This is a genomic window from Tritonibacter horizontis (assembly GCF_001518015.1).
Classification (GTDB): Bacteria; Pseudomonadota; Alphaproteobacteria; order Rhodobacterales; family Rhodobacteraceae; genus Epibacterium; species Epibacterium horizontis.
The window spans coordinates 1-114,799 of sequence record NZ_LPUY01000074.1; the positions used below are offsets into that span (position 1 = coordinate 1).

The 114,799-nt window shown below is 59.4% G+C and carries 105 protein-coding genes and 1 tRNA gene (1 of these 106 cut by a window edge); 54 read left to right on the top strand and 52 right to left on the bottom strand.

Features of this window, described 5'->3' with window-relative positions:
• Positions 1–99: 99 nt before the first annotated feature.
• From TRIHO_RS12245 to TRIHO_RS23920, 4 genes are all read right to left on the bottom strand, one after another.
• Positions 100–1,413 carry an HlyC/CorC family transporter gene (locus TRIHO_RS12245; RefSeq protein WP_068243898.1) on the bottom strand — a complete coding sequence of 438 codons (1,314 nt, stop codon included), beginning with the start codon at positions 1,411–1,413 and terminating at the stop codon, positions 100–102.
• 109 nt (positions 1,414–1,522) lie between these two features.
• Positions 1,523–2,482, bottom strand: a complete 960-nt coding sequence (locus TRIHO_RS12250) for a site-specific tyrosine recombinase XerD (RefSeq protein WP_068244417.1) — start codon at positions 2,480–2,482, stop codon at positions 1,523–1,525.
• 5 nt (positions 2,483–2,487) lie between these two features.
• Entirely contained in the window at positions 2,488–4,017 is a 1,530-nt protein-coding gene (locus tag TRIHO_RS12255) for a hypothetical protein (protein WP_068243901.1), read from the bottom strand.
• A complete protein-coding gene (locus tag TRIHO_RS23920; protein ID WP_165595913.1) occupies positions 4,007–4,156 on the bottom strand; it encodes a hypothetical protein in 150 nt (49 codons plus the stop codon). The genes TRIHO_RS12255 and TRIHO_RS23920 overlap by 11 nt, the downstream gene beginning before the upstream one ends.
• Before the next feature lie 83 nt (positions 4,157–4,239).
• Between TRIHO_RS23920 and TRIHO_RS12260 the strand changes: the two genes are divergently transcribed.
• Both TRIHO_RS12260 and aroB read left to right on the top strand, forming a co-directional pair.
• The gene (locus tag TRIHO_RS12260) at positions 4,240–4,830 is read left to right on the top strand and encodes a shikimate kinase (RefSeq protein ID WP_068243903.1); all 591 of its coding nucleotides are present in this window, start codon (positions 4,240–4,242) and stop codon (positions 4,828–4,830) included.
• A complete protein-coding gene (aroB, locus tag TRIHO_RS12265) occupies positions 4,830–5,954 on the top strand; it encodes a 3-dehydroquinate synthase (RefSeq protein WP_068243906.1) in 1,125 nt (374 codons plus the stop codon). Before TRIHO_RS12260 ends, aroB begins: the two co-directional genes overlap by 1 nt.
• A gap of 126 nt (positions 5,955–6,080) precedes the next feature.
• Here aroB and ssb read toward each other — a convergent pair whose 3' ends face one another.
• On the bottom strand, positions 6,081–6,611 hold the full coding sequence (ssb, locus tag TRIHO_RS12270) for a single-stranded DNA-binding protein (protein ID WP_068243908.1): 531 nt from the start codon (positions 6,609–6,611) through the stop codon (positions 6,081–6,083).
• 256 nt (positions 6,612–6,867) lie between these two features.
• Here ssb and TRIHO_RS12275 point away from each other — a divergent pair, with 256 nt between their 5' ends.
• The 4 genes from TRIHO_RS12275 (at position 6,868) to TRIHO_RS12290 (ending at position 10,802) form a co-directional block, all read left to right on the top strand.
• Positions 6,868–7,443, top strand: a complete 576-nt coding sequence (locus TRIHO_RS12275; RefSeq protein WP_068243913.1) for a lytic transglycosylase domain-containing protein — start codon at positions 6,868–6,870, stop codon at positions 7,441–7,443.
• A gap of 139 nt (positions 7,444–7,582) precedes the next feature.
• Positions 7,583–7,960 (top strand): hypothetical protein, encoded by a 378-nt coding sequence (locus tag TRIHO_RS12280; protein ID WP_068243916.1) that lies wholly within the window; start codon positions 7,583–7,585, stop codon positions 7,958–7,960.
• Positions 7,961–8,111: 151 nt separating this feature from the next.
• A complete protein-coding gene (locus TRIHO_RS12285; RefSeq protein WP_082705129.1) occupies positions 8,112–9,236 on the top strand; it encodes a cytochrome-c peroxidase in 1,125 nt (374 codons plus the stop codon).
• A 150-nt stretch (positions 9,237–9,386) separates the two neighbouring features.
• Entirely contained in the window at positions 9,387–10,802 is a 1,416-nt protein-coding gene (locus tag TRIHO_RS12290; RefSeq protein WP_068243918.1) for a tetratricopeptide repeat-containing sulfotransferase family protein, read from the top strand.
• Positions 10,803–11,000: 198 nt separating this feature from the next.
• On the opposite strand, the gene TRIHO_RS12295 is transcribed toward TRIHO_RS12290, so the two are convergent.
• The 6 genes from TRIHO_RS12295 to miaA all read right to left on the bottom strand — a co-directional run bounded on the left by TRIHO_RS12295 (position 11,001) and on the right by miaA (position 19,591).
• On the bottom strand, positions 11,001–13,088 hold the full coding sequence (locus tag TRIHO_RS12295; protein ID WP_068243920.1) for a dipeptide ABC transporter ATP-binding protein: 2,088 nt from the start codon (positions 13,086–13,088) through the stop codon (positions 11,001–11,003).
• Between the two features lie 93 nt (positions 13,089–13,181).
• Entirely contained in the window at positions 13,182–14,618 is a 1,437-nt protein-coding gene (locus TRIHO_RS12300) for an ABC transporter permease (protein ID WP_068243923.1), read from the bottom strand.
• A 16-nt stretch (positions 14,619–14,634) separates the two neighbouring features.
• Positions 14,635–15,687: an ABC transporter permease gene (locus TRIHO_RS12305; RefSeq protein ID WP_068243926.1), complete on the bottom strand. Its 1,053-nt coding sequence runs from the start codon at positions 15,685–15,687 to the stop codon at positions 14,635–14,637.
• 162 nt (positions 15,688–15,849) lie between these two features.
• Positions 15,850–17,514 (bottom strand): ABC transporter substrate-binding protein, encoded by a 1,665-nt coding sequence (locus tag TRIHO_RS12310; protein ID WP_068243929.1) that lies wholly within the window; start codon positions 17,512–17,514, stop codon positions 15,850–15,852.
• 247 nt (positions 17,515–17,761) lie between these two features.
• Positions 17,762–18,592: a helix-turn-helix transcriptional regulator gene (locus tag TRIHO_RS12315; RefSeq protein WP_068243931.1), complete on the bottom strand. Its 831-nt coding sequence runs from the start codon at positions 18,590–18,592 to the stop codon at positions 17,762–17,764.
• Between the two features lie 135 nt (positions 18,593–18,727).
• On the bottom strand, positions 18,728–19,591 hold the full coding sequence (miaA, locus tag TRIHO_RS12320) for a tRNA (adenosine(37)-N6)-dimethylallyltransferase MiaA (RefSeq protein ID WP_068243933.1): 864 nt from the start codon (positions 19,589–19,591) through the stop codon (positions 18,728–18,730).
• 142 nt (positions 19,592–19,733) lie between these two features.
• Here miaA and pyrH point away from each other — a divergent pair, with 142 nt between their 5' ends.
• The 13 genes from pyrH to lpxB all read left to right on the top strand — a co-directional run bounded on the left by pyrH (position 19,734) and on the right by lpxB (position 32,180).
• Positions 19,734–20,480 (top strand): UMP kinase, encoded by a 747-nt coding sequence (gene pyrH / locus TRIHO_RS12325; RefSeq protein WP_068243934.1) that lies wholly within the window; start codon positions 19,734–19,736, stop codon positions 20,478–20,480.
• Positions 20,481–20,675: 195 nt separating this feature from the next.
• Positions 20,676–21,239, top strand: a complete 564-nt coding sequence (gene frr / locus TRIHO_RS12330; protein ID WP_068243937.1) for a ribosome recycling factor — start codon at positions 20,676–20,678, stop codon at positions 21,237–21,239.
• A 9-nt stretch (positions 21,240–21,248) separates the two neighbouring features.
• The gene (locus TRIHO_RS12335; RefSeq protein WP_068244423.1) at positions 21,249–22,019 is read left to right on the top strand and encodes an isoprenyl transferase; all 771 of its coding nucleotides are present in this window, start codon (positions 21,249–21,251) and stop codon (positions 22,017–22,019) included.
• Positions 22,016–22,822, top strand: coding sequence for a phosphatidate cytidylyltransferase (locus TRIHO_RS12340; RefSeq protein ID WP_068243940.1), 807 nt, complete (start codon positions 22,016–22,018; stop codon positions 22,820–22,822). Before TRIHO_RS12335 ends, TRIHO_RS12340 begins: the two co-directional genes overlap by 4 nt.
• A 45-nt stretch (positions 22,823–22,867) precedes the next feature.
• On the top strand, positions 22,868–24,040 hold the full coding sequence (dxr, locus tag TRIHO_RS12345) for a 1-deoxy-D-xylulose-5-phosphate reductoisomerase (RefSeq protein WP_068244426.1): 1,173 nt from the start codon (positions 22,868–22,870) through the stop codon (positions 24,038–24,040).
• Between the two features lie 16 nt (positions 24,041–24,056).
• Positions 24,057–25,397 (top strand): RIP metalloprotease RseP, encoded by a 1,341-nt coding sequence (gene rseP / locus TRIHO_RS12350; protein WP_408646189.1) that lies wholly within the window; start codon positions 24,057–24,059, stop codon positions 25,395–25,397.
• Positions 25,398–25,557: 160 nt separating this feature from the next.
• Complete coding sequence (locus TRIHO_RS24305) at positions 25,558–25,686, top strand: hypothetical protein (RefSeq protein WP_269745356.1); 129 nt, start codon at positions 25,558–25,560, stop codon at positions 25,684–25,686.
• 154 nt (positions 25,687–25,840) lie between these two features.
• The gene (bamA, locus tag TRIHO_RS12355) at positions 25,841–28,249 is read left to right on the top strand and encodes an outer membrane protein assembly factor BamA (protein ID WP_068243945.1); all 2,409 of its coding nucleotides are present in this window, start codon (positions 25,841–25,843) and stop codon (positions 28,247–28,249) included.
• Between the two features lie 49 nt (positions 28,250–28,298).
• Positions 28,299–28,877, top strand: a complete 579-nt coding sequence (locus TRIHO_RS12360; RefSeq protein WP_068244429.1) for an OmpH family outer membrane protein — start codon at positions 28,299–28,301, stop codon at positions 28,875–28,877.
• A gap of 63 nt (positions 28,878–28,940) precedes the next feature.
• Complete coding sequence (gene fabZ / locus TRIHO_RS12365) at positions 28,941–29,423, top strand: 3-hydroxyacyl-ACP dehydratase FabZ (protein ID WP_068244433.1); 483 nt, start codon at positions 28,941–28,943, stop codon at positions 29,421–29,423.
• Complete coding sequence (gene lpxA / locus TRIHO_RS12370; RefSeq protein ID WP_068243948.1) at positions 29,423–30,208, top strand: acyl-ACP--UDP-N-acetylglucosamine O-acyltransferase; 786 nt, start codon at positions 29,423–29,425, stop codon at positions 30,206–30,208. Before fabZ ends, lpxA begins: the two co-directional genes overlap by 1 nt.
• Positions 30,209–30,223: 15 nt before the next feature.
• Entirely contained in the window at positions 30,224–31,012 is a 789-nt protein-coding gene (locus tag TRIHO_RS12375; protein WP_068243952.1) for an LpxI family protein, read from the top strand.
• Between the two features lie 4 nt (positions 31,013–31,016).
• Positions 31,017–32,180 carry a lipid-A-disaccharide synthase gene (gene lpxB / locus TRIHO_RS12380; protein ID WP_068243954.1) on the top strand — a complete coding sequence of 388 codons (1,164 nt, stop codon included), beginning with the start codon at positions 31,017–31,019 and terminating at the stop codon, positions 32,178–32,180.
• A gap of 161 nt (positions 32,181–32,341) precedes the next feature.
• Here the strand turns inward: lpxB and mnmA are convergent, their stop codons facing one another.
• Positions 32,342–33,487: a tRNA 2-thiouridine(34) synthase MnmA gene (mnmA, locus tag TRIHO_RS12385; RefSeq protein ID WP_068244436.1), complete on the bottom strand. Its 1,146-nt coding sequence runs from the start codon at positions 33,485–33,487 to the stop codon at positions 32,342–32,344.
• A gap of 158 nt (positions 33,488–33,645) precedes the next feature.
• Here mnmA and sciP point away from each other — a divergent pair, with 158 nt between their 5' ends.
• From sciP to recG, 4 genes are all read left to right on the top strand, one after another.
• Complete coding sequence (gene sciP / locus TRIHO_RS12390) at positions 33,646–33,924, top strand: CtrA inhibitor SciP (protein ID WP_068243956.1); 279 nt, start codon at positions 33,646–33,648, stop codon at positions 33,922–33,924.
• Between the two features lie 125 nt (positions 33,925–34,049).
• Positions 34,050–34,769: a response regulator transcription factor CtrA gene (gene ctrA, locus TRIHO_RS12395; RefSeq protein ID WP_068243959.1), complete on the top strand. Its 720-nt coding sequence runs from the start codon at positions 34,050–34,052 to the stop codon at positions 34,767–34,769.
• 153 nt (positions 34,770–34,922) lie between these two features.
• On the top strand, positions 34,923–37,166 hold the full coding sequence (gene ligA, locus TRIHO_RS12400) for an NAD-dependent DNA ligase LigA (RefSeq protein WP_408646190.1): 2,244 nt from the start codon (positions 34,923–34,925) through the stop codon (positions 37,164–37,166).
• Positions 37,167–37,173: 7 nt separating this feature from the next.
• Entirely contained in the window at positions 37,174–39,264 is a 2,091-nt protein-coding gene (recG, locus tag TRIHO_RS12405; RefSeq protein ID WP_068243965.1) for an ATP-dependent DNA helicase RecG, read from the top strand.
• A gap of 483 nt (positions 39,265–39,747) precedes the next feature.
• Here recG and TRIHO_RS12410 read toward each other — a convergent pair whose 3' ends face one another.
• Positions 39,748–40,200, bottom strand: coding sequence for an iron-sulfur cluster assembly scaffold protein (locus TRIHO_RS12410; RefSeq protein ID WP_068243968.1), 453 nt, complete (start codon positions 40,198–40,200; stop codon positions 39,748–39,750).
• Between the two features lie 62 nt (positions 40,201–40,262).
• Here TRIHO_RS12410 and hisI point away from each other — a divergent pair, with 62 nt between their 5' ends.
• Entirely contained in the window at positions 40,263–40,652 is a 390-nt protein-coding gene (gene hisI, locus TRIHO_RS12415; protein WP_068243971.1) for a phosphoribosyl-AMP cyclohydrolase, read from the top strand.
• Here hisI and gluQRS read toward each other — a convergent pair.
• Genes gluQRS through trmFO form a run of 3 tightly spaced genes read right to left on the bottom strand, consistent with a single transcriptional unit; the run spans position 40,633 to position 43,508 of the window.
• Positions 40,633–41,520 carry a tRNA glutamyl-Q(34) synthetase GluQRS gene (gluQRS, locus tag TRIHO_RS12420; RefSeq protein ID WP_068243972.1) on the bottom strand — a complete coding sequence of 296 codons (888 nt, stop codon included), beginning with the start codon at positions 41,518–41,520 and terminating at the stop codon, positions 40,633–40,635. The genes hisI and gluQRS overlap by 20 nt on opposite strands.
• Positions 41,517–42,131, bottom strand: coding sequence for a class I SAM-dependent DNA methyltransferase (locus TRIHO_RS12425; protein WP_068243973.1), 615 nt, complete (start codon positions 42,129–42,131; stop codon positions 41,517–41,519). Before TRIHO_RS12425 ends, gluQRS begins: the two co-directional genes overlap by 4 nt.
• Before the next feature lie 33 nt (positions 42,132–42,164).
• The gene (gene trmFO / locus TRIHO_RS12430; protein WP_068243976.1) at positions 42,165–43,508 is read right to left on the bottom strand and encodes a methylenetetrahydrofolate--tRNA-(uracil(54)-C(5))-methyltransferase (FADH(2)-oxidizing) TrmFO; all 1,344 of its coding nucleotides are present in this window, start codon (positions 43,506–43,508) and stop codon (positions 42,165–42,167) included.
• A 399-nt stretch (positions 43,509–43,907) separates the two neighbouring features.
• On the opposite strand from trmFO, the gene TRIHO_RS12435 reads away from it, so the two are divergent.
• Positions 43,908–44,333 (top strand): PaaI family thioesterase, encoded by a 426-nt coding sequence (locus tag TRIHO_RS12435; RefSeq protein WP_068243979.1) that lies wholly within the window; start codon positions 43,908–43,910, stop codon positions 44,331–44,333.
• Positions 44,334–44,387: 54 nt separating this feature from the next.
• Here the strand turns inward: TRIHO_RS12435 and speE are convergent, their stop codons facing one another.
• From speE to TRIHO_RS12450, 3 genes are all read right to left on the bottom strand, one after another.
• Entirely contained in the window at positions 44,388–45,242 is an 855-nt protein-coding gene (speE, locus tag TRIHO_RS12440; RefSeq protein WP_068243985.1) for a polyamine aminopropyltransferase, read from the bottom strand.
• On the bottom strand, positions 45,239–45,745 hold the full coding sequence (gene speD / locus TRIHO_RS12445) for an adenosylmethionine decarboxylase (RefSeq protein WP_068243988.1): 507 nt from the start codon (positions 45,743–45,745) through the stop codon (positions 45,239–45,241). The genes speE and speD overlap by 4 nt, the downstream gene beginning before the upstream one ends.
• Positions 45,746–45,976: 231 nt before the next feature.
• Positions 45,977–46,207 (bottom strand): DUF1127 domain-containing protein, encoded by a 231-nt coding sequence (locus TRIHO_RS12450; RefSeq protein ID WP_068243991.1) that lies wholly within the window; start codon positions 46,205–46,207, stop codon positions 45,977–45,979.
• Positions 46,208–46,307: 100 nt separating this feature from the next.
• Between TRIHO_RS12450 and TRIHO_RS12455 the strand changes: the two genes are divergently transcribed.
• The 3 genes from TRIHO_RS12455 (at position 46,308) to rpsI (ending at position 48,849) form a co-directional block, all read left to right on the top strand.
• Positions 46,308–47,723, top strand: coding sequence for an aminotransferase-like domain-containing protein (locus tag TRIHO_RS12455; protein WP_068243994.1), 1,416 nt, complete (start codon positions 46,308–46,310; stop codon positions 47,721–47,723).
• Between the two features lie 173 nt (positions 47,724–47,896).
• A complete protein-coding gene (gene rplM, locus TRIHO_RS12460; protein ID WP_068243997.1) occupies positions 47,897–48,355 on the top strand; it encodes a 50S ribosomal protein L13 in 459 nt (152 codons plus the stop codon).
• Between the two features lie 5 nt (positions 48,356–48,360).
• Positions 48,361–48,849 carry a 30S ribosomal protein S9 gene (gene rpsI / locus TRIHO_RS12465; RefSeq protein ID WP_068244442.1) on the top strand — a complete coding sequence of 163 codons (489 nt, stop codon included), beginning with the start codon at positions 48,361–48,363 and terminating at the stop codon, positions 48,847–48,849.
• Positions 48,850–49,056: 207 nt separating this feature from the next.
• Here the strand turns inward: rpsI and TRIHO_RS12470 are convergent, their stop codons facing one another.
• The 9 genes from TRIHO_RS12470 to guaA form a co-directional block, all read right to left on the bottom strand.
• On the bottom strand, positions 49,057–49,674 hold the full coding sequence (locus TRIHO_RS12470; RefSeq protein WP_068243999.1) for a TetR/AcrR family transcriptional regulator: 618 nt from the start codon (positions 49,672–49,674) through the stop codon (positions 49,057–49,059).
• A complete protein-coding gene (gene ppk2 / locus TRIHO_RS12475) occupies positions 49,667–50,536 on the bottom strand; it encodes a polyphosphate kinase 2 (protein ID WP_068244000.1) in 870 nt (289 codons plus the stop codon). The genes TRIHO_RS12470 and ppk2 overlap by 8 nt, the downstream gene beginning before the upstream one ends.
• A 60-nt stretch (positions 50,537–50,596) precedes the next feature.
• The gene (locus TRIHO_RS12480) at positions 50,597–51,565 is read right to left on the bottom strand and encodes an alpha/beta fold hydrolase (protein WP_232367779.1); all 969 of its coding nucleotides are present in this window, start codon (positions 51,563–51,565) and stop codon (positions 50,597–50,599) included.
• Positions 51,566–51,568: 3 nt separating this feature from the next.
• The gene (gene metA, locus TRIHO_RS12485; protein ID WP_068244002.1) at positions 51,569–52,507 is read right to left on the bottom strand and encodes a homoserine O-acetyltransferase MetA; all 939 of its coding nucleotides are present in this window, start codon (positions 52,505–52,507) and stop codon (positions 51,569–51,571) included.
• Positions 52,508–52,570: 63 nt separating this feature from the next.
• Positions 52,571–53,434 (bottom strand): ATPase, encoded by an 864-nt coding sequence (locus TRIHO_RS12490; protein WP_068244004.1) that lies wholly within the window; start codon positions 53,432–53,434, stop codon positions 52,571–52,573.
• Between the two features lie 152 nt (positions 53,435–53,586).
• Entirely contained in the window at positions 53,587–54,726 is a 1,140-nt protein-coding gene (locus tag TRIHO_RS12495) for an outer membrane protein transport protein (RefSeq protein WP_068244006.1), read from the bottom strand.
• Between the two features lie 131 nt (positions 54,727–54,857).
• Positions 54,858–55,751, bottom strand: coding sequence for a DMT family transporter (locus TRIHO_RS12500; RefSeq protein ID WP_068244012.1), 894 nt, complete (start codon positions 55,749–55,751; stop codon positions 54,858–54,860).
• Between the two features lie 60 nt (positions 55,752–55,811).
• Positions 55,812–56,612, bottom strand: a complete 801-nt coding sequence (locus TRIHO_RS12505) for a hypothetical protein (protein ID WP_232367780.1) — start codon at positions 56,610–56,612, stop codon at positions 55,812–55,814.
• A gap of 175 nt (positions 56,613–56,787) precedes the next feature.
• Positions 56,788–58,350 carry a glutamine-hydrolyzing GMP synthase gene (gene guaA, locus TRIHO_RS12510; RefSeq protein ID WP_068244015.1) on the bottom strand — a complete coding sequence of 521 codons (1,563 nt, stop codon included), beginning with the start codon at positions 58,348–58,350 and terminating at the stop codon, positions 56,788–56,790.
• 258 nt (positions 58,351–58,608) lie between these two features.
• Here guaA and TRIHO_RS12515 point away from each other — a divergent pair, with 258 nt between their 5' ends.
• Positions 58,609–60,153 (top strand): trimethylamine methyltransferase family protein, encoded by a 1,545-nt coding sequence (locus TRIHO_RS12515; protein WP_068244019.1) that lies wholly within the window; start codon positions 58,609–58,611, stop codon positions 60,151–60,153.
• Positions 60,154–60,164: 11 nt separating this feature from the next.
• Here the strand turns inward: TRIHO_RS12515 and TRIHO_RS12520 are convergent, their stop codons facing one another.
• Positions 60,165–60,569 (bottom strand): DUF6477 family protein, encoded by a 405-nt coding sequence (locus TRIHO_RS12520; protein ID WP_232367781.1) that lies wholly within the window; start codon positions 60,567–60,569, stop codon positions 60,165–60,167.
• 567 nt (positions 60,570–61,136) lie between these two features.
• Here TRIHO_RS12520 and TRIHO_RS12525 point away from each other — a divergent pair.
• The 3 genes from TRIHO_RS12525 (at position 61,137) to TRIHO_RS12535 (ending at position 64,436) form a co-directional block, all read left to right on the top strand.
• Entirely contained in the window at positions 61,137–61,853 is a 717-nt protein-coding gene (locus TRIHO_RS12525) for a DUF6456 domain-containing protein (protein WP_332307224.1), read from the top strand.
• 487 nt (positions 61,854–62,340) lie between these two features.
• Positions 62,341–63,294: a lipoyl synthase gene (gene lipA, locus TRIHO_RS12530; RefSeq protein ID WP_068244026.1), complete on the top strand. Its 954-nt coding sequence runs from the start codon at positions 62,341–62,343 to the stop codon at positions 63,292–63,294.
• On the top strand, positions 63,291–64,436 hold the full coding sequence (locus tag TRIHO_RS12535; protein ID WP_068244029.1) for an amidohydrolase: 1,146 nt from the start codon (positions 63,291–63,293) through the stop codon (positions 64,434–64,436). The genes lipA and TRIHO_RS12535 overlap by 4 nt, the downstream gene beginning before the upstream one ends.
• A gap of 41 nt (positions 64,437–64,477) precedes the next feature.
• Here TRIHO_RS12535 and hpt read toward each other — a convergent pair whose 3' ends face one another.
• Positions 64,478–65,014, bottom strand: coding sequence for a hypoxanthine phosphoribosyltransferase (hpt, locus tag TRIHO_RS12540; protein WP_068244031.1), 537 nt, complete (start codon positions 65,012–65,014; stop codon positions 64,478–64,480).
• A 74-nt stretch (positions 65,015–65,088) separates the two neighbouring features.
• Here hpt and TRIHO_RS12545 point away from each other — a divergent pair, with 74 nt between their 5' ends.
• Positions 65,089–65,535, top strand: coding sequence for a type II toxin-antitoxin system RatA family toxin (locus TRIHO_RS12545; protein ID WP_068244034.1), 447 nt, complete (start codon positions 65,089–65,091; stop codon positions 65,533–65,535).
• A 34-nt stretch (positions 65,536–65,569) separates the two neighbouring features.
• On the opposite strand, the gene TRIHO_RS12550 is transcribed toward TRIHO_RS12545, so the two are convergent.
• The 3 genes from TRIHO_RS12550 to TRIHO_RS12560 are packed head-to-tail and all read right to left on the bottom strand — an operon-like array spanning position 65,570 to position 67,676.
• On the bottom strand, positions 65,570–66,055 hold the full coding sequence (locus tag TRIHO_RS12550) for a CinA family protein (RefSeq protein WP_068244036.1): 486 nt from the start codon (positions 66,053–66,055) through the stop codon (positions 65,570–65,572).
• Complete coding sequence (locus TRIHO_RS12555) at positions 66,052–66,549, bottom strand: phosphatidylglycerophosphatase A family protein (protein WP_068244038.1); 498 nt, start codon at positions 66,547–66,549, stop codon at positions 66,052–66,054. The genes TRIHO_RS12550 and TRIHO_RS12555 overlap by 4 nt, the downstream gene beginning before the upstream one ends.
• Complete coding sequence (locus TRIHO_RS12560; RefSeq protein ID WP_068244040.1) at positions 66,546–67,676, bottom strand: bifunctional 2-C-methyl-D-erythritol 4-phosphate cytidylyltransferase/2-C-methyl-D-erythritol 2,4-cyclodiphosphate synthase; 1,131 nt, start codon at positions 67,674–67,676, stop codon at positions 66,546–66,548. The genes TRIHO_RS12555 and TRIHO_RS12560 overlap by 4 nt, the downstream gene beginning before the upstream one ends.
• Before the next feature lie 193 nt (positions 67,677–67,869).
• On the opposite strand from TRIHO_RS12560, the gene dusB reads away from it, so the two are divergent.
• The 9 genes from dusB to hflX all read left to right on the top strand — a co-directional run bounded on the left by dusB (position 67,870) and on the right by hflX (position 79,784).
• On the top strand, positions 67,870–68,856 hold the full coding sequence (gene dusB, locus TRIHO_RS12565) for a tRNA dihydrouridine synthase DusB (RefSeq protein ID WP_068244043.1): 987 nt from the start codon (positions 67,870–67,872) through the stop codon (positions 68,854–68,856).
• Positions 68,853–69,941: a two-component system sensor histidine kinase NtrB gene (locus TRIHO_RS12570; RefSeq protein WP_068244046.1), complete on the top strand. Its 1,089-nt coding sequence runs from the start codon at positions 68,853–68,855 to the stop codon at positions 69,939–69,941. Before dusB ends, TRIHO_RS12570 begins: the two co-directional genes overlap by 4 nt.
• An 18-nt stretch (positions 69,942–69,959) precedes the next feature.
• Positions 69,960–71,339, top strand: a complete 1,380-nt coding sequence (locus TRIHO_RS12575) for a response regulator (protein WP_068244049.1) — start codon at positions 69,960–69,962, stop codon at positions 71,337–71,339.
• A gap of 98 nt (positions 71,340–71,437) precedes the next feature.
• Positions 71,438–73,717, top strand: a complete 2,280-nt coding sequence (locus tag TRIHO_RS12580; protein ID WP_068244448.1) for a sensor histidine kinase NtrY-like — start codon at positions 71,438–71,440, stop codon at positions 73,715–73,717.
• Positions 73,714–75,123: a nitrogen assimilation response regulator NtrX gene (gene ntrX / locus TRIHO_RS12585; RefSeq protein WP_068244051.1), complete on the top strand. Its 1,410-nt coding sequence runs from the start codon at positions 73,714–73,716 to the stop codon at positions 75,121–75,123. The genes TRIHO_RS12580 and ntrX overlap by 4 nt, the downstream gene beginning before the upstream one ends.
• A 103-nt stretch (positions 75,124–75,226) precedes the next feature.
• Positions 75,227–76,603 (top strand): Trk system potassium transporter TrkA, encoded by a 1,377-nt coding sequence (trkA, locus tag TRIHO_RS12590; protein ID WP_068244054.1) that lies wholly within the window; start codon positions 75,227–75,229, stop codon positions 76,601–76,603.
• A 1-nt stretch (position 76,604) separates the two neighbouring features.
• Positions 76,605–78,143 carry a TrkH family potassium uptake protein gene (locus TRIHO_RS12595; RefSeq protein WP_068244056.1) on the top strand — a complete coding sequence of 513 codons (1,539 nt, stop codon included), beginning with the start codon at positions 76,605–76,607 and terminating at the stop codon, positions 78,141–78,143.
• 130 nt (positions 78,144–78,273) lie between these two features.
• Entirely contained in the window at positions 78,274–78,513 is a 240-nt protein-coding gene (gene hfq / locus TRIHO_RS12600; RefSeq protein WP_005611588.1) for an RNA chaperone Hfq, read from the top strand.
• Positions 78,513–79,784, top strand: coding sequence for a GTPase HflX (gene hflX / locus TRIHO_RS12605; RefSeq protein WP_068244059.1), 1,272 nt, complete (start codon positions 78,513–78,515; stop codon positions 79,782–79,784). Before hfq ends, hflX begins: the two co-directional genes overlap by 1 nt.
• A gap of 21 nt (positions 79,785–79,805) precedes the next feature.
• Here the strand turns inward: hflX and TRIHO_RS12610 are convergent, their stop codons facing one another.
• Positions 79,806–82,277 (bottom strand): penicillin acylase family protein, encoded by a 2,472-nt coding sequence (locus TRIHO_RS12610; protein ID WP_068244066.1) that lies wholly within the window; start codon positions 82,275–82,277, stop codon positions 79,806–79,808.
• Positions 82,278–82,391: 114 nt separating this feature from the next.
• Here TRIHO_RS12610 and TRIHO_RS12615 point away from each other — a divergent pair, with 114 nt between their 5' ends.
• Positions 82,392–83,264 carry an NAD(P)-dependent oxidoreductase gene (locus tag TRIHO_RS12615; RefSeq protein WP_068244069.1) on the top strand — a complete coding sequence of 291 codons (873 nt, stop codon included), beginning with the start codon at positions 82,392–82,394 and terminating at the stop codon, positions 83,262–83,264.
• 87 nt (positions 83,265–83,351) lie between these two features.
• On the opposite strand, the gene TRIHO_RS12620 is transcribed toward TRIHO_RS12615, so the two are convergent.
• Entirely contained in the window at positions 83,352–83,924 is a 573-nt protein-coding gene (locus TRIHO_RS12620; protein ID WP_068244072.1) for a lipid-binding SYLF domain-containing protein, read from the bottom strand.
• A 147-nt stretch (positions 83,925–84,071) separates the two neighbouring features.
• Entirely contained in the window at positions 84,072–85,070 is a 999-nt protein-coding gene (hemB, locus tag TRIHO_RS12625; RefSeq protein WP_068244074.1) for a porphobilinogen synthase, read from the bottom strand.
• Positions 85,071–85,251: 181 nt separating this feature from the next.
• Between hemB and TRIHO_RS12630 the strand changes: the two genes are divergently transcribed.
• The gene (locus TRIHO_RS12630; RefSeq protein WP_068244081.1) at positions 85,252–85,776 is read left to right on the top strand and encodes a component of SufBCD complex; all 525 of its coding nucleotides are present in this window, start codon (positions 85,252–85,254) and stop codon (positions 85,774–85,776) included.
• Between the two features lie 34 nt (positions 85,777–85,810).
• Positions 85,811–89,275, top strand: a complete 3,465-nt coding sequence (gene mfd / locus TRIHO_RS12635; RefSeq protein ID WP_068244083.1) for a transcription-repair coupling factor — start codon at positions 85,811–85,813, stop codon at positions 89,273–89,275.
• A gap of 58 nt (positions 89,276–89,333) precedes the next feature.
• Here mfd and TRIHO_RS12640 read toward each other — a convergent pair whose 3' ends face one another.
• From TRIHO_RS12640 to TRIHO_RS12650, 3 genes are all read right to left on the bottom strand, one after another.
• Entirely contained in the window at positions 89,334–90,557 is a 1,224-nt protein-coding gene (locus TRIHO_RS12640) for a multidrug effflux MFS transporter (RefSeq protein WP_068244086.1), read from the bottom strand.
• Positions 90,558–90,747: 190 nt separating this feature from the next.
• Positions 90,748–91,443, bottom strand: coding sequence for a DsbA family oxidoreductase (locus tag TRIHO_RS12645; protein ID WP_068244089.1), 696 nt, complete (start codon positions 91,441–91,443; stop codon positions 90,748–90,750).
• 3 nt (positions 91,444–91,446) lie between these two features.
• Positions 91,447–92,955, bottom strand: a complete 1,509-nt coding sequence (locus tag TRIHO_RS12650) for a class I adenylate-forming enzyme family protein (RefSeq protein WP_068244098.1) — start codon at positions 92,953–92,955, stop codon at positions 91,447–91,449.
• A 77-nt stretch (positions 92,956–93,032) separates the two neighbouring features.
• Between TRIHO_RS12650 and TRIHO_RS12655 the strand changes: the two genes are divergently transcribed.
• Entirely contained in the window at positions 93,033–93,656 is a 624-nt protein-coding gene (locus TRIHO_RS12655) for a helix-turn-helix domain-containing protein (protein ID WP_068244101.1), read from the top strand.
• Between the two features lie 9 nt (positions 93,657–93,665).
• Here TRIHO_RS12655 and TRIHO_RS12660 read toward each other — a convergent pair whose 3' ends face one another.
• Both TRIHO_RS12660 and TRIHO_RS12665 read right to left on the bottom strand, forming a co-directional pair.
• Positions 93,666–93,908, bottom strand: coding sequence for a hypothetical protein (locus TRIHO_RS12660; protein WP_068244108.1), 243 nt, complete (start codon positions 93,906–93,908; stop codon positions 93,666–93,668).
• A gap of 546 nt (positions 93,909–94,454) precedes the next feature.
• Positions 94,455–96,281 (bottom strand): extracellular solute-binding protein, encoded by a 1,827-nt coding sequence (locus TRIHO_RS12665; RefSeq protein WP_068244111.1) that lies wholly within the window; start codon positions 96,279–96,281, stop codon positions 94,455–94,457.
• Positions 96,282–96,630: 349 nt separating this feature from the next.
• Here TRIHO_RS12665 and TRIHO_RS12670 point away from each other — a divergent pair, with 349 nt between their 5' ends.
• A complete protein-coding gene (locus tag TRIHO_RS12670; protein WP_068244114.1) occupies positions 96,631–97,404 on the top strand; it encodes a 3-hydroxybutyrate dehydrogenase in 774 nt (257 codons plus the stop codon).
• 67 nt (positions 97,405–97,471) lie between these two features.
• Positions 97,472–98,500, top strand: a complete 1,029-nt coding sequence (locus tag TRIHO_RS12675) for a patatin-like phospholipase family protein (RefSeq protein ID WP_068244117.1) — start codon at positions 97,472–97,474, stop codon at positions 98,498–98,500.
• Between the two features lie 20 nt (positions 98,501–98,520).
• On the opposite strand, the gene TRIHO_RS12680 is transcribed toward TRIHO_RS12675, so the two are convergent.
• The 4 genes from TRIHO_RS12680 to TRIHO_RS12695 all read right to left on the bottom strand — a co-directional run bounded on the left by TRIHO_RS12680 (position 98,521) and on the right by TRIHO_RS12695 (position 102,029).
• A complete protein-coding gene (locus TRIHO_RS12680) occupies positions 98,521–99,219 on the bottom strand; it encodes a DUF502 domain-containing protein (RefSeq protein ID WP_068244120.1) in 699 nt (232 codons plus the stop codon).
• A gap of 86 nt (positions 99,220–99,305) precedes the next feature.
• Entirely contained in the window at positions 99,306–100,214 is a 909-nt protein-coding gene (locus TRIHO_RS12685; protein WP_068244123.1) for a pseudouridine-5'-phosphate glycosidase, read from the bottom strand.
• Positions 100,211–101,119: a PfkB family carbohydrate kinase gene (locus TRIHO_RS12690; RefSeq protein ID WP_068244126.1), complete on the bottom strand. Its 909-nt coding sequence runs from the start codon at positions 101,117–101,119 to the stop codon at positions 100,211–100,213. The genes TRIHO_RS12685 and TRIHO_RS12690 overlap by 4 nt, the downstream gene beginning before the upstream one ends.
• A 37-nt stretch (positions 101,120–101,156) precedes the next feature.
• Positions 101,157–102,029, bottom strand: coding sequence for a DUF4198 domain-containing protein (locus TRIHO_RS12695; protein WP_082705130.1), 873 nt, complete (start codon positions 102,027–102,029; stop codon positions 101,157–101,159).
• On the opposite strand from TRIHO_RS12695, the gene TRIHO_RS12700 reads away from it, so the two are divergent.
• The gene (locus TRIHO_RS12700; RefSeq protein WP_068244450.1) at positions 102,028–103,116 is read left to right on the top strand and encodes a HupE/UreJ family protein; all 1,089 of its coding nucleotides are present in this window, start codon (positions 102,028–102,030) and stop codon (positions 103,114–103,116) included. The genes TRIHO_RS12695 and TRIHO_RS12700 overlap by 2 nt on opposite strands.
• A gap of 51 nt (positions 103,117–103,167) precedes the next feature.
• Here the strand turns inward: TRIHO_RS12700 and TRIHO_RS12705 are convergent, their stop codons facing one another.
• Positions 103,168–103,800, bottom strand: coding sequence for a thiamine phosphate synthase (locus TRIHO_RS12705; protein ID WP_068244132.1), 633 nt, complete (start codon positions 103,798–103,800; stop codon positions 103,168–103,170).
• A gap of 154 nt (positions 103,801–103,954) precedes the next feature.
• Here TRIHO_RS12705 and TRIHO_RS12710 point away from each other — a divergent pair, with 154 nt between their 5' ends.
• The 3 genes from TRIHO_RS12710 (at position 103,955) to TRIHO_RS12720 (ending at position 107,388) form a co-directional block, all read left to right on the top strand.
• Positions 103,955–104,704, top strand: coding sequence for an RNA methyltransferase (locus TRIHO_RS12710; RefSeq protein WP_068244135.1), 750 nt, complete (start codon positions 103,955–103,957; stop codon positions 104,702–104,704).
• Between the two features lie 64 nt (positions 104,705–104,768).
• Positions 104,769–105,914, top strand: a complete 1,146-nt coding sequence (ctaA, locus tag TRIHO_RS12715; protein WP_068244137.1) for a heme A synthase — start codon at positions 104,769–104,771, stop codon at positions 105,912–105,914.
• Positions 105,915–105,918: 4 nt separating this feature from the next.
• Positions 105,919–107,388: a carboxypeptidase M32 gene (locus tag TRIHO_RS12720; protein WP_068244140.1), complete on the top strand. Its 1,470-nt coding sequence runs from the start codon at positions 105,919–105,921 to the stop codon at positions 107,386–107,388.
• Between the two features lie 33 nt (positions 107,389–107,421).
• Here the strand turns inward: TRIHO_RS12720 and TRIHO_RS12725 are convergent, their stop codons facing one another.
• Both TRIHO_RS12725 and gyrA read right to left on the bottom strand, forming a co-directional pair.
• On the bottom strand, positions 107,422–107,772 hold the full coding sequence (locus tag TRIHO_RS12725; protein WP_068244143.1) for a DUF6614 family protein: 351 nt from the start codon (positions 107,770–107,772) through the stop codon (positions 107,422–107,424).
• A gap of 133 nt (positions 107,773–107,905) precedes the next feature.
• The gene (gene gyrA, locus TRIHO_RS12730; RefSeq protein WP_068244145.1) at positions 107,906–110,647 is read right to left on the bottom strand and encodes a DNA gyrase subunit A; all 2,742 of its coding nucleotides are present in this window, start codon (positions 110,645–110,647) and stop codon (positions 107,906–107,908) included.
• 192 nt (positions 110,648–110,839) lie between these two features.
• On the opposite strand from gyrA, the gene TRIHO_RS12735 reads away from it, so the two are divergent.
• On the top strand, positions 110,840–111,109 hold the full coding sequence (locus TRIHO_RS12735; RefSeq protein ID WP_068244148.1) for an usg protein: 270 nt from the start codon (positions 110,840–110,842) through the stop codon (positions 111,107–111,109).
• A gap of 118 nt (positions 111,110–111,227) precedes the next feature.
• Positions 111,228–111,899, top strand: coding sequence for a 6-phosphogluconolactonase (pgl, locus tag TRIHO_RS12740; RefSeq protein ID WP_068244152.1), 672 nt, complete (start codon positions 111,228–111,230; stop codon positions 111,897–111,899).
• An 18-nt stretch (positions 111,900–111,917) separates the two neighbouring features.
• Here the strand turns inward: pgl and TRIHO_RS12745 are convergent, their stop codons facing one another.
• The 4 genes from TRIHO_RS12745 to TRIHO_RS23730 all read right to left on the bottom strand — a co-directional run.
• On the bottom strand, positions 111,918–112,394 hold the full coding sequence (locus TRIHO_RS12745; RefSeq protein ID WP_068244155.1) for an acyl-CoA thioesterase: 477 nt from the start codon (positions 112,392–112,394) through the stop codon (positions 111,918–111,920).
• 121 nt (positions 112,395–112,515) lie between these two features.
• A tRNA-Gly gene (locus TRIHO_RS12750) sits at positions 112,516–112,589 on the bottom strand.
• Positions 112,590–112,677: 88 nt separating this feature from the next.
• Complete coding sequence (locus tag TRIHO_RS12755) at positions 112,678–114,723, bottom strand: ASKHA domain-containing protein (protein ID WP_068244158.1); 2,046 nt, start codon at positions 114,721–114,723, stop codon at positions 112,678–112,680.
• A gap of 41 nt (positions 114,724–114,764) precedes the next feature.
• Positions 114,765–114,799 carry the final stretch of a hypothetical protein gene (locus TRIHO_RS23730; protein WP_131811204.1) on the bottom strand. It continues 286 nt past the right edge of the window, so the window shows 35 of its 321 coding nt (coding positions 287–321); its start codon lies off the right edge, out of view — the gene reads right to left on this strand; it ends in the stop codon at positions 114,765–114,767.

The window sequence follows — 114,799 nt, forward strand, 5'->3', positions numbered from 1 at the left end:
CCCCGCAGGGGCGCGCGGCGCCGGTCGCTTCGGGTAAAACCCGAAGCGAAATCCCTCCCTGCGACAGCGCGGAAAACAGGCGGTGTTCTGATCCTGCCCTCAGGAAATCAGGGGGCGGATTTTCAGACCTGTCACCCGGTTTCCATCACGGGCTGTGACTTCGAAACGGAAGCCATGAAAGGAAAAAACCTGCCCGACGGTGGGGATCATCTGGGCCTCATGGATGACCAGCCCGGCGACGGTATTGGCCTCGAGATCCGGCAGGTTCCAGTCCATCGCACGGTTGAGGTCCCGGATGGTGGTCGCGCCGTCGACGATGTAATTGCCATCGCCGGTCTTGCGGGCAAAGCTGCGCTCGGCCGGGTCGAATTCATCGGTGATCTCGCCAACGATCTCCTCCAGGATGTCTTCAAGCGTGATCAGCCCCTGCAGCGAGCCATATTCATCCACAACCAGCGCGAAATGGGTCCGCATCCGCAGGAACTGGCGCATCTGGTCGTCCAGCGTCGTGGTTTCGGGAATGAAGTAGGGCGGCTTGGTGACCTCGGTGATCTCGAAATCGCGCAGGGCGGAGGCATCGCCATCGGGGCCGCCGATTTTTGCATACATCTTGCGCAAAAGATCCTTGGCATGCACCACGCCGATGATGTTTTCCTGATCGTTGCGATACACCGGCAGGCGGGTATGCGAAGAGGTCAGGCATTGCTCCAGGATCGCCTCGGCATCGGCGCCGGCGTCGATCATTTCGATCTTGGACCGGTGGAGCATGATCTCTTCGACAAAGCGGTCGGACAGATCCAGCGCGCCGAGGATCCGGTCGCGATCTTCCTTCTCCACCACCCCTTCGGAATGGCCAATCTGAAGCGCGCCGACGATCTCTTCCCGGACGGCCATGATATGGCTGTCGGGATCGATCTGGACGCCAAAGATGCGCAGCACCCCCCGCACCAGCAGGCGCACGGCGCCGACGACGGGCGCCAGGATGGTCACAAGGGTTCCGATCACGGGCGCAACCGCCGCTGCGGCTTTTTCCGCGTTGGTGATGGCATAGGTCTTGGGCAGGACCTCGGCAAAGATCAGCACCAGCAGCGTCATGACGACAGTGGCCAGGGCGACGCCGCTTTCGCCAAAAATCTTTGTGAACAGGGCCGTGGCCAGCGAGGCGGCGAGAATATTCACCAGGTTGTTGCCCAGCAGAACGGAACCGATCAGCCGTTCGCTGTCTTCGGTCACCTCCAGCGCCCGTTCCGCCCCATGAGAGCCTTTATCGGCCTGGCTGCGCAGCTTGCCGCGCGAGGCCGCCGTCAGTGCGGTCTCGGAGCCGGAAAAGAACCCCGAAAGCACGAGCAGCAGGAAGATCCCACCGGTGGTAATCCAGAAAGAACTGTCGAAAATGGTCGTTGTGCTGTCCATGAGAGGTCCTGAAATACCTTCGCTTTCGTTTGGTTATGCGGCTGTCTGCGGGTGGGATCAAGCGTTGTCGGTGAGGCGGCCCCCGGATCGGGGCCAGGCGCAGGCCGGACTATCGCTCGTTGCTATCATCCGTGTTGCCCGCCAGCGGGTGATGCATGTGCACCAGCTCTGCCAGACGGGCGTCGAGCACATGGGTATAGATCTCGGTCGTTGCAATATCCGCATGACCGAGCAATGCCTGAATCGCCCGTAAATCGGCACCATTGGCCAGAAGATGGGTGGCAAAGGCATGGCGCAGCGTATGGGGGGTGACCTTTTCGGGTGACACCCCCCCGGCCACGGCCAGTTCCTTGATCAGCAGGTAAAAGCGGTGCCGGGTCAGGTGGCCTTCCTTGCTGTGGGAGGGAAACAGATGCAGCGAGGGTTTGTGACCTTTGCCTTCGCGGGCAGCCTCGTTGGTATCGCGCTGGTTCAGCCATGCGGCAAGCGCCTGGCGCGCGGGGGGCGACAGGGGCACCATCCGCTCCTTGTCTCCCTTGCCACGGATCAGCAACATCCTGGGATTGCCACGGGCGCTGGCAACCGGCAGGGACACCAGTTCGCTCACGCGCATCCCGGTGGCGTAAAGCAGCTCCATCAGGCAGGTGTTGCGGGTGCGGTCGGCGGCGGAGCGACCCACATCGCGCGCTGCTGCAAGAAGGCGGTCGACCTCTGTGATGGTCAGCGTCTTGGGGAGAGATTTCGCCCGGCCGGGCCCTTTGATCTGCAACGCGGGATTGTCGGCGCGCCAGCCTTCCTCAAAGGCGAAGCGATAGATCTGTTTGATCGACGACAGTCGGCGCGCGCGGGTTGCGCGGCTAAGGCCCTGACCATCGCACAGGATCAGATAGGCCTCAATGTCGGCCTGTTGCGCATTGGAAAACCTCATTTTTTTTGCCGAAAGCCATTGCGCGACGTCTTTCAGGTCGCGCCCGTAGGCCAGAAGCGTATTGCGCGCAGCCCCCAGTTCGGCCGCCTGCGCGTCCAGAAAGGTGGAGATCCACTGCATGTCGTCTGAGGGGGGCTGCATGGCGATCACCGGCGTGGTATCAGCAGCAGCTGCAATGCCGCACGGCGGGCGGTGTCTTCCAGCCCCATCTGGCGGAAGGCAGAGAGCGATTGGGCCACGGCGTCCAGGTTGCCATCGGCGCCGTAGGAAAAGCTCTTCATCGTCACCAGGATGGCCTCGCCAAGGCGCCCCTCGTCCAGCAGGTGTTTCTGCGGATCCGGCAAGGTGCTGTCCGGGCCAAAGGCGCGTGCAATGGTGCGCTCCAGGGCCGAGGCGGCAACAGTGGGGTCGGGCTCTCCCTGCGCCAGACTGGCCAGGAACAGCGTCGGGGCCGATTGGTCCGGCGGGTCGGCGGCGGCGGCTTCATAGGCGGGCGAGAGCAGGCGCATGTCCCAGGCGATGCGGGCGGCCTCGCCCGTCAGGGTGACCTCCGCCAGGCGCGGCGCGAACAGCTCCGCCATGATCATTTCCAGTCCGGCATCCTGCGCGGCTGTCCACAGCGCGGGCAAGGTCTTGCGGATGGCCTCTGCGCTACCGGTGCCGAGGGCGGTATCAAATCGCTGGACCGCGTCCACGCGATCCCAGATCCCGCCAGAGGCCGCAGGCTGGCGCGCGGTGAACAGGCCAAGCAGTTGGTTGGGGTTCATGGCCCGGCTGCGGGTCAGACGTTCGGCGGCTTCCAGCTGCGCCTTCCAGCCGGTGATGTCGCGCAGATCGGCGCTGGCAAAGGCGCGCGGCAGGGTGGCCGTGGGCATCGGCTCTCCGATGGCTTCGAAGATGCGAAATTCCAGCGGCGTCGGGCTGGTCGGCGAGGGCAGCGGCGGCATGCCTTCGTAGATGTCAGGATTGAGGAACCGGTCAAACAGCGACAGTTCCGGGTTCGAGATCAGCCCCAGCGCGTGAGCGGTCTCCAGCATCAGCGCCGCTGTGGGCCAATCACCACGGCGCGCCGCACAGAAAATCCGGGCGCCGTAATCCTCCATCAGATAGGGATCCGCGGTCAGCGCCGCACAGCTGCGGTCCTCATCACCGTTCAGCAGGGTGGCATCAAACCAGCGCGCGAAGCGGTCGGGAGTGGCTGTCGGGCCGGCCTCCTGCACAAGCGCCTGAACCGGGTCAGTGGCGCCGATGTCGCGCAGGCGGTCCAGCCGGGCCAGCAGGACCAGATCGTTGTCGTCAAACGGCGGTCGCGCCTCGGTCAGCAACAGCGTCATCAGCAGCGACTGCAGGGCCGGCAGGGTGTCGACGGAAACGTCGCGGATCAGATCGGCGAGGCGCTGCGGCGGGCTGCCCTGCCACAGGGTCACGGGCAGACCCGTACGGTTTTGAGAGACCAGACCGACCGGCGGCAGGAGCCGCTCCAGCGGGGTGACGGTGATGTCGGGCCCATGGGCGGATTGCGCCACCGGGGGTTCCAGCAACAAGGTGGCGGGCAGGTTTTCCGATGAGCTGCCGGAGGCCAGCCAGTCGATGGCATTCAGCGGATCGCTGCCCCAGCCCGGACTGGCGAACAGCACAAAACCGGCAAGAGCCAGAGCTGCAGATCTAGTCGGCATTGAGCACGACAGGTTTGCGCACTTCTGCGGCCGGAGCCGAGAAATCCGCGCCGAACCAGGGGCCGATATAAGCATATGCCACCAGCGCAATCGCTGCCAGAAGAATGAGGATCGCCAAGTATTTTGCCAAACGTGCCATGGGTGTCCCGGTGCCTGCTTCTTTGCCTGTTTTACGAGTTTTATATATGGCCTTTTCGGCAATATCACGTCATTCACGGAAGAATGAGCGAAAAAGACCAAATCACCGGCACGGTGGCAGAAAGTTGCGTGCCTGGGACCTTGAGGAAGACAATCGTGCTGGTCGGCATGATGGGGGCTGGCAAAACCGCCGTCGGCCGGGCCCTGGCCGCGCGCCTGAAGGTGCCGTTTCTGGACAGTGACCACGAGATCGAAACCGCCGCGAATATGTCGATCCCGGAGATTTTCGCCCGCGATGGCGAGCCTTTTTTTCGCGAAAAGGAATATCAGGTCATCTGCCGTCTGCTGAAAGAAGAATGCGGTATCTTGTCAACCGGAGGCGGGGCCTTTCTTGCGCCGCGCAATCGAAAGGTGATTTCCGAGACCGGCGTGGCGGTCTGTCTGCAGGCGGATCTGGACGTGTTGTGGAAACGGGTGAAGGGGCGCGACAGCCGTCCGTTGTTGCGCTCAAACAACCCCTACCAAACGCTGACCGACCTTTATAACGCCCGCGTGCCGATCTATGCGCAGGCGGATCTGGTTGTGGCCTCGGACGGGCAGGTCTCGATCGAGGCGATGGTGGACCGGGTGCTGGAGGCCTTGTCGGCCCGCCCTGATGTGCTGGAGAAGAGCTAATGGAACGGATCGTTCATGTCCCACTGGGGGATCGTGCCTATGACGTTGTCATTGGGCCGGATTTGGTGGCGCGCGCCGGGCACTGGATTGCACCGCTGTTGCGGCGCCCGAAGGTGGCCGTTCTGACCGATGAGACGGTCGCGGCGCTGCATCTGGACGCGCTGCGGGCCGGGCTTGCGCGCGAGGGCATCGAAATGGAGGCCCTGGCCCTGCCAGCCGGCGAAAGCACCAAGGGCTGGCCCCAGTTCACCCGTGCGGTGGAGTGGTTGCTGGAAAAGAAAGTGGAGCGCGGCGATGTCGTGGTCGCCTTTGGCGGCGGCGTCATTGGCGACCTTGCCGGGTTCGCCGCCGCTGTCCTGCGTCGCGGAGTGCGGTTCGTGCAGATCCCGACCTCGCTGCTGGCGCAGGTGGACAGTTCCGTGGGCGGCAAGACCGGGATCAACGCGCCCCAGGGCAAGAACCTGATCGGGGCCTTTCATCAGCCAACGCTGGTGCTGGCCGATACCGCTGTCCTTGGGACATTGACCAAACGCGATTTCCTTGCCGGTTACGGTGAAGTCGTCAAATATGGCCTGCTGGGCGATGCGGCTTTCTTTGACTGGCTTGAGGTCAACGCGCCGGCGATGGCGGCGGGCGATATGGCCCTGCGGGTCGAAGCGGTGGCGCGGTCGGTGCAGATGAAGGCGGATATCGTGGTGCGCGACGAGACGGAACAGGGGGACCGGGCGTTGCTGAACCTTGGTCACACCTTCTGTCACGCGCTGGAGGCGGCCACCGGATATGGCAATCGGCTGATGCATGGCGAGGGTGTCGCCATTGGCTGCGCACTGGCGTTTGAACTCTCGGCCCGGCTGGGTCTGTGCAGTCAGGAAGAACCAAGCCGGGTACGCGCCCATCTGAAGGCGATGGGAATGAAGACGGACCTGCGCGATATCGACGGCGATTTGCCCTCGGCGGCCGAGTTGGTCAATTTGATGGGGCAGGACAAAAAGGTGGTCGACGGGCAATTGCGGTTCATTTTGGCACGCGGCATCGGCACGGCCTTTGTGACCGGCGACGTGCCGCCCGCGGCGGTGACGTCGGTGCTGGAGGCTGCCCTGGCCGAACGCGGCCCCTCGGCCTAGGGCCAGACGCGGCGGCGGCGCCTTCGCCGCCCCCCCGACCGGTGAGGTCAAACAAGAAACCCGGCCGCTGCATGCGACCGGGTTTTTCGTTTGTCTTTGTCGCAGGCGCATGGGCCTGCGGAAGCTTCAGAACGGGATTTCGTCGTCGTCGATGTTCTGCGAGGGACCACCGCCGCCAAAGCCGCCGCCCTGGTTGCCGCCACCCTGATTGCCACCGCCGTAGCCACCGCCACCGCCGCCACCATAGCCGCCACCGTAGTCACCGCCCTGGTCGCCGCCGCCGCCAAAGCCACCGCCGCCTTCACCACGGCCGTCGAGCATGGTCAGCGTGGAGCCGAAGCCCTGCAGCACGATCTCGGTTGAATAGCGATCCTGACCGTTTTGATCCTGCCATTTGCGGGTCTGCAGCTGGCCTTCGATATAGACCTTCGATCCTTTCTTCAGATATTGCTCGGCCACGCGGACCAGGCCTTCGCTGAAGATCGCGACCGAATGCCATTCGGTTTTCTCGCGGCGTTCGCCAGTGTTGCGATCCTTCCAGTTCTCAGATGTGGCAATGCGCAGATTGCACACCTTGCCGCCGTTCTGGAAACTGCGGATTTCCGGGTCGCGGCCCAGATTTCCGATGATCATTACCTTGTTCAGGGAGCCGGCCATATGGGTCCTGTCCTTTGTTTCTTTCTATCACGTGAGCGTCTGCGACGGGTCGCCTGGAGGGATGTCGAATCCCATCCGTTGCCTGGGCGTTACAGTAGCGGCACCGGCTGGGCGATGAAAGAGCAGGAGCGGACAGGATCCACCCGCAGGGGTGGCATTTTTTCGAACGTGTCGCGAGATGAACCGGAATTCTTCCATTTCGCGACAACTTCACTATATTGCCCTCATCCGAGGCCACAGATGTACCCAAGACCTGATGCGACGCCTGATCCCCGCTGCCCTGTTCCTGTCCGCCTGTGCAACGCCTTTGGCGGCTGCGGACCTGTTCAAGAACTCTGACAAACGCAAGGCCTTTGCCGCGCAGACGAAATTTCTCGATACGCGGGCTGCCAGCCAGTACCAGAATTCCGAACGACTGAAACCTGATAGCCTGAAAGACGACGTTCTGCCCATCTACAGTGGCAGCTATCGAGGAGAGTTCCTCGAAGTGGCGCGCAGTGCTGCCCGGGCCAATGGGGTGCCGGAGGACCTGTTCTTGCGACTGGTCCAGCAGGAAAGCAACTGGAACCCGGTGGCCGAATCGCACAAAGGCGCGCTGGGGCTGGCGCAACTGATGCCCACGACGGCGTCGTTGCTGGGGGTGGATCCTCTTGTTCCGGCTGAAAATCTGCGCGGGGGGGCCAAATACCTTGCCCAGCAGTACCGCAAGTTCGGATCCTGGCGGCTGGCGCTGGCGGCTTATAATGCCGGCCCGGAAGCGGTGCGAAAATACGGTGGCGTGCCGCCATTCGAGGAAACCCAGACCTATGTGCGCCGGATCCTGGGCAGCTAGGGGCAGGCAAACCTGCTGCGGCTGAAATTTCCTGTGGATAGATCCCGAAGATTAACCATTTGCCTCTGCGGCTTCGTTAACCGGTCATTAATTTGCCTTAATGAGAGGTAAATTTCCTCCGCAACATGGAGGGACAGTGGTGAGTGGGAAAACGTTTGAAGGGCAGGTGGCGCGGATGGGTTGGGTCCCCGGCGCAGAGCCCCGCCCGGAACTGGTGGAGGCGATTCTGCGCCACCATGGCAAGCCGGTGGCGCTGCGCGACATTACACCGACGGTGCTGGGCGTTTGTGTCGGCGCCTTGATCGGATTGCTGATCAAGGGTTTGGCGTTGGCAACGCTGCCCTGGGGGGCGGACGGCGGCTGGTTGGGAATGCTGGCGGGACTTATGGCGCTTTTGGGCGGGCTGATGTCTGTCGCAGGGGCGGTCTTTGCGGCGATGGTCAGCCGGCGGCATCCGGTGTTGATGCAGTTTGCCTCGGTCAATCTGCTGACGCTGTTGATTGTGATCTATGTCTAGCAGCGGCGTGCGCATGGCCCGCTGACATGGCCTGTCGGCGGCAGGTCGGGCAGGGGCGCGGACAGGTCGGGCATTTGCCGCGTCTCTGCTGTCTGGAAAACAGGCGGCGGCTGCGCTAGACAACGACCCTGACAAACGGAGTCCCCGAGGCATGGTCTTTCGCGCAGCTGTCTGTTTCACCTTTCTGGCAACCTCTGCGACCTCTGTCGTGGCTGGGGAGCTTGCGACTGCCGTTGCGCTTGGCGAGGCATTGTTTTTCGAGACAGCGCTTTCGGCCAATGGAACCCAGTCCTGTGCCAGCTGTCATGACCCCAATGCCGGTTTTGTCGACCCGCGCCGGGAGGCTGACGGCGCCTTTTCGCGCGGCGATGATGGCGTGTCCCTGGGCACGCGCCATGCGCCGTCGGCGGCCTATGCGGCGCTGTCGCCCGCCTTTCACCGCAATGACGAGGGCGATTGGGTCGGGGGGCAATTCTGGGACGGGCGCGCGGCGGATCTGGCAGCCCAGGCAGGTGGGCCGATCCTCAACCCGATCGAGCTTGGCCTGACAAGCGAGGCCGAGGCGGTGGCGCGGCTCGCGGAGAATGCCGATTACGTTGCCGCCTTTGACGCGATCTACGGCGTGGACATCCCCCAGGACGCCGCCGGGGGATTTGCCGCCCTGACCGCTGCCCTGGCGACCTTTGAACAAAGTGCTGAATTTCAGCCCTTTGACAGCAAGTACGACCGGTTCCTGCGCGGCGAGATTGACCTCAGCCCAGAAGAAGAGCTGGGGCGGCTGTTGTTCTTTTCCGAGCAATTCACCAACTGCAACCAATGCCACCAGCTGCAGCGAAGCGCCATCGACCCGGCCGAGCCCTTCACCGATTTCCGCTACCACAACATCGGGGTGCCCGCGAACCTTGTGGCGCGGAGGGAAAACGGTGTTGACGCCAACTGGGTCGACAATGGTCTGCTCGACAATCCGTTGGTGGATGACCCCGGCGCACGCGGTGCGTTCAAGACGCCGACCCTGCGCAACGTCGCGGTGACGGCGCCCTATATGCACAATGGTGTGTTTCAGGACCTGCGCACGGTCGTGGCCTTCTATAACAAATACAATAGCAACGCCCCGTCAGCCCAGATCAACCCGGAGACAAACGCCCCCTGGGGTGCGCCGCCGGTGCCCGAGACAATTGCGACCGAAGAGCTGACCCATGGGCCTGCTCTGGATGCGCGCCGGATCGACGCATTGGTGGCGTTCTTGCGCACGTTGACGGACGCCAGATACGAGTGATCTGGCCAAATTGGGCGCGCGCGAAGCACAACCAAGGCGGGTTTGCGTGAATTTCCAAGAAAAAGACACAATTTTGAACCAACCGATTTACCGGGGGTTCACTTCTCTGCCGCAGGGTCGGGCGCATCGTTATAGAAGGGCGAACGTTACATGCTGGTAGAAAACAGCCAAATTCCCGATGCCTTGAGCGAGGCATTCGCAACCGTCGACGGACTGATGTCCACGGGCAAATATGCGCAATCTCTCAGCGTGATGTTGCCCTATGTCAAGTCTGGTGAACTTGATCTGCGGCTGCTTGAACGCACCGCCGACTGTTTTTATGAAATGCGTGACTTTGACAATGCGATCAATGTCATGAAGCATATCACCGACAGTCACCCCGAAGATGCCGCCAGCTGGGGCAAACTGGGTCTGATGCTGCAGAGCAATGGCGAACTGAGCGATGCCGCGACGGCGTTCGAGCAGGTGCTGCAACAGGATCCGAACTCCATCCCCGCCCTGACGGCCCTGAACGGGATCGAGACTTTTTCGGTCGACAGCCTTTATGCACAACGCCTGCTTTCGCTGTCTGAACGTGACGATCTGGCCGCGAGCCATCGCGCGCTGGTGCATCATGCGCTGGCTCAGATTGCCCATGCCGCAGGCGAGACATCGGTCGCCTACACGCTGTTCCAATCGTCCCGACAGGAAGTCGGGGGCACGTTTGTCCCTGCGATCTTTGACGAAATGGTTCAGGAACAAGAGCAACTGTTCGAGCCGCGCATTGAAACAGGCGACACGGCCGATCTGCCAAAGATCGTCTTTGTGGGTGGGATGCCAATGGCGGGCACCGGGCTGGTGAACCGCATCCTGTCGAAACATTCCAACGTGTTCAGCGTCGGCGAAACCACCGCGCTCTCGCGTACCCATGGCGCCATCCGCATGCATCTGGCCAAGACAGATCGCCCCTGCAACTATTGGGACTGGCTGGACCAGCTGACTGCTGAAGAGATCGACATCTTCCGTCAGTATTATCTGGAACGCGCGCTGGGGGGCCAGGCTGCCGGTTGCAAGACCATTGTCGACGCCCACCCGCTGGGCTGTCTTGAATTCGGGCTGGCACAGATTCTGTTCCCCGAGGCCAAATTCGTCTTTATGTCGCGTCATCCGCTGGACACCGCTCTGGCCAATGTCGCGTCCAATGTGCTCAACGGCAATGGGCTCGCCTCGCGGGCAGATTGGATCGCTCAGGCCACCCGCGCGGTCTATTCCTCGGCCACGCATTATGCGGGCAAGCTGGGCGACGCCATGCATATGCAATCTTACGAGGCGCTGGTGCAGAGCCCCGACAGTGAGATCGCCAAGCTGCTGGAGCATTCAGGACTGGATTTCCAGGAGGCCTGCCTGACGCCGAACCCGCTGTGTGTGATCGACAATGTCGCCGCCAAGCTGGGCCACGAGGAATTGTCACCTGACACGCAGGGGCATTGGAAAACCTACGAGGCAGAGCTGGCTCCGGTTGCCGAGGCCCTTGGCGGGGACCGTTGGATTTCCGCATGGGAAACCTTTGACGAGGCGCTGCGCTAAACCGTCATCGCCCTTCTGTGATCTGGCCGCTCGACCGGCGTCGGCGGAGGTTTCCGTCGGATCGCCCGAAGCAATGGATCAAAAAGCTGCCCTGCCGGATCTGGCGGGGCAGCTTTTTGCCGTTCTCAGCGGCGTGGGGCGGCAAGTGTGGTGCCCGTCAGCGCCGCGACGGGACAGGGCGCCGCGGTCGCACCCAGGTCATTCGGCTGCGATCTTGATCACCGGCTCCATGCTGTTCAGGTCCGCGTCGCTCAGATGGCATTTGATCTGATGACCGTTTGCAAGGCTGCGGATGGGGGGCACGTCGGTCTCGCACAGCCCGCCGGGCACTTTTGATTTCCAGCGACAGCGGGTCTGGAAGGGGCAGCCGGGCGGTGGATTCATCGCCGAGGGAATGTCGCCCTCCAGCACGATATGTGTTTTCTCGATCGAGGTGTCGGCAATTGGTACGGCCGACAACAGGGCCTCGGTATAGGGGTGATAGGGCGGCGAAAAGACCTGATCCGTATCGCCGAGTTCGACCACATGGCCGAGATACATCACCATCACCCGGTCCGACAGATAGCGCACGATCGACAGATCGTGGCTGATGAACAGCAAGGTGGTTTTTTCCTTGCGCTGGATTTCCATCAACAGGTCGGTGACCGCGGCCTGAACCGACACATCCAATGCGGAGACAGGTTCGTCCGCCACCACGATCCGCGCCCCACCGGCAAAGGCGCGGGCAATGCCGACCCGCTGTTTCTGCCCACCAGAAAGCTGTCGCGGCATCCGGTCGGCAAAGGCGCGCGGCAGTTTCACCAGATCCAGCAGCTCCAGCATCCGCTCTTTGCGCTCCACGTCGTTGTTGCCAATGCCAAAGACATCCAGCGCACGGATGATCTGCCGCCCCACCGTCATCGACGGGTTGAGCGTGTCAAAGGGGTTCTGAAACACCATCTGCACATCGGCAATGGTGCCCGCATCGCGCGCCTGGATCGGGATCTGTTCAATATTGCGATTGTCGAGCAGGATCTCGCCTTCGGTTGCGGTCTCCAGCCCCATCAGGACCTTGGCAAAGGTGGATTTGCCGCAGCCGGACTCGCCGACGATGGCGAGTGTTTCGGATTCGCGGGCTTCGAAACTCAGCGTTTCGTTCGCCTTTACGACCTTGGTGGCGCCCCCCCCAAATAACGCATTGGCCGCGACCTCGTAGTATTTCTTCAGCCCGTCTATCTTCAGGACCACGCGTCCGGGTTCGTTTTTCTGCTTCTGCGCGCCCAGGGTCAGCGGCGCGGACCAGTCGATGTCCTGAAAACGGACGCAGCGGGTGTGGTGGCGTTCGTTGTCGGGAACGCTCACCATCGCGATATCGCCCGCGTCACAGCGTCCGGCCACGAAAAAGTCGCAGCGCGGGCCAAAATTGCAGCCTCTGGGCCGTTCATGCGGCAGGGGGAAATTGCCGGGAATGGCCACCAGCGGGCGGCTGTTCTTGTCCGCGCCGGGCAGGGGGATCGACCGGAACAGCGCCTGCGTATAGGGGTGGCGCATCTCGTCAAAAACATCCTCGATGGAGCCACGCTCCACCGCCTCGCCGGAATACATCACGCAGATCCGGTCACAGGTTTCCAGCACCAGCCCGAGGTTGTGCGAAATGAACAGCATCGATGTGCCGTATTTCTTGCCAAGATCCTTGACCAGCTCGACCACGGCGGCCTCGACCGTCACATCGAGCGCGGTGGTCGGTTCGTCCAGGATCAACAGCGAGGGTTTCGACATCAACGCCATGGCGATGACGATCCGTTGCTGCTGACCACCCGACAGTTGGTGCGGGTAGGAGGACAGGATGCGTTTGGGGTCCGGCAGTTTCACATCCGTGACCACCTCGAGCGCGCGGGCAAAGGCCTCTTTTTCGCTGACGCCTTCGTGGATCATCGGCACTTCCATCAGTTGCTTGCCGATCTTCATCGCCGGGTTGAGCGAGGCCATCGGCTCCTGATAGATCATCGCGATCTCGTTGCCGCGCACGTCGCGCAGCTCCTCGGCGGTCATGTCCGACAGGTCCTGGCCCTTGAACTTGATCGAGCCGCCGACGATCCGGCCGTTTTTGCCGAGATCCTGCATCACGCCCAGCGCCACGGTGGATTTGCCGCAACCGGATTCGCCGACCAGCCCGACCGCTTCGCCCGGTTGCACGGAGACGGAGAAATCCATCACCGCCGGGATTTCGCGCAGGCGGGTGAAAAAGGAGATGGACAGTTTGTCGATCTCCAGGATCGGGCCGTCGTAATCTGCAAGTTTGCTCATCTTCGTCTCCCTGGTGGACCATCCGAAACAGCTGGGTCGGTCTGGGCCAGAATACCTTGGGCGGCGGCCGGGACGGGCCCGGCCGAGTGCATATCAGTCTTTCAGGCTCTCTTCGCGCAGGCCATCGGCCAGCAGGTTCAGCCCCAAAACCAGGCTCATCAACGCCACCGCAGGCGGCAAGGCAGGGTGCAGGTAGATCCGCAGCAGCTTGCGCCCGTCATTGATGGTCGAGCCCCAGTCCGGGCTTTCGGGGGGCAGACCCAGGCCGAAGAAGCCAAGCGTGCCAAGCAGGATGGTGGTGTAGCCGATGCGCAGGCAGAAATCGACGATCAGCGGACCGCGCACATTCGGCAGAATTTCCCAGAGCATGATATACCAGGGCCGTTCGCCACGGGTCTGGGCGGCGGCCACGTAGTCGCGCGTCTTGATGTCCATGGCGAGGCCCCGCACGATGCGGAACACGGTCGGCGAATTCACAAACACCACAGAGACAAACACCACCAGCACACCGCCGGGGACCTCAAAGAAATCCAGCGGCCAAAAGTCGATCTTGGACCCGGCGGAGTTGATCAGCGACATATAGGTCAGAAAGATCGGCAGCAGCACGACCGCCAGCCAGATCCGGTTTTTACCGGGCTGGGTGCGGAACCGCGAGTGGATCAGCACCGCGCAGAACACCAGCGGAAAGGCAAAGAGCACCACCGCCATGAACTGCGGCAAACCGGTCGCCACGATCTCTGGTGTGACGAGGAGGTAGAACAACAAGATGACCGGAAAGGCCAGGATCAGGTTCGCAATGAACGACAGCGCCGTGTCGAGGCGCCCGCCATAATAACCAGCAGGCAGGCCCAGCGTGATCCCGACCATAAAGGCAAAGAGCGTCGCGAGGGGGGCATATTTCAGAACCTCGCCCGCGCCTTTGACCACGCGGGAAAAGACATCCCGCGCCAGGTTGTCGCCGCCCAGAAGATACCAGGCATAGTCCCCCTCATCCGCGCCCCGGACCGGCGTGCCGGGGACCTTGTTTTTCATGCCGGAGATCTGCCCAAGCGGATCATGGGTGGCAATCAGGTCCAGCGCGCCGAACAGGCCGGTGAAGACCCAGAACATCACCAGGGCAAAGCCGATCATGCCAATCGGGCTGTCAAAAAGCTTGCCATAGAGACCAAGCCGGCGTTTGAAGCTGACCGACAGGCCAAAGAGCAGCAGCAATGCCACCCAGGTTGGCAGCAACTGGCGCGATATTGCGCCCAGGATGCCAGCGTCGCTTCCCAGGATCAGCCCCAACACGACATAGGCCAGCGCGAGGGCCGCCACCAAGAGACAGCTGAATTTTACGCCAAGCCCTGCTATCGCCTGCGGGTTGCCGGCCAGTGTCATTGTGCCATCCGCGTTGGCGACATGGCGCGTTCCGGCGGTGAGGATGCTGAGCAGCATCCAGATCACAAGAGCCGCGGCCATCGCCACAAGTGCAATCGCGAAGATCATGTTGAGAAAGGCGAGCGAGCCCGTCCATGTCAAAGGGTCCATGAGATGCCTCCCTGCCTTAGGAAATTCGAATACGGGGGTTCAGGAACACATAGCCGATATCGGCAATGAGCTGTGTCAGCAGAACCACGATGACGGAGACAACGGAGATTGCCAGCAGCAGCTCGATGTCATTGTTGCTTGCAGCTTCGACCAGCGCCCAGCCGAAGCCTTTGTAGTTGAACAGGGTTTCGACGATCACGACGCCATTCAACAGCCAGGGAAACTGCAGCATGATAACGGTAAACGGCGCGATCAGCGCATTGCGCAGGGCGTGTTTCAGCACGATGTTGGGGAAACTCACCCCTTTGAGCCGCGCCGTGCGCACATATTGCGCTGTCATGACCTCTGTCATCGAGGCGCGGGTCATGCGGGCGATATAGCCCATGCCATAAAGCGCGATGGTCAGCACCGGCAAAAAGAAATTTTCAAAGGTCGGGTTTTCCATCGCGGCGGTGGCGGTGCCCTTGAACCAGTTGAGCCCCACCGTGGTCGAGGCAAAAACCGCGATAAAGATCACACCCGATACATATTCCGGCGTCGCGGTGGTCATGATCGACAGGGTGGAGAGCGACCGGTCCATGGCGGAGCCTTCGCGCATGCCTGCCAGCACTCCGACGATCAGCGCCGAGGGGATCATCAGGATCAGCACCCACATCATCAGATAGCCGGTATTGCCGAGCCGCGTCTGGATGATATCCCCGACGCCAGTCTTGAAACGGGTGGAATAGCCCCAGTCGCCCTGAAGGATGCCGCAGAACCGGGGCGCATCGGCGGCCACCTCCGGCGGCACGGTGCCGGTCACGCAGCGGCCGCTGACGCCTGCGTCGCTGACATAGGTCCAGCCCGGCACCACGCCCAGCCACTGGCCGTATTTGACGGCCATCGGTTGACCGTAACCGTTTTTGTTCAGCCAGCTGGCGACGGCCTCGTCCGACATGCGAAAGTTGCCTTCGGTCTTGGCGAGCTTTTCCAGGTTCGGGTAGAGATTTGTCAGAAAGAACACGATGAACGTCAGGCACAACGCCGTCATGATCATCACGCCCGTGCGACGCAATATGAATAGTCCCATGTGATCCCCTGCAGACTGGCGGTCGGCTGGCCCTGAATGGTGCCGAAACTGGGCATTCCGGATCGGGGGCCGTCTTGTTCTTGTTTTTGTTTGGTCTTTCAGGGCTGCCCCAGGCCCGAGAGCAAGAGGGGCAACCCAGGATTATCGGGTGGTTGGCACGGCTTAGGCCGCCCAACCCCATTTGTAGTGATGGTGCTCGTAAGAGATATGCATATCGGCGCCGCTGACGCCCTCGCGCATGTGACGGAACAGGGATTTCCAGTAGGGCTGGATGGTCACCCCTTCTTCCTGGATCAGCGCCTGACCCTTGGCGACAACTTCGCGGCGCTTGTCCACATCCGCGATGGCCAGAGCTTCGGTCAGCAGCGCATCGAATTCCGGGTTCGACCAGCCGAATTCGTTCCAGGCCTCGCCAGAGCGATAGGCCAGCGCCCAGATCTGCACGCCCAAGGGACGGTGGTTCCAGTTGGTGGAGCTGAACGGATATTTGGTCCAGTCATTCCAGAAGGTGGAGCCCGGCAGCACGGTCCGTTTCACCTTGAAGCCCGCGTCGCGCAGCTGCGCGGCGACCGCATCGGTGGTGTTCTTGCGCCAGTCGTCGTCGATGGAGATGATCTCGTGTTCGAAATCCATCATCCCGGCTTCTTCCATCAGGGCACGTGCACCTTCGGGGTCGGCTTCTTTCTTTGGCAGCTCGGCATATTCCGGGTGGGCCGGACCGACATGGTGGTTTTCCGCGACCACACCCCGGTTGCCATAGCCCAGTTCCAGACAGATGTTGTTGTCGACGGCCATATTGATTGCCTGACGGACGCGTTTGTCCGCATATGGCGTCTTGCCGTCGATTTCTGCCAATTGGTTCGGGCGCACGACGATGGTGGCCATGGTCACGACTTCGGATTTCACAAAGCCCAGCGCGTCCATCACGTCGATGAATTCACCAACGGATTCATAGAGCATGTCGACTTCTTCGGATTCCAGCGCGGACAGCCACGAGGATGGATCGGTGCCAAAGTCGATGTATTCGATGGTATCCAGCGCCGGTTTGCCAAAGACCGCTTCGCCCCACCATGTGTGGTCTTCGTTGCGGGTCAGAACGCATTTCACGCCAACTTCGAGTTCCGAAATCAGATAGGGGCCGGTGCCGACCGCATTCTGCGCATCATCGGCAGAGAAGCTGGCATGGGTGATGGCGGCGGGATAGTCCGCCATGCCGGGGATGATGGAAATGTCAGAGGTCGGCAGCTTCAGCTTTACCGTGTGGCTGTCCACCACTTCGATGGCGCCATCGAGGGCCGTCCCGGTGTCAGGGTCGATCAGGCTGCTGAAACGGCCGGCCATGGAGTTGCCTTCCATGTCCTTGTCGCACCAGCCGATGATGTTCCGCGCCACATCTTCGGCTGTGAAGTCGTCGCCATTGTTCCACTTGACGCCCTGGCGCACGTTCAACGTGTATTCGTCGGCGGCATCGTTGACTTCCCAGCTCTCCAGAAGCATCGGCGTGAAGCTCCCGTCGTTGTTGTATTCGACGAGATATTCCAGGGTGCCGCGCGATTCGTTGCCGATCTCGGACCAGTCATAGGTGCGCGGATCTTTCAGGCCACGGACGTTCATCTGGACACGCAGGGTGCCGCCATCCTGCATTTCGGTTGCAGCGCGTGCTGGGGCGGCGAGACCGATCATGCCATAGGCTGCTGTCGCCGAGACACCCAAAGCTGTGGCGCGAGTCAGAAACTCGCGACGTGAGATCTTGCCGGTCTTAAGTTCCTGCGCATGCATTTCTGCCGCCCAATGGGGGGACGCGCTCTTGTGTTTGGTGGTGGTCATTGATTTCTCCCGGTTCCAGACCGTCGTTGTGCGGGTCTCCTCGGATACGAGACCCCGCGCCGCGGGCTATTGGTATCATGTTGAGATAGTTGACTAGTCACAGGGTATCTCGACTTTCCCATACGGCAATAGTTCCGCCATCAGGTCAATGCACAGTATCGACACCATGAAGTAAAAAAACGACATCCAGGCTGTCGCGATTGAGAAAACGACACTTCTGTACAGTTTTCGCGGTCCGTTTGCGAAATCAGCGGTTCTGGACCTGCGGTTTTGCGTCACCGCGTGCCGATTTGCGCAATGCGCTGGGAGTCTCGCCGGTGTGCTGGGTAATGAAACGGGTGAAATATGCGGCACTGCCAAAGCCAAGCGTCTGCGCGATGTCGCGCATCGGCAGGCTGGTGCGGATCAAAAGGCTCCTTGCGGAATGCAGGTGCCGTTCCGTCAGAAGCGCCGCTGCTGTCTTGCCGGTTTCCTGCTTGCAGACCCGCGTCAGATGGGTCGGCGTCACCCCAAGCTCGCAGGCATGGCCTGCCATGTTGTAGGCGCCTTCCGCATCCTGAGCGAGCCGCGCGCAATAGGCCCGGCACAGGCGTCGTGCGGCAGAGATCTTTTGGTTCTCGCTGGCCCGCTGCCACAGGCGTTGCACCTGGATGCCCATCAGGTCAGCATAGCTCAGAACGGCGCGAAGGGCGTGGTCGTCATTGATCTGCTGTTCGCGCTGAATGGCATCAAACAAGGTGTTGAGCCGGGCCTGTTCCTGCATGTCGCTGACCCGGATCTGCATCGGCGTTTCGGGCAGGTTGCAGGGCAGAGCCTCGCCCACCCGCAGCACCTGTCCGATGCTCTGCCGCCCAAGTTCCAGCGCAAACAGGGTGCGGGCGGGGATGCAGATTGCCGTATGAGGCCCAAATCCGCGACATTGCCCATCCATCAGCAACCGCCCCTGACCGCGTGTGATCCAGATAAGCAGATGACAATCGCGCTCATGCGCCAGTTCTATCTGCCACGCGCCTCCTGACATCAACCGAAGCAAAGGGCTAACGTCGAGCGGCCCGGTGGACTTGGGATCAAAGGGCATCGTTATTTGGACCGTGCTCAAAATACTTGGATGACGGGACCTTGGCGCGATGGTTTGATTCGATCAATTTGTTTGCCCGGATTTTCGCGAGAACTGTGAAAAAAGCCCCGGAACCCGTGAAAAAACAGCAGGATTTTAGGGGGAGAGGTCGACTTTGGTCCAATCCCCCATGCGGGACCGCAACCAGGTGCGTTGCCGTTTGGCGTATTGGCGTGTGGCGACAGAGGCGTCTTCCTGTGCCTGGTCCAGCGTCAGGCGCCCGTCCAGAAATCCCATGAGTTCCGGCACGCCGATCGCCTTGCAGGAGGGCAGAGCAGGGTCGTAGCGTGACCGCATCGCGCGGGCTTCGTCCAGCGCGCCACTGGCGATCATCCGGGAAAACCGCTGTCGGATGCGCGCCTCCAGGCTGTTCTTGTCCGGCAGAACCGCAAGGGCGCTACATTTGTCGAGCGGCAGCACCGGCGCTGGAGTTTCGTCCTGCCAATCGGCAAGAGGACGCTCGGTTGCGCGCAGGACTTCCCAGGCGCGCTGGACCCTGGCCCGATTGCGCATGTCGATGCGGGCCGCGGTCCTGGCATCCAAAAGCTGTGTAAGCTGGTCCAGCGTCAAGGTGTCGGCCTCGGCGCGCACCTGGGGCGGGGTTGGCGGAATTTCAGCCATGCCTTCGGTCAGCGCAAGAAAATACAGCCCGGTGCCGCCAACAATAATGGGCCGCTGCGGCCCGGCCAGCAAGGGCGTCACCTCGCGCAGCCAATGGCCCGCAGAATAGGTCGCATCATAGGCGTGATGACCATAAAGCGCGTGCGGCGCACAGGATTCGTCGGCTTCGGAGGGGCGGGCGGTGACCACCCGCCAGCAGTCGTAGACCTGACTGGCATCGGCATTGATAATCACACCACCGCCCGACTGGGCGATTTTCAGCGCCAGCGCGGATTTGCCCGAGGCGGTGGGCCCGGCAATCAGAACCGGCTGGTCTGATGGGATGTTTTCCAGATTCATCAATGTCTTCCGCTGTGTAATTGGGCAAGCTGCGCGACCCGTCGCAGCCGATTTGCAATAATCCGAATGGCTGGATTGATCCCGGGCGGCTTTTGCTCCATTTTGCCGACAGATTTAACCCCGACATAGTGCGGAGCACAATATGCCCCAGACAAGTGATCAACCGGACGCCTCGACGTCCGCGTCCTATAATCGTGTGATGTTGAAGATTTCCGGCGAGGCTCTGATGGGCACGCAGGGCTTTGGTCTGCATCCGCCAACCGTGCGCAGAATCGCCGAAGAGGTGAAGGCGGTGCACGATCTCGATGTGGAAATCTGCATGGTGATCGGGGGCGGCAACATCTTTCGCGGGCTGTCCGGCTCGGCACAGGGTATGGAACGCACCACGGCAGACTACATGGGGATGCTGGCAACGGTGATGAACGCGCTGGCCATGCAATCGGCGCTTGAGGATCTTGGGGTCTTCACCCGGGTCATCTCGGCCATTCGGATGGATGAGGTTGCCGAACCCTATATTCGCCGCCGTGCGGTGCGCCACCTGGAAAAGAAACGTGTCTGCATTTTTGCCGCCGGCACGGGCAACCCATATTTCACCACCGATACTGCTGCGACTTTGCGTGCCAATGAAATGGCTTGCGAGGCGATCTTCATGGGCAAGAACGGGGTTGACGGGGTCTATGACAAAGATCCGAAGACCAACGACGATGCCGTGCGCTATGACAACGTCAGCTACGATGATGTGCTGGCCAAACGGTTGAAGGTCATGGATGCCTCTGCCATCGCGCTGGCGCGGGACAACAATCTGCCGCTCTTTGTCTTCGGTCTCGATCAGCCCGGTGGTTTCCGGGGCGTTCTGGCGGGTGAGGGGACCTTTACCAAGGTGATGTAACCTCTCCGTTCGGGCGCGATGATGTCCCGATCTTCTGCACCAGCTTTTGCACCAGGCCGCTGACCCCGGTCTGGTGTGGGTTTCTGTTGGGCGGTGCCGCTTTCGCGGGCATTTACCCACTGAGATCGCTATACAATACCTCCATGATGGCTTATGAGCCGTCACAGACGACCTCAGCCAAGGGGAGAGAGCAGCATGTCTGACGATTTTGAACTGGACACCGACGACCTGAAGCGCCGCATGGATGGCGCAATGACAAACCTCAAGACCGAATTTGCCAGCCTGCGCACCGGCCGCGCCTCAGCGTCGATGCTGGAGCCGGTGATGGTGGACGCCTATGGCTCGCAAACGCCGATCAACCAGGTGGGGACCGTCAACGTCCCGGAACCGCGGATGGTCACGATCAACGTTTGGGACAAGGGTCTGGTTGGCAAGGTTGAAAAGGCGATCCGCGAGAGCGGCCTTGGCATCAATCCTCAGCTGAACGGCACCATTATCATGCTGCCGATCCCCGAACTGAACGAAGAGCGCCGCCGCGAGCTGACCAAAGTGGCCGGCCAATACGCCGAGCACGCCCGCGTGTCGATCCGCAATGTGCGGCGCGACGGCATGGATCAGATCAAGAAAGCCAAATCCGATGGCATGTCCGAGGATGACCAGAAATTCTGGGAAACCGAGGTGCAGGAGCTGACAGACAAGATGATCAAGGTGGTCGACGACGCGCTTGAAACCAAGCAAGCCGAAATCATGCAGGTCTGATTGCAACGCATGCCATCTGAGACCGACACAGGAGCCACGGCCAGCCTTGACACCGATGGCACAGAGACCGGTCCCAGGGCGGGGCCACGACATGTTGCGATCATCATGGATGGCAACGGTCGCTGGGCCCAGGCTCGGGGTCGGCCACGGCTGTTTGGGCATCATGCGGGCGCGCGCCGGGTGCGTGAAGTGGTCGAATGTTGCCCCGCGCTTGGCGTCAAATACCTGACGATATTTGCCTTTTCGACCGAGAATTGGAAACGGACCCAGGTCGAGGTCGCCGGGTTGATGAGCCTGTTCAGGCGCTATATTTCCAAGGAAATGAAAGCGCTGGCGGCCAAGAACGTGCGCGTTCGTTTTATCGGTGACCGGGTGCGGCTGGATACCAAGCTGATCAACCTGATGGACGCGCTGGAACGCGAAACCGCCTGCAACGATGGCACCCATCTGACCATTGCGCTGAACTATGGCGGAAGGGACGAGGTTGCCCGTGCAACCAAGCGGCTGGCGCAGGACGTTGCCAATGGCTCGCTGGATCCGGCGGACGTGGACGAGGAAACCCTGCCGCGCTATCTTGACACCCATGTGCTGCCCGATCCCGATCTGGTCATCCGCACCAGTGGCGAGGCGCGGATTTCGAATTTTCTGCTGTGGCAGTCCGCTTATGCGGAATATGAATTCATCGACACGCTCTGGCCGGATTTCACCGCCGAGGAGTTGGCCACGCTTTGTCAAAGCTATGGTCGGCGCGATCGTCGATTTGGCGCGGTCCGCAAATGACCAGCGCGCCGCGTCCGTCTTCTTCTGATCCGACAAAGCCGGGCCGCTGGGCCGATCTTTGGCTGCGCAGCCTGTCCGCCGTGGTGCTGCTCGGGCTGGGGGGCGCGTCGATCCATTTCGGGGGCGCGGCTTTTGCGGGCTTTGTGGCGATCTGTGTCGGCGCCGTCTTCTGGGAAATCTTGCGGATGTTCTGCGCTGACAGAACCCGCGTCGCGCTTGCCGGCGGCATTGTGGCGACCGCTGCGGTGTTCGGCGCAAGCCTGCTGTCGGTGTGGCTGGCGCCGCTGGTGCTGCTGGTGCCACTGTTGTTTGGCGCCTGGTTGCTGGACGGCCCGCGCAAAGCGTTCCTGGTCGTGGCGGCTTGGGTGCTCTTTGCCGGGTTCGGGCTGATCTGGCTGCGCGATGCCTATTGGGTCGGCTGGACCTTTTGGCTGATCTTTGTTGTCGTTGCGACGGATGTTGCAGGGTATTTTGTCGGCAAACACTTTGGCGGACCAAAGTTGTGGCCTGCCGTCAGCCCGAAAAAAACCTGGTCGGGAACCTCCGGGGGCTGGGCGGCGGCGGCGGCAATGGGGCTGGTTTTTGTGCTCCTGCTCGGCATGCCAGCGGATATCATCTGGATTTCGGTGTTTGTGTCGATGGCCAGTCAGGCAGGCGACATTGCCGAAAGCGCGCTGAAACGCCGGTTGGCGGTCAAGGATTCCAGTCAGCTGATCCCGGGACATGGCGGCGTTTTCGACCGGTTCGACGGGATGCTGGGGGCCGGGGCCCTGTGTTTCGTGGTGGCGATAACCTGGGGCTGAGCCGCTTTTGGCGCGCAGGTCTGAACAGGTGAGAAACGGATGGCGATGAGAAAAATTTCCATATTCGGGGCGACCGGCTCTATTGGACAGAACACCATCGACCTGATCCGGCGCGACCCGGAGGGCTATGACATCGTGGCCCTGACCGGTGGTCACAATATCGCGCAGCTCGCTCGGGATGCGCGCGATCTTGGTGCCAAGATCGCCGTGACCGCGCATGAAGATCGCCTGCCCGAGTTAAAGCAGGCGCTTCTGGGCAGCGGGATCGAGGCCGCCGCAGGCGCGTCGGCGCTGGTCGAGGCGGCAAGCCGTCCTGCGGATTGGATCATGTCGGCGATTGTTGGCGCGGCTGGGTTGGCGCCGGGACTGAAGGCGCTGGAACAAGGCAGCACCCTGGCGTTGGCCAACAAGGAATCGCTGGTCTGTGCCGGGTCATTGCTGATGCAAACCGCTGCGCGGCACGGGGCTCGTATCCTGCCGGTGGACAGTGAACATTCCGCGGTGTTTCAAGCACTTGTTGGCGAGCGGATCGCGGAGGTCGAGCGGATCATCATCACCGCGTCGGGGGGGGCGTTTCGCGACTGGCCGCTGGAGCGGCTGAAGAGCGCGACCCTGGCGCAGGCCTCGTCTCATCCCAATTGGGACATGGGGCAGCGGATCACGGTCGATAGTGCCTCGATGTTCAACAAGGCCCTGGAGGTCATTGAAACCCGTGAGTTTTTCGGCGTCCTCCCCGAGCAGATCGAGGTGCTGGTGCATCCGCAATCGCTGGTGCATGCGCTGGTAGGATTTCGCGATGGCGCGCTGATGAGCCATCTTGGCGCGCCCGATATGCGGCACGCCATCGGCTATGCGCTCCATTGGCCAGACCGCAAACATTTGCCGGTGGCGCGCTTGGATCTGGCCGCCCATGGCGGGCTGGAGTTTCGCGCGCCCGACCCGGACCGCTACCCGGCGCTGCGCCTCGCCTATGAGGTGATGGCGCGCGGTGGCCTGTGCGGGGCCGCCTTCAACGGGGCCAAGGAACGCGCGCTTGATCACTTTATCGCGGGGCGCATTGGCTTTCTCGATATGGCTGCCATAACCGAACATGTGCTTGACCAACTGGAGACCGAAGCTGGTCTTATTGATGACGCAATAACACTCGAAAACGTCACGCGAGTTGACGATCTCGCCCGCCGGGCCGTGGATCGTCGCGTGGTGCAGAAAGCAGGGTAAGATTTTGGACATAGCAATGGTGATCTCGCAACTGGGCGGGTTCTTGTACACGGTCGGCAGTTTTGTTGTTTTGCTGTCGATCATCGTGGCCGTGCATGAATATGGCCATTACATCGTCGGACGATGGAGCGGCATCCACCCGGAGGTCTTCTCGTTGGGATTCGGCCCGGTTCTGCTGAGCCGCGTCGACAAACGGGGCACCCGCTGGCAGGTGGCGGCGATCCCCTTTGGCGGGTTCGTCAAATTCCTGGGCGATTCGGATGCCGCCTCCGGGAAGGACGTCAGCCAGATTGAAGCCGCGCGGCAAGACCCTGAAATGTTGCGTAAAACCATGCATGGCGCACCGCTCTGGGCGCGCGCCGCCACCGTTGCGGCAGGGCCGATTTTTAACTTCATTCTGGCCATCGTGATCTTTGCCGGTGTCAACTTCAGCCAGGGGCAGATGCGCGAACCCTTGACCGTCGGCGAAATCAAACCGCTGCCAGAGCAGGGCTATACCCTGCGGGCGGGAGATGTGGTGCTTGGGGTCGAAGGGATCGCGACGCCGGATTTCTCTGACCCGCAGGCCTGGGACCGGTTCGTGTCCGAGGTGCCGATTGCGCGGCAGCTGGAGTATCGCGTCGACCGGGGGGGCAGCGAGAGGATTGTCGCGGGACCGGTGCTGATGCCCAGCGCCGTGGCGGGAATCGCGCCGCGCAGTGCGGCCTCGGACGCGGGCCTGCGCAGCGGCGATGTCATCACGCATATCGACGGGGACGAGATTTTTGCCTTTGCGCAGCTCAAGGACAAAGTTGAACAGGCCAATGGCGCGCCGCTGGCGCTGACCGTCTGGCGGGAGGGCAAGACGCGCGAGCTGACCCTGAGCCCGCGCCGGACAGACGAACCGGCGGCAGATGGTGGGTTCGAGAACAACTGGCGAATTGGCATTGCCGGTGCGCTGGCCTTTGATCCCGCCCGCGAGCCGGTGTCGCCTCTCAGCGCAATCGGGCAGGGCGCCGCGCAGGTCTGGCTGATGATCGAGCGGTCCCTGTCAGGCCTGAAGCATATGATCACTGGCGAAATCAGCACCTGCAACCTGTCTGGTCCGGTCGCAATCGCCGAGACATCCGGTGCAATGGCAAGTCAGGGCGCAATAGATTTCATCTGGCTGATCGCAGCGTTGTCGACGGGCATCGGCTTGCTCAACCTGTTTCCGGTGCCGGTTTTGGACGGTGGGCATCTGGTCTTTTTCGCCTATGAGGCAGTGTTCCGGCGGCCACCGAACGAACGTGCGATGCAGGTTCTGATGATGATCGGCATGGGCCTGATCCTCAGCCTGATGCTGTTCTCGATCAGCAATGATCTGCTGTTCTGCTGAAGCCCCCACGGGGCGGGATCGAGGCAAATGGAATACGTCGGCGGGCATGACGTCCCGCCGCTTTGCTGCCCAGATCTTGCCATAAAGCGGGGCTACGCTCGGTCTTGGGTGAGTGATTCCGGCCATGATTTCCGGATGACAAGAATTTCGGGAGCACGTTATGCAAACTCTGCAACGGTCCTACATGGGGCTTGGTCTGCTTATGCGGTTGAACACGGACCGGGCGCTGTTTTTCGGTGCGATCAGCGCGGCGCTGCTGTGTGGCGCATGGATCGCATCCGTTCTGTGACCTATCGGTTCGGTACGCGCCCCTAAGAATTTGGCGCGACCGGCAAAAAAGAAAAGGCAGCGGGAACAGATCCGCTGCCTTTCTTGTTTTTGACAACAGAGGTCAAACCCGATACGCACTTTTTAAGCGGTTACAAAAAATTGGGTTAAAACTGATGGTCTGGGGGAAAAACGCGGCATATGTCCGCGGCGCGCGTCGGAAATCTATTCGGTCTGTTTCTGCAAAGGGGCTTTTGGGCTCCACCGCAATTTTAGCGGTCGTAGCTCTCGGTATCGGTCTGGCGCCCATGGCGGCGTTGTCACAGGATTTCCGTTTCACCAACGTGCGTGTCGAAGGCAACCAACGCATCCAGAGCAACACGATTGTTGCTTATACTGGCCTCGCGCGGGGCGAGACGGTCAGTGCGGGTGCCTTGAACGATGCCTATCGCGGTGTGTTTGACAGCGGTCTGTTCGAATCCGTTGAACTGGTTCCGAACGGCAATACCCTGGTCATCAAGGTGGTTGAGCATCCCACCATCAGCCGCATCAATTTCGAGGGCAACCGCCGTCTGAAAGATGATGCGCTGTTCGAGATCATCGAATCCGCGTCGCGTCGCGTATTCAGTGCCGATCAGGCCGAGCGCGATGCGGCGGCAATCGCCGATCTCTACAAATCTCAGGGCCGGCTGGCATCGACCGTGACCCCACGGATCATTCGCCGCAGCGACAACCGGGTCGATCTGGTTTTTGAAATTGCCGAAGGCGACACGGTCGAGATCGAACGGGTGTCATTCGTTGGCAACCGGTCTTTTTCGGACCGCCGGTTGCGCCGGGTGCTGGAGACGAAACAGGCCACCTTCCTGCGCGCGCTTATCAACCGGGACACGTTGATCGAGGATCGCATTCAGTTCGATCGCCAGGTGCTGAACGATTTTTACCTCTCGCGCGGATATGTCGATTTTCGGATCAACAGCGTCAATGCCGAAGTCACCAAGGAACGCGATGCGGTGTTCATGGTGGTGGATGTCACCGAGGGTCAAAAGTTCAGCTTTGGTGACATCACCGTCACCAGCGAGTTCGCAGAGGCCGACCCGGACTTTTATCGCAGCTTTTTGCGGCTGAAGCCCGGCGTGACCTATTCCCCGATTGTGGTTGAAAACGCGATTACCACGCTGGAACAGCTGGCCGTCAAACAGGGGATCGATTTCCTGCGGGTCGAACCTCGGGTGACGCGCAACGACCGGGATCTGACGCTGGATATCGAATTCGCCATGGTGCGGGGCCCGCGTATTTTCGTCGAGCGGATTGATATCGAAGGAAATACCACGACCCTGGATCGTGTGATCCGGCAACAGTTCACCCTGGTCGAGGGGGATCCGCTGAACCAGCGCGAGATCCGAAACTCGGCCGAGCGCATTCGGGCGCTGGGGTTCTTCTCTGACGCTGAGGTCGACGTGCGCGAAGGCGGCTCGCCCAGCGAAGTGATCGTGGACGTGGATGTGGTCGAGCAACCGACCGGCTCCTTTACCCTCGGCGGGTCCTATTCCGTGGATGACGGGATCGGTGTCGCCATCGGCATCAGCGAAGACAACTTTCTGGGCCGCGGGCAACAACTGTCGTTCAACATTTCCACCACAGAAGAAAACGAAGCCTACAATCTGCGTTTTGTTGAGCCAAAGCTGTTGGGGCGCGATCTGCAATTCGCCATTGATCTTGGGCTGAGCGAATCCGAATCGAGCTTTGCCGAATATGATACATCGGCGCTGATTTTCCGCCCGTCGCTTACCTTCAATGCGAGCGATACGACAACGCTGCAAGTGCGGTACGCCTGGGACCAGGACGAGATGATTTCGCGCGGCAACGATTCCAATGGAAACCCGGTTGCCGGTCCGGTCTTTCGCAGTGAAATCGCCGAGGGTGAGCGGGTGACTAGCTCGGTTGGGGCGACATTTACTTATGACAGCCGCCGCACGGGGCTGAACCCAACCGCTGGGTTCCTGATCCAGAGCGGATTTGACTACGCTGGCATTGGCGGGGACAACGAATACCTGCGCGCAACCAACAAACTGGTGGCGCAAAAGCTGGTTTTCAACGAAGAAATCACGCTGCGAGCGACCTTTGAAGCCGGGTATCTCGGCTGGCTTGGCGACAACAACAGCCGTACCATCGACCGTTTCCTGTTGTCTTCGGACATCTTGCGCGGCTTTGAGCCTGGCGGTATCGGCCCACGGGACCAGTCACCGACGGGCAACGGCGGGACCTATGATGATGCGCTTGGCGGCAACCTTTATGCTGTGGCGCGATTTGATGCGGAATTCCCGCTCGGCTTGCCCGAAGAGATCGGGTTGCGTGGCGGGGTTTTCTATGACGTCGGCAACCTCTGGGGGCTGGAAGACACCAACGCCGCTGTGGCGGGCGGAGATGTGGTCGGGCGCAATGGCTCCTTCCGGCATGTGGTTGGCTTTTCGCTGTTGTGGACCACAGGGCTCGGCCCGTTGCGGTTCAACTTCTCCAAGGCCGTTGTCAAAGAAGACTTTGACAAAGAACGGAATTTCGACCTGACGATTCAGGCGCGGTTCTGACCCTTTGCTGTTGCGCGCAACAGGGCGATACTTTGGCGTAGCGGGGCTTCTGGTCTGGCTGCTCTTTGGGACGGGGCATGCGCAACCCTTTGCCCCCGGCGCTGGCACCGGGCAGTTCGCACCATTGAACAACCTTGGCCTGCCAAACAGTCCGCTGCTGACCATTCATTTCGACCGCCTGTTCAGCGAAAGCGCTTATGGCAAGCGCATCGCACGGGAAATGGAGGGGCGCAGCGCGGTTCTGATGGCCGAAAACCGGCGCATCGAATCAGAGCTGCGGGCCGAGGAGCTGGATCTGGCAGAGCGCCGGGCGACGATGGAGGCGGATGCCTTTCGGGCGCTGGCCACTGCCTTTGACCAGAAAGTCCAGGAAACGCGACGCACCCAAGAGGCCAAGTTCCTGGAAATCACCACCGCACGGGACGACGCGCGGCGGGCCTTTCGCGAAACGTCGATCCCGATCCTGGAACAGATCATGTCGGAAACCGGGGCTGCTGTGATCCTCGAGCAATCTACGGTCCTTTTGAGTGCAGAAGCCATCGACGTAACAGATCTTGCCATTTCCCGTGTGGATGCCATCCTGGGTGAGGGCAATGACAGCGACGGGCAAGAGGCTGATCTGCCCTGAACTTGCCCGCGCTGCCGGGACTTGTTAGGACCATCATCTACTTGAAACCATTGGAATATGACCATGACAGCTGACGCCAATCCAGACTTGAAAAGCGCCGACATCGGCTTGATCCAGAAAATCCTGCCTCACCGTTATCCGTTCCTGCTGGTGGATAAAGTGGTGGACATCGACGGCTTTCAATCTGCGCGTGGCATCAAGAACGTCACGATGAACGAACCGCATTTCCAGGGGCATTTTCCCGGTGCGCCGATCATGCCCGGCGTGACCATCATCGAAGCGATGGCGCAGACCTCTGGGGTGATGCTGGGGGTCGGGATGGATCTGGTCGGCACCGATATGCTGATCTATTTCATGAACATCGACAAATGCAAATTCCGCCGCAAGGTTGTTCCCGGAGACGTGCTGGAAATGCATGTGGAAACGCTGCGCGGCAAACCGGGCGGCAAGATCTTTAAATTCTCGGGGCGTGCCACCGTCGACGGAGAACTCGCCGCAGAGGCAGAGTTTACCGCGATGATCGACCGGGACGGAAAGGACGGCTGATGAGCACTATTCACCCCAGCGCGATTATCGAGGATGGCGCCCGGATCGGCGAAGGCTGTGAAATCGGACCCTTTTGCATCGTGGGCGCTGAGGTGGCTCTTGGGGACCGCGTGGTTCTGAAATCTCATGTCGTTGTCACCGGTGATACGGAGATCGGCGCGGATACCGTCGTGTTCTCTTTTGCCGTGCTGGGCGAGATCCCTCAGGATCTGAAGTTCAAGGGTGAGAAATGCCGGACGGTCATCGGCCAGCGGAACCGGATCCGCGAACATGTGACCATCAACGCCGGCACCGAAGGAGGCGGCGGTGTGACCCGGATCGGGGATGACGGCCTGTTCATGGCCGGCTGTCATATCGCCCATGATGCACAGGTCGGGGATCGTGTGATTGTCGTGAATTCCGCCGCGGTTGCCGGCCATTGTGTGCTGGAAGACGATGTGATCATTGGCGGGCTTTCCGGCATTCACCAATGGGTGCGGATCGGGCGCGGTGCCATCATCGGGGCCGTCACCATGGTCACGAACGATGTCATTCCCTATGGGCTTGTGCAGGCGTCACGTGGTGAACTGGATGGGCTCAACCTTGTTGGGTTGAAACGGCGCGGCGTGAAGCGGGGCGACATCACCGCGCTGCGGGCGGCGTTTCAGATGCTGGCACAGGGGGAGGGGACGTTTTCAGAACGGGCCCGCCGTCTGGGCGAGGAAAGCGAAAGCGAATACGTGCAGGAAATCGTGGCCTTCATTACAGGTGAAAGCGACCGGCATTTCCTGACCCCCGGCGGCTGAGAGAGATCTGAAACCATGATAGCATTGATTGCCGGGCGCGGTGCCCTGCCGGCCGAACTTTTGGCGCGTTTGCCCGACCGTCCCCTGATCTGCGCGATGGCCGGATCGGAACCCGATATGGTCGAGGCTGAGATTACGTTTCGGCTGGAACAGTTCGGTTCTTTTCTGGAGCGGCTGAAGGCGGCGCAGGTGACAGAGGTCTGTATGGCCGGCGCGGTCACCCGCCCCCAGATCGACCCCACCGCGATTGACGCCGCGACGCTGCCTTTGGTGCCGGTTTTGCAGGGCGCAATCGCCTCCGGTGATGATGGGGCCTTGCGGGCGGTCATCACGATCCTGGAGCAATCCGGATTTATCGTCCGGGCCGCGCATGAAATCGCGCCGGATCTGTTGATGGACGAAGGCATTCCCACCCAGGTCAAGCCGGGCGAGATCGACAAATCGGATGCGACCCGCGCATCGCAGATTGCCGTCGCCATGAGTGCTGCTGACGTCGGTCAGGCCTGCGTCGTGCGCGCCGGGCAAGCCATCGCGATCGAGACGCTGTTTGGCACCGACTGGATGCTGGCGAGTCTGGCCGCGCGCCCGGACGAACAGGGCGGTGTGCTGTTCAAAGCGCCGAAATCAGGTCAGGACCGGCGTGCGGATCTGCCCACAATCGGCCCGGCAACCGTCGAAGGTGCCGCCATGGCGGGCCTGAGCGGCATCGTGCTGGAGGCGCGGGGCGTGATCGTGCTGGACTGGGAAAAGGTCATCGCCGGATGTAATCGTCGCGGCATGTTCCTCTGGCTGCGTCAGGGCTAGGCTGATGGGCCTGCGGGTTTTCATTCTCGCCGGAGAGCCCTCGGGCGACCGGCTTGGCGCGGCGCTGATGGCGGGGCTGAAAACCCTGTCGCCCGGTGTCACCTTCGAGGGCATCGGCGGCGAGCGGATGCAGGCAGAAGGTCTCGCGTCGCAATTCCCGATGGAGGAGCTTTCGGTGATGGGGATCGCAGAGATCCTGCCGAAGTATCGCGCTCTCAAACGGCGGATCCGGGAGACCGCCGATGCGGTTTTGAAGATGCAACCGGATGTGGTGATCACCATCGACAGCCCGGATTTTTCCCTGCGCGTTGCTGGTTTGGTGAAAGCGGAAAGCGATATTCGCACCGTTCATTATGTTGCACCCTCTGTCTGGGCCTGGCGCCCCGGTCGGGCGCAAAAAATGGCGCGGGTCATCGATCATGTGCTGGCTCTGTTGCCCTTTGAACCCCCCTATATGCAGGCAGCCGGGATGGCGTGCGACTTTGTCGGCCACCCTGTTGTGTCAGAGCCGAAGGCGACGGAGGCTGACATCGCCGCCTTTCGTCAGTTGCATGACCTGGGGACCGACCCCGTGGTGCTTGCCTTGCCCGGATCACGGAGGTCAGAAGTTCACAAGCTTGCGGATGTCTTTGGCGCGGCCCTGCGGCAGTTTCACAGATCCCATCCGACCCATCGCATTGTCGTCCCGGCCGCTGGCAATGTGGCGCAGCTGGTGCGTGAAAAACTGGTGGATTGGCCGCAGGGCTGCGTGATCCTCGATCCCGCCGGGCAGGTGCCTGACGTCTTTGCCGCCCAGAAACGCGCGGCCTTTGCCACAGCAGAGCTGGCCCTGGCCGCCTCGGGCACGGTCTCCCTCGAACTGGCGGCGGCGCGCACGCCGATGGTGATTGCCTATCGGTTCAACTGGCTCACATGGCAGATCATGACCCGCATGGCGCTGATTGATACCGTGACCTTGGTCAATCTGGTCAGCGATACCCGCACCGTGCCGGAATGCCTTGGGCCGCGCTGCACGGCCGCGGCCATAGCGGCGGCCCTCTCTGGTGTCTTGGCCGCGCCTGACGCACAGCATCAGGCCATGCGCCTGACAATGGAGCGGGTCGGCGAGGATGGTCCACCACCGGGCCTGCGCGCCGCACAGGCCGTGTTGGACCGCCTTCCTGACTGAAAAACGCCCCTGCCGCACCATCGGGGGCGACAAGGGCGTCAGATGGAGGCAATCACATTATATGCTGCGGTCAAATTTTTCACTCGGCCGCCGCAGACCTGTTTTTGCCCGCTGAGCCGAGCGCGACACAGCAGGGCGGTGCGCCGCGCCATGGCTTGGCCTCAGGCACCGCGCCAAATCCAACCGCCACCGTAGATGCGGCTGCTGTCCGGGTCGTAAAACACACAGGCCTGACCGGGAGAGATCCCCTCTTCCGGGGTCATCAGCTCGACTTCGGCCTCGGTTTCAGAGATCGGTCGGACGATGGCATCCCGCGGCGGCCGGGTCGAACGGACCTTGATGCTCAGGTGCCATTCCTTGCGGCTGGAAAAGGGCACATCGCCCAGCCAGTTGATCTCGCGCACCGGAACGGTCCGTGTGGCCAGCATCTCTTTCGGGCCGACCACCACTTGTTTGCTGTCGACGTCCAGCTTGACCACATAGAGCGGATCACTCAGCCCCCCGATGCCCAGGCCACGCCGTTGACCGATGGTATAATGGATCACGCCGTTGTGGTCGCCAAGGACCCGCCCGTCCACATGCACGATCTGACCGGGTTCCGCCGCGCCGGGGCGCAGCTTTTCGATCACGGCCGCGTAGTTGCCGTTGGGCACAAAACAGATGTCCTGACTGTCCGGTTTGTCGGCCACGGCCAGACCATATTGCGCCGCCATTTCGCGGGTCGCATCCTTGGAGGGCAGGTGTCCCAGCGGGAAGCGCAAGAAATCCAGCTGCTCCGGCGTTGTTGAGAACAGAAAATAGCTCTGATCGCGGTTCGAATCGGCGGCACTGTGCAGTTCTGGCCCGTTGGGACCCATCTTGCGCTGGATATAATGCCCGGTGGCCATGCAGTCGGCCTCCAGATCCTTGGCGGTTTCCAGCAGATCCTTGAACTTTACCCGCTCGTTGCAGCGGATGCAGGGCACAGGCGTCGCGCCGGCAAGGTAGCTGTCGGCAAACTCGTCAATCACGGCATCCTTAAAAATGTTCTCATAATCCAGGACGTAATGTGGAAAGCCGCGTTCCTCTGCCACGCGGCGGGCGTCATGAATATCAAGGCCCGCACAGCAGGCGCCCTTCTTGGCCAGCGCCGCCCCGTGGTCATAAAGTTGCAGCGTTACGCCCACGACATCATAGCCCTGATCCGCCAGATATGCTGCCACAACAGAGCTATCGACGCCACCAGACATGGCAACGACGACACGCGTCTCGGAGGGCGGTTTTGCAAAACCAAGCGAATTCACTGGGGCCTCATTGTCCAGTGCCATGGTGTACTCCTTAACGGTCTGGGTGGGGATCGGGAAAGCATCGAAGAATATAAGAAAATGCAACATATTCTCAAGGGGTGCATTTCACTTAGCGTTAAGCCCTGCAAGCCAATCTGCACCCAGCAATAAAGAAGACGCATCCTAGTAAGGGCATAGCGATGTTTTTGAAGAAAGTTGATGGTCCGCGTGCGGTCACATTACCCGATGGCACGGTCATGACACGTGCGGATCTACCGCCGCAGACGACAAAACGCTGGGTTGCCTCTCGAAAGGCCGCGGTTGTGCGTGGCGTTTTATACGGATTGATTCCCCAAAGCGAGGCCCTGCGCCTGTATAATTTGAGCGAAGAAGAGTTTCGCAGCTGGATCGCCGCCGTTGCGGATTTCGGGGAGGAGGCGCTGAAAACCACCCGCCTGAAGGAATATCGTAAGCCTTAAGGTAAAAACGGTCGAGTTAACTTGTTTGATTCCTCAAAATTAACCAACATGGTAACGGGACATTAACCTTTTCCCAGCAAGGTTAACGCAACCTGAGGAAAACAGAGTACAGGCGGAGACCAAATATGCGCATTCTACTCGTCGAGGATGATCCCACGACAGCGAAAAGCATCGAGCTGATGCTTACTCATGCGAACTTGAATGTTTACACCACCGATCTTGGCGAAGAAGGGATCGATCTGGCGAAGCTATACGACTACGATCTGATCCTTCTGGATCTGGGTCTGCCGGATATGAACGGACATGAGGTTCTGCGTCAGTTGCGCTTGTCTCGTATCGAGACTCCGATTTTGATCCTGTCCGGTGCTGACGATACGGAGAATAAAATCAAGGGCTTCGGCTTTGGTGCTGATGACTATCTGACGAAACCCTTCCACCGCGAAGAATTGGTTGCGCGCATTCACGCGATCATTCGCCGGTCCAAGGGGCATTCTCAGTCCATCATCAAAACCGGCAAGATTTCGGTCAACCTCGACGCCAAGACCGTCGATGTCGAAGGGAAATCCGTGCATCTGACCGGCAAGGAGTACCAGATGCTGGAACTCCTGTCGCTGCGCAAGGGCACGACCTTGACCAAGGAGATGTTCCTGAACCACCTCTATGGCGGCATGGACGAGCCGGAACTGAAAATCATCGACGTGTTCATCTGCAAGCTGCGCAAAAAGCTCAGCACCGCAACGGACGGCGAAAACTATATCGAAACCGTCTGGGGCCGTGGCTATGTGCTGCGGGATCCGCAAGAAGACCTCTCCACCGGTGGTCCGCGCATGGCTGTCGGTGCCTGAGATCCGCTAACGATCTGAAAACAAAAACGCATTTCAACCCCGCCTGACCCTGGTGTCCGGCGGGGTTTTTCGTTTGGCGCGAGGAGGCTGGACCTCATTGGGATCGGGGACTATCACCTAGGCGAGTTGTTTACCCGAAGGGGCAGAGTCAGGATGACAGAACAGGATCCCCGGCTGATGGACGCAGCCGATGCAGAAGCTGAGTTTCAATCTTTGGAAACCCAGATCGAAGCGGCCGATGTCGCTTATCACCAGAATGATGCCCCGTCCCTGTCCGATGGGGCCTATGATAAACTGAAACGCCGATATCTCGCATTGGCAGAGGCATTCCCGGAACTGGCAGCGCAGGGGCGTCGGGTGACGGCCATCGGGGCGCCTGCCGCGTCTGGCTTTGGCAAAGTGGCGCACTCTGTGCGCATGATGTCACTTGGAAATGCTTTTGAAGATCAGGATGTTGAGGATTTCGCTGCTGGTTTGCGCCGGTATCTTGGGCTCAGCCCGGACGCGCCGCTGGCCTTTACCGCAGAGCCAAAGATCGACGGGCTCTCACTGTCCTTGCGCTATGAACAGGGCAAACTTGTTCAGGCGGCGACACGGGGCGACGGCGCGGTGGGCGAAAACGTCACCGAAAACGCCCGCACAATTGCCGATATTCCGCAGGAGATTCCCGGTGCGCCTGACGTGCTTGAGGTTCGCGGCGAAGTCTACATGAGCCATGCGGATTTCGAGGCGCTGAATGCCAGGCAGTCGGACACAGGCGGCAAGATTTTTGCCAACCCGCGCAATGCCGCGGCGGGGTCTCTGCGGCAGTTGGATGCTGACATTACACGGGCGCGACCTTTGCGATTTTTCGCCTATAGCTGGGGAGAGCTTTCCGCTCCGCTTGCAGAAACACAAATTGGGGCCATCCAGCGGCTGGCTGTCCTTGGCTTTCAGACCAATCCGCTCACCCGCCAGTGCGAAACCATTTCAGAGATCCTGACCCATTATCACACCATCGAAGCGCAGCGCGCCGAGCTGGGATATGACATTGACGGTGTCGTCTACAAGGTGGACGACCTGGCCTTGCAGGAGCGGCTTGGTTTTCGCTCCACCACGCCGCGTTGGGCCATCGCCCATAAATTCCCGGCAGAGTTGGCGTGGACGCGGCTGGATGGCATCGACATTCAGGTCGGACGCACCGGGGCGCTTAGTCCCGTGGCGCGATTACACCCGGTTACGGTTGGCGGTGTGGTGGTGTCCAACGCCACGTTGCACAACGAAGACTACATTCGGGGGCTTGATTCCAAAGGCGCGGAGATCCGGGAGGGCAAGGACATTCGGGTCGGGGACTGGGTGCAGATTTACCGGGCCGGCGATGTCATTCCAAAGATCGCGGATGTGGATCTGACGCGACGCTCGGATGGGTCTGTTCCCTATGACTTTCCAAATACCTGCCCGCGCTGCGGCAGCCCGGCCGTGCGCGAAGAGGGCGATGCGGTCCGTCGCTGTAGCGGCGGTTTGATCTGCCCGGCTCAGGCGGTCGAGAAGCTCAAACACTTCGTGTCGCGGGCCGCATTTGATATTGAGGGGCTCGGGGCCAAGCAGGTGGCGCAATTCCATGCGGATGGCTGGGTGAAGGAACCGGCTGATATCTTTGAATTAGAGGCCAAATATGGCAGTGGCATTCAACAACTGAAAAACCGTGAAGGGTGGGGGGACAAATCAGCAGCGGCGCTGTTTTCCGCCATCGACAGCAAGCGCAGGATCGCATTTGCCCGACTGATTTTCAGCCTCGGCATTCGGCACGTGGGAGAGGTTGCGGCACGGGATGTGGCGCTGCATTTTCGGTCCTGGACCGCGCTTGTCGAGGCCCTCGACCTGGCGCGTCCCGCGGCGATTGCCCATCGCGCGGCAGATGATGCGGAGCTTCAGGAACGTCAGGATGCGACACGAGACGTACGCCGCGCCCGGATCTCCGAGGTCCGCAAGGCCGTGATCGCAGACTGCGCAGTCGCGCCGGAGGCGCAGGCCGCCTGGGATGATCTGATCAGTGTCGATGGCCTTGGCCCGACCGTCGCCTTGTCGCTGTCCGACGCCTTTGCCAATACCGAGGAACGTGCCGCGTTTTCCCGTCTGGTGGCGCATCTGGACATCACCGCGCCCGAGGCTCCGGCGAATGACAGTGTGGTTGCGGGAAAGACCGTGGTTTTCACCGGCTCCCTGGAAAAGATGACGCGGGCAGAGGCCAAGGCCCGCGCCGAAAGCCTGGGCGCGAAAGTGTCGGGATCTGTCTCTCGCAAGACCGATATTCTTGTCGCGGGCCCGGGCGCGGGGTCGAAGGCCGCAAAGGCGGCAGAGTTGGGCGTCATGACACTCGACGAGGACGGGTGGCTCGAACTCATCGGTCAGGGATGACGAAACGATGAGCGGCCGCCCGGAACAGTTGTTCCCGCTTTTTGCGGAACTGGAAACTTTGCAAGGCGTCGGCCCCAAAACGGCCGAACATTTTGCGCAGTTGAATATAACAGCCCCGCGGGACCTGCTGTTTTCCTTGCCCTATCAGGTTATCGACCGCCGTCGGCGTGAAACCATCAAAGGTTTGACCTTGCCGACGACGGCGACGGTCGAGGTGACTGTTGGCCAGCATCGTCCAGCGCGAAACAAGGGCGGGGCCTATCGTATTGATGTCAGCGATCAGGAAACCGACTTTCAACTGGTGTTCTTTCACGGTCGAAGTCGCTATCTGACCGCGCAACTGCCGGAAGGGGCGCGGCGCGTCGTTTCGGGTAAGTTGGAGCTTTTTGACGGGACCGCTCAGATGGTCCATCCCGATCATATGGTGCCATTGGCCGAAGCATCAGAGATCCCCGAATTCGAGCCGGTCTATCGGCTGACCCACGGCATTAGCCAGAAAACCATCTTCAAGGCGGTCCAAAGTGCCTTGACCCGGGTCCCCGAGCTGCCGGAATGGATCGACGCCTCGTACAAAAAACAACAGGCCTGGGCGGATTGGCATACCGCCCTTGCGGCGGCCCATGCGCCGGCTGGTGTCGAGGATCTAGCACAGGACAGCCCAATGCGTGCGCGACTGGCCTATGACGAGCTGTTTGCGCATCAGTTGACCCTTGCGATTGCCCGCTCTGTCGAACGGGAACAGCCCGGGCATCGTTCGGTCGCAACCGGGGCGCTGCAGCGCAAGGTCCTTGCCGCTTTGCCCTATCGCCCGACCGGCGCACAGGGACGTGCGATCGAGGAAATCACCGCCGAGATGGCCAGCGAGCGGCGGATGAACCGGTTGCTGCAAGGCGATGTCGGGGCAGGCAAGACGCTCGTCGCCTTTATGGCGCTGCTGGTGGCCGTCGAAGCCGGGGGGCAGGGGGTCATGATGGCCCCGACGGAAATCCTGGCCCGCCAGCATATGGAGGGGCTGCAGCCCCTTGCGGAAGATGCGGGTGTGGTGCTGGAAATTTTGACCGGTCGGGACAAGGGAAAGGACCGCAAGGCAAAACTCGATGCGCTGGCGCGTGGGGATATTCACATCCTTCTGGGCACGCATGCGGTCTTTCAGGCGGATGTATCATTCAATGCGCTGCGTCTGGTCGTCGTGGACGAGCAGCACCGTTTTGGTGTGCGGCAACGAATGGAGCTGGCAGAAAAAGGCCAGCGCGCCGATGTACTGGTGATGACCGCGACGCCGATCCCCCGATCGCTTGCGCTGACCCAATATGGCGATATGGAAGTTTCGATCCTGGATGAAAAACCGCCGGGCCGCAAACCGATCAAGACCGCAATCATCAGCACCGAGCGGATGTCAGAAGTGGTCGACCATCTTCGCCGCGCCATTTCTGAAGGACGGCAATGCTACTGGGTCTGTCCGCTGGTTGAAGAGTCGGAGGTCATGGATCTGACCGCCGCGGATGTCCGGTTCAAGCAGTTGCGCGCCATCCTTGGCGACGATCTGGTCGGTCTTGTGCACGGGCAAATGCCACCGCGGGAAAAGGACGCTGCCATGGCGGCCTTCCAGGAGGGGCGGACGCGGGTTCTGGTGGCGACCACGGTGATCGAAGTGGGCGTCAATGTGCCCAATGCCTCCATCATGGTGATCGAGCGGGCCGAGATTTTCGGGCTGGCGCAACTACACCAGCTGCGCGGGCGTGTTGGCCGGGGCAGTACAGAATCCACCTGCCTGCTGATGTATCAACCGCCGCTGAGCGAAGGCGGGCGTAAACGGTTGGAAGTGCTGCGGCAGAGCGAAGATGGCTTCCTGATTGCCGAAACGGATCTGCAGATGCGCGGCGCCGGGGATGTCATTGGCACGGCGCAGTCTGGCTTGCCGAGATTTCACATTGCAGATCTGGAGCAGCAGGCGGACCTAATGGCCGTGGCGCAAAGCGATGCGCGGGCGCTGATGACCTCCGATCCCGATCTGGTCGGCGCGCGGGGCCGGGCGGCCAGAACGCTGTTGTGGTTGTTACGGCAGGACGAAGCTATCCGTCTGATTTCCGTGGGGTAATTGCACGCCTCTCCTGGCTTGTGCTGATTTGTTCACGAATGTTCTCAAAAAGTTCTTTACAGCGACCTCGTAAAGTGAGAACAAAGGGGCAACAGAAGCGTCGCAGGCGCCTGACAGACAGCGGAGAGGTTTCAAGATGGTTACGCAATTCAAATCTGCACTACGCAATGGCCAAACAACGCTCCTTCAGGATGCGATTGGTGCCGCTTCTCTGGTTGTCATGCTGGTCGTCGGCCTGCATCTGCCCAGCTTGTTCTGATCCCCATAGGGTTTGCCTGTGTTTTCATGCCGGGGGCGCCAGCCTCTTGTTTGCCAGGATTGATTGCCTGTTCGATCCGCACCCTTCGGCCTCGGCCCATCGGTGTTTGGTGTTCCCGGGTCCCGCATGAAGATACTGCCACTGGCCGCCGCCATCTGCCCGGATGTGCGGCGGTTTTTTTCTGACTTTGACTGGGGGAACCTGATAAAACAGCGTGGCCCGGATCAGGCGCAATCTGCCTTGAGCGCGGTTTGCATGGCTTCCAGTGTTGCCTCAAGCGCAAGAAGAATAGAGGCATGCCGGTTCTTGAACTCTCGTGCGGGCATCAAAACTTCCAGCCCGTCAAAAGGCGGCTGCGGCGCCGGCCCGCCTTCAATCAGCATCGCTTTCAGTTGGTTGCGCGCGGTCTCCACCTCGGCGAGGCTGCGGCCCAGAATGGCCTGGCCCACGACCGAAGCCGAGGCCTGACCAAGGGCGCAGGCTTTGACATCCTGCCCAAATCGCGCCACCACACCGTCCTCGACTGCAATATCGACAGTCACGGTGGATCCACAGAGCGGAGAGCGCCGCTTCACCGTCGCGTCAGGCGTGTCCAGGCGCTGCTGATGAGGGATCTCCGCCGCAAGGGCCAGGATCTTTGTCGAATAGAGTTTGATCAGATCTGTTTCGCCGGACATCTGCGCTTTCCTTGGGGTTTCCCTTGCACTGCGTTCTCAATACATAGGGGTGCACTCCTCAGATGCAAAAGGTTTTTGACATGCAGACTTCGGTGACATTCTCGCCTGACACGTTGACATACAATGATGCCGGGCTGGTGCCCTGCATCGCACAGGATGCCGGGAGCGGCGAGGTCCTGATGATGGCCTGGATGAACGCAGAAAGCATCGCAAAGACGCTTGAAACGGGGCGCGTAACCTATTGGTCCCGCTCGCGTAAATCGTTCTGGGTCAAGGGCGAAAGCTCTGGCCACGTGCAAGAGCTGCAAGAGTTGCGTGTGGATTGTGATCGCGATGCGTTGCTTGCGATCGTGCGCCAGACCGGACCGGCCTGTCACACCAACCGCCGCAGCTGTTTCTACACCGCGATCCGCGATGGAGAAGAGCATGAGATCATGGCGCCAATGAGCTGATTTTACCGGTTTCTTTTATGGTCGGCAGGCCGACCATTCTGCGAATATCTTCCGGTGTGGCTCCTTCGGCGCGGTACTTGGCGATGGCGCGCGCGTCGTCGCGTTTTGCCAGACGTTTGCCATGGTCATCCCGGATCAGCCGGTGATGATGATACCGTGGCACCGGCACCTTCAGCAATGTCTGAAGCACGACGTGGATCTGCGTGGTTTCAAAGAGGTCGGCGCCGCGAACCACATCCGTGATCGCCTGCGCGGCGTCATCGACCACAACAGACAGATGGTACGATGTCCCCATGTTCCGGCGCACAAGCACGACGTCCCCCACCGCCTCAATAAGATGAGTCGGATTGATTGAGATCTTGCCGCCAAGGGTCTCGGATGTTTCGATAAAACTGAGTTCGTTCAAGTCGGACAGCGCGGCTGCCATATTGAGACGGATCACATCCTGGGGTGTGGCCTCGGCTATCGTTCGGTTGCGACAGGTGCCCGGGTAAATCCGCCCATCGGGGCCAAACTGCGGCACGCCTTCCTGGGGTGCCCCTGCGGCGGCCTCGATATCGGCGCGGTTGCATCGACAGGGGTAGGTCAGGCCAAGGTCCGAGAGTTTTGCCAGGGCCTCGGCATAACGCGGCAGCCGGTCGGATTGGCGCAAGACAGGTTTTCTCCAGCGCAGTCCGAGCCAGTTCAGATCCTCATAGATCTGTTGCTCCCAGGCTGGGCGAGCGCGGGATTGGTCAATATCTTCGATGCGCAATATGAATGTGCCGCCGTGGGCATCCGCAAGACCTGCGGCGAGCAGGGCGGAATAGGCATGCCCAAGATGCAGCGGTCCGGTCGGCGATGGGGCAAACCTGGTCGTGAAGGTCACGTCTTTTCAATCACGTAGACATCAGCATTAAGGTTGAGACCGGGAAGATGCGGGCCATGCTCCCGAAACAGCAAACTGGCAGCGCCACAATCGAGCCATTCGTTCATGGCGAATGTATAAGATTTATCCGCAAGGCTTTGATCGTTCAGCGAAAAGGCCAACAGGTCACCTCGGTTGAGCCCATGCATCAGGCGGGTCAATACGGTGGCCGGAGCCGCCCCAACCCCTAAGACACCACAGGCGACAACAGCCCGGTACAGGCCCGCGCGAAACGGCTTTGTGTCCTTGGGGTCGACGAGGGTCAGGCGACGATAGGCATCCTTGGCCCCTGCGACTTTGAGCATTTCGACCGATGGGTCGAGCCCGTCGATGATCTCATAGCCGGCGCGCCGCAGGGCGATCCCGGACAGACCGGTGCCACACCCGAAATCAAGGATCTGCGCCGCTGGATCCGGCAGCAATGACCAGAGCGCGTCCGCGATCCGGCCCGGCGTGGCATAGGCGTTTTCGGCGATTTCCGCGTCGTAGCTGGCAGCCCAGCGGTTATAGTGCTCGAGCGTCTCTTCGACCGTCTCGAGCCCATAGGTTTTTTCGAGAAATTTTTCGGTCATGCGAACAGTGTAACCCGGCCGCCCGAAGAACGTCTATGAAAAGTTGCCGAGCCATGATTGCCACGCATCTTTGGCGCGATCAGTATAGGCCTTGTAGCGATCCTTGCGTCCGCGCCGGCCGGCTTTCAACCCGTCGACGGGGCGAAACAGACCGAAATTCACGTTCATCGGCTGAAACGTCTTGGCCTCGGCGCCACCGGTGATGTGGTGGATCAGGGCCCCCATGGCGCTGTCCTGCGGCACCGGAGGCAGGGCTTGCCCCAGGATCTCGGCAGCGGCGAGGCGGCCGGCCAGAAGCCCCATAGCGGCACTTTCAACATATCCTTCAACACCCGTCACTTGCCCGGCAAAGCGAATGTTGGGTTTGGACCTGAGCCGCATTTCAGAATCGAGAAGGGTCGGGGAGTTCAGAAACGTGTTGCGGTGGATGCCGCCAAGGCGGGCAAAGCTGGCATTCTCCAGGCCGGGTATCATCCGAAAAACATCGGTTTGGGCGCCATACTTCATCTTGGTCTGAAAGCCGACGATGTTGAACAGTGTTCCCAGCGCATTGTCGCGGCGCAGTTGCACCACCGCATGCGCCTTGATGTCCGGCTGATGCGGGTTTGTCAGGCCGACCGGTTTCATCGGCCCGTGGCGAAGAGTTTCGCGGCCGCGTTCCGCCATCACTTCAATCGGCAGGCAACCGTCGAAATACCCGGCGGTTTCGCCCTCGTGGAACTCGGTCTTGTCGGCGGCCAGCAGCGCGTCGATAAAGGCCTCATACTGGTCCTTGTCCATCGGGCAGTTGAGATAGGCGGTGCGCTCCTCCTCGGTCTCTCCCTTGTCATAACGGGACTGCATCCAGGCCTTCGACATGTCGATGCTGTCGGCGTAGATGATCGGCGCGATGGCATCAAAGAAGGCCAGACGCTCCGCGCCGGTCTCGCGCTGGATCGCTTCGCCAAGGGCCGCCGAGGTGAGCGGACCAGTGGCGAAAATCCAATGCCCGTCATCCGGCAATTCGGTGATCTCTTCGTAAGAGACACGCAAGTTCGGGTGCGCTTTTAGGCGCGCCGTCACGGTTTCGGCGAAGGGCTCACGGTCAACGGCCAGCGCGCCACCTGCGGGCAGGCGGTGTTGCTCGGCCGCGGCCATGATCAGCCCGTTCGCGGCCCGCATTTCCCAATGCAGCAGACCCACGGCGTTTTGCTCGTCATCGTCGGACCGGAACGAGTTGGAACAGACCATCTCGCCCAGGTTGCCGGTCTGGTGGGCAAAGGTTTCGACCTTGGGTCGCATCTCGTGGATGACCACTTTGATGCCCATATGGGCCGCCTGCCAGGCGGCCTCGGATCCGGCCATTCCGCCGCCAACGATGTGAAGTTCATGTGTCATGACAGGCCAGATAAGCCAGCCGGGGCGTCGGCGCAATATCGTCCGAACAGAGATAGAGGGAGAGGGGAGAGAAAATTAGGGCCGCAGCTTCGTGAACGTCAAGTCCGGGTGAGAGATCCGGTTGGAGGGACGGTTCGAAGCAGCGGCCCGAATTGCGTCAAGCCATCAGGCTTGCCCAACTCTTGACATTTTCTTGCCTTGTTTGGAAGCCTCAATATGGAAACAATACTATGCCAAACGTAAACAAAGCCTGAATTTTCTGAAAATTTTAGGAAATTTATATCGCTTTCGATGTCTCGGAATGGATCGCGTGGCATATGCCGCAACGTTGTATGGCGACAGGGTTGTTGCAGCGGAGATCTCGTGCAGAGTACGCCGATACAGGCAAAGGGGCATAGCATGGATCTGGTTTTCGACGCGCCGCAATTGGCCGCTTATCTGGAGGACGTGTTTCCGCAGTTGCGGGGGGATTTCTCGGTCGAGACTTTGGCGCCCGGCAGCATTACCATGCGGTTGCATGTGCAGGAACAGCATTTGCGGCCGGGCGGCACCGTGTCCGGTCCCGCCATGTTCGCGCTGGCGGATGTATCGGTCTATGCGCTGGTGTTGGCCCATCTCGGGCGCGAGGCTCTGGCCGTCACGACAAATGCGTCATTTGATTTCATGCGCAAACCGGAAAACGGCCGTGACCTGCTGGCTCAGGCGCGCCTGCTCAAGCTGGGGCGCACGCTGGCGGTGGGGGACATTCTGTTGTTTTCTGAGGGCAAGGAGGAGCCCGTGGCGCGCTCCACGATGACCTATTCCATTCCGCCCAAACGGAACTGAAAAGCGCCCGCGGATTGCTCCGGGGCGCTCTTTAATTGCGGCGGACAAGCTGCTTCAGGGAAACAGTTTTTGAACATATCCCGGCAGCGCAAAGGCCGCCTTGTGAACCGCGGGCGTGTAGTAGTCCGGGCGCAGGTCCGCGGCGGCGAACCGGGCTTCGAGCTTTGCAAGGTCAATGTCGCGCCCCTTGGTCGAATGGCTGCCCCACCCAAGCGCCATCGGGCCGCCCACATAGGTGGGAATGGTCGCGAGATAGCAGCTCGCATCGGCAAACAGCGTCTGAAACGCCCGCATCGTGTTGGTGAGTTCGTCCCCCTGCATGAACGGCACGCCGTTCTGGGTGACGATGATCCCTTCTGCCGACAGCGCGCGGGCGGCGTGGCCATAGAACGTGTCGGTGAACAGCACTTCGCCCGGACCAATGGGGTCGGTGGAATCGACGATGATCACGTCGAACGTGTCTCTCGTCGCTTTCATGAAGGCGGCGCCATCGTCGATCACCAGATTGAGCCGCGCATCGTCAAAGGCGCCCTGGCTGAGCATGGGGAGGTATTTGCGTGAAAAATCGACAACGCCGGCGTCGATTTCCACCATTGTGACATGCTCGACAGAGGCGTGTTTCAGGACCTCACGCGCAATGCCACCGTCGCCGCCGCCAATGATCAGCACATGTTTGGCAGCCCCATGCGCCAGAAGCGGCACATGGGTCAGCATCTCGTGATAGATGAAGTTGTCGCCTTCTGTGGTCTGCACGACGTCATCCAGCGTCAGAACCCGCCCGAAGGTGCCGTTCTGAAAGACCTTGAGCCGCTGGTGCTCGGTCTCGCTGTCATAATACATTTCGCTGACCCGCAGGGACTGGGCAAAATGACCGTGCAGGCGCTCGGTGTTCCAGACCTCATCGGTCATGCGGCGACCTCCTTGGCGACGATTTCCTCGCCCCGCAGCAGCTCGCGCACTTCGACCAGATTGGTCTCGAAGGCGGATTTCAGCACATCGACGGCCTTCCACGGCTCTGCGTCGCCGCACATGAAGACGTCAAAGGCACCATAGCCGATCTCCGGCCAGGTGTGCACAGAGATATGGCTCTCGGCGAGCACCGCCACACCGGACACACCCTGGGGCGAGAACTTGTGGGTGTGGATATGCAGCAGGGTCGCGCCGCAGACTTCGACCATCTTGCGAAAGGCGGTTTCGATCCGGGTCTGACAATCCAGCCCGGTGCCCTTCATCACTTCGATGATCAGATGTGTGCCGGCAAAAACCTTGCCGTCGCGACGAATGAAATGATCCTCCCGGTCGCTTTCGACCAAAGAGTTCACAATAGCGGTGGGTCCACCGCTGGCGGTATCTTCCTCATGGGCGCCTGTCTCCAGACCGATCCCCAGTTGGAAGAGGTTGGCGTCGGTCATGACACGCCCCTTCGTTCCAGTAGATGACAATCCAGACGGTCCTTAGCGCCCCCCCGAATAAGAGTTCAGGGTTGGGATCGGTACCGAAAGTCAGTCGCAGATAGGGAAGCGGGAGGATTCGATCAAGGTAAAATTTTAAGAAATCCGGTATGCAATACCATACAAAAAGGGCCGGGGACGCGCCCCGGCCTGACAGTTGGTTCTGGTCCCAATGATTGCCTCGGGGAGAGATCAGGGTTTCCAGAACGGAAGAGTGGATTCGCGCGCCGCCTGGGCCTGGCTCAGCCCGATATCCTGCAGCTGATGAGCGGTCAGGCGCGACAAGTCTCGGCGCGTGCGTTTTCGGACGGACCACTTTGTTGCCAGAACCGCGACACCGATTGCCCATTCCGCAACCACCGGCAGGGCCGGACGGCTGGTCAGATAGTCAAGCTGCGACGGGTGTTCTGGAACTTGTATCATGGTCTATCTCACATTCTCACATTTTGTATTGATGCAATTCGTTTGTAGTGGCAGTATATGCGTACAAAGAACGCTATGATTTGTCCAAATGGGGATTGTTATGGGTACAATTTGGCCCTCCACGCTCACCGGATCCCTCGCGGAAAAGCCTGGCCCAAAGTATAAGCGTGTCGCCGATACGATACGATCCGCGGTGCAGAGTGGTACATTGGCGATTGGTGCCAAGTTACCACCTGTGCGCGAGCTGGCGTATCAGCTGAGCATTACGCCGGGCACCGTTGCACGGGCCTACACCATCCTGACGGACGAGGGATTGTTGCAGGCCGAAGTTGGTCGCGGAACCTTTGTTGCGGAGCGTGAAACCGTTGTGATGGACGACGTGTGGTCGCGCCAGCTGCACTTGATGGAACGGACAAATCCCAATCATGTCAGCTTGTTCAGTCCGCGGCTTGTGGATGTGGGGCAGGTCGCGCTGATCCGTGAGGCGCTGCGAAAAGCGGCGGATTGTGATCGACTTGCGCTGCTCAACTACCCCACACGGGATGCCTATCAGGATGTCCGGCAGGCGGTGGTGGATTGGCTGTCCGACACTGCCCTCGGACCGCTGAGTGAGCAGGAAATCGTCCTGACCCATGGCGGGCAGAATGCGGTGATGACGGTGTTGCAGGCGATTCTCAAAGACGCGTCACCGACCATTATGGTCGAGGATCTGTCTTATGCCGGGTTTCGCAGAGCTGCCGAAATTTTGCGCGCTAAGGTTGTCGGGGTTGCCATCGACGAACATGGAATCGTACCGGAATCGCTGGATACGGTAATCCGCAATTCCGGTGCGTCGGTGCTCTGTACCAGTCCCGAAGTACACAATCCGACGGGGTCCTTTACGCCTCTGGCGCGCCGGGAGGCGATTCTTCGCGTGCTGCGGCGTCATGGGGTACAAGTCATCGAAGACGATTGTTACCGGATGGGCGAAGCGCGCGCGCCGACCTATCGTGCCTTGGCGCCAGAACTTGGCTGGCATGTCACCTCGATCTCCAAATCGCTGACGCCAGCCTTGCGCGTGGGGTTTGCGATTGCGCCGGTGGGGCGCTCGGCGGACCTGCGGCGGGTTGCGGAATACGGCTATTTTGGCCTTTCGCAGCCGCTGGCCGAGGTGACACGGATCCTGCTGTCGGATCCTCGCAGCAAACCGCTGGTGCAAAAGGTGCGACAGGAAATGGGCGAATACGTGCGCGTTGCGGTGAATGCCCTGGGAGCGTTCGAGCTGACCTGGGATGCGCAGGTTCCCTTTCTCTGGCTCAAGCTCCCGTCGGGCTGGCGGGCCGGCGCCTTTACCCGCGCGGCGGAGGCGCAGGGGGTGCAATTGCGCTCGGCGGATGAGTTTGCGCTACGGGACGGGCGGGCGCCCAATGCGGTGCGCATCGCTGTCAACGGTCACGTCACCCTGGCGCGGTTCGAGGACGCGATGTTGCGGCTGCGGACGCTTCTGGACAACCCGCCCGAACAAATCAGCGTCTGAGCGAGTGTAAGTGTGGGGTATTATAGTACCTAATTTTCAACACGCTGAAAACAAACGGAATAATGTTCATTGCCTGTGTTGACGTGTCGCCGGTAGCACCGTAAACCCCGTCCATCGAATTCAGATGGAGTCGGTTTCGGCGCCATCGTCACGACAAACAGGATTGACCTGACATGAAAACCTTCTCTGCTACCCCGGCAGATATCGAAAAGAAGTGGATCATCATCGACGCCGAAGGCGTGGTGCTGGGCCGTCTTGCTTCGATTATTGCCACTCGCCTGCGCGGCAAGCATAAACCGACCTTCACCCCGCACATGGATATGGGCGACAACGTGATTGTTGTGAATGCCGACAAGATCCAGATGACCGGCAAGAAGCGCGACGAGCACTTCTACTGGCACACGGGTCACCCCGGCGGAATCAAATCCCGCACCAAGCAGCAAATCCTCGAGGGTGCACACCCCGAGCGCGTGGTCTTTCAGGCCGTCAAGCGTATGCTGCCGGGCAACCGCCTGTCCCGCCAGCAGATGACCAACCTGCGCATCTATGCAAGTGCCGAGCACCCGCATGAAGCCCAGAGCCCCGAAGTTCTGGATGTCAAATCCATGAACAAGAAAAACACCCGGAGCTAATGACGATGGCTGATCAGATCACTACTCTCGAAGAGCTGGGCGCTGTCGCAGGCGTCGAAACCGCAGCCGAAGAGCTGGAAGCACCGCGCGAGCCCGTTCGGGACGAGCTGGGTCGCTCCTATGCAACCGGCAAGCGGAAAGACGCGGTTTCCCGTGTCTGGATCAAACCGGGTTCCGGCAAGGTCATCGTGAACGGCAAGGAAATGAAGGCTTATTTTGCACGCCCCGTGCTGCAAATGATCCTGCGTCAACCCTTCACCGTTGCCGGTGTCGAAGACCAGTTTGACGTTTACGCAACCGTCAAGGGCGGTGGCCTCTCCGGTCAGGCCGGCGCGGTCAAGCACGGCATCTCCAAGGCGCTGCAGCTTTATGATCCGTCCCTGCGTGGCGCGCTCAAGGCGGCTGGCTTCTTGACCCGCGACAGCCGTGTTGTTGAACGTAAGAAGTTCGGTCGCCGCAAAGCGCGTCGTTCCTTCCAGTTCTCCAAGCGTTAATCGCTGTCTGGACTTTGGATTTGAAAAGGGCTGCCTCTGGGCGGCCCTTTTTGCTGGCGTCCCCTTGTTTTGTGCCTGGGCAAATGGCTGTTGCTGCAGGAGCCTGTCTTCACACCTACGTGTAACATCGCGGCGTGTCACATGGCGGCGTGTCCCGTGACGGGGTGGCACACGGTAGGTATCAGACGGGGGAGCACATAGGGCGCTTCAATCGTCCGGCTGGATCAACCCAAGCCCGCGCAGATAGATCCCAATCCCGGATTCAAGCAGGTCCTCGGGCGCGTAGGGCGATGCGGTGCCGGGCGCATTGCGCGCAAAGAGTTCCACCACGCCATGGCTCATCGCCATGATATGGGCCGAAAACATCGAGGCCGGAGGGCGTTTTTCCGCCGGGATATGCTGGCTGAGTTCAGCCGCCGCGCGCTCCAGAACACCGCGGGCACGGGCAGCGGCATCAGACAGCTCTGGCGTGCGGTTTGTGGAAATGCCGCTTTCAAACATGGCGATGTAATGGCCGGGATGTTTGCGGGCAAAGGCAAGATAGGCCCGTCCCGTCGCCTCAAACGCTGCAAGGGCGGAGGGCTGGTATTTTTCATAGGCATGCTGCACGAGATCGGCAAACATCAAAAAACCCTGCCGGGCGGCTTCCGCAATCAGGTCTTCGCGCCCCTCAAAATGGCGATAAACGGCCGCCGGGGTGACACCGGCCTGTTTCGCGGCTTCTGACAGGGTGAAACCGGTTGGTCCCTTCGCCTCGATCAGCCGCAGCGCCGATTCCACCAGCGCCTGGCGCAGATTGCCATGATGATAGCCGCGTTTAGGCATCCCAGATTTCTGGACCTCCGCAGATCAATGGATCAGCTTTTCCAATCGCTTCAATGTCTTTGTTGTCATAGTCAATTGACAACAGGACATGGCGAATAGCTTCGAGCCGGGCGCGTTTCTTGTCATCTGACCGCACGATGGTCCAGGGGGCATGCGGGCTCTGTGCTCGGGTGAGCGTTTCGCGGATTGCCTCAGAATAAGCGTCCCAACGTTTCAGCCCTTCAACGTCAATCCAGCTGAGTTTCCATTGCTTTAACGGGTCTTCTTCACGCGCAAGGAACCGGCGCAACTGTTCGGCGCGCCCAACGTTCAGCCAGAACTTGAACAGGTGAATGCCTTCATCGACCAACATCTTTTCGAATTCAATGACTTGCGAAAAGAAGTGCTCGCGCTGCGCATCGGTACAGAATTCAAAGACATGCTCCACCACGCCACGATTGTACCAGCTGCGGTCAAAGAACACGATTTCCCCGCCTGCGGGCAATTGGGTAATGTAGCGCTGGAAATACCATTGGGTGGCCTCGGTTTCCGTCGGCTTTGACAGGGCAACAACACGGGCACCGCGAGGGTTAAGGTTCTCGCGAAAACGTTTGATTGTGCCGCCTTTTCCGGCGGCATCGCGGCCCTCGAACACAATCGCCACGCGTTGACCGGTGGCTTTGACCCAGGCCTGAAGCTTGACCAGTTCGATCTGCAGCGCGTCGTATTGCGCTGTGTAGTCTTTCTTTGAGATCTCGACATCGTAAGGGTAGCTCGGATTGAGGATATCGTCCTTGTGGGACCCTTTGATCGCCTTGCGGATATCGCTCGGAGCCGTCTTGTCAAAATACTGGCTGATCGCCCCGTCAAACGGCTTGGTCATGTCTGATCCATCCTTTCCTGTCCGCATTCTTTGCTGGACGACTGTCCGATGTTAATGACGTTAACGCAAGTTCGCGCGTTTGGCTGCCCGGTCTACCGCAGCAACCACCGCCTCGGTATGGGTCTGGTGCGGCATATGGCCGACGCCTTCCAGCCTGGTCAATCGGGCGGTTGAAGTTTCATTGGCAAGCCGTTCTGCGTGAATTGAAATCCCGACGGTGGTGTCTGCGGTTCCATGGACGATCTCGATCGGCATCGACAGATCGCCATAGCGCGGAGCCATGGCCTGGATTTCGGACCTGAGGTTTGCCCTTTGACGCGCATTGGCCCGCAGGGACGTGCGGCGCAGGCTCATCGCGAGCCCGAAATGGGCGCCGTAGCCCTCGGGCACCGTTTGCGGCGCATAGACCTCGTCCAGCGCATTGAGCACATAGTCTTCCGTCACCAGTGCGCTGAGAATGGGGACCAGCAGCAGACCACCCAACCTTGAGGAGGTCAGCTTGTAAAACAGCGGCAGATCCGACTCCCAGGGGTGAGAGACGCCAGAGACCGAAACCACGGCAGAAACGCTGTCGGGATGGTCCGTCGCCCAGGCCAGTGCAACCGCGCCGCCATAGCTCTGACCGAGGACAATCGGACGCTCCACACCGAGCTGCTGGCTGACGCTGCGCATCATCTCTGCCTGGGTCTGCACACTGGTGCCCTCGGGGTCGATGATGTCGGAATAACCAAGCCCGGGACGGTCAAAAATCAGGATGTGATAGCGATCTTCCAGCGCCGGCGACAGGTGAAAGGTCATATCCCGCGTGCTGCCGTTTGAGCCATGTATCAATACAAGATCCGGCGCCGTGCCTTGGGGTTGGCCGCGTTCCACCACATGGACCTGATGGCCGTTATAGTTCAATAGCTTGCCTTCGGGCGGGTAGGCCGCTTCGCTACGGGCCTCGCGGACGGCGGCGCCCGCCAAGATGGCGCAGCCCGCAAGCAACAGCCCGACCGCCATCAACAAAAGAAACGATCCAGTCTGCACCGATCAGACCCGATGATCTGTCACATCCAGCCCGATGCGCGCTACGTCGTAAGGGGTGGTTTGATAGATCTCAGACAGCCAGTTTCCGTACAGAAGATGCGCATGCCCCCGCCAGCGGTTGAGCGGTTTCTGCGTTGGATCGTCATTCGGATAGTAGTTGCGAGGCACATTGATTTCCGCGCCACTTGCCACGTCGCGATCATATTCCTGCTTCAGCGTATCGCTATCATATTCGAAATGGTTGAAGATATAGAGCGCCCGGTGGTTCTTGTCCTCGACCAGGCAGGGGCCGACATCGGGGCTGCCCAGCAAGGTCGTCAGCCCCGGCGCGGCGTCTATTTCTGCCTGGCTCATTTCGGTCCAGCGCGACACCGGAATGACAAAATCATCCGAGAACCCGCGCAGATAGGGCGACGTCGGCTGCAGGTTCTGATGCCTGAAACAGCCAAAGGCCTTGTGGTCGAGCATGTGTTTGTCGACGCCATGGAAATAGTTGATCATCGCCATGCCGCCCCAGCATACGCCAAAGGTGGAATGCACGTTTGTCTGGGTCCATTGAAAGACCTCGCGCAATTCGTCCCAATAGGTAACATCTTGAAATTCCAGATGTTCTATCGGGGCGCCGGTGATGATCAGCCCGTCGAATTTCTCGTCCTTGATGTCCTGAAACGGGCGATAGAACTCGGCCATATGTTCGGCCGCGGTGTTCTTCGTCTGATGTTCGGTCATCCGCAGCAACGAGAATTCGATCTGTAGCGGGGTCGCACCGATCAGTCTTGCAAACTGATTTTCTGTCTGGATCTTCTTTGGCATCAGGTTCAACAGCCCGATCCGAAGCGGACGAATATCCTGCCGCGCCGCGTGATCCGGTGTCATGACCATCACGCCTTCGTTCGACAGAACGGAGTAGGCGGGCAGGTCAGCTGGGATCTTGATAGGCATGTCAGGTCCTTTGGTTGAAGATACACGGGCGAAGGGCGCTCGAAGCCTTTCTAGATAGGAGGGTTACGAACGCGCCTCAAGTGTGGATGAGATCAAGTCTTCGAATTCGGCTGTGGTCTTGATCTCGCTGATCTGGTCGGCAGTGACGGTGATGCCCCATTTCTCGGCCATCGCCTGATACCGCGGCTGACGATGGGCGAGCGCCTGGGCGTAGGTCCATCGCAGGAAGCTATGCGGATCAACATCCTCTTCCTGGATGTTGTGATCGTTCAGGAAATCGTTCCAGACAGCGGTCAGAAATTCCGGTTGATAGGCCATCGGTTTGGGGGCGCGGTCAAAACGGCGAACCAGCTCTTTGGTGTGGGCCTCGGTGCCTTTGATCCAGATCAGCAGGGCGTGTTGGCTCAATTCGGTCAACAAGGCGTCATTCTCTGCTGTCGGATCGACCCATTCGCAGATCGACCCGCCGGTATCGCAGATGAAATGGGGGTAGCCATAGATACGCTCGGACCGGTCGATAAAGTAGGCGGTATCAAGCAGGGCTTCGATTTCCGAACGGCGGAACTGGTCCTGGCGTCGGCGGTATTCCTCGATCGGCAGTCCCCCCTTGGCCGCGTCCCCCGGCATGCCGAGATAGGCCGCCACCGCATTGAGGTTGTCGAAGGTGATATTGGGCGCAATGGTAATTGAATCGTTCAGCAACAGGTCCCGCAGGAACGGAACCTTCATCGCCTCGGCCTTGGCATTGTCAGTGATGTATTCGCCCATGTAGCGCGTGCCGATCCGGTAATCGATGGAATAGTGGAACCATTGACCGTCGCCGCGCAGGATATTGCTGATATAGGTCTTGCCCAGGCCAGACATGCCAAAGAACAGAACTCGTTTGGAGGGCGCATCGCGCCACGCCTCAGCGGAGGAATAAAGCATGTGTCAGAAGCCTTTGTCGCGGTCTTTGACTTCTTGCTAGACAGCTGGGCAAGCGGCGTCAATTGCCGCGCGGGGTCACGACCATGCCAAGGCGATAGAAAAAGCCCCGCCGGTTCGGGCGGGGCTTTGGTGTCTGGACTGCTGGGGGCGCGTCAGAAGTAATAGCCGACCTTCAGGCCAAAGCTGAGCGCATCGTTGTCGGTAAAGCTGGCCCGCGCCGTGTCCGGCGTGCCGGTTTCGGCAAAGGCATCTTCCAGCATTGTGTAGCGCACGCCCGCTGTCACCTTGAAGCCGGCATTCTGGTACTGCACAGCAAGACGGATGGCCTGCGACCCTTTGGTGGGGGCCAGAGGAGACACCAGTTTGTCGCCGTCTACGTCCTCATAGATATAGGCGAGGGACCCAGACCAGTTGTCGTTGAGACGGCGACCGATGCCAACCGTGTAGGTGATCGAATCGTCCAGCGTGATCAGCTCGACCGGTACAGGCAGGGCCGCGTTTGCCGCTGGCGGATCAAGACGCGTGGCGCTGTGTTCAACCCAACGCACACCGGCGAGCAGCAGGGTGTCCTTGGCAATGCCTGTCTGAAAATCAATGTTCAGGGACTGTGGCGTCTTGGTCTCTGTGGTCGAATTGACCGACGCACCGCCGAGGGCTGCGGGGAAATTCTCGGTCAGGGCGAAATCATGGGTGATCTCGGAGCTGTAGGTCACCGCAAGCCGCAGTGCGATGTCCGGGATTTCGTAGGCACCGCCAACGACAAAGCCAAACCCGCCTTCGTTTTCGATGTTGACGTTATAGCCGGACAGCGCCCCATAGGCCGCGCCGGACAGCGTCACATCGCCCTTGATTTCCTGATAGCGCAGACCGCCGTGCAGGCTGAACCGATCATCCAGCTTGTAGCGCAGAAGCGCCGTCAGCGAGTTGGACGACGCATCGGCCGCAGTCCCGTTCAAAAGAGCGGACCCGCCAGTGGACGGATAGCGGACATCCACACCCCAAGGTTGATCAAAGATCAGGGCGAAGGCCAGCCGGTCATTGAGATCGGTTTTGTAGCCGCCGCCAATCGTGTTGAAGCTGTTGCCGATATCGCCGGTGGCAGATTGCGCCGGGTTGAAGGCCGCCACATCATTGCCGCTCAGGTCGGGCGAAGTGGTGGCAAAAGAGAACTCTGCATAGGTCCCCTCTTCAAAGATGATACCGACCGGTTGTCCGGTCCGGTCCAGGCCAGCAGCGATGGCACTGGACGCCATGAGTGAAGTCGCAACGGATGCGGCCATAAAATGTTTCATAAGTGTCCTCCCTCGGGTGAGAATCGAAAGAATCTTTCAATCACCCTTCCGAGAGAAGAGTAAAAAATATGTGACGTCTGAGGCAATGTTGACGGAACGGCAGCTTTGGTCTGCCGCGTGGCACAGGGGTCTCACTGTTGCCGGGAAGATACAATATTGAGGAAGTTCCCGGTCAGGATCAGAGCCGCCCCGACAAAAAGCCAGATTTCAACAGGCTCGCTATAGATCAGCCACCCCAGCAGCGCGATGAAGGGCAGGCGGACAAAGTCGATGGGGACCACAACTGCAGCGGGTGCAAGCGACAAGGCGTTGGTGATACAAAAATGCGCGCTCAGGCCGGCGCAGCCGATAATCAGCAGGAACGGCAGATTTTGCGCGTCAGGCAGGGCGATATCCAGATCCCATCCGGCAAAGACAATGCCCAGAACGAGCTGCATCACCGTCAGCCAGAACATGATCGACCAGATGCTTTCGGTCCGGGTCAGCCGCTTTGTCGCGATATTCGTCAGTGCAAAGAACACCGCCGATGCGGCGGCACAGGCAAGACCGATGTTGAAGGTCGCCGGGCTGGGACGGGCAACGATCAGAATCCCCACAAAGCCCAGACAGACCGCAAGGCCGCGCATGCGCGTAAGCTTTTCCCCCAGAAAGATCGGCGCCAGCAGAATGACCCAGATCGGCGAGGTGAATTCCAGCGCAAAAACCTGCGCCAAGGGTATCACGGAGACCGCATAGAACCACAGGTTCTGACCGGTGAAATGCGCCATATTGCGCAGGCCATGTTGTTTGATGTGCGAAAACCCGACCTGTGGCCAGCGCCGCAGTGCGGTAATCAGGATCGTGACCACCAAAACCCCGACGCAACTGCGGTACATCATGATTTCGAATGTATCGAGGGAGAGGCTCGCCTCCCGGCCGGCCACGGCCATCGCCGAGAACGACAGGATCGCGCCGATCATCCAGATGCCTGCATAGAGGAACGTTGTGTCCCGCTCCGCGCTCTTTACCGCTGCACTGTCCCGCATACTGTCCCTTCCTGTACTTGTGTGCAGATGGGGGGCAAATGCCGGTGGGGTCAAGCCCGTTCAGGCGGCGTTGGTCCGTTTCGTGACATCCACCGCGCCGAAGGTGTCGAGGTATCTGTCCACGATCCCGTCGGGGTCAAAGCCAAGCTGCGCAATCATGTGGTCAATTTTCGCCACCAGGTCTTGCGATGTGGCGATTTGGCTCGCGTTTTTCTTGTCTGGCAGGATCGGAGCCGCGACATGGCCCAACTCGGCCAGAAAGGCAGCGGCGCCTTGCGGTCTGGTGATCTCTTCCAGTTGCGCGTGCACAAAGCGGATGCGATCGCCGAAGAGCCGTTCATAGTAGGTCTGGCGACACTCCATTTCCAGCGTATACCAGAGCGCGGTTCCGCTTTGCCCCATCTTCTCAAAAGGGGCCGAATTCACGATATTGCTCGGGTACTGCGGCGTCAGATACCACTGCCACAGGGTGGTGATATTGCTGAAGTCGTGGCGGTTGATATAGCTCGCGCATTGCCGGGAGAGCGACCGGCGCAGGACGATCACGGTCGTGTCCGGCGCGCGCGGATGGTCCGCGATGGCCTCGATCAGCCCGCATTTCCCGAGGGTATGGTTCGTTTCGGCATAGGGTTCGTCGGTCGGCAACTCATCCAGTTTTTGCTGCCAGAAACGGCGCACTTCCTGATTCGAGCCATAGCTGTTGAAGCTGCGCATCAAGCGGATGCTGGGCATTCGCGTGCCGAAATCCTCGATGCCGAGCGGTTCATGGACCGCATCGAACCCGAGATTGGTGGAGAGGAACTCTGCCAGCCAGGCAGAACCGGACCGACCCGAGGCGAGAGAGAAGTATATCTTAGACAAAACAGGTCCTTGAAGGGGCACCGATCGAAACCGGCGATCTGGATGTTCGTCGTGACCCTAGCAGCCCACGGTTAACGCGGTGTTGCGCCGGGGTGCCCGGACGATCCCTGTGCCAAGAGAAAAGCCGGTGCGAGAGGGCACCGGCTTTGGAAGGTTGTTTTGTCGATCCAGGTGGTTATTCCCACTCGATCGTGCCCGGCGGTTTCGATGTAATGTCGTAGGTACACCGGTTTATGCCTTTGACTTCATTGATGATCCGGGTTGCGGTTTCACCGAGGAATTCATGGCTGAACGGGTAGTAGTCCGCGGTCATCCCATCCACCGAAGTGACAGCGCGGAGCGCGCAGGCGTAGTCATAGGTGCGGCCATCGCCCATCACGCCGACGGTGCGGACCGGCAGGATCGCAACGAAGGCCTGCCAGATGTCGTCATAGAGACCATGTTTGCGGATCTGGTCGAGGTAGATCGCATCGGCCTCGCGCAGGATGTTCAGCTTGTTGCGGGTGATCTCACCCGGGCAACGGATGGCCAGACCGGGTCCTGGGAAGGGGTGGCGGCCAATAAAGCTGTCGGGCAGTCCCAGCTCGCGTCCGAGGGCGCGCACCTCGTCCTTGAACAGCTCGCGCAGCGGTTCAATCAGCTTCAGCCCCATCTTTTCGGGCAGGCCGCCGACATTGTGGTGCGATTTGATCGTGACCGATGGCCCGCCAGAGAAGGAGACCGATTCAATCACATCCGGATAAAGCGTCCCCTGTGCGAGGAATTCCGCGCCTTCAATGCCGTCCGCGTATTTCTGGAACACGTCGATGAACAGTTTGCCGATGATCTTGCGCTTGGTTTCCGGGTCGGATTGCCCTTCGAGTTCGCCCAGGAACAATTCGGTTTCATCGGCGTGGATCACCTGCAGGTTCATGTTGTCGCGGAACATGCCGACGACCTCCTGCGCTTCGTTCTTGCGCAACAGGCCATGATCCACAAACACACAGGTCAGCTGATCGCCAATCGCTTCGTGGATCAGGGCGGCAGCAACCGAGCTGTCAACGCCGCCGGACAGCGCGCAAATCACCTTCTTGTCGCCCACATCGGTGCGGATCTTTTCGACCATCTGCTCGCGGTAGGCGCCCATGGTCCAGTCACCGGCAAAGCCCGCAATCCGAACGAAGTTCTCATAGAGCGTCTTGCCGTTGGGCGTATGGTGGACTTCGGGGTGAAACTGGACCGCATAAAAATGCCGGTCGAGATCGGCGGTAATGGCAAAAGGGGCGTTTGGCGAGGTGCCGTAAACCTTGAAACCTGGTGCGATAACAGAGACATGGTCGCCGTGGCTCATCCAGACCTGTTCCTTGTTTTCAAGGAACCATCCACCGAGCAGATCAATCCGTTCGTCACTTGGCGTCACATAGGCGCGACCGAATTCTGCAGTGCCATGACCGGACAGAACCGTCCCACCAAGCTGGTGCATCATCACCTGCTGACCGTAGCAGATCCCCAGGATCGGGACGCCATAGTCAAAGATCTCCTGCGGCACGCGGGGCGATCCCTCGCGCGTCACACTGTCTGGGCCTCCCGAGAAAATCACGGCCTTGGGCGCGAATTGGCGCACAAAATCCATCGTGACATTCTGATAGGGGTGAATTTCGCAATAGACATTCAATTCGCGCAGGCGGCGCGCAATCAGCTGCGTCACCTGGCTGCCGAAGTCTATAATAAGAAGGCGGTCATGGGCTGTCTCGGTCATGCTTGGCTCTTAGGGTCTGCGGCCCCGTCTGGCAAGAGGCCTGATTGCGCGACTGGGAGGTTTTCACCGGCCGCGGTCCCTGTGGTGGACCGATCGGCTGCCATCGGCGCATCCGTGGCGTGTCTGTGTCGCCTCGGGGGCGAAAATCCCGGCGCGAATGTCGCATTTATGCGAGAATAGCCGTTATCCTTCGAGGGCGGCGGTGTTGGCTCCGATAGGTAGACTGCACAAAGATTCATACTGTCGTGAGGAACAACGATGACAGATGCAGCACCGCGTCGCCGGAACCGGGGTGGCGGTGGCGCCGCCCGTCGCGCAGAACGGACGAGCGTCAAATTCGAAACCGCCAGATACATCGAACGGAACATACCGAATTTCGAGGTGCTGAACGAAGAGGCGCTTCAGATCATTGAAGCGAACGCGGAAACCGTGCTCGAAGAAATCGGCGTCAATTTCGTCGACAACCCAAGCGCACTGGATCTGTGGCGAAACGCAGGGGCCGATGTGCAGGGCGAACGGGTCCGCATCCCGCGTGGACTGGCGCGCAAGCTCTGCGAAACCGCGCCGAGCGAATTCACCCAGCATGCCCGCAACCCGGATCGAAATGTCGTAATCGGTGGCCGGAACCTCGTGCTTGCGCCGATCTACGGGCCTCCCTTTGTTCGGGACGCAAACGGCGGGCGCCGGTATGCGACGCTGGAGGATTTCCAGAAGTTCGTGAAGCTGGGGTATATGTCCAAATGGCTGCATCACTCGGGTGGCACCGTCTGCGAGCCGACGGATGTGCCGGTGAACAAGCGCCATCTTGATATGCTGATGGCCCATATGGAGCTGTCGGACAAACCCTTTATGGGGTCGGTCACCGAACCCAGCCGCGCCCAAGACTCTGTCGATATGTGCAGCGTTCTGTTTGGCGCCGACTTCGTCCAGAACAATACCGTGATGACCTCGCTCATCAATATCAACTCGCCGCTGACCTTTGACGACGTGATGATGGGCTCGCTCGAGGTCTACGCGCGGAACAACCAGGCCTGTATCATTTCGCCCTTTATCGTCGGCGGCGCGATGGCGCCCGTGTCGGTCGCAGGCACGCTGACGCAGGTTCTCGCCGAAGTTCTGGCCGGTGTCGCCTACAGCCAGCTGGTCCGGGCCGGGGCGCCCGTGATCTTTGGCGCTTTTGTGTCCTCCATCGACATGAACTCCGGCGCGCCGACCTTTGGCACGCCAGAGGCCTCGCTTGTGACCTATGGCGCGGGTCAACTGGCGCGGCGTTTGAACCTGCCGTTCCGCTCGGCGGGATCGTTCTGCGGCTCCAAGCTGCCGGATGCTCAGGCCGCCTATGAAAGCGCGAATTCCCTGAACATGGGGCTGATGTCCGGGGTCAACTTCATGCTCCATTCCTGCGGCTGGCTCGAAGGGGGGCTGGTTGCGGATTTTGAGAAATTCGTGATGGACGCCGACCAGCTTGGTGCGCTGCATGGGCTGGCCAAGGGGATTGTGGCGGACGAGACGGGGCAGGCCATGGACGCCATTCGCGAAGTCGGGCCGGGCGGGCATTATCTCGGCTGCGCCCATACCCAGGCCAATTTCAAAACGGCCTTCTGGAAGTCGGATCTTCTTGACTACAAGCCCTTTGAAACATGGGAAGAAGAAGGCGCGCGCGATACCTATAAACTGGCGACATCGCGGGTCGAGAACCTTCTGGCGACCTACAAGCAGCCAGAGATGGACCCCGCCACCCGCGAGGCCTTGCTTGCCTTTGTTGCCGAGAAGAAAGCCTCGATGCCGGACGCGTTTATGTAGCGCAGGCCACATCATCCAAAACACTCCCAGGTTACGGCGTCGATTTCGGCGCCGTTTTCCGTTGTGGGATGCCGGTCAATTTCATTCTTTGTCGCCGCAGCCCCGGCGGCATGCCCTGTTGGGCCTCCGGACCGGCTGGCGGCGATATAGTCCCGGCTTTCGGCGGCGATAGCGATCAGCACTTCGACATGGCGCACCAGCGAATATCCGGGGTTGCGGGCAACACGCGCGGCGTCCTGCTCTGCCTCAATGTCCAGAAGTCGCACCAGGATCAGGCCGTGGCGAACGGGCAGGACCGGCCCCAGTATCCGTCTGAGATCCCGGTGCCTGGAATACCCCGTCGCGCCGATCCGGGCCGCGCGTGACAGCAATCTGGGGCGGGAGAGAGTTTTGAGACGGCTTACCAAGTCCTGCATGACGGTCCTCATTAACCAGTGAACAATGGCGTGGATAATACTCAACCTCGACGGGTGTTGCGGATTTCTGCGGATTGGCGAACTGTGTATTTTCGTTCGCTTTGATAATCTGTGGCATGTTCGTTGAGCTGCCAGAATTCAATCGTCCAGCAAGGTGCATGAGAAAAGTCCCGGGGGCAGAGCCGCTGATGCTTCTTCGACTCTCAGCGCCATGCAACAAATCGGGGGACAACTATGAACGGAAACATCAAGACAGATTTACCTGGTTGGGTTTCTGCTGAGGTTTTTCGGTATCTGGAACATACGGTCGCGCAAGTTTCCATCCGCGAGCTGGCGAGGCGGGCTGATTGTCATGCTTCTACCGTGCTGCGGCAGGTGCGCCGGCTGGAGACGAACAGAGAGGACCCGCTGATCGACGGCGCCTTGCAGCGGTTGTCCGAGACATTCTATCCAAAGGCAGAGGGGGAGACAGAAAATCAGGACAAAAACTATTACTCTGAGCGGGATGCGGCCCGTTGCTTAACCATGCTGACACAGCCGAGCGCTGTACTTGTTGCCGGACGGGACATGCCAAAGGTTGTTGTCGTGCGGGGCGCTGGCGAAGATCTGAACAAAACCGTGGTCGACCGCAGTCTCGCCGAGGTGCTGGCGCTGCTGGAGTGGATCACCTGTTTCGCGTCTGGTCGGGTGTTCCGCTATCGCATTTCGATGGAAGGTCGCGACTTTCTGGCAAAGACGATGGCGGCGGCAGAGAATAAACGCCGCGTTCGGATAGAGACAACGACGCAATCTGGTATTGCCGCCGTGATCGCCGCGACCCCGGTCAAGGCGGAAAAGTTTAGCAAACGGGCCCGATATGGGCAGCTTGAAACCCCAATCCAAACCCTCGCTCGGCTGGTGGACCGCAATGGCGACCCGTTCTTGACAGCGGAAATGGTAAGCGCTGGCGAGAGGTTGCGAGAAGACTTTGAACTGGCGCAGATCGGTCGACATGTCGCCATCGAACAAGCCAGCTTTGCAGAGCCAGGCGGTTTCGGAGAGCCCCGCGATTTTGACAGTCCGGCAAGACAGGCGTTTCAACGCGCCTCTTCCGCGCTTTGCGCCTTGGGGCCAGGGCTGAGCGACATTGCCATGAAATGTTGTTGCCATCTGGAAGGGCTGGAGGCGGCAGAGCGGGATTTGGGGTGGTCCGCACGATCCGGTAAGATCGTGCTCCGCATCGCATTGGAGCAGTTGCACCAGCACTATATGGCGCAACCGCCTCAAAGCCAGATGATTGGGTGACCGATGCGCAAGAATATTACCCAATATCAAAAGATGGCCGACGCGGCAGAGGGTAACCTTCAAAAAGGTGAAGTTAGGGATTGTACCTGACAGCGCTGCGGCGTCGGGTGGGGTAAAGGGAGAACAAATGAATATGTGCCAAGGGAAATTAAGAGGGCTGTCAGAATAATAAACGAAATTTCAGAGTGGTTGAATTGATATGTGCAAACAAAGTTCGATGATCAATGGAAATGAAACGGAGAATGTAAGTGAAAGACACGCGAAATAAATCCGTACGATCCGGTGAAGTGAGAGGTGGAAGTTTTATCGCCCACATTCGGTATTTTTATGAGGGTTTTCGAATTCAGGTCACCTGATGTGTTAACGATCTGGAATTGGTCAACGGTTTCAATGCGTTTTGCGCAGGGCAGGCATGCGCCTCTGGTCGTGGTCCTCTGCGGCTGCTATGTTACGGTGCAACAACCGACGTAGCCACAAGGAAGACCCTGTGCGAGATCTGAAGATTCCAGAGCAGCGCCACCCAGAAAAAGCGCATCGCCCCGATAATGCTCAGCCCAAGAAGCCAAGCTGGATTCGCGTCAAGGCCCCAGGTGGCAAAGGCTATGCCGAGACCCACAAGATCATGCGGGAAAATAATCTCGTCACCGTCTGTGAGGAAGCCGGCTGTCCCAATGTCGGTGAATGCTGGAGCCAGGGGCACGCGACCATGATGATCATGGGCGACACCTGTACGCGGGCCTGTTCGTTCTGTAATATCGCCACGGGAAAACCGCCGGAGGATCTGGATGCATTCGAGCCTGGGCGCGTCGCCCATGCGGTCGCCAAACTGGGTCTGAACCACGTGGTCATCACCTCCGTTGACCGCGATGACGTGGAGGATGGCGGCGCGTCGCATTTCGCACAGACCATCCGCGCGGTCCGTCATCGCTCGCCGTCGACAACGATCGAAATTCTGACGCCCGATTTTTTGCGCTGTGATGACTCCGCGCTGGAGACCGTGGTTGCGGCCAAGCCAGATGTCTTCAACCACAACCTTGAAACCGTGCCAGGCCTTTATCCAGAGGTGCGCGCCGGGGCCCGTTACTTCCACTCCCTGCGCCTGTTGCAACGGGTGAAGGAAATCGATCCCAGCATCTTCACCAAATCCGGGATCATGGTGGGCCTGGGCGAGGGGGCAATGCAGGTCAAACAGGTGATGGATGACATGCGCGCCGCGGATATTGATTTTCTGACCATCGGTCAGTATCTGCAGCCGACACCGAAACATCACGCTGTCGATCGGTTCGTGACGCCGGAGGAGTTCGCTTCGTATGAAAAAGCGGCCTATGGCAAGGGGTTCCTGATGGTATCAGCCACGCCGTTGACGCGTTCGTCTTATCATGCGGGCGAAGATTTTGCCCGACTGCGCGCAGCCCGGAACGCCAAGCTCGGCCTGGCATGACGCCGGAGCAGTTGGCGAGGTTGACGAGGCTTCGCCACACGCTTCATGCCGCGCCGGAACTGTCGGGGGCTGAACATGCCACTGCCCGCCGCATCCAGTCCGAGATGGAGGCGCTTGGCGCTGACCGGGTTCTGACGGGGCTTGGCGGCGCCGGGGTGGCGGCGGTGTTTGACAGCGGGTGCGCAGGGCCAACTCTCGCGATCCGTTGCGAGCTGGATGCGCTGCCCATTCCCGAAGAAAACGACCTGAACTATGCGTCGCAAGTTGCGGGCAGGGCGCATCTTTGCGGGCATGATGGCCATATGACGATAGTGGTCGGCGTGGCGATGGAGCTGGCGCGGCAGCGCCCGGCCAACGGCCGGGTAGTTTTGATGTTTCAGCCCGCAGAGGAGACAGGAGAAGGCGCCATCGCCTTTCGATCATCGCCTGGATTTGCCGAGATCTCGCCCGATGTCGTTTTGTCGCTCCACAATCTTCCTGGGCTACCTTTGGGCGAGGTCGAGCTGCCGAACGGTGCGGCGAATTGTGCATCGCGGCGGGCGCGTATTCGGTTGATCGGGCGGACCTCTCACGCGGCTGCGCCGCAGGACGGGGTGTCGCCCGCGGCGGCGCTGGCTGATCTGATCGCCGAGCTGGCGCAGTTGGGAGGGGGCGGCGCGGTACGTGACGAGACCTATGCCTTGACCGCGATCACCCATGCGGTTCTGGGTGAGCAGACATTTGGCGTCTCTCCGGGCATGGCCGAGCTTTGGGTGACACTGCGCACGGTCACTGACGCGCGCATGACCTCGCTCCGCCAGAGCCTGTTGGAGAGGGTGAGGGTCAAGGCAGAGGCATATGGTTTAACACAGGAAATTACCTATCATGATGTGTTTGAGGCCTGTACCAACGCACCGGATGCCGTGGCCCGGATCACGGCGGCTTGCCATGCGCAAGGTGTCACGCTCCGCCCGAGCGCGCAGCCGCAAGCTTTTTCCGAGGATTTTGGCCAATTTGCAAAATCGGCCCCGTCGGCGATGTTCTGGCTTGGTGCGGGAGAAGACCACCCGCAGCTTCACAATCCGGATTACGATTTCCCCGACGCCCTGATCCCGATTGGCACTGGGATCTTTCTACAGGCGATCCGGGATGGGTTGGGCTGACGGCCCTGCAATCGGCCTGACGCGGCCTGCGCTGTTTCAGTTCAGTTGAAGCGGACCTTGCCGATATGCGGCAGGTTTCGGTTGCGTTGTGCAAAGTCGATGCCATAGCCGACCACAAATTCGTCCGGGATTTCAAAGCCGATCCAATCTGCACGGAAGTCCACTTCGCGGCGTGAGGGTTTGTCGAGCAGGGCGATGGATTTGAGCCGCGCGGGTTTGCGGCTGTTCAGCAATGAAATCACATGGTTGAGCGTATGCCCCGTGTCGACGATATCTTCGACAACAAGGACGTCACGCCCTTCAATTGCGCCGCGCAAGTCTTTGAGAATACGCACCTCTCGACTGCTTTCCATACCGTCGCCATAGGAAGACGCCTCGAGGAAATCCACCTCGATTGGCAGGTCGAGCTCGCGGACAAGGTCGGCGATAAATACAAAACTACCCCGCAGGAGGCCGACCACCACCAGCTTGTCGGTATCGCCGAATTCGCCGGTTATCTCTTCGCAAAGCTCCTCGATGCGCGCAGCGATGGCTTTTGCTGAAATCATCACATCGATGACATATGGTTGCTCTGACATGCTTGCCCCCTTGAATCTCGACCGCGTTCATAGGACACCACGCGCCACCTGTACAGAAGACGAAGCCAGCCTATATGCCCACACATTCGGAAACCCGACACATGCCTTATACCGCACAACAGATGTATGATCTGGTTGCGGATGTGGCATCTTATCCAAAATTTCTGCCTTGGTGCACGGCTGCACGGATCCGCAGCCGCACGCCTCAGGGGGAGGCCGAGGTGATGGAAGCGGACCTGGTGATTTCCTTCAAGGTGTTCCGCGAGCGTTTCGGCAGCCGGGTGGTGCTGTTTGCGGAACACAAGAAGATAGACACCGAGTATCTGGATGGTCCGTTTCGCTATATGAAATCGAATTGGGCCTTTGAGGACCGGGCCGATGGCGGCTGTGACGCGTCGTTTTTCGTTGACTTCGAATTCAAGAATGCGGTGCTGCGCGGTATCATCGGCGTGGTCTTTAACGAGGCGATGCAGCGGATCGTGCGCGCCTTTGAACGGCGTGCATCCGAGCTCTACGGCTAGAGGAAACAGGCTCTAACAAGGCGGATTTTCTTCTTTAGCCGGGGGAAGGGCCCAAGGCCTGAAGCAAGAGCGCCAAGGCGTGATCGCAACTTGCCTGACGGACCTGTTGTCGGCCGAGGGCGCCAAAATCGACCAGTTCGGTCCGGGTTTGCGCCCCGGCCTGTGCCAGGCCAAAGCAGACCCGCCCTTCGGGTTTGAAATCGGACCCGCCCGGGCCTGCGATTCCGGTGACAGAAACGGCCAGCCCGACCCCCGCGCGGCTGCGCGCGCCCTCGGCCATTTCGCCTGCGGTTTCTTCACTGACGGCACCAAAACGTTCCAACGTCTCGGCCTGAACACCAAGCATCTGCATTTTGGCGGCGTTGGAATAGGTGATAAAGCCGCGATCGACCACCGCCGAGGATCCTGGAACCTCGGTCAGGGCGGCGACAATCATGCCGCCGGTACAGCTCTCGGCGGTGGCGATGGTGGTGCCTTGCGCTTTGGCACGTTCAAGCAGAAGGGCGATATCCGGGGTCACAATCCAAGTAACCCATGCGACAGACCGGCCAACAGGACAATGCCGATTGCCGCCATAACGCCCGCAATCAAGTCGTCGGTCATGACGCCAAAGGGGCCTTTTTTTCGATCCGCCCAGCCGACGGGTCCGGGTTTCCAGATATCGAACAAGCGGAACAGCAGGAAGCCGGCGATCCAGCCCGGCCAGAGGGCGGTGATGTCCAGGCCATGCAGCCAGGCGGGCAGGGACAAGGCCCAGAGCGCCAGCATCTGACCGGCCAGCTCATCCAGCACGAATTCAGATGGATCGAGGTCCTCTTGACCGCGGGTCATTTCTGTGGCGGCCCAATAGCCGGCAACAGTGGCAATGACGGTGACCGCAGCCAGCAAGGGAAAGCCGCCAAGCTGGTGCAGCAGAAGGGTCAACGGCAGGGCCAGCAGCGACCCCCAGGTGCCGGGGGCAGGGCGAAAGTGGCCGACGCCACAACATGTTCCAAGGAGTTGTGCAAGTGTCATGAGCGCACCAATGCTGCTGTTGCGAGGGCGGCGATACCTTCGCCGCGCCCGGTAAAACCAAGCCGTTCTGACGTGGTGGCCTTTATGGAAATCCGGTCCAGTTCCAGGCCCGTGATCTCGGCCATGCGGGTCCGCATGGCGGCGGCATGGGGACCGATCTTGGGGAATTCGCAGACGAGCGTGCAGTCGATATTGCTGATGGTGAAGCCCAACTCGTGCGCGCGCGCGACCGCATGTCGCAGGAAAATCTCGGATGCGGCGCCTTTCCATTGCGGATCGCTTGGCGGGAAATGGCGTCCGATATCCCCATCTGCCAATGCACCATAAAGCGCATCCGTGACCGCGTGCATGCCAACATCCGCATCGGAATGTCCCTGCAAGCCGCGGTCATGCGGCACGCAGACGCCGCAAAGCGTGACAGAGTCCCCCGGGCCAAAACGATGCACGTCATAGCCGTTGCCCAATCTGATATCCATGGCAGTCCTCAATATAGTCTCGGCGCGGGCGAAATCCTCGGGCCGTGTTATTTTGATATTATCCACGTCCCCCGGAACGATGCGGACCGGGAGCCCAGCGGCCCGAGCCACCTCTACATCGTCAGCGGCGGGCGTGTCCGACGCGAGATGAGCCGCAAGGATGGCCTGATAGTGGAACCCCTGAGGGGTCTGCGCCGCAAAAAGCCCGGTTCGGTCCTGCGTCCCACTGACCTTGCCCTCTGCCCCGGTCCAGAGGGCATCCGTTACCTGGACACCGGGGGCGGCGGCCGGACAGGTCTGCAGCGCATCGAGGACGGCGCGGATCACGTCCGGCCGGACGCAGGGGCGCGCGGCATCGTGGATCAGGACATGTTCGATGTTCTGGGACTGCAAGGCGCGCAAGCCATTGCGGACAGAGGTCGCTCTGTCCGGTCCGCCGTCGGCGAGGAGAAGGTCAGTGCGCTGTTCCAGAATCTGTGCCGCGCTATGAGGGTCACGGACCACAACGATCCGGTCCAGCCCCACCTGTTTGAAGGCCTCAATCGTCCACTCGATGACAGGGCGTCCTGCAAGTGTCCGCCACTGCTTTGCCAGTCCGCCGCCTGCGCGTGTTCCTTTGCCTGCGGCAACAATCAAAACGGCGGTGGTCATTGTGAAGGCACGTCCTTGATGCGGGTGAAACTGCGCTGTGTTTACGGTGCGGCGGATAAACTGGCAACGGCTGCGGTTTGGGTGATTAAAAAACAGGCAAGTGCATCACTTGTGCAGGGTGGAATGGCGTCTTGGAATGGAGCATAGGAACGTTTCAAGCTAATAAACAATCATGTGCACAAGGATTAAGCAATTGTCCTTTACCGTTGGACCCATACACGTTGACCCTCCGATCGCTCTGGCGCCGATGGCTGGTATCACGGATCGTCCCTACCGGGATCTTGTCCGCTCTTTCGGGGCCGGGCTGGTGGTGAGCGAGATGGTCGCGAGCCAGGAGATGGTGCAGGCCAAGCCTGGTGTCCGGGAACGGGCAGAGCTGAGCGCCGATGTGGAGAACACGGCGGTGCAGCTGGCCGGCCGGGAGGCCTACTGGATGGCAGAAGCCGCCCGCCAGGTTGCAGATCGCGGCGCACGTATGATCGACATCAATATGGGGTGCCCGGCGAAAAAGGTGACAAGCGGGTACTCCGGCTCGGCCCTGCTGAAAACGCCGGACCATGCCCTGTCTCTGATCGAGGCGGTGGTGCAGGCCGTTGATGTGCCTGTGACGCTGAAAACGCGGCTTGGCTGGGATGACAGCTGCCTCAACGCTGCTGATGTGGCGCGTAGGGCGCAGGACGTCGGCGTGCAGATGGTGACCATTCACGGCCGCACGCGCTGTCAATTCTACAAAGGCAAGGCGGATTGGGCGGCAATTGGCGCGGTGCGGCAGGCAATCACGCTGCCGCTGCTGGCCAATGGCGACATTCTGGATGGCGGCGACGCCCGGCAGGCCATGGATGCCTCCGGTGCGGATGGGGTGATGATTGGTCGCGGTGTTCAGGGTCAGCCCTGGCTCCTGGCGCAGGTGGCGCATGAGCTTTGGGGATCTCCAGCACCGCACATTCCCGAGGGGGAAGCGTTTGTGGACATGGTTTCAACGCATTACGAGGCGATGTTGAATTTTTATGGCCGTGACCTCGGGCTGCGCGTCGCGCGCAAGCATCTGGGTTGGTACATGGAGCGGGCAAACACGGCGGCGCCGCTGCGCCGTGCTGTGCTGACGGCGCGGACCGCTCAGGAGGTTCTGACCCGTTTGCCGGACGCCTTGCTGACACCGCAACAGGAGTATGCGGCATGAGCCCAACATCAGTGCCACATAGCGCGGACTGCTCGATCTGGGCCTCGCTGCCGGTGCCTGCCTTTCTCGTGGATGAGAAAAACCGCATCACGGATGTCAATTCTGCCGCCGAAGGGTTCATCAATGCGTCTCGTAAGTCGTTGGTTGGCCGTCAGATTTGGCAGAAGGTCGCGATTGAGACCGCGATTGAAGCCGCGTTTGACAAAGCCCGCCAGCAAGGGACGCCGCTCTTTGTGAATGATGTCGATGTCGGCTCGCGCGGTCGGGCACCGCTGCAATGCGCCGTCCAGATTTCACCGTTGCACGGGCACGAGGGGCATATGTTGCTGATGGTGTCACCGCGCGAGCTGGCAGGACGGATGACGCAGAATCATTCCGCGAAATCAGCTGCCCAATCCGCAATCGGTATGGCCGAGATGCTGGCGCATGAGATCAAAAACCCGTTGGCCGGTATCACCGGCGCGGCGCAGCTGGTGAGCATGAACCTGAGCAAGGAAGACCTTGAACTCACGGATCTGATTGTAAGCGAAAGCCGCCGGATCGTGAAACTGTTGGAGCAGGTCGAACAGTTCGGCAATCTGTCAGAGCCGGATTTCCGCCCTGTCAATCTGCATGATGTGCTCGACCGGGCCCGCAGATCTGCGATGCTGGGGTTTGGCGCCCATATGAAGATCGTCGAGAAATACGATCCGTCGTTGCCCCTGGCCTGGGGGGATCCTGATCAATTGCTGCAGGTGGTGCTGAACTTGTTGAAGAACGCCTCGGAAGCGGCTGGAAGAACAAGCGGAACGATCACGATCCGGACCTTCTACGAGCATTCTTTCCGGCTCCGTCGCAGCGATGGCCAGGGCAAGTTGCTGCCGCTTCAAATTGAAATCGTCGATGATGGACCCGGCCTGCCTGAACATATCCGCGAGGATATTTTCGAACCGTTTGTCTCTGGCAGAGAGAATGGCACCGGGCTTGGGCTGGCGCTGGTGAGCAAGATCATCTCCGATCACAACGGCTGGATTTCGGTCCGCTCAGAGCCGGGAAATACCGTTTTCAGACTGTCACTTTCGCGTGTTCCGCGCGAACACATCTAAATCAAGGAGCACATTCGCATGGACGGCACCGTTCTTGTTGCTGACGACGATCGCACCATTCGCACGGTCCTCACTCAGGCGCTGACGCGCGCCGGGTGCAAGGTCCATGCCACCTCGTCACTGACCACTTTGATGCGCTGGGTCAGCGAAGGCAAAGGAGATGTGGTGATATCCGACGTCATGATGCCAGACGGAAACGGACTGGAGATGCTGCCAAAGATCGCACAGGACCGCCCAGGGCTGCCGGTTATCGTGATTTCGGCCCAGAATACGATCATGACCGCGATCAAGGCGGCCGAAGCCGATGCCTATGACTATCTGCCCAAACCCTTTGATCTGCCGGAGCTGATGAAGCGCACCGCCAAGGCGCTGTCGGAAAAGCGCACGGCCCAGGCGGCAGGGCGCATCGAAATGGTCGAAGAACGGCCGGACGAGCTGCCTTTGGTCGGGCGAACAGAGGTCATGCAAACGCTCTACCGTCTTATTGCGCGGGTCATGAACACCGATATGCCCCTGTTGATCACAGGTGAAAGCGGGACGGGCAAGTCATTGATTGCGCGCGCTATTCATGACTTTTCAGATCGTAGAACCTTGCCTTTTGTCGTCGGCGAGGCCGCAGACATGATCGAGCTGGAAGGGCCCTCGCGGCTTCTTGGGCAGGTCAAGGGGGGCACGTTGTTGATCGACGAACTGGTCGACCTGCCTGATGAGGCACAGGCCCGTTTGGTGCGCATGATGGATGCGCCTAGCGATCATGCGCCGCGTTTTATTGCGACCACCAGTCAGCAAAATCTGGCCAAACAGATGGAATCCGGGACATTGCGTCAGGATCTCTACTATCGGATTTGCGGCACGGAACTGGCGGTGCCTGCCCTGCGGGAACGGGTGGAAGACATCGCCTTGCTGAGCGAGCATTTTCTGACCCGCGCCGAAAGCGACGGGGCTGCACGGCATGTCCTCAGCGAGGATGCGCGCGAGTTGTTGCGCCATTTCGCATGGCCAGGCAACGTCCGGCAGCTGGAAAATATTGTTAAACGGCTTGCGCTTACAGCGCGCAGTGAAGAGATTGGAAAATCCGAGGTCGCGGCCGCTTTGGGCCCGCAGACGACAGGTGTCGAGCCGGTCATGGGCGGCGGCGCCAGCAATGAGAAACTGTCAGATGCCGTTGCGCGCCACCTTCAGCGCTATTTTGATTTGCATGGTGACATGTTGCCGCCGCCGGGGCTTTATACGCGGCTTCTGAAAGAAGTCGAAACCCCGCTGATCGAGATCGCCCTTGCCGCAACAGGCGGAAACCAGGCGAAATGTGCGGATCTGCTCGGTATCAACCGCAATACGCTGCGCAAGAAAATCACAGATCTTGATATTGAGGTTACACGCCGCCGCAAACTGATGTAATATCGCCACAGAAGCGTGACCCGTTCGCCCGTTTGGCATGGGGGCACGCGAAATCATGTGGTGGGCAAGGAATGCTCATCATCAGCTGGGGGCAGGCGGTGGCGCAGATGTCACATCTCCGATCAGCGTATCTAGGGCTGATCGCCTTGGATCGCTGGCGAAAAACGCGTAGGGCGCGCAATATCACCACGCTTGGGCTGGTGATTTTGGGGCCAACTATGGCGCTTGCGACCTTTCTGGTCATCGGGCCGCTGGGACAGGGCGCCAGTTCGCCGACCTTGCGTCTGATTCTGCTGGCCGATCTGGTCTATGTTCTGGCGATCACCGCGATGGTGCTCAGTCAGATCGGACGGCTTATTTCGGCGAGGCGTGAAAAGTCGGCGGGTTCTCGCCTCCATCTCAGGTTGATTGGCGCTTTTGCGTTTCTAGCCCTGGTCCCGACGGTGACGGTCGCGGTCTTCGCGGTTCTGACGGTAAACGTTGGGCTGGAAGGCTGGTTTTCGGAACGCGTGCGCGATGCCATCGGCAATTCGGTCAAGGCGGCGGAGGCCTATCAACGACAGCAGCGGCAGGATCTTGAACAGGATGCAGCGGCGCTCGCCCGCTTTCTGGATCGCAGTCGAAACGCCAATTTTTTCATGAGCGACGGGGAGTTGCGGCAGGTTCTTTCACAAGGACAATTGCGCATTCAGCGGGGGCTGCAAGAGGCCTACGTGATTGACGGAACTGGCGCGATCCTGACGCGCGGCGAGCGATCTTATGAATTCGATTTCGAAATGCCCGAGACCAAGGACATTGAAGCGGCCGAGGCCGCTGGCATGTTCATCATTCAGGACTGGGACAACAACGAATTTCGCGCTTTGGTTCGGCTGGATGCCTTTGTGGATCGCTACCTCTATGTCAGTCGTGATGTCGATGGGGAGCTGCTGAACCTTCTGGATGATACCCAGGAGACCGCGCATCTTTACCAGCAGCTTGAAAATGAACGCGGCCGGGTCTTGTTTGAATTCGGGCTGCTTTATCTGGGGTTTGCCGTGATCCTGATCCTTGCGGCGATGTGGCTGGGGATGTGGTTCGCGGAGCGGCTGTCAAAGCCCGTCGGGCGGTTGATGATCGCGGCGCAACGGGTTGGGTCCGGGAATTTGACGGTGCAAGTCACCGAGGAGCGCGGTGACGACGAGATTGCCCAATTGGGGCGCTATTTCAATCAGATGACGCAACAACTTCAGGCGCAACGAGACACGCTTTTAGAGAACACCCGGCAGATCGAGCAACGCCGACGGTTGTTTGACTCGGTCTTGTCCTCGGTGACATCCGGCGTTGTCGGCCTGGACGAAAAAGGGTCGGTCACTTTTGTCAACAAGTCCGCCAAACGTCTGCTGGACTGGCGTGAGGATCAACAGTCGTTGGCCATTTCGGTTGCCGTTCCTGAGTTCGGTCAATTGTACGCCGAGTTGGTCGAAGGAAAATCGCCGGTCGCCCAGGGCGAGATCAAAGTCACCCGACAGGGGCGGCTGGAAAACCTCCTCGTCCGCATGTCGCCGCGGCGCTCCGGTGAGGGGCGGCTTGAGGGCTACGTGGTTGCCTTTGACGATGTGACGGACCTGGTGAGCGCCCAACGGATGGCGGCTTGGGGCGATGTCGCCCGTCGCATTGCCCATGAAATCAAGAACCCGCTCACACCGATCCAACTCAGCGCAGAACGTATAAAGCGGAAATTCGCACCGAAACTGGGCGAAGAGCATAGCGACCAGTTGCAATCCATGACAGATGTGATCGTGCGTCAAACCAATGACCTGCGCCGGATTGTTGATGAGTTTTCAAAGTTCGCGCGGATGCCAGAGCCGGTGCGCAACGAAGAAAACCTGAACATTCTTGTGCAGGAGGCGGTTTTGCTCCAGCAGGCCGGGCAGCCTGATCTGCACATTTCCATCGATATACCGGAAACAACGCTGACCGTTGACGTTGATGCGACCATGATCGGACAAGCGCTGACAAATTTGATTAAGAACGCCGGGGAAGCGACTGAAACCTTGAAGAGAAAAGGCGCACCCGATGGCTACGCACCGGAAATAAGGGTGGCAGTCCGGTCTGAGGAGACCGGCATTCAGATTACCATCGCGGACAATGGTATCGGTCTTCCGGCCGACCGGGCGCGGCTGTTCGAACCCTATGTGACAACCCGGGACGAAGGGACCGGATTGGGGTTGCCGATCGTCAAGAAAATTATCGAAGAGCATGGTGGCACCTTGGCGCTCGAAGACGCGCCTCTTTTCGAAAAGATGAGCCACAGGGGCGCCATGGCGGTTATCCGCCTCCCGGCTCAAATGCCGGGGCTGGGCGCCCATCAACAAAATCTAGTAGCAGGGCTGACATGAGTGATATTCTGATCGTTGACGATGAGCGTGATATCCGGGAACTCGTTTCGGATATTCTGGAAGACGAAGGCTACGCGACCCGAAAGGCCGCGAACTCCGAAGAGTGCATTGCCGCATTTGAGGCCGCACCGCCGTCGTTGCTCATTCTCGATATTTGGCTGAAAGACAGCCAGATGGACGGAATTGATATCCTGAAAACCGTGAAACGGGACCACCCTGAAGTACCGGTCGTGATTATTTCGGGTCACGGCAACGTCGAAATCGCGGTGGCTGCGATCAAGCAAGGTGCCTATGATTTCATCGAAAAACCGTTCAATATTGACCAGTTGATGGTTGTGATCCGGCGCGCGATGGAAACGTCCAGACTGCGGCGGGAAAACACAGATCTTCGGCGCAAGGACGTTGGCGCCGCAGATATGGTCGGAACCTCGCCCGCGTTTCGGACCTTGATCGGTCAGCTCGACAAAGTGACGAAATCCAACGGTCGGGTCATGCTGACAGGGGCTGCGGGCAGCGGCAAAGAAGTTGCGGCGCGCTATATCCACGCAAACTCCAATCGGGCGGGTGCCCCGTTCATTACGGTGAATTGTGCCAGTATCGAACCCGAGCGGATGGAGTATGTGTTGTTCGGCCGGGAAAGCAGCGAGCGCGGAGTCGAGCCGGGCCTGTTGGAACAGGCCGATGGTGGCGTGGTGTTTTTCGACGAAGTGGCTGATATGCCTCTGGGAACACAGTCAAAAATCCTGCGAGTTCTGGTCGATCAGCAGTTCGTGCGGGTCGGCGGAACGGAAAAATTGAAAGTTGACTTGCGGGTGATTTCCGCAACCAATCGCGACCTGGAAAGCGAAATCCAACAGGGGAACTTTCGCCAGGAGCTGTTTCACCGTTTGAATGTGGTTCCCATCAATGTTCCGGCCTTGGCGGACCGGCGCGAGGACATTCCTCTGCTGACGGAATACTTCATCGCTCATTTCAACACCACGCAGGGGTTGCCTCTGCGTGCGCTGAGCGATGATGCGGTTGCCTTGCTCCAGACCATGATGTGGCCAGGCAACGTGCGTCAGTTGAAGAACCTGGTGGAACGTGTTCTGATCCTTGGGGAAACCTCTGACCCGATCCAGGCAAAAGACTTGCCGCGCGAAGAGGAAAAGATTGAATCTGAAGGGCGGGTCGTTCTTTCCGGGGCTTTGGCCACCTTGCCGCTGCGCGAGGCGCGGGAGGCGTTTGAGCGGGAATATCTACTCACACAGATCAACCGGTTTGGCGGCAATATCAGCCGGACGGCCTCCTTTGTCGGGATGGAGAGATCCGCCTTGCACCGTAAGCTGAAGTCGCTTGGTGTGGTAACGTCAAACAAGGCCGGGACCCGAATTGCCCGCGTCGAGAATGAGGAAACCACTGTCTGACCGTCCGCATCGCCGCCTGGGACTTCGGCGGGGACAATTGAATTGACCAGATTTGTGCCTTCTGTCATGCAGAGGAGCATTTCAGCGCCCGGAGAGCGGATCGATGAAAGTAATTATCTGTGGCGCCGGGCAGGTAGGCTGGCAGATTGCCCGCCACCTTTCAGGCGAACATAACGACGTCACCGTAGTTGACAACAATCCTGATCTGGTGAGGCGCGCGACGGATACCCTTGATGTGCAAGGGATCGCCGGGTTTGCGTCCTATCCTGATGTGCTTGACCGCGCCGGCGCGCGTGACGCCGATATGATCATCGCGGCGACCCATTCGGATGAGGTGAACATGGTCACCTGCCAGGTGGCGCATTCGGTGTTTTCCATCCAGCGCAAGATTGCGCGGCTGCGGGCGAAAAGTTACCTGAACGCCATCTACTCCGATCTCTACCGGCGCGATCACTTGCCGATTGATGTCGTCATCAGCCCCGAACGGGAGGTTGCCGCCGCTGCAATGCAGCGTCTGCGCGCCCCGGCCGCGTTTGATACCGAAGTGTTCATGGACGGACGCGCGCAGCTTCTGGGCATTCGGGTGGATGACGACTGTCCCGTGGTGAACACGCCGTTGCGACAGCTGACAGAGTTGTTTTCGACGCTCCGGGCCATCGTGGTCGGCATTCGCCGCGACGGGTCACTGTTTGCCCCCGAACCCGGGGATCAGTTGTTTGTCGGCGATGCAGCCTATGTGTTCTGTCATGCGGATGACGTGAACAGAGCGATGGAAGTCTTTGGTAAAAAAGAAAAACGCCAAGAGCGTGTCGTGATCGTCGGTGGCGGCAATGTTGGGCTGGAGGTCGCCAAGGCGCTGGAGGCACGTGCTGGCCGGACCCGGGCCAAGATGATCGAGAAAAGCCGCAAGAACGCCGAGCGGGCGGCCGAAGCCCTGGAGCGGACCATCGTTCTGAATGGCGACGGGCTGGACCGGGGGCTGATGATTGAGGCAGGCATTGACAAGGCGGATGCCATGCTTGCGGTGACCGATGACGACAAGACCAACATGCTGGCCGCTGTCCGGGCCAAGGCCGAAGGCTGCCCCTTTGCGATTGCGCTGATCAACGACCCGACATTGTTGCCGTTGTTGCCGCATCTGGGCATTGATGCCCATATCAATCCGCGCTCGACCACGGTCAGTTCGATCTTGCGCCATATCCGCTACGGTCGGATCCGGCAGGTCTATTCGATTGGCGATGCAGAGGCAGAAGTGATCGAAACCGAAGTGCTGTCGACCTCGCCGATGGCGGGGCAAGCCATCCGGGATATTGATTTCCCCGAAGGTGTGCTGGTCGGGGCCGTCTCCAAGAATGGCGAGGTCCTGCGCCCCAGTGGGGAGTTGCGGATCGAAGCGGGCGATACGATCGCGCTCTTTGCGATGGCTGCGGATGTGCGGGAGGTCGAGCGCCTGATGCAGGTCTCGATCGATTACTTCTAGCATGCGGCGTCGTCCCCGTTCCCAGGTGCGCGGCATCCTGCGCTTGCCGCTTTTGCTATTGATCTGGGGCGTCTTTGCCTTGGCCATGTGGATCCCGGCAGTGCACGCGCTGGCTGTGGACGACCACAAGACCTCGCAAAGTTTTTTCTATGCGGGTCTCTGTGGCCTGACTGTGATCACATTCGTTGCGCTGTCGGTTGCCAATCGCGTACCCCGCTATGGCATGCCGGGACAGCTGATGACGCTGTTGGCAACCTTTGTGTTTTTGCCCCTGTACTTGGCGGTCCCTCTGCAGGATGCTTTGCGAAACACAAGCTATCTGAACGCCTATTTTGATATGGTCAGCGCCCTGACAACCACGGGCGCGGATATTTTCGACGGGCCCGGCCGGTTGCCGCAATCGGTGCATTTGTGGCGCGCTCTGGTGGCATGGCTTGGTGGTCTGTTCATGTGGATCGCGGCTTCTGCCGTGCTTGCGCCGCTCTCGCTTGGTGGGTTCGAGGTGACGGCCCGCGCAGAGCCAGGGCGCAGCGATAGCAGCCTGCGCGACAGTCACAGACCGGATCCGCGGCGCAAGCTGATCCTGGTCACACGGGCGCTGGCGCCAGTGTACCTTGGGCTGACCTTGGCATTGGCGCTGCTGCTGGTGCTGTGCGGTGACAGCGGTCTGGTTGCGATTTGCCATGCGATGTCGATCATGGCCACGTCCGGGATCTCTCCGATCGGTGGGATCGGCGCAACCCAGGCGGGGTTGGCGGGCGAGATGATCATGTTCCTGTTCTTGCTGTTTGCGTTGTCACGACTGACGTTTTCCAGCGATACCGTGGCCGTCGGCTATAGCCGTTTGGATAAAGATCCGGAATTCCGCACTGGCCTGTTGATCATTATCGGCGTGCCGGTGCTGCTGTTCTTGCGGCACTGGATTGCCGCGCTGGAGGTGAACGCCTCTGATGATCTTGCCATGGCATTGGCGTCGTTTTGGGGGGCGTTGTTCACCATTACCTCTTTCCTCACCACCAACGGGTTTGAAAGCGCCTATTGGCTGAGCGCGCAGGAATGGTCAGGGCTGGAAACCCCAGGGATGATCCTGCTTGGCCTGGCAGTGATGGGGGGCGGCGTGGCGACAACCGCCGGCGGAGTCAAATTGCTTCGGGTCTATGCGCTCTACCTCAATGGATTGCGCGAGATGGAGCGGTTGGTTCTGCCGTCGTCGGTCAGTGGGGAAGGGCGCGGCAACCGGCGGCTGCAAAGCAATGGCGCCTTTGTTGCGTGGATTTTCTTCATGCTGTTTGCCCTCTCTTTGACGCTGATCTGTGTGGCCCTGTCCGCCTTTGGTATCCCATTCGAGCAAGCCATGATTCTCGCGGTGGCGGGGCTTTCGACCACCGGCCCGCTGATCGAGGCCGCGGGACAGGTGCCAATCGAGCTGGGATTGATGGCGGCACCGGCAAAACTGATCCTGTGTTTCGCCATGGTGCTTGGCCGTCTGGAAACCCTTGCGATAATCGCACTTCTGTCGCCCAATCTTTGGCGAAGCTGAGAGAATCTGCCTAAGCCTTGCAGAAAAGTGACGTTTTTCGGCTGGAAACCCGAGATTTCTGCGTCCATACTCGGTGCAAGGGGCGTGTTGGGCCGCAACGCGTGACAAGAACAAAGGCGAGATAATAAGAATGGCTTCGGACAGACAGAATCTTCAGGACGCGTTTCTGAATCACGTTCGCAAAACCAAAGTTCCGGTTACAATCTTTCTGATTAATGGTGTTAAACTACAGGGCGTGATTACCTGGTTCGACAACTTCTGTGTGTTGCTGCGCCGCGATGGTCAATCTCAGCTTGTGTACAAGCATGCGATTTCGACCATCATGCCGGCCCAGCCGATCAGTCTCTATGAGGGTGAAGACTCCAATTGATGGAGCATGATAGGAAGCTGACCCGCGCTTGGGTCCTGCATCCGGAAATCAAATCAGACCAGCGTCGGCGCCCGCCAGGGCCCGCGCTTGAGGAGGCCGTTGGCCTTGCCGAAGCGTTGCCAGATCTTGAAGTGATCGGTGCGACGGTGGTGCGTTTGCCCAAAGCGCATGCGGGAAAACTGTTTGGTTCCGGAAAAATCGAAGAGCTTGGCGGCGAACTGAAAGCGGCCGAGATCGAGTTGGTGCTGATTGATGGGTCTGTCAGCCCGGTTCAGCAGCGCAACCTGGAAAAGGCATGGAAGGTCAAGATCCTGGACCGCACCGGGCTGATCCTCGAGATTTTCTCGGATCGGGCCAGAACCCGCGAGGGGGTTCTGCAGGTTGAAATGGCTGCCCTCAGCTATCAGCGCACGCGTCTGGTGCGGGCTTGGACCCACCTAGAACGCCAGCGCGGCGGGCTTGGTTTCGTCGGCGGCCCCGGCGAAACCCAGATCGAGGCAGACCGGCGCGCGATTGACGATCAACTCGTGCGGTTGCGTCGCCAGCTTGATAAAGTGGTCAAAACCCGAACGCTGCATCGGGCAGCACGGGCCAAGATCCCCTATCCGATTGTCGCTCTTGTCGGCTATACCAACGCTGGAAAATCTACACTTTTCAACCGTTTGACTGGCGCCGACGTGATGGCCAAAGACATGCTCTTTGCCACGCTGGACCCAACGATGCGGCGGGTGGAGCTGCCGGACGGGCCTGAGGTGATCATGTCGGACACGGTCGGGTTTATCTCGGATCTGCCAACCGAACTCGTCGCCGCCTTCCGGGCCACGCTGGAAGAGGTTCTTGCCGCTGATGTGGTCATCCACGTGCGCGATATCAGTCACAGCGATACCGAAAGTCAGGCGAGAGATGTCGAGAAAATTCTGTCCTCTCTTGGGGTCAGCGACGAACGCCCACGACTGGAGGTCTGGAACAAGATTGACCAGCTGTCGCCCGAGGAGGCGGAGGCTTGTCGGCAACGCGCCGTGCGCAGCGACGATCTGTTTGCCACCTCTGCGATCACCGGAGAGGGGCTGCCTGAGCTGCTGGCGGATGTCGCCGCAAAACTGCAGGGTGCGCGGCTCACCGAAGTGCTGACGCTTGATTTTTCGCAAGGAAAACAGCGCGCTTGGTTGTTCAAAGAAGAGATCGTCGAAGCGGAAGAGCAGACCGAAACCGGCTTTGAGATCACGGTGAGCTGGACCGAACTACAGAAATCGCGATACGCAGCGCTTTGAGCCGCTGCGTATCCGCGCTGTCTAGTTCCTGGGCAGGATCCGGGTGACACCAACGGCGGCGGCCCGTGCGAGATCTTCATCGAGGGACATCGGAAGATATTCACCGCGTCGCCAGAATTGCGCCATATCGTCATAGAACCGGGACAGGAAATGGCCCGATTGACCGGTCGCAATGATGAACAAAGAACTGTCCGGATCCGCGAAATCGTAGACGCCCCGATAGCCAGCGGCATGGACATTTTCAAAGGGGCGTATCGCAGCGGCCGAGGTCAGACCGCGCTGCAAGGTGTTGTCGCCGCCGCTGGTTGATTGCCGAATATTCACGAAATACCGCAGCAACGGAACCTCGCCGAGGACTTCGTGGTCGTGGGTGGCCTGATGGGCATCGCCCCAACGCAAGGCTTCGAGAGCGTTGCCATAGTTTTCGTCGATATCGACCAGCGCATCGTCCAGCGCCAGTCGTGCCATGTCGGAACAGGTCTCGACCGGGGTACTGCGACGGACATCGCACCAGATGGCGGCCCCATCGACATCGCGGAACACCCGTTCCAGAAACAGGGGATCAACCCGAGAGAACGCATCGGCCAAGGCGCCAAGCTCGTCGTCGATCAGGCGTTTTTGCAAAGCTCTTACCCAACTCGCATAGATCAGGGGTTCCGGCAGATGTTCGTTCATCTCGCCGTTCCATTCCGCGAGCAGGGAGAGTGCTATCTGACGCTGGCGGGCCGGAGTCCCGCTTGGGGCGGCTTCGCCGGTGAACCAGAGGTTTGCCCCGATCAACGGCAGCAGGGTCCTGGCGCTGTAGGAGACGGTATCTAACTGCGCCTCAATGAAACTGTCGCGGGTGTGAACTTCGCGCATTTGCATCAAGCGGCGCCATCTGTTGATGCGCTGGGTATCACCCCATTCAAACGACACATGGTTGGGAAAGGGGCGGTCCAGAAGTTTGTTGTTGGTATTTCCGACGATGCCGCCACGGGGATCAATGAACTCCGGGTTGGCGGTATAGGGCAGGCGGCCCTGCCATTTGTTTTCCCGTCGCCAGCCCTGGTTTGGCAAACGCCCCTGGCTTTGATTGCCGAGCGCGCGATCTGGCATTGTCCCGACGGTTTTCATGGCCACGGTCTGGCCATCCGCGAGCGTCAGGTTCTGGGATGGGGCGACAAACCCTTCACCGATTTCAATCGCTTGCGATATTGAATCGGCGCGCATCAGCTCCAGCGCGGCTGTCATTGACGTGTCGGTCTCGGACAGGGCCGTCCAGCCCAGCGACACCACATGCCCAGGTGGTGTAATGGCGGCGAGGTTGAAGAGCGATCCAGGCAAAACCGGGCCATTTTCGGTCCAGCGGAGCGTCAGGGTGAGCGGCTCGGCCCCCTTGATCTGCACGATCGAAGGGCGGGATACGAAATCCTTGTATCCGTTCGGGCTGAGATATTGCTGGCTGTTGTCGGGGTTGACCTTTTCGATAAAGAGGTCCTGATCATCAAGGTAGGAGGAGGTTATCCCCCAGCCCAGGTGCTGCGAACGGCCGGTGAGGACGGCCGGAATGCCGGGAATGGTGCCGCCGATCACGCCGCCTGTTCCCAGTTCGAGCCGCGCCAGATACCAGGTTCCGGGGGCGGTCAGTTTCAAATGTGGGTCATTCGCCAACAGCGTGCCACCTGTTGCCGACCGGCTTGGGGCCGCGGCCCAGGCGTTGGACGCCCCTGCAAGTCCGCGTTCCGCGACCGGCATCATGCTGGCCAGTTCGGTCCTGTTCTGGGGGCGGTCCTGCAGTTGAGGAAACAGGTTGGTGTACTCTGGCAGCGTCGCGGTGCCGGCGCCGGGCGCATCGGGAAGGATGTCTCGGAGCCGAGCCGGATCGTCCAGCGCAATCGACGTCTGAGCACGCAGGATTTCCTCCTGCATATGCGGTGACAGTTGCAGCGCCATCAGTTTTACAAGGGCGATACTGTCCGCGGGCTGCCAGGGGGCGATCGGCATGTTGAACAGAAACATCTCGGGCGCCCCACGACCCAGGGCCCGTTCGTTGATTTCCTGAAGACGCGCGTTGACGCCGGCTGAATAGGCTTCCAGCGCGCGCAGGGTTTCCGGACTTTGGGCGGAGACGGAGCTCCGCGCCAACCGGTAAAGGTCGAGCCGCCGCAGAAAGCTGTCAGTCTTGACCGTGCGGGCGCCGAAAACCTCCGACAGGCGGCCCTGCGCAGTCCGGCGCATCACCGCCATCTGCCACAACCGGTCCTGGGCATGGGCATAACCAAGCCCGAAAAACACATCTTCATCCGAGGCGCCAAAACTGCCGAAGATATGCGGCACATTGGCGTGATCCCGCACGATTTCAACCGGAGCCGTGGGGCCGGGCAGGGTGATTTCCTTATCATAGTTTGGCAGCGACTGGGACGCGAGGAAATAGACCAGAATTCCGCCGAGCAAACCGAGCAGAATCGAACCGGCCGTCAGCCGAAGGAGCCAGCGAAAAAGGCGTGCCATTCTTTGTCTATTCCCTTGGAATTTCTATATTTGTCGGAGACCCGCGTTGCGTTTGGGCGAGTGGCTGCTAGAGTTGGCGCCAACATATGCGAAGACACAACAGGGGGAAAGGACATGACAAAAGTTGCGTTCCTTGGACTTGGCGTCATGGGGTATCCGATGGCGGCACATCTGCAAAAGGCAGGCTATAACGTTACCGTCTATAACCGCACGACCGCAAAGGCTGAGGCCTGGGTCGCGGCGCATGGTGGCGCCAGCGCAGCCACACCGCGCGCCGCCGCCGCTGGTGCGGATTTCGTGATGTCCTGCGTTGGAAACGATGACGATCTGCGCTCCGTCTGCCTTGGGCCCGAAGGGGCCTTGGCGGGTCTGTCCGCCGGCAGCATTTTTGTCGATCACACCACGGTTTCAGCGAAAGTCACGACAGAGCTCTATGCGGCTGCGGCTGAGCGACAGATCGGGTTTGTGGATGCGCCAGTCTCTGGCGGTCAGGCGGGCGCCGAAAACGGTGTCTTGTCGATCATGTGTGGCGGTGACGCTGACATCTATGAGAAAGCGGCCCCAGTGATGGCGGCCTATTCCCGCATTTGCCGCCGTCTGGGGGATAGCGGTGCGGGTCAGATGACAAAAATGTGCAACCAGATCGCGATTGCCGGCCTTGTTCAAGGTCTCAGCGAAGCGCTGCATTTCGCCGAAAAGGCTGGGCTGGATGGGCGTGCTGTGGTTGAGGTGATCAGCCAGGGGGCCGCAGGCAGCTGGCAAATGGCCAATCGCTACGAAACCATGCTCGACGATCAGTTCGAACATGGTTTTGCTGTCGACTGGATGCGCAAGGATCTGGGCATTTGTCTGGATACAGCGGACGACATAGCGGCCAGCCTGCCGGTCACGGCTTTGGTGGATCAATTCTACAAGGATGTGCAAAAACTCGGCGGCGGGCGTTGGGACACGTCGTCGTTGATTAAACGTCTGCGGGCGATGGGCTAATCGGCCCCGCAACCGACCTGCAACGTAAAAGCCTCCCACATTAGGGGAGGCTTTTACGCATCTGGAAAAGATGAAGAAAGAAAACGATCAGGGGATGATGCGGGTGTATTTCGATCCCTCAAGCGTGGCGCCCACACGGAGCCCGGCTTGGCCAAAGATTGCAGCGATCACCGGTGCCGTCAGCGTATTGGTATCTGCGGTCAGCGAATTGCCTTCGTCGCGCACCACATATTCCAGGTCGGCCCCAGCCGTCCAGCCCGAGGATCTGCGGAAACGGGCAAGGGCTGCGTCGGTCATGAAGAACAAGACATGTGCATATTGTTGCGCGCCAATCTGAAGCCCGGCGTTGCCTTTGACCGAAGAATAAAAATCGACGGTGACGCCATTTATGCGCAATGCCCCACGACCGTAAGCGCCCCCAAAGATGAACCCGGCCTCGGTGACCAAGGGGATGATCAACATGCCCGCAGCCTTTTGCGCCAGATCCCGTGTGCCGGGGTAGGTGCTGTACATCTGGTTTAGGGTGGCGTCGACGCGGGCATCAATCTTGACATCATTCGAGTTGCCGACCCCATTCCCACAAGCGGCGGTCATCGCCAGCGTCGCGATACCAGCGGTGGCAAAGGACCGGCGGGACAGCTTTGAATTGTCTCTGCTCATTTTCTACGAACCTGCAAGTTGTTAGGGCGCGACGTGCACCGGGTTGGTGGACGTTATAGTCGCAATCGGTCGGACTGTCATCTTGAAGTCAAGTCCGCTGCGCGGCTTCTCGCTCTTTTGGCGGCGGGGCCCAGGTCAGGCGGGACTTCAGCCGTTCAGGATCCGCGCGACATCGGGTGCGAAATAGGTCAGGACGCCGTCGCAACCGGCGCGTCGAAAGGCCATCAGACTCTCCAGCATGACCTGTTCGCCATTGATCCATCCGTTCTGTGCCGCAGCCTGGATCATCGCGTACTCACCGGACACCTGATAGGCAAAGGTGGGCACACCGAATTCCGTCTTCACGCGGTGACATATATCCAGATAGGCGAGGCCGGGTTTTATCATCACCATGTCGGCGCCCTCGTCCAGGTCGCGGGCGATCATGCGCATGGCCTCGTTGGAGTTGCCCGCGTCCATTTGGTAGGTTTTCTTGTCCCCTTTCAGCGCGCCTGAAGCCCCGACAGCATCCCGAAACGGCCCGTAAAACCCTGAGGCATATTTGGCCGAATAGGACAGGATGGAGACATTGCGAAACCCCTTCTGTTCCAGAGCGTTGCGCATCGCACCAACCCGACCGTCCATCATGTCGGACGGGCCGATGATATCGGCACCGGCCTCAGCTTGGGCCAATGTCATCTTCACCAGCGCCTCGACCGTTTCGTCGTTACGAATTTCACCTTCAATAACAAAGCCATCGTGCCCATTGATGTTGTAGGGATCAAGCGCAACATCCGTCATGACGGCCAGTTCTGGCACGGCCTTCTTGATCCCGCGGATCGCCCGGTTGCACAGGTTGTCCGGGTTCCAGGCCTCGGCGCATTCCTCTGTCTTGAGAGAGGGATCCGTATAGGGGAACAGGCAGATGGCCGGAATTCCGAGGTTGTGGGCCTCGACGGCGGCTTCAACGACTTTGTCTACGGAGCGCCGCAGAACGCCGGGCATCGACATGACAGGCTCTTCGACCCCCTCGCCATCGCGCACAAAAACGGGCCAGATCAGGTCATTGACGGACAGTTCGTTTTCACGCGTCAGATTGCGCAAGGCAGCAGTCGCCCGCAGCCGACGCGGCCGGGCAGCGGGAAAGGAGGCAGGGTACACTGGCATCTTGGTCTCTGGTTTCGTTCCGGTCCCTATGGGTGACATGGATCCGGAGTGTTTCACAAGTGCCCTGTCCATGCATTTGTATCGCAGCAGCCCTTGTGTCGCGTCGCTCACCATTGGATATAGGGTCCTACATTGCTCGACCGTGGAGGTTTGAGATCACTTGTCAGGGAATGGACCGGCCTTGGATCTGTTTAGCTTAATCGTCGAAATGATCGACCTGAGGTCTTTCTCAAACCTTTGGTATTGGATCGCATTGGCGGTGCTGTGGTCCTCCGCCAGCCATTGGGTCCTTGGCGTGCCCTACGATATGGTAGGCCGGGCGTCTCGAATGGGCGGGCAAGCGGCACAGGATCTCCAGGATGCTGTCAGGATTCAGATCAACAGACTGCTGTATATCACTGATATTACAGGAGTGTTCCTGATTTCATTCATGTTCTTTCTGGTGACGACCTTGCTTCTTCTTGGGTTCGCCTATGGCGTGGAGTTTGCCCAGGCGCTGGTCCTCATGGTGTTGCCGATGAACGTTGTCGGGCTGATCAATCTTTCGGCGGCCCGCGCGGTACAGGCAACCCCGCATGACGACCGGGCCTTGAGAAGCCGTCTGACGCGCACGAGGTTTTATATTCAACTTGTTGGAATCGTGTCGATATTTGTAACTGCCATTTGGGGGATGTATCAGAATCTCTCGATCGGCGTGTTCGGTTGAAGAAAACGACCCAGGCGAGCGAGGGAACATAGTGATGGCTCAGCAATCCGTTGTCATGGGGGGCGCACCCGAAGGCTTTGACGCGCGCCTTGTCCTGAAGGAGTTGGATCGTGGTGGCGCGCCGGTTTTGCACATCGCGCGGGACGACAAACGTATGGAGGCCATGCGCGCGGCGCTGCGGTTCTTTGCGCCCGCTGTGCCGGTTTTTGTTTTCCCGGGTTGGGATTGTTTGCCTTATGATCGTGTTTCCCCAAACGCCGATATCTCTGCCGCCCGCATGGCCACGCTTGCGGCATTGGTGCACGGCATGCCGCAACAGTTCATTGTCCTCACGACATTGAACGCTGCAATGCAGCGTGTGCCTGCGCGGACTGTGCTGAAAGAAGCGGCCTTTTCGGCCAGTGTTAATTCACGAATTGATGAAGGCGCGCTGCGTAACTTCCTGGTTCGAATGGGGTTCTCTCAAAGCCCGACGGTGATGGAGCCAGGCGATTATGCAGTGCGGGGTGGGATCATCGACATCTTTCCGCCCGGCCAAAGCGGGCCCGTTCGGCTGGATTTGTTTGGAGATGTCCTCGACGGCGCGCGCCGGTTTGATCCGTCGAGCCAGCGGACCACGGAAAAATTGGACCTGGTAGAGTTGGCTCCGGTCTCTGAGGTGATCCTTGACGAAGCCGCCATAACCCGGTTTCGCCAGAACTATCGCATCGAATTTGGCGCGGCCGGCAATGACGATCCGCTGTATGAGGCCGTCAGCGCCGGTCGGAAACACCAGGGCATGGAGCATTGGCTGCCGTTTTTCCATGAAAAACTGGAAACCCTGTTCGACTACCTGCCGGGGGCTGCGGTGACGTTGGACGACCAACTGACTGCGGCGCGGCTGGCGCGCTGGGACAGCATAGCCGACCAATATGAAACGCGCAAAATTGCGATGGCTGCAAAGGGGCGGATGGATTCAGTCTATAAGCCAACACCACCGCACCGTTTGTATCTGGATGATGACGCCTGGGTGGCACAGGTTGAGGCCCACCGTTGCATTCAATTCCATCCCTTGCCCCAGGCTTCGGGGCCTGGCGTTGTTGACGCGGGTGGCCGCATCGGGCGCAACTTCGCTCCAGAGCGCCAACAGGAAAGCATAAGCCTTTTTGGAGCTTTGGCGGACCATCTTAAACAAAAAATGGCCAACGGGCCGGTGGTTGTTGCCTCCTATTCCGAAGGTGCCCGCGAACGCTTGAGCGGCTTGATCGAAGACGAAGGTCTGGCCGAAGCAATTCCGGTGGCGGATGGCACAAGGGTTGGGAAATCCGGGCTGCATCTGGCGGTCTGGGCATTGGAGCACGGCTTCGAGGCCCCGGATATGACGGTTGTTTCCGAGCAGGACGTGCTGGGGGACCGTCTGATCCGCAGCCCGAAAAAACGCAGGAAAGCCGAGAACTTCCTGACCGAAGCTCAATCACTCAGCCCGGGCAATCTCGTGGTCCATGTCGACCACGGTATAGGGCGATACATCGGCATGGAAGTCGTGACGGCCGCTGGGGCCGCGCATGAATGTCTGCTGTTGGAATATGCAGAGGACGCCAAGCTTTATCTGCCCGTCGAAAACATCGAATTGCTGTCGAAATATGGTCATGACGAGGGCCTGCTGGACCGATTGGGCGGCGGAGCCTGGCAGGCTAAAAAAGCGCGGCTGAAAGAACGCATTCGCGAGATGGCGGATCGTCTGATCCGGATTGCCGCTGAGCGTGCGCTTCGGAAAGCACCGGCGATGGATCCGCCGCCGCACGCCTGGGAGGAATTTTCAGCACGTTTTCCCTATCAGGAAACCGACGACCAGCTACGTGCGATCGATGACGTCATGACCGACCTGAATTCTGGCCAACCGATGGACCGGTTGGTCTGCGGCGATGTCGGGTTCGGCAAGACAGAGGTGGCCATGCGCGCGGCTTTTGTTGCAGCGATGTCCGGACTGCAGGTGGCAATCGTTGCGCCGACAACCCTATTGGCGCGCCAACATGCTGCCGGGTTCAAGGAACGGTTTCGTGGGTTTCCTTTGGAAGTCAGGCAGTTGTCCAGATTTGTTCCATCAAAGGAAGCGAGCAAAACCCGCGAAGGAATGGCCAAGGGAACCGTTGATATCGTGGTGGGCACCCACGCGTTGTTGGCCAAGAACATCCGTTTCAAAAATCTTGGGCTCTTGATCATCGATGAAGAACAGCATTTCGGGGTGGCCCACAAGGAGCGCCTGAAGCAGCTTCGCTCTGACATTCATGTGCTGACTCTGACCGCCACTCCGATCCCCAGGACACTTCAACTTAGCCTCACAGGTGTGCGGGATCTCTCGATTATTGGCACACCGCCGGTCGATAGGCTGGCGATCCGGACCTATGTGACGGAGTTTGACGCTGTGACCGTGCGCGAGGCATTGTTGCGCGAACACTATCGTGGCGGGCAGAGTTTTTATGTGGTGCCTCGGCTTTCAGACTTGCCGGAGATTGAGGCCTTTCTCAAAGAGCAGCTTCCTGAGTTGAGCTATGTGGTTGCACATGGCCAAATGGCCGCCGGCGAGTTGGATGACCGAATGAATGCCTTTTATGACGGCAAATACGACGTCCTGTTGGCGACCACGATTGTGGAATCCGGTCTCGACATTCCAACCGCCAATACCATGGTCGTACATCGTGCGGACATGTTTGGCCTGGCCCAGCTCTATCAAATTCGCGGACGGGTGGGACGCTCCAAAACCCGCGCCTATGCCTATCTGACGACTAAGCCACGGGCGCGCTTGACCGCTACGGCAGAGAAACGCCTTCGGGTTCTTGGGTCTCTGGATACCTTGGGAGCGGGCTTTACCTTGGCGTCGCAAGACCTTGATATCAGGGGCGCGGGGAACCTTCTGGGTGAGGAACAATCCGGCCAGATGCGCGACGTCGGTTACGAGCTGTACCAATCAATGCTGGAAGAAGCGATTACGAAAATCAAGTCTGGCGAAGTCGACGGCCTGGTTGAAGACAACGATCAATGGGCCCCACAGATCAACCTTGGCGTGCCTGTTCTGATCCCGGAAGCGTATGTTCCCGATCTGGATGTCCGGCTTGGGCTTTATCGTCGCCTGTCATCGCTGGATTCCAAAGTCGAACTGGAAGGTTTCGCGGCAGAACTGATCGACCGTTTTGGTCCTTTGCCGAAAGAGGTCAACACCTTGATGCTCGTTGTTCGTATCAAGACGATGTGCAAAAAGGCCGGGATTGCGAAGCTGGACGGCGGTCCGAAAGGGGCCACCCTTCAATTTCACAACGACAAGTTCGCCTCCCCCCAAGGGCTTGTGGAGTTTATCCAGGCCCAGGACGGCCTGGCCAAGGTCAAGGACAACAAGATTGTCGTGCGGCGGGACTGGAAAAAGGACAGCGACAAGATCAAGGGCGCCTTCTCCATCGCGCGGGATCTGGCGGAAAAAGTTGTCGCGGAGAAAAAGCGCAAGCTTGCCAAAGCACAGAGTTAAACCGTCCTGTTTCAGTTGAATAGGGCCGGTTCTTCATGTGCCTTGGCAAGAGGGGCGTCTAAGCGGGTGCGACGGTTTCCTCGACCCGCGCCATCCAGATCATGGTGACAAAGGCAAGGATCGCAGTGCAAAGAACGCCGCCGACCATCGGCACAATGGTCCCGTCGAACAGTAGTCCGATTGGCGATGCCAGAAGAGCGGCAGCAACGGTCGAAATCGCTCCCATGACCGAAGCCGCCATGCCAGCGATGTGGCCCATCGGCTCCATCGCGATGGCGTTCAAGTTCCCGAGGGTCAGGCCGACCATGAAGAACACGCTGGTTTGCCAGGCGACGAAAATGTAGAAGACCAGAGGGTCCGAGATTGGCACGCTGGTCAGCATGAACATCAGGCCACTGCCGATGATCTGCACGCCAAGCGCCCAGGTTACCATCCGCCGCATTCCAACCCGCCCGACAAGGGACGCATTCAAAAAACTGGCCGAGCCGGCAAGAAGCGCGACGACCATGAACCAGACCGGAAAACTCTCTGCGCGATCATAGACCACTTCGTAGACAGGTTGAATCATGATGATGATGGTAAACAACATGGTCATGCAGAAGGTCTGAGCCAGGATCGACAGGCGAACAGTCGGATGCCGGACCATTTCACTAAGCGCGGCAATAAGATGCGGCAAACGAAACGGCCGTCGGTCCGATTTTTTCAAAGGCTCTTCGAGGCGAATTCCCATCCAGAGGACTGTCAGGACGGAAAACAGCGCAAAAGCTGCAAAGATCCCGCGCCAGTTTGAAATCGCAATGATCCCACTCCCCAGCAAGGGCGCAAATGCGGGTACCAGCGTAAAGATCATCATTGCAAGTGACATGATCCGTGCCATGTCGCGGCCAACGTAGAGGTCCCGCACGATGGCGATTGCAACGACCCGCGGAGCTGCGGCGCCTAGTCCCATAAGAACCCGTGAGAAAAGAATGGTTTCCAAGGACTGGCTAAAGTAGCTGGCCAGGGCGCCAAGGCAATACAGCGCCGCCCCGACATAGATGACAGGCTTGCGCCCAAACGCATCCGAGAGCGGCCCGGTAAAGAACGTGCCAACGCCCATCCCGATGACAAACGACGTGACGATCAACTGCGCGCGATTTATATCTGTCGGACTTAGCGCGGCACCGATTTCCGGCAACGCGGGCAACATCGCGTCGATGGAAAAGGCGATTGTGGCAAACATCATCGCTATCATGGCAATGAATTCACCTTGGCGGAGGGGTGGCTTGCGTGTGACGATCATTTCATAACCTCTCCCGGTGACATGAACGAGCGCGAACACCGCCCTCCAGATCTGTCACCGGTGAGATGCCGCTAACATGGAAAATCGAGACCGAAAAGTTGTTAATCTGTTAAATGTGCGCACATACATCTGTGCATAGGAAGACAGCAAGGTCCGCCGCCAACAGATCAAACAGTTTTCTCGCGAACTATTAGTGCGTTGTGGGGCTTTCTTCTTCTGAAGGTTGCTGCGCGCTGCCCAATTGTTCGCGGATATCGACAATAACCTGTGCCCAGACTTCAGGCGGTTGCGCTCCGGGGATGACGTGCTGATTGGCGACGATAAAGGTTGGAACGGAGGAAACGCCCATTTTGCGGGAATGGCTGTCACGGTTCTGAATGTCTTCGATATCATTCTCGCTGGCCAAAAGCTTTGTCACCACGTCCCGCTCCATCCCGGCAGCGGCTGCAATGTCAGCCAGAACAGCATGATCGCCAATATCCTTGCCGTCGACGAAATAGGCCTGGAATAGGCCATCAACAACCGGAGACTGTTTCGCTTCGAGCCCTGCCCAGTGGATCAGCCGGTGGGCGTCAACCGTGTTCGGGGTTCGTTTCATGGCCTCGAAATCAATGTTCACTCCGGCTGTCTCAGCGTGTTCCGCGATCTGAGCATAGACCCGTACTGCATTGTCTTTGCCTCCGAATTTCGTTTCAAGATAGGTGCGCCGATCCATACCCGAAGCAGGCATATCGGGATTGAGCTGAAAGGGGTGCCATTCGATCACGAAGGGCGCATCCGGGTATTCAGCCAGGGCGCGGTCCAGTTGGCTTTTGCCAATATAGCACCACGGGCAAATTGGGTCAGACAGAATGTCGAGTTTCACGTAAGGCAAGCTGTCAGTCATCAGTCAGTCCTCGAACAGATCAGGCAGGGAGCGCCGCAGGAGTTTCCCGTTGGCGTTGGTTGGGAAGTTGGCCAGTCTTACATAGGCCTTTGGCTGTTTGTACGCGGCCAGGGTGTGTTCTGCAAAACGCCGGAGGTCTTTTTCAGTCACGTCTGCGCGACCGTTGAAGAAGCCGACGAGGATAAAGACGCCGGGTTTGACCTCAACCTGTGAGGCGGCAAATTGTGTGACGCCATCGCAGTTTGCGAAAGCATGTTCAACCTCCAGTGGAGACAGGCGAAAACCGCCGGCGTTCATCATGTCGTCATTGCGCCCCGCATAGCAGATTTGACCAGATGCGCTCATTGTTCCCAGATCGCCGGTCAGGAACCAATCCCCCTGGAACCGTGCGCGTGTCTCTTCTTCGGCGTCGATATACCCAAGCATCAGGCCTGGGTCGTCTTTGTGAACCGCAATTGTCCCGACGGTATCGTGCGGGACTGGACCTGTCTCCCCCAGGATCGCTATGCGCCGCCCGGATTGTGGGGCGCCCATTGCGCCCGTTTCTGCCGGTCGATGCGGCGATGCCGAAATGAAGGTAGAGCATTCAGACATACCAAATGCTTCGTAGATCGGAGTTCCAACCTTGCGATGCCAGTGTTCATTGATTTCCGGGGATAGTTTTTCACCAGCGGTCAGCCCATGGCGGAGCATCGGCAGATCAGGTAAGGTGTCTGACTTTAATATTTTTCTATAAACACCCGGAACCGCTGCGAATATTGTCGCATCTGTTCGTCTCATAAGGTCGGGGAGGGTGGCGATATCCGTCCCAGATTGCGGCACAATCGCGGTTGCGCCTTCAGAGAGCGGATCCATGATGCCGGTTCCCAGAGTGAAGGTCCAGTTGAACGCGCCAGCGTGCATCAGGCGATCGTCCGGTCCCAGGTCATACCAATCCCGCACCATCATCTGGCGTGCCCAGACCGCCCGGTGAGCGTGGCCGACCGCCCTTGGGGTTCCGCCGGTACCGGAAGTGTAGACGATATATGCCAATCGCTCCGGATCGCCCAATTCAAAAGTCCAGGGCGGGGCCGCGCGCATCGAACGAATATGGTCGAGAGAGATCTCTCTGGCGTGGGGAACAGAGGCGATCTCCGGATCGCGCAGGATCCCGGCCGGCCGCAGCTCCGATACAATTCGCGCGACGTCTTGCTGAGTGAGCTGCGCAGAGGTTGGTACAGGCACCAACCCAGCCGCAATGGCGGCGAGAAATACGAGTGGGAAATCGACAGAATTCCCAAGACGCATCAGCAGAATATCGCCCGGTTTGAAGCCTGCGGTGCGAAACCCAGTTGCAATGCCGAGCACGGCGTCATTGACCTCGCGGTACGTCCAAACCGTGTCTGAGGCCTGACCCGCAATGACAAGTGCCGGATGCTCTGCACGAACAGCCGCATGTCGGAGGACATGAGCCGCAAGGTTGAATGGGGCAGGGCATGGCGGCGGGCGCCCTTGGTCATAAATGGAAAGCATATGATTTGCCTAACCTGCGATGCGAATTTGAGCAAGTCAGCGTTGCAAGGAACAACACGCGGTCCTATAGGATCTTTATGGAAGAGCGTGATCCCAAAAAACTGATTTCAATTGCTCATGCGAATGGCGACGAGAGTACTCCGGAGCCACTGGACCTGGGCGCGCGGGTGCGTGAGTTGCGCAAGCAACGGGATTGGACGCTGGAACATGCCGCAAACCAGGCGGGTCTTGCGCGTTCCACCTTGTCCAAAATCGAGAATGGGCAGATGTCACCAACCTATGATGCGCTCAAAAAGCTCGCGGTTGGTCTGGAAATCTCGGTGCCTCAGTTGTTTACACCGCCGCAGCGCGATCAAGTCAACGGTCGCATGACGGTGACAAAGTTTGGTGAAGGCTCGGCCCATGCCACTGCAACCTACGAACACGAACTGCTGGCCGATGGGTTAACACGCAAGAACATGCTGCCATATCGGGCTCGGGTGCGGGCCCGGACGCTGGATGAATTTGACGGCTGGGTACGCCACGACGGCGAGGAATTCCTCTATGTGCTCACGGGGGTCATAAAACTATTTACCGAGTTTTATGAGCCGGTAGAAATGCGTCGCGGTGATAGTGCGTATTACGATGGGGCAATGGGCCACAACGTGGTTTCGTTGAGCTCTGACGACGCCACCATTCTCTGGGTCACGTCCCTGGTCTAGGCTGAAGCCTCAGAGATGTGTGGCGTGGTGATCGCTTGGGATAAGCTCTGCGCGCAAGCTCTCCATATACAGAAAGTCGTCAATCTCTTCTCGGGCTTCCGTGAGGGAAATGCCCTGGGCCGAGGCAAGCGCCGCGACAAAGGCATCGCTTTGGGTGACCGGGCAGAGCGAAGTGTCCATGCTCATACCAGGAAAGCGCTGTCGCAGGCGCGGAAGGCTCGTGGTCAGGTCGAATTCGGTCCAATTCGTCATCTTGGCCCTCGGGTCATTGGGATACAATCCGAAACTCTGATACCCACGTTAGCAAGAAAAGATATAGGTGTCAGCGTTTCTTGAAGCTTTTGCAAAATTCCGCTGGCAGTTGCAGTTCTGTTGCAAGATCAAATTCACATTTGTGGCTGTCAGCGCTTGCGTCTGTGTTTCGACCGGAGAATGAGAAACACCACTCAGTACACTGAAAAAAAACATTAAAATGGCTGAGTCCGGGCGCGTTGTAGCGGTCTGGTTTCAGACCGTGACATCACTCCAAACCATTCAGAAACATAGCGTAAAATGACTGTTTGAGGGGATGGGCCGGGGCGCAATAGATGCGCGATCAATCTCCCCAGCGATGCAACAGGTTCAGAATCTCACCCATGTGATTCCTGTTCGCTACGGCAAAGCCTGCGTTCAGCTTACCTCAATCAGCGAGCCTCCCGGTGGTCGTCAGTATCGCGAACATCTCGAACAATTTTTTGGCTGCGGATGCGGCGAAAACCGGCCACGTCGGGCCGGCTCTCAGTTCATTTGGCGGCCAGTTTAGTCGGCAGCGGACCACCAGACTTCTGGCATGAAATGTATCCCGTCCCCGTAGATCGGAAGGGATTCGGGCAGCTTCATATTGGCATCATGGGCGATCCGGCTTGTCGCGTATTGCCAGATTGGGATCACATAGCGACCCGACGTCAGGATGCGATCCAACCCTCGGGTGGCGGCCTGAAACTCCTCAGAAGAGCTGGTGGTCAGCATATGCCGGATCATGGCCTCCGCAGCGGGGCTGTTCATGCCCATCAGGTTGCGCGAGCCGGGCGCGTCGGCCCCTTCGCTGCCCCAATAGAGCATCTGTTCGTTGCCAGGGCTGAGCGATAGGGCACGACGGAAAAAGGTCAGATCGAAATCATAGGTGTCCTGGCGTTCCACGTATTGCGCGCCATCGACAAGTTCCGTTGTCAGCGAAATACCAAGCCGTTCCAGCGCTTTTGCGTAGATCTCCACTGCTTTTTGCATTTCCTCTTCGCCGAGGTTGCCGTGTTGAAGGAGAACGCGCAGCTCGAGTGGCTCGCCATCAGCGTTTCGCAGGCGACCGTCGGAGATTGTCCAGCCTGCCTCTTCGAGAGAGGCGCGGGCGCGGCGCAAATTCTCCCGGTTGCGCTCGCTGCCGTCGCTTACGGGCAGCTCATATCCTTCGATTGCACCCGGCAAAAGCGTGTCTTTGAAGGGCTCCAGAAGTTCCAGCACCCGACCGGTGGCGGCACCGGACCCCATCGCCAGGTAGGAGTTTGAAAAATAGGATGTGATCCGCGGCAAATTCCCGCCGGTCAGCGTGTCGTTGATGAACTCAAAGTTAAACGCTTCGATCAGGGCTTGGCGCACACGCCAGTCGTCCAGCGGCGCGCGCCGTGTGTTCATCACCAGGCCAGTCATCCCCGATGGGGTTTGATCTGGAATTTCGGTCTTGACAACGGCGCCATCCTGCACGCGTGCAAAGCTGTAGTCGGTCTCCCACTTTGCGGCATTGAATTCACGCACGGCGGAAAGCTCGCCTGCTTTGAACGCTTCAAACAGAACGGTTTGGTCGCCAAAATACTCTAGGCGCATTTCGTCGAAGTTGTTGGTGCCACGGCGCAGAGCAAGTGAATTGCCCCAATAATCGGGGTCACGGCTAAATGTGATGGAGCGCCCGAGTTCAAAATCGCTGACAATATAGGGGGCGGTGCCAATCGGCACCTCGCTCGGGTCGGCATCCGCAAAGGCGACACCGTCCCACTGCTGCTTTTTCAACACCGGGCGCAAACCCGCGATCAGCGCAAGCTCTCGGTCCGTATCATTGAAGGTCAGTCGCAGACTGCGCGGGCCGGTCTGTTCGATCTTGTCGATCTTGGTCCAGAACCCGCGATACCGCAGATTGCCTTCGGTCCCAAGAGTTTCATAGGACCAAATCACATCCTCGACGGTCACCGGGGTGCCGTCGGAAAAGGTTGCTTCGGGTCTGAGGGTGAATTCCACCCAGGACCGGTCCTCGGGCGTTTCTATCGATTCGGCCAGCAATCCGTACAGGGAGAAGGGTTCGTCGTAGGAGCGGCCCATCAAACTTTCATAGGCCCAGAAGCGCAATTGCCAGGGCGGGGTGCCCTTTACGACAAACGGGTTGACGGAGTCAAAGCTGCCCAGATTTCCAAACACGATGGTCCCGCCCTTGGGCGCATCGGGGTTTACATAGGGAAGTGCGGTGAAGCCTGGTGGGAGCGCCGGAACGCCATACATGGCTATGCCATGGGATGATTCTGCGGTTGCAGAAGACACGCCTGCAAGAAGTGCGATTCCACATGCCGCCAACCGAATCCGAGAGAAAAATACTAGTCTCATTTTGAGAACAATCCTGCGCTGCCCTTATTTTCATATGTCATGACGCTATCTGCGCGCGCGGGACAATTCAAACTTTTAGCTTGGAGCGAGGCCGGAAATTGCTTATAACGGTGTCACTGCTCGATAGGTTTCTTGCCTGTATGAAACCTGCCTCAATAACTGACGCCCGCTTCGTGCGGGCGTTTTTTTTAGGGTATTACGATCTCTGATCGCCGCCGCTACGGGCTGCATTGGCGATCAGACGCCGCCAGGCGGGTCTGACATTTCCCCACAGATTGGACGTTTATTTCGCGGCTGCAGCATGCGAAGCTATGGCGCGAAACGTCCTATTCAGCTGAGGGGAGAAGTCATGTCAGTCGTAGGTAAAACCGCAGTGGTCACGGGGTCCAATTCAGGGATCGGGCTCGGGGTCGCCCGGGAGCTGGCGCGCGCCGGGATCAATGTTGTCTTGAATTCCTTTTCGGATACAGAAGAAGACCACGCTCTGGCTGCGGACCTTGCCAAGGAAACAGGGGTAGAGGTCCGATATATTCAGGCGGATATGTCCAAACCGGCCGACTGCCGCGCCCTGATCGAAAAGGCTGGCCGCTGTGATATCCTTGTCAACAACGCCGGGATCCAGCATGTCGCGCCGATCGACCAGTTTCCGACCGAAAAATGGGATGCGATCATTGCGATCAACCTCAGTTCCGCCTTTCATACCACCGCCGCAGCCTTGCCGAAAATGCGCGCTGCGGGTTGGGGACGGGTGGTCAATATCGCCTCTGCCCATGGGTTGACCGCGTCCCCGTTCAAATCCGCATATGTCGCGGCCAAACACGGGATCGTCGGTATGACGAAAGCCGTCGCGCTGGAGACCGCAGAGGAGCCGATCACCTGCAATGCCGTTTGCCCCGGCTATGTCCTGACCCCGTTGGTCGAAGCGCAAATCCCCGACACAATGGAGAAATACAACATGGGGCGCGATGAGGTCATCAAAAAGGTGATGTTGGAGCGTCAACCCTCGCGGGAGTTTGCAACGGTCGAGCAGCTGGGCGGCACGGTGAACTTCCTCTGCTCTGACGCCGCAGCGCAGATCACAGGTACAACGATCAGCGTCGACGGCGGTTGGACCGCGCTTTGATATGAACGCAGGGGCCGACAGCTGTTGTCCCCTGCCATCTGCGGACCTTTGAACCGGGAGAGAGTGAATGGTTAAACGGGTGAATCTGGCCTTGCAAGGCGGCGGTGCCCATGGGGCCTTTACCTGGGGCGTTCTGGACCGGCTGCTGGAAGACGAGGAGCTGGAAATCGCGGCGATTACCGGAACCTCGGCCGGCGCGTTGAACGGGGCTGCGTTTAAAGCGGGCATGGCGCGGGAAGGTCGGGCTGGTGCGAAACGCGCGCTGGATCAGCTTTGGGCCCGAATGGGCGCGGTGGGCGATATGCGGATGGCAAATTGGATCGCTGGATTTGATGCCAACCCCTTGTTGAACTTGCTGAAATTGACGGCGCCCTTTTCGCCGTTCGACGCGATGAGCCAGGCCGTTTCGCCCTATTCCTATGGTCCATTCTATCGCAACCCGCTGAAACCCGTCGTGGACCAGTTCGACTTTGGCGCGGTTTGCGCGGATGCAGGTCCTGACCTCTATGTTTGCGCGACGTCGGTGCAAACAGGCAAGGTGAGGGTGTTTTCCGGAACGGAAATCTCTACCGATGCGATCCTGGCCTCCGCCTGCCTGCCACATCTTTTCCAGGCGATTGAGATTCCCAATGCAAAAACCGGGGAAATCGAGGCCTATTGGGATGGAGGCTACACCGGAAATCCTGCGCTGTTTCCGCTGTTTCACGCCGATCTGCCTGACGATGTCATTGTGGTGAATATCAACCCGCTAGAACGAAAGGAGACACCCAAGGCGGCTCATGACATTTTGAACCGGGTCAATGAGATCAGTTTCAATTCGTCGCTGCTGCGCGAACTCAGAGCGATTTCATTTGTGCAAAGGCTGCTGGCCGAAGGCACCATGGAACGCGGACGGATGAAACGTGCGTTGGTTCATATGATTTCTGATGATGCCTTGATGACCAGACTGTCGGTCACGACAAAGCTCGTTCCGATCCCACAGATCCTCTTTATGCTGAAAACAGCAGGACGGACGGCGGCGGAGCGTTTCCTGATCGAGCATCACGATGATATCGGTGTCAACCAGACGGCGGACCTTGAGGCGATGTTCAGCTGACCGAGGCCCGCCTTTGATTTCTAGGCAGGTGTTTTTTCTGTTTCTGGTTCAGCGGGTTCCTTGCCGTTTGGATAAACCAGGCCCGCAGAGATGACCAATTTCGCGGCGTCTTCGACGCTCATATCCAGCTCGATCACGTCCTCTTCGGGGAAGTACAGCAGAAAACCTGAGGTCGGGTTCGGGGTCGTCGGAACAAATACGCTGATCAACCGGCCGCTGGTCTCGGCGTGGTTGAGGATCTCGCCTTTGGCGACCGTGGAAATGAACCCGATTGCCCAGATACCGCGGCGCGGATATTGAATGAGGCACGCCGTTTCAAAACTCCGCTCGGTCTGCGCAAAGACGGTTTCCGAAATCTGTTTGATGCCGGAATAGATCGACCGCACAACCGGCATGCGGCTGACCAGACGTTCGCCATAGCTGATCAACGACCGGCCAATAATCCCTTTGGCGATCCAACCGACCACGATTGTGAAAATCAAAAAGATGATCAGGCCGACGCCACGCAGGTTGATGCCGATGTATTGCTCCGGCTGGAACGTATTGGGCACCAGCGGCAGGACAACCCCGTCCACCCACCCCATGACGGTCCAGAGCAACCAGATGGTCAACCCCACCGGGGCGATGACGACGATGCCGGTTAAAAACGATGACTGCAACCGGGCCAGAAGGCCGGGGCGTCGCGGAGGCGGAGGGGTGTCGTCAAAGGGCGTGTTCATATTCAGCTGTCTGATTGGCTCGCTTGCAAGGTATGGACTGAAGTGTCCGGCGACAATGGTTTGTCTGACGCGATCCTACGAATGTTTCATAGGGTGGCCAATTCTTTAGCGATCTCGGCTGCGAGCCGGGCGTTGTTGCGGACCAGCGCGATATTTGCGACCAGTGACCGGCCTTCGGTGAGCTCAAAAATCCGCTGGAGCAAAAAGGGCGTGACCTCCTTGCCTGACACGCCCTGCGCGTCGGCTTCGGTTTGTGCTTGTGCAATGATCGGGGCAAGGATCTCGGCAGGGATTTGCGCATCTTCAGGGATGGGGTTCGCCACAAGCTGCCCCCCCGGAATGTTCATCTCGCCGCGCATGTGGTGGGCACGGGCGATTGATGCCGCGTTGTCCATGCGTAAAGGGGCTTTCAGCTCAGACGTGGCCGACCAAAACGCAGGAAAGCTGTCTTGCCGGTAGGCGATGACCGGAACGCCCTGAGTTTCAAGAACTTCCAGTGTTTTGGGCACGTCCAGGATTGCCTTGGCGCCTGCTGCAACCACGGTAACGGGTGTCTGCGCCAGCTCCAGAAGGTCGGCGGAAATGTCGAAACTGTGCTCGGCCCCCTTGTGAACGCCACCGATGCCACCGGTCGCAAAGACCTTGATCCCGGCAAGGCGCGCCGCAATCATCGTGGCGGCGACGGTGGTCGCACCGGTCCCACCGGTGGCAAGGCTGGCCGCGAAATCGGCGCGCGAGAGTTTTGCCACGCCCTGTGCCGTACCAAGGGATTGCAACGTCTCGGCGTCGAGGCCCACGTGGAGTGTGCCATCAAGGACGGCCATGGTCGCGGGTACCGCACCTAGCGAGCGAATATCATCTTCAACCTGCGCCGCAACCTCGACGTTTTGGGGGTAGGGCATGCCATGGGTAATGATGGTGCTTTCCAGCGCAACGATGGCTTTGCCTGCTGCGCGGGCGGCCTGGACTTCTGCAGAGTATTGAATGTCGATCACAGGGGAGGTTCTCCGGATACGTAAGTTGCGGCAGCGCGCAGGGCAGAAGCCAGAGCATGATCGCGGTCTTCGCCGCGCGCTTCTGCTGCGATATGGGCTGCCATGAATGTGTCGCCAGCCCCCGTGACGCGTGCCACTGTGACGCGCGGAGGGACCTGGGTGCGATGGCCGCTCTCGTCGGCCTCGGTTGCGGACCGCCCGCCATCGGTCACAAGGACGCGTGCCGCGCCCCGTGCCAACAGCGCCTTGGCGGCAACGGCACTGTCAGAGAAAACATCCTGGCACAGCAAACCGGCTTCTTCGAGGTTGACATAGAGCGTCCCGCGCCGATGCAGCAGGAAGGGGCGAAGCCGCTCGGCCTTGCCGGGCGAGGCAGGGGCGACGCGCAGATCCGCCTTGGCAAAAGCAGGATGGGTCGCGATCTCGTCCAGCAACGCCAGTTTCAGGTTGCCATCCAAAGCGATAAGCCCGGAATATGGCGTCTCGATCGTGCCCAGCGGACCGGCCACCAAGGGCCGCAGGATCTTGTCGCCGGCCGCTTCCAGCGAATGGGCATCGGCAATCGCCGCGATCAGCCCATTTGCTCCTTCGACGGCCATGTAGCGATCCGTTGGCAAGTCTTCCGACCGATAAAGGTAGCCGGTATCGAGCCCCAGATGACCGCAGGCGGTGACCAGTTCCTCTCCCTCGGCATCGCGACCAATCGAACTCAGGACAGCGGGGCTCATACCAAAACGGGCCAGGGTCATCGCGATGTTCATTGCGACACCGCCTGGCAAACGTGTGATACGGCCGGGCATATCGGACCCGCATTGCATTTCTGACGTGCTGCGGCCGATGATGTCCCAAAGGACGGAGCCGATGCACAGGATGTCAGGCGCGGAACGTGAAATGGGCATTGTCATGTCGCTGTCTTGCCCCCTTTGGACGCGCCCCGCAAGCCTATTCAGGCGCGGCAAAGGTCAGGGAGGCCCAGTAGGTCTGCCAGACGGCATCTGCGCCCTCTGGGGCAGCATCAAAGGCGACCGCATCCAGCAGGTATCTGTCCCCCGGACTGAGGCGGAGACTGATGCGCCCTTCGGCATTGGTCCAAAGATGCGAGACGGTGACGTCGTCGGTTCGGGATTTTTGAAAAACCGTGACTTTGACCGCAGGCTGAAGCGTTTGGTCCAAACGCAGTTCGACCTGCATCTCGCTGTTGAATGATGGGTCATAAGGGTTTGTGAGCGCAATAAATTCGGTCTTCATACCAAAGGAATGATCGGTGCCCAGACCCTCCCCAACCGCAAGCAAGGCCTTGGCATGGCGGGTGTAGATCTCGGTGAAGTTCTCAACCTGCAGACCGCGCGCGCGATGGGAGTCGACAACATCAGCGCGCCCCTTGTCCAAAGCGAACGCGCGAAATTCTTCCAGCGTCTCATATGTGATGGTGGCCGGTGTGGTTTCGTGTACGACTGACACCAGCCCCTCCGGCAAGCCATCGCTCTGGTAGGCTGGAAAATCTCCGGTTCGCCCGACGTAGCGCAATATTTGGCTTTCATGATGCAGCTCAAAGCGGGCAATATTATTGGGCAGGTAGGGGAGTTTGGTGCCGTGGAACGACTGACCGTTACGCAGATCGACGGACACCGGCTGATCGGGCGAAAACAGATACGGCTCTGCATCGAGCCAGAATTCATGCGCCGACGCGGGCAACGATGTTCCGAGAACCGGCAACAAAAGTAGAATGAGGCGGAGAGCGTTCATGTATGAATTTGGCCTATATTTCGGGCGGATACGCGCGATATTGCATGTGTTCTTCCTGGTTGGCGCCATGGCATGTCTTGGCCTCGGCGGGACCAGGAGCGAAGCGCATGAGCTGACGCCGACAATCGTGGATTTCCGCACAGTTGACACCCAGATTGCCATGCGGATCCGCATGAACCTAGAGGCTTTTGCCTCCGGCATGGATCTTGACACGGTTGTGAACACCGAGAGCGCAGAGCAGGCAGCGCAGTATCAGGCGTTGCGGATCCTGGAGCCAGACGCGCTTGGCCAAGTGGCCGCCGAATTTGCGCAGACCTGGCTGCCGACCGTCGAAGTCGAGGCGGCCCAGCCGCTTACGCTCAGACTTGAAGGCGTGGAGGTTGAGCCGGTCGGAGATCCGGAATTGCCCCGCGCGACCTTTCTTGTTGTGCAAGCCGATTTACCCGCCGGGGCCAATCAGATGACCCTGCGATGGCCTGAGGGAGCTGGGGGGCTGGTTCTGCGGCAACATGATGTCGAAGCACCCTACACGGGGTTCCATCTCGGAGGAGAGACGACGCCACTAATCGGGCTTCTGGGCGGTGGGCAGATGACCCCAGGAGAAGCCTTTGCGGCCTATATTCCAATCGGTTTCGACCATATCCTGCCACAGGGCCTTGACCATATTCTGTTTGTCCTGGGCCTGTTCTTTTTCAGCGCCCGCTTGCGTCCGCTTCTTTGGCAAATCAGCGCATTTACACTCGCCCATACGATCACATTGGGCATGGCAACGCTGGGTTGGGTCACCGTGAGCGGGGCAATCGTCGAACCGCTGATTGCTGCGTCAATCGTCTTTGTCGCGGTCGAGAATATCTTTGTCCGCAAATTGCACCTGTGGCGGCCCGTGGTGATCTTTGGCTTCGGGCTGCTGCATGGGCTAGGGTTCGCGTCGGTCCTGGGGGACTTCGGGCTCCCGAGCGAGGCAATCGTGCCGGCGTTGCTCGGCTTTAATGTCGGTGTCGAACTGGGACAGCTGACAGTGGTCGCCATTGCATTTGGGTTGGTGGGGTTTTGGTTCGGAAAACACCCCAAATATCGCGGTCGCGTGGCCATTCCGGCCTCCGCGACGATCGCCGTTGTCGGCGCTTACTGGTTTGTCGAACGGGTGTTTCTGTGATCGAAACAGCGGGCAAGGGCGCTATGTGGCGCCCTCGCTGGCTTTTTCGGGTCAGCCCATCACGGCCTGCAGCGCCTTGAGGGCTGCCGACGGATCCTGCTCGCGCCAGATTTCCTCGCCGATGGCAAAGAAATCGGTGAAGGGCGCGACTGCGCGGATAGTGTCGAGGCTCAGACCGCCTTCGGCAACAATCGGAACTTCGATCATTTCCGACCACCATTGAAACAGGTCGAGTTCGGCCATGGCGCCGTCGCCGAGGCCCGAGGCCCCCACAGGGCCAAAGCAGACATAGTCCGCCCCGGCTTCACCGGCGGAAATGCCTTCGTGGCGGGAGGCGCCGCAAAAGCTGCCGACAATGGCATCCGGACCCAGGGCCTTGCGAGCAGCCCGCACCGATTTGGACGCCTCGGTGAGGTGGACACCATCCAGACCCAGCCGCTCCGCCAGGATCTGGTGATCCGAGATCACCAAAGCGATGTCGCGCGTATGGGTGACCTCGCGCAGCGCATCAGCGGATCGGCTAAGGGTGTCCTCGTCCCGGCTGACGAGATCCAGACGAACGCAAGCCACGTCGACGGCGTCCAGAACACGGGCCAGTTGGCCGGGAAACTGACCCAGCTCGAAACTGGGCGGTGTGACGAGATAAATCTGCGGCTGCTCTGATGTCTGCTCTGCGCTGTCCATTGTCAGGGCTCCTGTTGGCATGATTTGCGGGTATCTACCGGAAATCCTGTGCAACGCAAGGATGACGCGCATTGTTTACGCGAATATCGCGGCGCCAAGGCTTGCCCCTTTGAGGCGCAGACAGTATGGCAAATGCGGTTTTCCGGAGTCCCCAATGCCCACAGATACCCCACAGCCCAAATTTGTCCTTGTCCGTCCCCAGATGGGTGAGAATATCGGCGCCGCCGCGCGCGCGATGTGGAATTTCGGGCTGGATCGGATGTGCGTTGTTGCCCCCCGCGACGGCTGGCCCAATCCCAATGCCGTTGCAATGGCCTCGGGGGCGGGGCGGTTGCTGGACGAGGCACAGCTATCGCCAGATTTGCCCGCGGCGTTATCGGATTGCACCTATGTTTTTGCGACCACCGCCCGGCCGCGCGAGTTGACCAAACCCGTTTTCAGCCCCGAAGGCGCGATGAAGAAAGCCGCGCAACTCATTGCCAATGGCGAAAAAGTCGCGGTTCTCTTTGGGCCTGAGCGCGCTGGATTGGAAAATGATGACGTGGCGCGGGCGAATGCGATCATTACCGTGCCAGTGAACCCGGCGTTTGCCTCGCTGAACCTTGCTCAATGTGTGCTGCTGATGGGCTATGAATGGCGGCGTCAGATTGAACAAGTCCCGGAGGAGGTCTTCGAACTGGGCAAAGCCGACTGGGCCACCGGTCAGGATGTCGAAGCGCTGGTGGCGCATTACGAGGATCGATTGACAGAGGCCGGGTTTTTCTTTCCGCCAGAAAAAGCAGAAGGCATGAAAACCGTTTTCCGCAATCTTTGGAGCCGCATGCGGCTGACGCGGGCGGATGTGCAGTTGCTGCATGGGGTGATGCGACAGATGGTCCGCTGGAAGAACAGCGGAACAGATTAACTCTTGCTGGACCTTTGCAGACCCAGACCCTAGCGTCTCTGCCAGATGAAGAAATGAGGCCAAGATGAGCGACCGCAAGATTTTTGAGGAGGTGTCCAAGGGCGCCGCCCAAGCTGACAGTCCGACACCGGGTGGGATCGACAGAGGGCATGGCGGTGCGCGCAAGGCGATCCGTGCGTGGTTGGCGGTTCTGTTCGCTCTTGTGGTCGCCATGATCGTGGTCGGCGGTTTGACGCGCCTCACCGACTCTGGTCTGTCCATCACCGATTGGCGACCAGTCACTGGCGCGCTTCCCCCGATGACAGAGGCAGACTGGCAGGCGGAGTTCGAGAAATATAAGCAAATCGACCAGTTCCACATCATGAATAAGTGGATGGAACTATCTGATTTCAAACAAATATATTGGTGGGAGTGGGGGCATCGTCAACTGGGTCGTGTCGTTGGCCTGGTTTGGGCGCTCGGCTACCTCGGGTTTCTGGCCACGCGCAGCATTCCAAAAGGTTGGAGTCTGCGCCTGCTGCTGCCGGGAGCGCTCGGGCTGTTGCAGGGTGCTATTGGATTTTGGATGGTGCATTCTGGTGTGACCCAGGGCGAAGGGACGACAGCTGTTGCCTCTTATCGACTGGCAACACACCTCGGGCTTGCATTTATCATTCTAGGTTATCTGTCCTGGTTTATTTTCCTGCTCGGGCGCCAGGAAGGAAATCTGTTGCAGATGCGGCGACTGAAAGAGGCAAAACTCTTCGGCCTTTCGACAGGTCTTCTGCATTTCGCCTTTCTTCAAATCCTGATCGGGGCACTGGTGGCTGGAATTGATGCCGGACGGTCCTACACCGATTGGCCGCTGATGGGCGGGCAGCTGTTGCCGCCACGTCCTTTCATGATTGAACCGATTTGGAAAAACCTCTTTGAAAATCCTGGGTTGGTTCAGTTCATTCACCGGGTGGTCGGCTATGTCCTGTTTGCTTTTGGCATCGTTGTCTGGCTGCGCGGTCGCCGCAGTGCCCATGCTGCGACCCGGTTTGCCTTCAATTCCGTCATCGCCGGACTGACCCTGCAAGTTGCAATTGGCATCGTCACCGTATTGACGGCCGCACCGCTCTTAATTGCAATCGTTCACCAAGCCGGTGCGGTTCTGGTTTTTGTGCTGATCTTGCGGGCGCGTTTCCTTTCCGCCTATCCATCTACGACGTCAATCAAAGGGCATTGATGATATGAATTCTTTTGACCAACTGATTGCATTCGAAAGAGAAACCCAGGCGTTGGGGCAGATCGCAGGCCGTTTGGGCTGGGATCAGGAAACAATGATGCCCAGAGGCGCCGCATCGCAGCGCGGCGAAGAGATGGCGGCCATCGAAGGCGTGCTTCATGCCCGCCGGAGTGACCCGCGTGTCGCGGAGTGGCTTGAAACAGCTGCGGCCCCGGACGAAGTGGGAGCCGCACAGCTTCGCAATATCCGGCGGGCTTATGAGCGGGCAGTCAAAGTGCCGGGAACTCTCGCCAGCCGCATTGCGCGCGTCACCTCCGAAGCGCAAGGGAAATGGGCCCAGGCGCGCGCCGACGAGGACGTTGCGAGTTTTCTTCCGGTGCTTTCTGAAATCGTTGCATTGAAACGCCAGGAAGGTCAGGCCCTGGCGGGGGACGGGAACCTCTATGATGCCATGGTCGAAGATTACGAACAGGGCACAACCGCTGATGAGATCGCAAAAATATTTGATGCCATGCGCCCAGAGCTGGTGGCGCTTCGGGCCCGTGTTCTGGAACGTCCTCAGCCCGCAGGTCTGACGGGCCACTTTGATGAGACAAAGCAAATGGCCATGGCACGAAAAATCGCCGAGGCTTTTGGTTATGACATGAACCACGGTCGTCTCGACAAAGCCGTGCATCCCTTCAGTTCGGGCAGCGGTCTGGATGTGCGGATCACCACGCGGACGAACGCGGCCGACCCCTTCAATTGCCTTTATTCCACCATCCACGAGGTGGGGCACGCGGCTTACGAACAAAACATCGATCGGGCCTATCTGTTGACCGCATTAGGCAGCGGCGTTTCGATGGGGGTTCATGAAAGCCAAAGCCGTATTTATGAAAATCAACTGGGGCGAAGCAGAGCCTTTACCGGATGGCTTTTTGCAGAAATGACCGAGGTTTTTGGCGATATCGGGCTCCCGGATGCCAATGCGTTTTATGCTGCGGTCAACTGTGTTCAAAACGGCTATATCCGGACCGAGTCCGACGAACTTCAGTACAATCTTCACATCATGCTGCGGTTTGATCTCGAACGGGCGCTGATGCTCGGTGATCTGGATGTCGAAAATTTGGAAGCGGCCTGGAACGACCGGTTCTTTGCGGATTTTGGCTATCAGGTCGACAAACCTTCGAATGGATGCCTGCAAGATGTACATTGGTCGGTCGGATTGTTCGGCTATTTCCCGACCTACGCATTGGGCAATGTCTATGCCGGGTGTCTGAACGAGGCGTTGCGGCAGCAGGTCCCGGATCTGGACGCACAGCTGGCAATCGGCGATACAACGGCGGCAACCACATGGCTGCGGGACAATCTTCAGACGTTCGGAGGTCTGCGCGACCCGCGTGCGACCATTGCACATGCGACGGGGCAAGAGCCCGATCATGCCCCGCTGATGCGCTACCTCGACGCCAAGTTTTCCGCGATCTACGCTCTGTAACGTCGCAGGCGGTATTGGTGGAGCATTGAGCGCTTAAATCAGGGCCATTCTTTCGGCGCGTTCTGGATCCGGAAACGGTCGGAAAAGCCCGAACTCGGCTTTGGCGATAAGGGCGCTGACATTGGCATAAAGGCGCGCCACCTCTTCGTCATGCTCGCCCAGAATACGGAAGGCTTGATCAAGCTGCGACATATCCGTGAACTCGATTTCGAGCAGGAAATCCCTGCATGAGTCGTTCGCCAGGTTCAGCTTGCGGCGCAACAGCCGCCAGTTCGTGATGGCGGATCTGCCCTTGAGGTATTCCATCCATTGTTCCACCGCGCTGGCAAAAGCAAGCGCCTTTGCCTCGTGCAGCAGATCAATCTGACAATGATAGAGGTTCATGACCCACTCCTTACAACTCGCACAACGACCTGATCAGGATCGTGCCGCAAATTGATGAGGGATTGGTAAAGACAAAACGCCGTCCCGAACTGTGTCGGGACGGCGTTTTGCGTTAACTTCGGCAGGTAAGATCTTATTCTTCTTCGACGTCTTCATCACCGCTGTCGGCGATCCAAGCGACGGAAACAACTTCTTCGCCTTTTCCGGTGTTGAAAACCCGAACCCCCCCGGCAGAGCGTGAGCGGAACGAGATCCCATCAACGGGCACCCGGATCGACTGCCCCTTGGAGGTCGCAAGCATGATCTGATCGTCCATTTCAACCGGGAAAGAGGCAAGTAGGGCGCCGCCGCGCATCGCCTTGTCCATCGCGGTGACGCCAAGACCGCCACGCCCGCGGACCGGATAATCGTGCGAGGAGGAGAGTTTGCCTTGCCCACCAGAGGTGATGGTCAGGATCAAATTCTCGGCGGCTGACATTTCCGCATAACGTTCGGGGCTTATGGTCGCGTTTTCATTGGTTTCTTCGTCGGTGCTGCTTTCTGCGTCATCAGCAAGGCCCGCAACGGCGCGGCGCATTTTCAGATAGGCGGCGCGCTCATCCGAGGAGGCATCGAAATGACGGATCACTGACATGGAGACCACTTCCTGGCCTTCGCCAAGCTTGATCCCACGGACGCCAACGGAATTCCGAGAATTGAAGACACGGACCTCGGTTGTCGGGAACCGGATCGCGCGACCGGTATTTGTTACCAGCATGATATCGTCATCTTCAGAACAGATGCGGGCGTTGATCAGCTTGGTCTCGGCGTGTTCGTCTTCGAACTTCATCGCGATCTTGCCGTTTCTCATCACATTTGTGAAGTCCGACAAGCGGTTACGGCGCACAGTTCCTGCAGATGTCGCAAAGATGATCTGCAGATCCTGCCATTCATCTTCGGCACGATCCACCGGCATGATGGCAGCGATCGACACACCTGTGGGGATCGGCAGAATGTTGACGATTGCTTTGCCCTTTGACGTGCGGCCGCCCTGTGGCAGGCGCCATGTCTTGAGCTTATAGACCATCCCGTCGGTGGTGAAGAACAACAGCTGTGTGTGGGTGTTGGCCACAAACAGCGTTGTTACAACGTCCTCTTCCTTGGTCTGCATCCCGGACAGGCCCTTGCCGCCGCGCTTTTGCGCCCGGAAATCAGCCAGCGGAGTCCGTTTGATATAGCCGCCGGAGGTCACGGTAACGACCATGTCCTCGCGTTCAATCAGATCCTCATCTTCCATATCGCCGGACCAATCGACGATCTCGGTGCGCCGAGGCACGGAGAAACTGTCGCGAACCTCGGTCAGCTCGTCAGCGATGATCCCCATAATGCGTTCGCGCGAGGACAGGATTTCCAAGTATTCCTTGATCTTTCCGGCAAGTTCTTCAAGTTCGTCGGTGACTTCCTTGACACCAAGCTGGGTCAGGCGCTGCAGACGAAGTTCAAGAATGGCCCGCGCCTGTACTTCGGACAGGAAGTAGGTCCCGTCGTCGTTCATCGTATGGGTCGGATCATCAATCAGACGGATGTAGGCCGCGATATCCGCGGCCGGCCAGCGCCGGGTCATCAGCTTTTCGCGCGCAGTTGCGGCGTCGGCCGAAGACCGAATGGTCGCGACGACTTCATCCACGTTGGAAACTGCGACGGCCAGACCACAAAGAACGTGGCTGCGCTCACGCGCTTTGCGCAGGTTGAAGGCGGTCCGACGTGCAACAACATCTTCGCGAAAGTCTATGAAAGACGTCAGGAATCTGCGCAGGGTCAGCTGCTCGGGGCGGCCGCCGTTCAGCGCCAGCATATTGCAGCCAAAGGAGGTCTGCATCGGTGTGAACCGGAACAGCTGGTTCAGAACCACTTCGGCGGTTGCATCGCGTTTCAGCTCCACCACAACCCGCACTCCGTTGCGGTCAGATTCATCCTGAACGTGCGAGACCCCTTCGATCCGTTTTTCGCGCACCTGCTCGGCGATCTTTTCGATCATCGACGCCTTGTTCACCTGATAGGGAATCTCATCGACAACAATGGCGTAGCGATCTTTCCTGATCTCCTCAACGCGGGTCTTGGCGCGAATGACGACGCTGCCGCGGCCTTCCAGATAAGCCTTGCGCGCTCCAGAGCGCCCAAGCATGACACCACCGGTTGGAAAGTCGGGCCCGGGAACATATTGGATCAGCTGCTCACTGGTCAGATCCGGGTTTTCGATCAATGCAAGCGTTGCGTCGACCACTTCGCCCAGGTTGTGAGGCGGAATGTTGGTCGCCATGCCAACCGCAATACCACCGGCGCCATTGACCAACATATTGGGAAAACGCGCGGGCAGGACGGTGGGCTCTTTGTCCTTGCCATCATAGTTGTCCTGGAAATCGACGGTTTCTTTTTCGATGTCCGCCAGCATGAAGGCGGCGGGCTTGTCCATCCGCACTTCGGTGTAACGCATGGCCGCGGCATTGTCGCCGTCCATGGAGCCAAAGTTGCCCTGGCCATCAAGCAAGGGCAGCGACATGGAAAAATCCTGCGCCATCCGCACCAGCGCGTCGTAGATCGCGCTGTCGCCATGCGGGTGATATTTACCCATCACGTCGCCAACCGGGCGCGCTGATTTTCGATAGGCTTTGTCGTGGGTGTTGCCAGTCTCATGCATCGCATAAAGAATGCGTCGATGAACCGGCTTCAAGCCATCGCGCAGGTCTGGAATTGCCCGGCTGACAATAACCGACATTGCATAGTCGAGGTAGGACGTCCGCATCTCGGATTCGATAGAAACGCTCGGCCCATCATAGGCAGAGCGTTTCGGCGGGATTTCGTCCATGTTTTCAGGGGTTTCCGGCGTATCACTCACGTTGGCTGCCCGCTTTTCTTGTTTTATCTATATGTTGTGGAAGGACCTTATCAGACTGCGCATATGGCGTGCAAGCAACCAGCCCACCTTTGCTTGGCAGCCGCGCCCCATAACTGATAACAGTTTGATTTATTTAAAAATTTACCACTATGCCTTAGGCTGATCCCATCGATCAGTGAAAGGAGAACCAATATGGGCTCATCAGAAGCGGAATTGATGCTGCGGGGCTATGGCCTCACGACTGCGGAATTTACCTACCATATGCCAGACTTTTCGCATGTTCTGAATACGTTTGTCTGGCAGGACTACGATCTTGCGCCGGATCATCCCCGATTGTTGTCGTTCATCGATTTCTGGAAAGAAGAGATCGATGGTGCGTTGCACCACGTTCGGTTTTCTCACCGAAAACAGGTTTCGGGTGGGGAATGGCGCAACCTCACGGGTGAATTTTTTGTAAATTGACTCCGGCCAGGGCATGCGTTGACCGACCTTGCCCTTGGCCAGCATGGCCCCCTGTGACACACTCTGCGCGATGGTGGACACATCCTGTCGTGCCACCTCCGAATTGAGGACAAGGGTCATGGAAATAAAAGAGTATCCGGACAGAGAGATGCTTTCGATCTCAGTTGCAAACCGGATCGCAGGCGATTTGAAGAACCACTTGCTGCGCAACGGCACCGCAGCGATTGCGGTTGCGGGGGGCACCTCGCCAGGGCCGGTGTTCGACGATCTGTGTGCGGCGGAACTCGACTGGAGCAACGTCTGCGTCATGGCGTCGGACGAGCGATGGGTGCCGGAAGACAGCGACCGGTCAAACGCCAAACTGATCCGAAGCCGTCTGCTCACCGATCGGGCGGCAGCGGCAACATTTCTGCCATTCTATCAGGATGGTGTGGAGCCGGAGGATGCCATCGGATCCCTGTCTGAAAACGTGCGCGCGCAGGGCAACCTGGCGGTCGCGTTGCTGGGCATGGGGGCCGACATGCACACGGCCTCGTTGTTCCCGGGTGTTCCGGGCCTCAAAGCCGCCCTGTCGCCCGACGCCCCAGAGGTTGCGATCCTGCGCCCGGACAGTCAGCCGGAGGCGAGGATTTCGCTGACCGCGCGGGTCCTGGACGCTGCGATGGCGAAACATCTGCTGATTTTCGGAACTGAAAAGCGGCAGGCGCTGGAGCGTGCCTTGACCTTGCCGCCAGAAGAGGCCCCGATCCAATCCGTCCTGACTGGTTGTCAGGTGCATTGGTCGCCGTAACCTTATGTAACGTAACGGTTAACCGATCTCTTCGGCTTTGTCTATGTCGCGAAATTGCTGCCGCAGGCTGTCCGGAATAGGATAGCCGGCGGTTCCGTCATGGCTTCGAAAAACCATAACGCCACGCATGGTCGCACGCAGATCCCCAGACCAAATTTGCTGTTCGATGGTGTAGGATGTGCGCCGAAAGGACAAAACCCGTGCCGTCGTGATGTAGGTTTCGCCCAGAACCATTTCTCTTACATAGTGAATATCCGCATTGCGCACCACATGGCGCGGCTGTGCGTCACCGTCGAAGTGCTTGCGAAAGAGGCTGTTGTAGTAGTGAACGCGCAGGGCTTCAAACCAGTCGAGGTACGCTTTGTTGTTCACATGTTGCAGGATGTCAATTTCCGAGAACCGAACCCGGTCGGCCATCGCCATTGGTACCGGGGTCGGCAGTCCTTGGGACAGCTGTTCCTCGGGGCTGAGCGGGGTGAGATATCGTAGATCCATTCGGCGGTGATATCGCCGTTCCGGGAGCAGCGCAATTCAATTCTGCTGAGTGGAATTTCGGACCCCAAGCCCAAGGTGAACATCGCAGGGGAACCGCTAAAAAAGGCTGAGAAATCACATTTGGAGCGGGTAGCGAGAATCGAACTCGCACATTCAGCTTGGGAAGCTGACAGGCTACCACTACATCATACCCGCACCTGTGGAGCAGAGGTTTATGCGGCTGCGCGGTGGGCGTCAAGTGGCTGTCGCGCTGGCTGCATCGGATTTTCTGACGTCCCTTGGGTCAGCCCCTCCTGCGCCGCCGCCGTCCGCCGCCGGCCTCGCCATCGCCGCCACCTGCGTTGAACGAAACATCCGGCAGCGTCACGATCGATTTCAGGATCGGGAACGGCTCGATGGCGTTTGGTATGGCAGAGGCATTGACGAAATGTTCCTGGAACCGAGGCTCGACAGCGGTTTCGATCTTCTCGATCTCGCGCACGGTCTGTTCGATTTCGCGCCGTGCGTCGGTGTTGAGCAGGGCGATCCGGGCGCCAGTGCCCGCCGCATTGCCGGCACTGGTCACTTTCTCCAGAGGGCAATCCGGGATCATGCCCAGAACCATCGCATGTTTCGCAGAAATATGCGCCCCGAACGCCCCTGCGAGAACCACGCGGTCCACGGTATCAACGCCGATCTTGTCCATCAGCAGGCGCGCCCCGGAATAGAGCGCGGCCTTTGCCATCTGGATCGCACGAATGTCGGGATTGGTGACGGTGATCCGCGGGCCACCCTCCGCTGTTCCGTCCCACAGAAGATAGGCATGGGTGCGCCCCTCGGGGACACAACGGGCGCTGCCGGTCTGTTCGGCCGATCCAATCAGGCCAGAGGCGTCGAGCAATCCGGCAAGGCGCATCTCGGCGATGACCTCGATAATGCCTGACCCACAAATTCCGGAAATTCCCGTGGTTGCGATACTCTCTGCAAACCCTTGTTCATCCGACCAAATATCAGATCCGATAACGCGAAACCGCGGTTCTTTGGTCTCTGGGTTGATTTCAACGCGCTCGATGGCGCCCGGGGCGGCGCGCTGCCCCGAGGAGATCTGTGCCCCTTCGAAGGCCGGCCCCGTGGGCGACGAGCAGGCCAGCACCCGATCCTTGTTGCCAAGCAGGATTTCGGCGTTGGTGCCAACGTCGACAACCAGCACGAGGTCTTCGGATTTGTCCGGGGCTTCCGACAGGGCGACGGCGGCGGCGTCTGCGCCGACATGCCCGGCGATGCAGGGAAGCAGATAGATGCGGGCCGCAGGATGCAAGTTCAGGTCGAGATCACGGGCGTCCAGGGCAAGCGAGTTTGCGGTCGCCAGCGCAAAGGGGGCCTGGCCCAGCTCGAAAGGGTCAATTCCGATCAGTAGGTGGTGCATCACCGGATTGCAGACAAATACCGCATCCATGATCAGCGTCTGGTCGATCTCTGCTTCAGTGGCGATCTGGCTGAACAGCGTATTCAGCCCCTCACGCACTGTCCGCGTCATTTCCAGATCGCCGCCCTTGTTCATCATGGAATAGGAAACCCGGCTCATCAGGTCTTCGCCGAAACGGATCTGCGGATTCATGATGCCAGAAGAGGCCACGACTTCTCCGCTTTTCAGATCGCACAAATGGGCGGCAATGGTGGTGGAGCCGAGGTCAATCGCGATCCCGTAGACGGTCCCCTCGTAATATCCTGGCCAGATATGCATGATACGGGGCGCGAGTTCTCCCGCGCCAAGATGCAGCGCGACGGTGACCTTCCACGCGCCTTTGCGCAGCGCCGGTTGTAGCGAGCGCAGAATGTGAAGATCGCTCTTTACACCCTTGATATCCCACTGGGTCTCAAGCGCCTCGCAGAGCCGTTCAAGATCCCCGGTCGGCTTGTGCATATCCGGTTCCTCGACGTCGACATAGACCAGGCGAATAGAGGGATTCATCACGATATCACGAGCTTCGGCGCGTTTTCTCACGACCTGCTTGTGGACCTGGCTTTCAGGTGGAACATCGATCACGACATCGGTCTCGATCTTTGCCTGACAGCCAAGCCGCCGACCATCAATCAAACCCCGTTTGTCCTTGTAGCGTTGTTCCACCTTGTTCCATTCGGACAGGGCACCGTCCTGCACCGTCACCCCATGTTTGGCGAATTCACCGTAGGAGGGGGTGATCTGACATTTGGAACAAATGCCGCGCCCGCCGCAGACCGAGTCGAGGTCCACGCCCAATTGCCGCGCCGCCGTCAGCACCGGCGTGCCCGCGGGGAACCGTCCACGCTTGCCGGATGGAGTAAACACAACGAGGGGATCGTTTGACATGCCGCAAGCCCTTATGTTCCGTCATTCATGCGCAGCATATGTCACTTTTTGTTCGGCGAAAGGCAAGCACCGCCGT

Bases quoted from the DNA above. Each gene is read 5' to 3' on its own strand.
- TRIHO_RS12245 (WP_068243898.1), bottom strand. From the start codon at position 1,413: ATGGACAGCACAACGACCATTTTCGACAGTTCTTTCTGGATTACCACC.
- TRIHO_RS12250 (WP_068244417.1), bottom strand. From the start codon at position 2,482: ATGCAGCCCCCCTCAGACGACATGCAGTGGATCTCCACCTTTCTGGAC.
- TRIHO_RS12255 (WP_068243901.1), bottom strand. From the start codon at position 4,017: ATGCCGACTAGATCTGCAGCTCTGGCTCTTGCCGGTTTTGTGCTGTTC.
- TRIHO_RS23920 (WP_165595913.1), bottom strand. From the start codon at position 4,156: ATGGCACGTTTGGCAAAATACTTGGCGATCCTCATTCTTCTGGCAGCG.
- TRIHO_RS12260 (WP_068243903.1), top strand. From the start codon at position 4,240: ATGAGCGAAAAAGACCAAATCACCGGCACGGTGGCAGAAAGTTGCGTG.
- aroB (WP_068243906.1), top strand. From the start codon at position 4,830: ATGGAACGGATCGTTCATGTCCCACTGGGGGATCGTGCCTATGACGTT.
- ssb (WP_068243908.1), bottom strand. From the start codon at position 6,611: ATGGCCGGCTCCCTGAACAAGGTAATGATCATCGGAAATCTGGGCCGC.
- TRIHO_RS12275 (WP_068243913.1), top strand. From the start codon at position 6,868: ATGCGACGCCTGATCCCCGCTGCCCTGTTCCTGTCCGCCTGTGCAACG.
- TRIHO_RS12285 (WP_082705129.1), top strand. From the start codon at position 8,112: ATGGTCTTTCGCGCAGCTGTCTGTTTCACCTTTCTGGCAACCTCTGCG.
- TRIHO_RS12290 (WP_068243918.1), top strand. From the start codon at position 9,387: ATGCTGGTAGAAAACAGCCAAATTCCCGATGCCTTGAGCGAGGCATTC.
- TRIHO_RS12295 (WP_068243920.1), bottom strand. From the start codon at position 13,088: ATGAGCAAACTTGCAGATTACGACGGCCCGATCCTGGAGATCGACAAA.
- TRIHO_RS12300 (WP_068243923.1), bottom strand. From the start codon at position 14,618: ATGGACCCTTTGACATGGACGGGCTCGCTCGCCTTTCTCAACATGATC.
- TRIHO_RS12305 (WP_068243926.1), bottom strand. From the start codon at position 15,687: ATGGGACTATTCATATTGCGTCGCACGGGCGTGATGATCATGACGGCG.
- TRIHO_RS12310 (WP_068243929.1), bottom strand. From the start codon at position 17,514: ATGACCACCACCAAACACAAGAGCGCGTCCCCCCATTGGGCGGCAGAA.
- TRIHO_RS12315 (WP_068243931.1), bottom strand. From the start codon at position 18,592: ATGCCCTTTGATCCCAAGTCCACCGGGCCGCTCGACGTTAGCCCTTTG.
- miaA (WP_068243933.1), bottom strand. From the start codon at position 19,591: ATGAATCTGGAAAACATCCCATCAGACCAGCCGGTTCTGATTGCCGGG.
- pyrH (WP_068243934.1), top strand. From the start codon at position 19,734: ATGCCCCAGACAAGTGATCAACCGGACGCCTCGACGTCCGCGTCCTAT.
- frr (WP_068243937.1), top strand. From the start codon at position 20,676: ATGTCTGACGATTTTGAACTGGACACCGACGACCTGAAGCGCCGCATG.
- TRIHO_RS12335 (WP_068244423.1), top strand. From the start codon at position 21,249: ATGCCATCTGAGACCGACACAGGAGCCACGGCCAGCCTTGACACCGAT.
- TRIHO_RS12340 (WP_068243940.1), top strand. From the start codon at position 22,016: ATGACCAGCGCGCCGCGTCCGTCTTCTTCTGATCCGACAAAGCCGGGC.
- dxr (WP_068244426.1), top strand. From the start codon at position 22,868: ATGAGAAAAATTTCCATATTCGGGGCGACCGGCTCTATTGGACAGAAC.
- rseP (WP_408646189.1), top strand. From the start codon at position 24,057: ATGGTGATCTCGCAACTGGGCGGGTTCTTGTACACGGTCGGCAGTTTT.
- TRIHO_RS24305 (WP_269745356.1), top strand. From the start codon at position 25,558: ATGCAAACTCTGCAACGGTCCTACATGGGGCTTGGTCTGCTTATGCGG.
- bamA (WP_068243945.1), top strand. From the start codon at position 25,841: ATGGTCTGGGGGAAAAACGCGGCATATGTCCGCGGCGCGCGTCGGAAA.
- fabZ (WP_068244433.1), top strand. From the start codon at position 28,941: ATGACAGCTGACGCCAATCCAGACTTGAAAAGCGCCGACATCGGCTTG.
- lpxA (WP_068243948.1), top strand. From the start codon at position 29,423: ATGAGCACTATTCACCCCAGCGCGATTATCGAGGATGGCGCCCGGATC.
- TRIHO_RS12375 (WP_068243952.1), top strand. From the start codon at position 30,224: ATGATAGCATTGATTGCCGGGCGCGGTGCCCTGCCGGCCGAACTTTTG.
- lpxB (WP_068243954.1), top strand. From the start codon at position 31,017: ATGGGCCTGCGGGTTTTCATTCTCGCCGGAGAGCCCTCGGGCGACCGG.
- mnmA (WP_068244436.1), bottom strand. From the start codon at position 33,487: ATGGCACTGGACAATGAGGCCCCAGTGAATTCGCTTGGTTTTGCAAAA.
- sciP (WP_068243956.1), top strand. From the start codon at position 33,646: ATGTTTTTGAAGAAAGTTGATGGTCCGCGTGCGGTCACATTACCCGAT.
- ctrA (WP_068243959.1), top strand. From the start codon at position 34,050: ATGCGCATTCTACTCGTCGAGGATGATCCCACGACAGCGAAAAGCATC.
- ligA (WP_408646190.1), top strand. From the start codon at position 34,923: ATGACAGAACAGGATCCCCGGCTGATGGACGCAGCCGATGCAGAAGCT.
- recG (WP_068243965.1), top strand. From the start codon at position 37,174: ATGAGCGGCCGCCCGGAACAGTTGTTCCCGCTTTTTGCGGAACTGGAA.
- TRIHO_RS12410 (WP_068243968.1), bottom strand. From the start codon at position 40,200: ATGTCCGGCGAAACAGATCTGATCAAACTCTATTCGACAAAGATCCTG.
- hisI (WP_068243971.1), top strand. From the start codon at position 40,263: ATGCAAAAGGTTTTTGACATGCAGACTTCGGTGACATTCTCGCCTGAC.
- TRIHO_RS12425 (WP_068243973.1), bottom strand. From the start codon at position 42,131: ATGACCGAAAAATTTCTCGAAAAAACCTATGGGCTCGAGACGGTCGAA.
- trmFO (WP_068243976.1), bottom strand. From the start codon at position 43,508: ATGACACATGAACTTCACATCGTTGGCGGCGGAATGGCCGGATCCGAG.
- TRIHO_RS12435 (WP_068243979.1), top strand. From the start codon at position 43,908: ATGGATCTGGTTTTCGACGCGCCGCAATTGGCCGCTTATCTGGAGGAC.
- speE (WP_068243985.1), bottom strand. From the start codon at position 45,242: ATGACCGATGAGGTCTGGAACACCGAGCGCCTGCACGGTCATTTTGCC.
- speD (WP_068243988.1), bottom strand. From the start codon at position 45,745: ATGACCGACGCCAACCTCTTCCAACTGGGGATCGGTCTGGAGACAGGC.
- TRIHO_RS12450 (WP_068243991.1), bottom strand. From the start codon at position 46,207: ATGATACAAGTTCCAGAACACCCGTCGCAGCTTGACTATCTGACCAGC.
- TRIHO_RS12455 (WP_068243994.1), top strand. From the start codon at position 46,308: ATGGGTACAATTTGGCCCTCCACGCTCACCGGATCCCTCGCGGAAAAG.
- rplM (WP_068243997.1), top strand. From the start codon at position 47,897: ATGAAAACCTTCTCTGCTACCCCGGCAGATATCGAAAAGAAGTGGATC.
- rpsI (WP_068244442.1), top strand. From the start codon at position 48,361: ATGGCTGATCAGATCACTACTCTCGAAGAGCTGGGCGCTGTCGCAGGC.
- TRIHO_RS12470 (WP_068243999.1), bottom strand. From the start codon at position 49,674: ATGCCTAAACGCGGCTATCATCATGGCAATCTGCGCCAGGCGCTGGTG.
- ppk2 (WP_068244000.1), bottom strand. From the start codon at position 50,536: ATGACCAAGCCGTTTGACGGGGCGATCAGCCAGTATTTTGACAAGACG.
- metA (WP_068244002.1), bottom strand. From the start codon at position 52,507: ATGCCTATCAAGATCCCAGCTGACCTGCCCGCCTACTCCGTTCTGTCG.
- TRIHO_RS12490 (WP_068244004.1), bottom strand. From the start codon at position 53,434: ATGCTTTATTCCTCCGCTGAGGCGTGGCGCGATGCGCCCTCCAAACGA.
- TRIHO_RS12495 (WP_068244006.1), bottom strand. From the start codon at position 54,726: ATGAAACATTTTATGGCCGCATCCGTTGCGACTTCACTCATGGCGTCC.
- TRIHO_RS12500 (WP_068244012.1), bottom strand. From the start codon at position 55,751: ATGCGGGACAGTGCAGCGGTAAAGAGCGCGGAGCGGGACACAACGTTC.
- guaA (WP_068244015.1), bottom strand. From the start codon at position 58,350: ATGACCGAGACAGCCCATGACCGCCTTCTTATTATAGACTTCGGCAGC.
- TRIHO_RS12515 (WP_068244019.1), top strand. From the start codon at position 58,609: ATGACAGATGCAGCACCGCGTCGCCGGAACCGGGGTGGCGGTGGCGCC.
- TRIHO_RS12520 (WP_232367781.1), bottom strand. From the start codon at position 60,569: ATGCAGGACTTGGTAAGCCGTCTCAAAACTCTCTCCCGCCCCAGATTG.
- TRIHO_RS12525 (WP_332307224.1), top strand. From the start codon at position 61,137: ATGCCAAAGGTTGTTGTCGTGCGGGGCGCTGGCGAAGATCTGAACAAA.
- TRIHO_RS12535 (WP_068244029.1), top strand. From the start codon at position 63,291: ATGACGCCGGAGCAGTTGGCGAGGTTGACGAGGCTTCGCCACACGCTT.
- hpt (WP_068244031.1), bottom strand. From the start codon at position 65,014: ATGTCAGAGCAACCATATGTCATCGATGTGATGATTTCAGCAAAAGCC.
- TRIHO_RS12545 (WP_068244034.1), top strand. From the start codon at position 65,089: ATGCCCACACATTCGGAAACCCGACACATGCCTTATACCGCACAACAG.
- TRIHO_RS12555 (WP_068244038.1), bottom strand. From the start codon at position 66,549: ATGACACTTGCACAACTCCTTGGAACATGTTGTGGCGTCGGCCACTTT.
- TRIHO_RS12560 (WP_068244040.1), bottom strand. From the start codon at position 67,676: ATGACCACCGCCGTTTTGATTGTTGCCGCAGGCAAAGGAACACGCGCA.
- TRIHO_RS12570 (WP_068244046.1), top strand. From the start codon at position 68,853: ATGAGCCCAACATCAGTGCCACATAGCGCGGACTGCTCGATCTGGGCC.
- TRIHO_RS12575 (WP_068244049.1), top strand. From the start codon at position 69,960: ATGGACGGCACCGTTCTTGTTGCTGACGACGATCGCACCATTCGCACG.
- ntrX (WP_068244051.1), top strand. From the start codon at position 73,714: ATGAGTGATATTCTGATCGTTGACGATGAGCGTGATATCCGGGAACTC.
- trkA (WP_068244054.1), top strand. From the start codon at position 75,227: ATGAAAGTAATTATCTGTGGCGCCGGGCAGGTAGGCTGGCAGATTGCC.
- TRIHO_RS12595 (WP_068244056.1), top strand. From the start codon at position 76,605: ATGCGGCGTCGTCCCCGTTCCCAGGTGCGCGGCATCCTGCGCTTGCCG.
- hfq (WP_005611588.1), top strand. From the start codon at position 78,274: ATGGCTTCGGACAGACAGAATCTTCAGGACGCGTTTCTGAATCACGTT.
- hflX (WP_068244059.1), top strand. From the start codon at position 78,513: ATGGAGCATGATAGGAAGCTGACCCGCGCTTGGGTCCTGCATCCGGAA.
- TRIHO_RS12610 (WP_068244066.1), bottom strand. From the start codon at position 82,277: ATGGCACGCCTTTTTCGCTGGCTCCTTCGGCTGACGGCCGGTTCGATT.
- TRIHO_RS12615 (WP_068244069.1), top strand. From the start codon at position 82,392: ATGACAAAAGTTGCGTTCCTTGGACTTGGCGTCATGGGGTATCCGATG.
- TRIHO_RS12620 (WP_068244072.1), bottom strand. From the start codon at position 83,924: ATGAGCAGAGACAATTCAAAGCTGTCCCGCCGGTCCTTTGCCACCGCT.
- hemB (WP_068244074.1), bottom strand. From the start codon at position 85,070: ATGCCAGTGTACCCTGCCTCCTTTCCCGCTGCCCGGCCGCGTCGGCTG.
- mfd (WP_068244083.1), top strand. From the start codon at position 85,811: ATGGCTCAGCAATCCGTTGTCATGGGGGGCGCACCCGAAGGCTTTGAC.
- TRIHO_RS12640 (WP_068244086.1), bottom strand. From the start codon at position 90,557: ATGATCGTCACACGCAAGCCACCCCTCCGCCAAGGTGAATTCATTGCC.
- TRIHO_RS12645 (WP_068244089.1), bottom strand. From the start codon at position 91,443: ATGACTGACAGCTTGCCTTACGTGAAACTCGACATTCTGTCTGACCCA.
- TRIHO_RS12650 (WP_068244098.1), bottom strand. From the start codon at position 92,955: ATGCTTTCCATTTATGACCAAGGGCGCCCGCCGCCATGCCCTGCCCCA.
- TRIHO_RS12655 (WP_068244101.1), top strand. From the start codon at position 93,033: ATGGAAGAGCGTGATCCCAAAAAACTGATTTCAATTGCTCATGCGAAT.
- TRIHO_RS12660 (WP_068244108.1), bottom strand. From the start codon at position 93,908: ATGACGAATTGGACCGAATTCGACCTGACCACGAGCCTTCCGCGCCTG.
- TRIHO_RS12665 (WP_068244111.1), bottom strand. From the start codon at position 96,281: ATGAGACTAGTATTTTTCTCTCGGATTCGGTTGGCGGCATGTGGAATC.
- TRIHO_RS12670 (WP_068244114.1), top strand. From the start codon at position 96,631: ATGTCAGTCGTAGGTAAAACCGCAGTGGTCACGGGGTCCAATTCAGGG.
- TRIHO_RS12675 (WP_068244117.1), top strand. From the start codon at position 97,472: ATGGTTAAACGGGTGAATCTGGCCTTGCAAGGCGGCGGTGCCCATGGG.
- TRIHO_RS12680 (WP_068244120.1), bottom strand. From the start codon at position 99,219: ATGAACACGCCCTTTGACGACACCCCTCCGCCTCCGCGACGCCCCGGC.
- TRIHO_RS12690 (WP_068244126.1), bottom strand. From the start codon at position 101,119: ATGACAATGCCCATTTCACGTTCCGCGCCTGACATCCTGTGCATCGGC.
- TRIHO_RS12700 (WP_068244450.1), top strand. From the start codon at position 102,028: ATGGCATGTCTTGGCCTCGGCGGGACCAGGAGCGAAGCGCATGAGCTG.
- TRIHO_RS12695 (WP_082705130.1), bottom strand. From the start codon at position 102,029: ATGGCGCCAACCAGGAAGAACACATGCAATATCGCGCGTATCCGCCCG.
- TRIHO_RS12705 (WP_068244132.1), bottom strand. From the start codon at position 103,800: ATGGACAGCGCAGAGCAGACATCAGAGCAGCCGCAGATTTATCTCGTC.
- TRIHO_RS12710 (WP_068244135.1), top strand. From the start codon at position 103,955: ATGCCCACAGATACCCCACAGCCCAAATTTGTCCTTGTCCGTCCCCAG.
- ctaA (WP_068244137.1), top strand. From the start codon at position 104,769: ATGAGCGACCGCAAGATTTTTGAGGAGGTGTCCAAGGGCGCCGCCCAA.
- TRIHO_RS12720 (WP_068244140.1), top strand. From the start codon at position 105,919: ATGAATTCTTTTGACCAACTGATTGCATTCGAAAGAGAAACCCAGGCG.
- TRIHO_RS12725 (WP_068244143.1), bottom strand. From the start codon at position 107,772: ATGAACCTCTATCATTGTCAGATTGATCTGCTGCACGAGGCAAAGGCG.
- TRIHO_RS12735 (WP_068244148.1), top strand. From the start codon at position 110,840: ATGGGCTCATCAGAAGCGGAATTGATGCTGCGGGGCTATGGCCTCACG.
- pgl (WP_068244152.1), top strand. From the start codon at position 111,228: ATGGAAATAAAAGAGTATCCGGACAGAGAGATGCTTTCGATCTCAGTT.
- TRIHO_RS12745 (WP_068244155.1), bottom strand. From the start codon at position 112,394: ATGGATCTACGATATCTCACCCCGCTCAGCCCCGAGGAACAGCTGTCC.
- TRIHO_RS12755 (WP_068244158.1), bottom strand. From the start codon at position 114,723: ATGTCAAACGATCCCCTCGTTGTGTTTACTCCATCCGGCAAGCGTGGA.